Origin of the sequence: Stenotrophomonas sp. (genome assembly GCF_032099025.1) — a bacterium.
GTDB lineage: Bacteria > Pseudomonadota > Gammaproteobacteria > Xanthomonadales > Xanthomonadaceae > Stenotrophomonas.
Map to the genome: position 1 here is coordinate 310 of NZ_DAMCID010000012.1, position 94,705 is coordinate 95,014.

Here is a 94,705-nt window from a genome sequence, read left to right on the forward strand (position 1 = left end):
ACCTGCGACCTCTACGTCCCGAACGTAGCGCTCTACCAGACTGAGCTACACCCCGTAAGGAGCCGCCTATTGTATCGATCCCGCCCTTCGGCGGCAAGGGGGACCGTGTTGTTCACCTTCGGTGCCGTGTTGCCACGGCCTTGACAAAAAAGCCTGGAAATCGCGTTTCCAGGCTTCAATGCGACCACCTGAGTGGTCGGGGAGACAGGATTCGAACCTGCGACCTCTACGTCCCGAACGTAGCGCTCTACCAGACTGAGCTACACCCCGAAGGAGCCGACAAGGATACGGTGTGAAGGTGGTATCGGCAACCCTTTTTTACGATTGGAGCAGCCGATTGACAGAGGAGCAGCCGACTAACAGTCGGCTCTACCCGTCGGCTCTACCCGTCGGGTCTACCGAGGGGGAACGTCGTCTGGGACGTTTCCCGCCTCGCGCGCTTCGAACCACATGCCGTTGAGGATGGCGGCGGCCGAGGCCAGTCCGGTGCCGAGGATCCAGGCGAAATACCACATGGCTTTTCTCCAAATGTAGGTGCCGCCCGTAGGCCGGCACACAATTAACGGTCGGTACGCCCCATCAATAGGCGTTCGGGTTGTCAGCCATGTCTTCGGCCGTGGTCTTGCCGCGCATCACCCGGTATACCCAGCTGGTGTAGGCCAGAACGATCGGCAGGAAGATCACCGTGGCGACCAACATGATGAACAGCGTGAGCTGGCTCGACGAGGCGTCCCACACGGTCAGGCTGCCGCTGGGCTGGCTGGAGGAGGGCAGCAGGAACGGGAAGATCGCAAAGCCTACCGTCAGGATGATGCCGGCGATCGACGCCCCTGACGCCAGGAACGCGGCCAACCCCCGGCGAGCGCGCAGCAGCACCGCACTGGCCAGTGCACCGCCCAGGCCCAGCAGCGGGAACACCAGGGTGAGCGGCATGCTGCTGTAGTTGCGCAGCCAGCCACCGGCCACCGCGCCAATTTCGGCGGTCTTCAGCAGCGGGTTGGTCGGGCCGTCGGTCACCACCTGCGAGGTGATCTGGTACCCCGGCAGGCCGAAGGCCACCCACGCGCCACCCACCGCGAACAGCACCAGGCTGAGCAGCGCAGCCACGCTGCCATAGCGGGCCGCGCGATCGGCAACCGCACCGTCGGTCTTGAGCACCAGCATGGCCGCGCCGTGCGACACCATCATCGACACACCCACCAGGCCGGCCAGCAGCGCGAACGGGGTGAGCAGGCCGAAGAACGAACCGGTGTAGAAGATGCGCATGCTGTCATCGAAGTGGTACGGCACGCCCAGCAGCACGTTGCCCACCGCCACGCTGGAAATCAGCGCCGGCAGCAGCCCGCCCACGAACAGTACCCAGTCCCACGTGGTGCGCCAGCGCTTGCTCGGCATCTTGCTGCGGTACTTGAAGCCTACCGGGCGCAGGATCAGGCCGAACAGCATGGCGAAGATCGCCAGATAAAAGCCCGAGAAGCTCACCGCATACAGCGGCGGCCAGGCGGCGAAGATCGCACCGCCACCCAGCACCAGCCACACCTGGTTGCCTTCCCACACCGGGCCCACGGTGTTGATCACCGTGCGGCGTTCGTCATCGGTTTTTGCCACGAACGGGAGCAGCACGCCCACGCCCAGGTCGAAGCCGTCCATCACGGCCCAGCCCACCAGCAGGATGCCCAGCAGCAGCCACCAGATCAGGCGCAGCGTGGTGTAATCAAGTCCAAGAATTTCCATCGGGGTTCTCCTGCCTTATGCCTGACCGGGAGCCGGTACGGCGGCATTGTGGGGAAGCGGCGTGCGCGAGGGCTGCAGCGACGGAAGGATGTCGGCCGGACCCGTGCGGATCGCCTTGAGCATCAGCTTGACCTCGATCACCAGCAGCACCGTATAGGTGGCCGTGAACACCGCCAGCGTGGTCAGGATTTCATGCAGGGCCAGGCCCGATGCTGCGTAGAAAGTGGGCAGCACGCCATCCACCGCCCACGGCTGGCGGCCGTACTCGGCCACGAACCAGCCGCATTCGATCGCAATCCACGGCGCCGGCATCGACCACACCGCCAACCGCAGGAACCAGCGCTTCTCATGGAAGTTGTTGCGGCAGGAGAAGTAGAAGGCCAGCGCGAAGAACGCGATCAGGTAGAAGCCCAGCCCGGCCATGATGCGGAAGGTCCAGAACAGTGGCGCCACACGCGGCACCGTATCCATCGCGGCCTTGGAAATTTCTTCCGGCGTGGCGTTGAGGATGTCGTCGCGGTAACGCTTCAGCAGCAGCCCGTGGCCCAGGTCCTGCCAGTGGCGGTCGAACATCTCGCGCGCCTCGACATCGTTCTTGTCCTTGCGCACGCGCTCCAGCGCACCGTAGGCCAGCTGCCCGCCCTTGATGCGGTGTTCGGCGCGGTCCACCAGTTCCAGGATGCCCGGAATCGGCTGGTCCAGCGAACGGGTGGCGATCAGGCCCATCAGGTACGGGATCTTGATCGCGAAGTCGTTGGTCTGGGTCTGCTGGTTGGGAATGCCGAAGGCGGTGAAGTCGGCCGGGGCACGCTCGGTTTCCCACATCGCCTCGATCGCGGCCAGCTTCATCTTCTGGTGTTCGCTGGCGGCATAGCCGCTCTCATCGCCCAGCACCACCACCGACAACGACGACAGCAGCCCGAACGCCGCCGCCACCGCGAACGAACGGCGTGCCATGTCCTTGTGCTTGTCGCGCAGCAGGTAGAACGCGCTGATGCCCATCACGAAGATCGCGCCGGTCACATAGCCCGCGCTGACCGTGTGCACGAACTTGGCCTGCGCCACCGGGTTGAACAGCACCGCGGCGAAGTCCACCACTTCCATGCGCATCGTTTCGGGGTTGAACACCGCACCGGTCGGGTTCTGCATCCAGCCGTTGGCGATCAGGATCCACACCGCCGACAGGTTGGTGCCCAGCGCCATGAACCAGGTCACCGCCAGGTGCTTGACCGGGCTCAGCCGCTTCCAGCCGAAGAAGAACAGGCCGATCAGCGTGGCTTCCAGGAAGAACGCCATCAGCCCTTCGATGGCCAGCGGCGCACCGAAGATATCGCCCACGTAGTGGCTGTAGTACGACCAGTTCATGCCGAACTGGAACTCCATCACCAGGCCGGTGGCCACGCCGATGGCGAAGTTGATGCCGAACAGCGTGCCCCAGAACAGGGTCATCTGGCGCCAGACCGGCTTGCGGGTCATGACGTACACGCTTTCCATGATGGCCACCAGGAACGAGAGGCCAAGCGTGAGGGGGACGAAAAGGAAGTGGTACATCGCGGTCAAAGCGAATTGCAGCCGCGACAGTTCTACGACTGTCGAATCGATCATGGCCTGGCTACCTCGTTGGGGGTTTTGCCGTTTCAGGTGGCGGGAAGGGGGTCTACGGGGTGAATTCTGTGACCGGCAACTTCAAACAGCCTTGATTGAGATCAATGTCTTAACGGAATCCCGGGGTGATCGTAGGCATCCTTGTCCTGCGACCGCGCGCCGCACCGGAAGGATGGCCGGCGCCCATTACAATGGTCGGCACCTCCCTGTGGCGCCAGTGAACCGCTTTGAGCATACCCCCCGACGCGTCCGCCATCGAGACCTCCGCCCTGCGCCGCCAGCGCCTCAGCTGGCTGAATGGGCTTGCCACCGCCGCGCGGGGGCGCCAGAGGATGGCGGCGTTGTGCATCTGCGCGTCCGGAGGGCTGTTGATCGTGCAGGCGGCGGCCATCGCCTGGCTGATCCAGGCCGTATTGGTCGAACACCGCCCGCTGGCCGATGCCACCCCGGTGCTGCTGGGGCTGCTGCTGGTGCTGGGCGTGCGCGCCCTGCTGGGCAGTGCCACCCAGGCGGCGGCGGGCGATGTGGCCGACACCGCGCGGTTGACCCTGCGCGAGCGTGTCTATCGTGGCCTGCTCGGGCGTGGCCCCTTGTGGTTGCGCCAGCAGCGCAGCGGTGAGCTGGGCGAACTGATGCTGGCCCACGCCGATGCGGTGGAAAGTTACTACGCCGGCTACCAGCCGGTGCGGGTGGAAGTGGTGGTGGTGCCGCTGCTCATCCTGCTGGCGGTGGCCTGGGTGGACTGGGTGGTGGCGCTGATCCTGCTGTTCACCGCACCGCTGGTGCCGTTCTTCATGATGCTGGTGGGCTGGGGCGCCGAAGCCGCCGGCCGCGCGCAGCTGGGCGAGCTGGCCCGCATGAGCGGCCACTTCGCTGACCGCATCAAGGGCCTGGGCCTGCTGCGCCTGTACGGCCGTGGCGAGGCAGAGCTGGAAGGCGTGGCCGCCGCGGCCGAGGGCGTGCGCGAGCGCACCATGAAAGTGCTGCGCATCGCCTTCCTGTCCTCCACCGTGCTGGAATTCTTCGCCTCGGTCAGCGTGGCCATGGTGGCGCTGTACCTGGGCTTGAGTTACCTCGGCCTGATGTCGCTGCACGCACAGGTGCCCACGCTGGGTGCGGGTATGTTCTGCCTGCTGCTGGCGCCGGAGTTCTACGCACCGCTGCGGCGACTGGCCGCGCATTACCACGACCGCGCCAATGCACTGGGCGCCGCTGCAGAGGTCGAGCGGCTGCTCGGCGAGCTGCCGGCTGCGGCCGACAACGGTGCCGCCGCCGCGCCGCCGCCACGCGCGCCGGAACTGCTGGAAGCGCACGCGCCGCCGGTGGTGGTGCGCGACCTGGTGCTGCGCCCGCTGGGTGCGTCACACGATGTGGTGCAGCAGCTCTCGTTCCAGATCGACGCGGGCCAACGGCTCGCGCTGGTGGGGCCCAGCGGCAGCGGCAAGAGCACGCTGCTGGAAGCGTTGGCCGGCTGGTTGCCGCCGCGCTCGGGCAGCATCGTGCTGCGCCCCGGGCTGGAAGTGGGCTACGCGGGGCAGCGCCCGTATCTGTTCCACGGCACCATTGCCGACAACCTGCGCCTGGCCGATCCCGGTGCCAGCGACGCGCGCCTGCGCGCCGTAGCCGAGGCCGCGCAGGTGATGCGCTTTGCCGGGCACCTGCCGCAGGGGCTGGACACCGTGATCGGCGAGCGGGGGTTTGGTCTTTCCGGCGGCGAGGCGCGCCGCATCGGCTTGGCGCGGTTGCTGCTGCGCGACCCGCAGGTGCTGCTGCTCGATGAGCCCACCGCCTTCCTCGACCCGGACACCGAGGCGGCCTTGCTGCAGACCCTCGCCGCGTTCGCACGCGACCGCGCGGTGGTCATCGCCACCCACAGCGAGACGGCCATGCGCTGGGCCGATACGCGCCTGACGCTCAGCGCCAGTGGACATGCACAGCCTGCAGGAGAGCCCGCATGAGCCTGCCGCGCGAAGACAGCCTGCGCAGTGTGTTTACCCGCCACCGCGGCCGCCTGCTGCTCACCGTGCTGCTGCTGTGGACCACCATGTTGGCCGGCACCGCATTGCTGGGCCTGTCCGGCGGCTTCCTCACCGCCGCCGCGCTGGCCGGCGCGGCCGGGCTGGGCAGTGGCTTCAACTTCTTCTCGCCCTCGGCGGGCATCCGCGGCCTGACCATGGCGCGCATCGTCTCGCGCTATTTCGAAAAACTGGTGGGCCACGACGTCACCCTGCGCATCGCCCGCGACCTGCGCGTGTGGTTCTTCCGCCGCGCGCTGCCGCTGGCCCCGGCGCGGTTGGCCGGTATTCGCACCGGCGAACTGCTGGCGCGGTTGATGTCGGACATCGGCGAAGTGGACGGGCTGCTGGTGCGTGCCATCGGCCCGTTGCTGGCACTGGCCGGCATCTCGCTGGTGGCGGTGGGGTCGGCGGCGCTGATCCATCCGCCGGCGGCGCTGCTGCTGGCAGTGTTGGCGCTGCTGATCGGGCTGGGGGTGCCGTGGCTTACCGTGCGCGGTGCCGGCGGCCAGGAGCGCGACCGCGCGCTGCATCGCGGCCAACTGCGCACGCAGGCGTTTGAAGGGCTGGAGGGCGCGGCTGATCTCACTGCACTGCAGGCGCGCGAACACTGGAACCTGCGCGTGCTGGTGGCGGCCAAGCAGCTGCGCTCACGCGACCGGCGCCGTCGCTGGCGGCTGGTGGCCGGCAACGCGCTGCATGGGGTGTGCGCGGCGGCCGGGCTGGTCGCCATGCTGTGGGTGGCGCTGCATGGGTTCGAGCGCGGTGCCATCGATGCCGCACAGGCGGCGGCGCTGGTGTTCCTCACCGTGGCGTTGCTGGAACTGTGGGCCGGCATTGGTCTGGCATGGCAGTCGTGGTTGTCGGGGCGCGTCGCGGCCGGGCGGCTGGAAGCCATCGTTGACCAACCGGCGGGCGTGCAGGAAACCAGCGCGCCGGTGGCATTACCCGCTCAGGCCGCAACGCTGCGGTTGGAGCAGGTCGGCTTTCGTTGGCCGGGGCAGGCACGCGCGCTGCTGGATGGCGTAGCGCTGACGCTTGAACCCGGCGAGCGCATCGCCATCCGGGGCGACAGCGGCAGTGGCAAGACCACGCTGTCATCGCTGCTGCTGCGGCTGTGGGACCCGGACAGTGGCCGCCTGCTGTACGGCGGGCAGGACATCCGCAGCCTGGCGCAGGCGGACTGGCACCGGCAGATCGCCTGGTTGCCGCAACATGCGCCGGTGTTCGCCGGCAGCGTTGCCGACAACCTGCGGCTGGGTGACCCGCAGGCCAGTGACGAAACGCTGTGGCAGGTGCTGGCCGACGTGCGCCTGCGCGAGTGGGCAGAGCGGATTGGCGGATTGAAGGCATGGGTAGGCGAAAACGGTGCGACGATGTCGGCCGGTCAGGCGCGAAGGCTGGCGTTGGCGCGCGCGCTCTTGCGCGGCGCACCCCTTCTGTTGCTGGATGAGCCAACAGAAGGGCTGGACGTGGACACCGCGCATGCGTTGCTGCATGACATGGTGGCTGCGCTGGGGGGGCGCAGCCTGGTGATGATTACGCATGATCAGCTGCCTGAAGGCATCGTGCATCGCAGCTACAGGCTGCATGACGGCAGCTTGCAACCGGCGTGACCGATTACGACACCATCGTAGGCAACGCTAACTAATCCGTCGCAATCAACTGAGACAAACGATTTCCATCGCTCGCTGATATCTCGCAAGGTATCCATCGGAGCCTGAGAATTCCGACAGAGATACACTGCGTTGCACGTCCTGCGTCGGGAGGGTGGTGAAATACAACACCCTTGTGGAAATACGCCGCGCCCGGATCTCTGTTCGGTTCTCAGCCTCCCGACTCCCTCTCCATCCGGCGAGGGAGACTTCCATCGGAGGTCTACCATGCACAGCAACCGCCCTGATGCGCCATCGTCTGAACCCCGCAAACAAGCACTGAATCGCTATCCGCCCAACAGCCTGCGCGTCGATACCCTGTACTACCCTGGCTATCCAGCCGAGCCCGGCGACATATCCGTTCCGTGCCTAAAGCTACGCGGCCTCTGGATGCAGGCGGCCGGCTTCGAGATCGGCGCGCGCATCATGCTGGACGTGAAACCCGGTGCAATCCTGCTTACCGTAGATACACCGCCCGCATCGGCGATGCCGAAGATCAGGAAGATGGGACGTCTGCAGTTGGCGCGCCTACAGCAGGCGCAGGCGACCACATAGCACCGAGTCTTTCTCGTAGCCGGCGAATCGTCGTGATCACCTGCGCGAACAGTCTGTGGCGCGACTATCGATGTCCGCTTCTGGCCGGAAGTGGACGTCTGAATCGGACGGATAGATGAGCCTCTTAATGCCCGTCAACAGGAACTCTGCTAACAACTCATTCAAACCGATGCCGCTTCGCGGCGCGGCTTAATTCTGGCGTTGGGCTTCAATGGAGGATTCCCATGTTTAGCTGGTTCAAACCGAAAGCTGCACCTCCACAGCCGGCGAACGTTAGTCCGAGCCTGGATGGCGTGTCTTGGTTCCAAGACATCTTGACGAAGGTTGAGAGCTTCTGGGCTGTGAATCCAATCGAGCCGTCAAAGCGCTCGTCCTTCCTCTTGAACTACCTTCGTAGCGCCATCGAGGCTGGGGACAAGGATCGCGTCTATCTCGCTTTGGAGGTTGCTCTCCAGTCGGAAGACACGGAAACAGCGGCCTGCGTCTGCGAAATGCTTCTTGTGCGTGAGCACGACCGTCACCAAGAACTTGTGCGAGAGCTCCAGCTAATGGCAGAGCCGTCCGCTGTCCCATATCTCGTTAAAGCGCTCAATTCAAATCTAGGCCACATGGCCGAGTACAACGGATCCGGTTCCGGCGTGGTGGCAAAATGGTTCAGCCACGCGCTCTTCGACATCGGCACCCCAGAAGCCATTGAGGCGCTAAAGGCACTCTCAGCTCACTCGGACACTGAGGTTCGTGACGAGATGGCCTACCGCCTGACCAAACTAGAGGGCTCAAATTGAGGCCCAACAAGTGGTTCCAGTGGGACTTCCCCGCCTTCGGCTCGGATACCACTGAACCCGGGCGTTGAACGTCCGCTACTGGCCGATAGCGGTCCCCCGAAGCAGGTTTTTGGTGACCGCCCCTCCATTCGTCGTGTCTGCTAAGCCTCCGTCTGTTCTGCAATGAGCCCTCGGCCAGCATCCTATCCGGGAAGTTCTCATCGTTCCTTGTGTTCTTCGCGCCACCTTAATGCTTGCGGGAGCAAAGTTTTTCTCAGTCTCGGGGGAGACATCCATCCACTGCTTTTATCGTTGGGATGGACGCATGCAGAGCTTAGAGAAAGAAGTTTTTCAACGCTGGCAGCAAGATCCCGGCTTTCGCAGGCAAGCCTTGAGAGATGCCATTCAATGGCAGATGAGGCTCCTGCCTGCGTATCCGGGCATTGGAGACCAGCCGGTCGCGATTTGCGCGCTGGGGTACAGATGGTTCGATACCCCAGTCGAGGCAATGGCAGACGCCATTCATCGCGCCGGGTATGTTGAGCCCGACCTGGACTGCACGCTCGAAGGCCTAGAATGGGATATTCGCCATGGTCTTGGTGGGCTCTGGTGTGTACCGGGTCGACCTTGGGCGAAGGCGCTCGTGGTGGTGGAGTTCATTACCAGAACCCGACAGAAACATCTGCGCAGTCGCGTCTCCCATTCGTAGCAGACGTACCAGTGCCCGCGGCCCGGCGATACCATGCCGACATCAGCGCCGAGGACAGGGCGGTATGGCTGCCGTGGTGTGCGCCGGGCACGGTGGGTGCGTACCGCACGAAGGCGCCGACCAATGCGGGTGGCCGAGCGTATCGGATTCCGAAAGAGGCCGTAGCGGCGGACATCCGCAAGGCGCCGACGCTGCAGTACGAGGTCGTGGACAGGGGTAGGGCGCTGTATGTCTCGCAGCAGCGCAGCGAATGTGACACCTCTCGCGGTCTACCTGCTGGCATGACAACGCGCAGCCACGCATGGCGTGGCGTTGCGCCCAGCGCCATCACGCGCCTGGACTCCCCGGCGGCAGGCTGCCGTCACGTTCGTGCCAGCCTGGGAGCTCCAGCGCGTGGCGTTTGAGCATCGCCGTTATGTGCGCGCGGGCGTCATCCCTTTCCGTGAGCGGGCAGTGGTCCACGATCTCTGCCGCCAACGTTTCAAACTGCGGCCAGAACTGCGCCGGATGGCGCGTGTGCGCCAACCAGTGCGTCAGCATTGCGTCCAGCGCATCCAGCTCTGCCGCCATGTCCGAGCCCACGCTCATGCCGTGGGCGCCACCAGGTCGAGCGCCACCCGGTAGTGATGACCATCGTCGCGAAGCAGGACGGTGAGGTCTGGCTGCAACGTGCCATCCACGTGCAGCGTAGGCTGCCCCTGCGCACTCCGGGTCACCTCGAACTCGTAGCGGCTGCGGCCGAAGCGGTAGCTCAATTCGAATGACGGCCAGTGATCCGGCAGGCAAGGTGCAAGCGACAGCCGGTCGCCTTCCCGACGTATGCCGAGCAGGGATTCGACCAGCAGGCGATACATCCAACCGGCCGAACCGGTGTACCAGGTCCAGCCGCCTCGCCCCACGTGCGGAGACACGGCGTATACATCGGCGGCCAACACATAGGGTTCGACGCGGTAGGTCTGTACCGCCTCCGGGTCCAGCGCGTGGTTGAGCGGGTTGATCATGCTGGCCAGCTCCCAGGCACGCGGCGCATCGCCCTGCTGTGCGAATGCCATGGCCGCCCACACGGCCGCGTGGGTGTACTGGCCGCCATTCTCGCGCACGCCCGGCACGTAACCGCGAATGTAACCCGGGTCCTCCGTGGTCCTGTCGAAGGGCGGATCGAGCAGCTGGATCAGCTTGGCGTCCTTTCGCACCAGATGCGTGTAGAGCGAATCCAGTGCCTGCCGGGCACGCTCGGGCGCGGCAACGCCGGACAGCACCGACCAGCTCTGGGAAATGGAGTCGATGCGGCATTCCTCGCTCTGTGCCGATCCCAGCGGGGTGCCGTTGTCGAACCACGCGCGGCGATACCATTCGCCGTCCCACGCATGCTGTTCCAGGTTCCGGCGCAGGGTGTCGGCCTGCTCCTGGCACCAGTGCGCACGGTGTTCATCGCCACGCGCGTTGGCCAGCACGATGAAGCGGCGAAGCGTGTCATGCAGGAAGAAGCCGAGCCACACACTTTCACCGCGCTGCTGGTCGCCAACGCGGTTCATGCCGTCGTTCCAGTCGCCGCTGCCCATCAGCGGCAGGCCGCGCTCGCCGAGCAAGCGGCACCCGCGCTCCAGCGCGAGGACGCAGTGCGCATACAGCGTGCCGCGCAGTGCCGAAGGCGTGGGCATGTCGTAATAGCCTTCCTCCTCGGGTGTCACCGCGCGTCCCTCGATGAAGCCCACCAGTTCGTCCAGGACGCTGGTGTCGCCGGTGACCTCCAGGTAGCGGCATGCCCCCTGGGGCAACCAGAGATAATCGTCCGAGCAGCGGGTGCGCACGCCGCGACCTTGCGGCGGGTGCCACCAGTGCATCACATCGCCTTCGGCGAACTGGTGTGCAGCGCAGAGCAGCAGGTGTTCGCGGGCCAGGTCCGGGCGCGCGTGTACGAGAGCGAGTGCGTCCTGCAGCTGGTCGCGGAAGCCGAACGCGCCGCCTGACTGATAGTAGCCACTGCGCGCCAGGTAGCGGCAGCCCAGGGTCTGGTAGACCAGCCAGCCATTGGCAAGGGCGTCCAGCGCTGGATCGGGCGTACGCACCTGCACCGTGGCCAAGACATGGCGCCAGTGGATGCGTACGGCGTCCAGCGCATCGTTTGCCTCATGAGCGCCTTGGCGGCCCCGTACCAGCGCAAGCGTTTCCTCGCGGTCGCGGCCCGCGCCCAGCCGGAACGTGGTTTCACTGCGCTCGCCCGGGGCCAGCGCCAGCGGCACCTGGAGCGCCGCGCACGGATCCAGGCCCGCACCGGCGCGTCCATCCAGGCGTTCGCGGCGCAACGCCGCCGGTGCGTGCAGGCTGCCGTTGCGGCCCATGAACTCCAAGCGGTCACAGGTCCAGCCGCAGCCCTCGGCATCGGTATCGAAGAAAGCCATCCGGCTGCCGAACTCGGCGCTGTAACTGTTGCGGGCGAGCAGCGCGCCGGTCTGCGGGTCGCGTTCGGTGACCACATGCATACGCGACTTCGCGCGCAGGTCACCCATGACCCATTCAACGTAACCGATGGCCGACAACCGCCGCGGCCTGCCCGACAGGTTGTGCAGGCGCAGGACCGAGAATTTCAGCGGCGCGTCGACGTCGACGAACACCCACAACTCGCTGACGATGCCGTCTTCGATATGTTCGTAGACCGTGTAGCCGAATCCATGCCGCGTACGGTACGCGCCGGTGCCCCGGCGAGGCAGCGGCATCGGCGACCAGACACGGCCGGTGTCCTCATCGCGCACGTAGAAGGCTTCGCCACCCGTGTCGGACACCGGATCATTCAGCCAGGGCGTCAGGCGGAATTCGTGTGCATTCTCGAACCAGGTGTAGCCCGGCGCACTCTCGCTGACCACCGTGCCCAGGCGGGCGTTCGCGATCACGTTGGCCCAGGGCGCCGGCGTTTCGGCACCGTCGCGGATCACCACCACGTATTCGCGGCCGTCCTCGCTGAAGCTGCCGGTACCGTTGTCGAAGTGGCCGGCGCCGCGGTACGGAAGGAACGGCCATGGGTCGTCCACGTCTTCGTCGTGCTCCGGGCCCGGGGGCAGCCCGGGCTCGGGTCCCGGCTCGGCCACCACAGGCAGTCCAGGCGTCTCCTCCATCGACAGTGCCAGGTCGTCCTGCACCGCCGGCGGCACCAGCGCCGGGATCTTGCGTGCGGGCGGGAGCTGGCGCCCGACCTGCGCGGCCAGCGTGCCGTCCTCGTCGCTGATCACCACCCGTGCGACCGCCTGCAACAGGATGCGGTCTTCGTGGGTCATGTTCTGCACCGGCCGCACGAAAATGCCGCCGGGGCGATCGAGCAGGCCCGTCTCCGAACTGGCGGCCACCATCCCCAGGATCTGGTCCTGCAGTTCCTGCCGATAGCCGGCCTTGCTGTCGTTCCAGATGACCAGGTCGGTATTGAGTCCCTTCTGGCGCCAGTAGGCATGCGCCTGCACCAGTTGCCTCACCAGCTCCACGTTCTCCGCGTCGGTGACCTTGAGCAGGACGATGGGCAGGTCGCCCGAGATGGCGTGGCCCCACAGCCCGGATTGTCCGCGCTGGTTCTGCTGGAGCACGGTGGTGCCGGCACGCAGCAGCGGACCGGCATACAGCACGTGGCTGGCCAGGCGCTCATAGAGCGAGGCCTCGGCCTGGGTTGCATTGATCTGCCGGCGCACGACCTGGCTGTGCGTCCAGGCCAGGTCGAAGACGCGATCGGCCAGGCGGCGATCACGGTATTTGTCCACCATCGACTCGCAACCGGGGCGGTCGGCGCCGATGCCAAAGACCATGTCCAGCTGCACGGTCTGTTCGGGCTCCAGCACCACGCGCACGCGGATGGCCACGATCGGGTCGAGCACTGAGCCGTCCGTGCCGGAGAGGTCGGTATCGGTGGTCAACGCCTGCGGCGTCCGTGGCGTATTGCCTCGGCCCAGGAAGCGCGCCCGGTCGGTTTCGTAGGAGATGGCCACCAGCTCCGCGTCATGTACCGCGACCAGATGGAACATCCACGGCGGTACCTCGTCGTGCGACCGTGGCCGGCGCGTGCACAGCACGGCCTGCTTGGCCGCCAGGATCTCGCTCTGCACGAACAGGTTGCTGAAGGCCGGATGCGCATCGTCGGCCGCGGCCGGTGCCAACACCACTTCGGCATAGGTGGTGATCTCCACCGTGCGGGCCCGGCGGCTGCGGTTGGTCAGGCGCAGGCGCCTGAGCTCGATGTCGTCCTCGGCGGAGATGGCCACCTGCAGGTGGCTCTCGCAGCCGCGGTGTGCACCGCGGAACTCCGCCTTGGCGTCAGAGAAGATCGCCTCGTAATTGTCCACCGTCACGCAGGTGGGCTGGTAGGCGGCAGACCAGAAGTCGCCGCTGTCCATGTCCCGCAGGTAGCAGAACGACCCCCACGCATCGGTGGTGCCATCCTCGCGCCAGCGGGTGAGCGACAGATCGCCGTGGCGGCTGTAGCCGCCGCCGGCATGGGTGAGCATGCCGTGGTAGCGCCCGTTGGAGAGCAGCTGCACTTCCGGGCGCGGGCCACCCGGGTTGCGCAGCACGCGCAGCGACGTCTCGTGCTGGGCCATGGAGGAGTGCTCCCCCAGCGCCTCGACCTCATGGGGATGGAAGACGCCGATGCGCGGGATGCGCTCCTGCAGCAGCAGCAAGGTGGCCTGGAACTCGACATCGGCCACGAAGCGCCGCTGCATCGGCTGGTCGCGCAACAGGTAATCCAGCGACAGCAGCCCCATGCCCTGGTGGTGGGCCATGAACGAACGCAACAGCACGTGGTCCTGCCCCGGCGGTACCCGCGCGGGGGTGTAGTCGATTGCCTCGTACATGCCGAAGCGCCCGGAGAACCCCAGTCCTTCCAGGGCCTGGAGGTTCTGGCACGCCGCTTCCGGCGCCACCATCAGCGCCATCATGCTGGCATAGGGCGCGATGACCCGATCCTGGCCCAAGCCGCGCTTGAGACCCAATCCCGGCACGCCGAACGCCCGGTACTGGTAGTTCAGGCGCGCATCGACCGCGTTGTAACCGGATTCGGAGACGCCCCACGGCAGGTTCAGGGCACGACCGTAGACGATCTGTGCCTCCACCGCGTGCCGCGCGGTCTGGTCCAGCAGCGTGTCCGGGTAGCTGGGCATCACCAGCTGCGGCATGAGGTACTCGAACATCGAGCCACTCCATGACAACAGCGTAGGCGTGCCGTTGACCTCGGTGAGCAGCCGACCGAGCGCGAACCAGCTTTCCTGGGACAACTGCCCCTGGGCGACGGCCACGAAGGCGCACAGCCGCGCTTCGGAGGCCAGCAGGTCGTAGAAGCTGTTGTCGAGGCGGTGGTCGTCTACGTTGTAGCCGATCGAAAGCAGGTTGCGGGTACGGTAGAAGAGGAACCCGTATTCCATCAGCGAGAACTGCCCGGCGCGGTGCGCCAGGTTCTGCAGGTGCTCGATGCGTGCGCGCGCGTCCGCACCGGCCGTACCGGGCAGGGCGGCCAACTGGCGCAGGCTGGGCACCGGCGCATCGGCGACCGCGCTGGCATCGGCAGGGAGGTCGGCGAGCACCGCAACGGCGGCATGGCATTCGGCCGCGAACAGGGCCGGCCAGTGCAGCTCACCGTCCTCAGGCGTTTCCGGTGCGGGCCACTGCGCCAGCACGGCGTCGGCCAGGCCGACCAGCGCCTGCAACCGGGTGAGCGACTGCGCCGTTCCCTGGGGGCGGTCGGCAAGCGTTGACAGCAGCTGCTGGCGAAGCTGGTTCAGTGCTTCGCCCAGGGGGCCATCACCCGGGCGATGGCGCTGCCGTTCCTCGTCCAGCACGCCGAGCGTATCGGCCAGGCCGTCGAACGTGTGCGGTGCCAGCACCGGCGCGTCCACCAGCGCGAGCAGGCCTTGGCGCAGCGTAAGCAGGTGGCCGGCAAGGTTGCCGCTGTCCACGGTGGAGACGTAGCGCGGCGGCAGCGGTGCCAGGGTTTCAGTGTCGTACCAGTTCAGGAAGTGGCCGCGATGGCGCGGCAGCTGGTCCAGCGTGTCGAACGTGAGCGCCGTGCGTTCGGCTACCTCGCCCTGCTGGAGATAGCCGAAATCCCACGCAGACAGATTGGCCAGCAGGGAGAGGCCGATGTTCGTCGGCGACGTGCGCCGCGCGACCACCAGCGTCGGATGCTCCTGGATGTTGTCCGGCGGCAGCCAATGATCCTGCTCGCGCACCCAGGCCTGGAAGAACGACCACGTGCGCCGCGCCAACCGGCCCAGGAACGCCCGCTGGGTTACCGATAGTTCCGCCACGCTCGCGGCGGGCGGCCGGCCCAGCCACGCCATCAACGCAGGCGCGAAGGTCCACGCCAACAACACGGGCAGGGCGATCGGCAGCGCCTGCGGGCGCAGGCTGGCCACCACCGCCACCAGCGCGAGCGCCAGCAGCGACGCCGGCGCCATCACCCGCCATTCCGCGCCGCGGTCGCCGCCGAGACGGCGCTCCACTTCGCTGGACGGGTTCCATTGCAGCAGGTGACGCCGCGTAATGGCCATGCGCCAGAGCGTGCGCAGCACCGCGCCACCGGCCAGCAGCGCTTCGTAGGGCAGGCAGGCAATCTGGGTGGCCGCGCGCAGCAACGACTGCAACGTGCCGCGCCCGACCTTGATGTAGTGCGCTTCCAGTGGCGTGTCGTCCGGAACGCTCAGCGCGTCGCGCAGCATGCCGATCAGTGGCGGTGCGAACCACAGCGCCAGCACCCATGCGGTCCATGCAGCCGGGTTCTCGGCATGCAGCCAACCCGTCACCAACAGGACAAGGGCCGCGATGGGCACCAGGCTGCGGCGCAGGTTGTCCAGCAGCTTGCCGCGCGACAGCACGCTGAGCCGGTTGCGTTCCCAGCCCGATCCCGGGCGCGGTGTCCACGGCAACAACCAGGGCAGCAGCTGCCAGTCGCCCCGGATCCAGCGCGCACGGCGCTTGGCGTCGGCGGCGTAGCGTTCGGGGTAGTCCTCGTACAGGCGCACGTCGCTGACCAGCCCTGCGCGGGCATAGCAGCCTTCCAGCAGGTCGTGGCTGAGGATGCGGTTCTCGGGCAGGCGGCCCTCGAGTGCATGCTCGAACGCTTCCACGTCATAGATGCCCTTGCCCACGAACGAGCCTTCGTCGAACAGATCCTGGTACACGTCCGAGACCATGCGCGTATACGGATCGATGCCGGGCTCGCTGCCGAACATCCGGGCAAAGCGCGAGGTGCGGCGCCGGCCCAGGCTGGTGCCCACGCTGGGCTGCAGGATGCCGTAGCCCTCCACCACGCGTTGCAGCGTGGGATCGAAGCGCGGGCGGTTGAGCGGGTGGGCCAGGGTGGCGACGAACGCACGTGCCGCGTCGCGCGGCAGCTGCGTATCCGAGTCCAGGGTGATGACGTAGCGGGCGCCGACCAGGGCAGCCGTATCACCGACCATGCGCATGAACGCGGCCGCATCGCCGTGGCGGAGCAGGGCATTGAGCGCGGCCAGCTTGCCGCGCTTGCGCTCGTGGCCCATCCACACCCCTTCGCCCGGGTTCCACTGGCGGGGGCGGTGCAGCAGGTAGAAGCGATCGCCGCGCTCGGACGCGTAACGGTGGTTCAGTGCCTCGATACGTTCAACGGCGTGCGCAAGCAGGGCATCATCTGTCGGCGCCGTGGCGTCTGCGGCGTCAAGGAAATCGGTCAGCAGCACGAAGCGCAGCTGCGGATCGCGGTTGGCCAGGAAGCGGACTTCCAGCGCTTCGACCAGCACGTCGATGCCGTCGGCGCTGGACAGCATCGACGGCACCGCAACCACGGTGGCGCAGGCGTCCGGGATACCTTCGCTGAAATCCAGCTTGGGCAGCGGCCTGGGCGTGACCAGCACCGTCGCGGTCCAGTTCACCAGCACGATGCCCAGCTCACTGAACACCAGCAGCCCGAGCAGCGCGCCCAGCCAGACGGGCACCGCGCCAATGCCGGTGGCCAACAGGCCACCGGTGGCCAGCACCGCCAGCAGCGTGATCGGCAGCAGGTACAGCGCAAGCGGCACGCGATGCGCCAAACGCCGCGCCTTGCGGTGGCGCGGTGCCGCCTTGGCCACTGCATCCACGGTGGCGTGCATGCCTTCGCCGACGAGCCAGTAGCCCACGTGCGTGCGTGGGCCCTCAGGCGGCGTGGCCGCCCGTGCCAGGTCCAGCGCGATGGTCGCCACCTGCTCCTCCGCGATGCGGCTGCCGCGCGCGATCTTCTCCACCACGTGGCGATAGGCGTCGCGGGTGCCGAAATCCATCTGCGCATATACGGCCATGGGGTCTTCCCGCAGCCGCTGCTCCACCACACTCATATCTTCGACAAACGTGCGCCAATCCATGGTGGAGAGAAAGCGCAGGCTGCCGATACTGTTGCCGATGGAGACCTGGTCGGCCGCTTGTTGCTGCCCCTCGGCGGCGACCAGTTCGTCAATGCGCTGCCCAGCCGCTGCCGCCCACTGTTCCAGCCAGGCGACGGGCATGGCCCACGCACCGCCACGCCCCTGCAGCGAGCGCGTCAGCTCGGCGATGAACGCGCCGGTCAAGGGCGGCGCGGAACGCGCCATGTCGGCCACCACCAGCACCACATCGGTGGGGGTGTCGGACGCCGCGCGATTGAGGTCGTCGGCCCATTGCGACGCCAGGCGGCGATCTTCCCCATCGCGCATCACCCGCGCCGCCATGCGCCGCAGGTTTTCCAGCAGTGCCAGGCGCAGCATGATGGGCACGGCCCACAGTTCGCCCAGGCTCAGCGGCGCCAGTGACTGGTACGACGCGATGAAGCGGCCCAGCGTATCGCCGTCGATGCGCCCATCGCCGTGCGCGATGGCCTGCATCGACAATTCATACACACGCGGCAACCCGGCCGAGGGGCCGGACGCGAGTGACGGCAGCTGCCGGCTGTAGCCACGCGGCAGGTGGCGCCGCGCGGTCTGGATCTGTTCTTCAATCAGGTAGTAGTTGTCGAGCAGCCATTCCCCGGCCGGCGTCACCGGGCGCTGTTCGCGCACCACACTGCTGAGCAGCGTGTTGGCGTCTTCCAGCACACGCTCGTTGGCCTGCAACCGATCGAGCAGGCGCTCCGGGCTGGGCCGCGTCCGCACGCGGTGCTGGCGCGCAAGCGCGCGGCCGTACACCTCCATCTGTTCAACGCTGTACAGCGCCGCACGCAGCGGGCCCTCCGTGGCCTCAATGGCCGGGGCCGAGGCCTGGCGCTCACGCCAGCGCCAACGCAGGAGACGACGCAGGCGAAGCCAACGACCAAAAAGACGACGAAGGTGGGGCATAGGGTACCGGGGGGGGGGCAGGTCGCGTCCTCATCCTTGCATTTGGGGTACCGGGAACGTTGTGAAGGCCGGGTTCAGCCCCAAGCCACCGGCCTGAATACGACGGGAGTAGAGCGGACTGTTAGTCCGCTGCTCTACGCCTGGATAACCTTGTAGAGAGGCGCATTACGACACCATCTCTCCATCCGGCGAGGGAGACTTCCATCGGAGGTCTACCATGCACAGCAACCGGCCTGAAGCGCCGTCCCCCGAACGCCGCAAGCAAACCCTGCACCGCTACCCGCCCAACAGCCTGCGCGTCGATACCCTGTATTACCCCGGCTGCCCAGCCGAACCCGACGACATCTGCATCCCATGCGTAAAGCTGCGCGGCCTATGGATGCAGGCGGCGGGCTTTGAGATAGGCGCGCGCGTGAAGCTGGACGTCAAACCCGGCTGCATCCTCCTTACTGTGCAGGAGTAACCCGCAGCAGACGCCCCCAAGGTGAGAAAGATGGGGCGTCTCCAACTGGCGCGGCTGCAGGCGCAGCAGGCAGTGCAGGCCCCGTAAGCTCGCGGGCGCAATGTTAATGTGAGCTTTCGGCCGGAAGCCAGCGTAGCTAATAGAACCGTCCTACCTACGGCCCAATATGGCTATATCATGTAGCGGCGCACTGGAATGAGCCATGGGGTTGTTCGGCTCGAGACGTGGGATTTCACAACCTGGAGGTGAATAATGAAAGCTCTAGCTTCGTTTCTCTCAATCTGTTGCGTTTCTTTTGCTACATCTGCAGCGACTCCAGAAATAGTTCAATTCACGGGAGTGCTGCTGCAGGACGCTTTGGGTCCTGTTGCAATTGATCTTCAGCTTCCGTCCAAAGACGCCGCAACTCTTCAATTGTCCAGCGGCTTCAATCTGGAGCTGACAACGCCCGGCAACCCGGCCAGTAAAGATGGCGCCCGCATAAGACTGGTCTCCTCCAACGGGGAGGTTTTGCACACGGCCAACGTCTCTGATCCTGGCCTCGCCTCCGTTTCATTTGCCTACCAGATCTGCGCAGGTAGCGTCACTTTCATGAGTCCAGTGCCATCGCCTTTGCCTGCATGCAAGGTGTCAGCCACAACGAGACGTTGAAGCAAAGACTGTCTTCAGACTGGCCAAGTCTTCTTGTGCGAACGACCGCTTGTGGCCGTAAGCGGACGTTGACCAAAGATCGTCAGGAAAGGCCACCCAGTGGCGGACGGGCCCATCTACGTCGCTCAGACTTCGGACGCGCGAAGCTGGGCAATGGCCGGAACCTGCTGGCCCAGCCACCAGCGTGGCTCCGCGCTTCCATCGCTGACGGTGCCGTCCCGCTGCACGTATTGAGGTACATCGCAACCGGCTTCGCTCAACTCACGGGAAGCACGACTCAGTGACTGGTCCATGATCTTTAGCTTTTGGTAGACCGCTTCGTACTAATAACCACCTCCGCCTAAGCCATAGTTTATGGCTGCGAGGTGTCTACGGAACCCTGGGCGATTCATAACCCAAGGCTAACCAACGCACCAGTTGCCATCAAGCTGACGCCTCACGCGATCAAACATACTGCATGTGATGCCATGAAGCAGTGACTTGCTAGCAGCGCCCACGCCAGCGTGCCGATCAAAAAGCCAATGCCGATCCAGTCCGATTACGGGCCGCTGTGCAATATTCGCGTAGACCTGAGCGCAGACATTCCAAGCTCGCTGCGCTGGCATGTGAAACCATCTCAGAGAAGCAGCAAGCTATACGGAGCGATTCTTCCAATCGGCATTACGATCATGAGATTGCATCCGCCGGGAAAAGTCCCTGTGCCTATAGCTGCTTTCGCCAACCCGAACGCGTTATAGCCGTTGAAGACCGGCCCGCCACTGTCGCCACCAGCGCAAGCCAGATTCGGGCCTTCAACACATGTCCAGAAGCCTGACGGGCACGTCGCCTGGTCTTCATTTGGACAGACCCCCGGAAACGTGTATTCAACAGAGGTCACAATGCCGCAGCTTCGTCCTGTAGTGCGCCCCATGTGGCACACACTTCTGCCAACGGTATGAGTGGGTCTATAGATCACCACGTTGGAGCAGTCAGTAAATGAAACACAGTAAGCGGAAGTTACGGGCTGTCCTGGCGGGAATGTATGCCACTGGAAGTCCACAATGCCGCCCCATGCCTCCATGACCATCTCGGTTGGGGCAATAACTGTAGGCAAGATTTCTGGTGGCACTGGGTAGTTTACGTCGCATCGTTGAAGCAGTGCCCTGCGGTCAGAACTCCTCTGACACCCGTGATCGCGTGTTTTACTGCAAAGCCGGCGGTGCAGAACTGTCCCGCTCCGCCCGATAGTTGCCTCCCACCCCCCACGTTTGGTAGCGCTCGTGCTGAAGCCCCTGGCTGATCAGCCGGCTTGGGAGCAGCAGGCGGCGACATCAAGTCTTGAGGCGCAGGCATGAACCTGAACTCCACCGGGAAGCCCATCATTCTTTCAATGTCTGCGCGTTCCGTTTCGTAAGCGCGCTTGGAAGCCGGGGACGACGCGATGTCCAGGACGATCTTCCCAGTAGTCTCATCCACCCATGCGCCGTGGAGTTCCGGGATTGTACTGCGAAGATTCGGACCAGCTTCGGAAAGAGCAGCGGCCAACTGTTTGGTAGTGGCGGCTGCTCCGGTTATGAACTTGACTGACACGGCACCAGCATCTGTCTGGATCTTCCTGTCCGGTACGTGCCCGGAACCAGCAAGGCGCACCACGATATGCTGCGCGGGCAAGCGCGCCCAGAAGAGTCCTGCAAGCCGAGCCGCGAACTCTTCTCTCAATGCGCTGATCTGCGGATCAGCCAAATCTTCTCTTGCCAAAGCCAGTCTTGCTTCTTCGGCGCTGAGACCGGTTTCCTGCGCATACGTCTTCACCTCTATCGAAGACAGAGATGCCTCATGCTCAAGGTAAGCGGACCGGTGGGCAGGCTCGGCCGCCACGTTGGCCGCCAGTAGAAGCGATATCGAGAGTAGTAGCAGTGCTCCGTTTCTCATTACGCTTCCTTGTAGTCAACATCTTGCAGACGAACTGGCGGTACCAGTTAGCGCCGCCAGCCGCCAGCCGCCAGCCGCCAGCCGCCAGCGCTGGAAATCTCGGGCGAAAGGAATGCACCTGGACCATCTGATCCCAGTGTTGGCAGCCGGAAGAGAGAACGGCTGTCGTGGCAGCGAATGAGGTTTGGACTGCGTGTCATGCGTTCATCAGTACCACTCGTCCATGAGGAAGGCTGACCGTAACACTGAGATGATTTTCGACTTGTGATCATGCTCCCGAATCGGGACGTTTCCGACGTCGTTCGATAGGGGGCCGAGTCGAGCCGCTAGTCAGCTTCGGCGAATCAGGCATTCTTCTGAGCGCCACAGAGATAGGTGAGTCGCCCAGGGGACTCTGAACAGCTACTGCTCATCTGTTTGTCCGCATTTGGCCGAAAGCGGCCGCACGACATTTCGCTCGAGGTGCCGGACAAGTTGACTGGGATTCGCGCGGGAATGCTGGTCTTCATGCCAGCCTTGTCCGCAAAGCCCGCCCAAGCTACGATCAGCCGGCCCAAGCTTACTGTTCTATCCCCGCATCCATGATGGAAGCCCATGAACGAGCAGACTGCCACCCCAGTTTCGGTTGACACGGAGTCCCACCAGGGCGAGTTCTACTTTCTGGAACCCAGCCGCTGGAGCGACGGCATCGGGCACGGCCTGCAATTTGCCAACGAAGCGGCGCTCTGCCGCCCGGGTATGCGCACGGTCGATCCGCCCAACGGCGACCCTGCCCAATACCCCGAGCGCCCCCATCTGGTGCACGTACCGGCCGAAGGCGGGCTGCCGCGCGATTTCGAGGTATACGCCAGCATCTGGATTGTTTCGCAGGCGTTGAAAGACGTGTTCGATGCGGTGGACCCGCAGGGCTTCGCGTTCGCCCCGTGTGACTTCACGTTGGCCGACGGCACTGCAGGACCGCAGTACTACCTGTGCAATGTGATTCGCGAGCTGGATGCGCTCGACGCGCCGGCCTCGCGGGTAAAGGTCAGGGTGGAGCACGACTTCATCACCGAACAGGACGTGCAGTTCTACAGTATTGCCGGCGGTGCCTCGCTGGTGTTCAAGAAAGCGGTGGTGGGCGGCGCGCACATATTCCGCCAGCCCAACAGCGGGTTCGACCCTATCTGCGACCGGGTGATGTTCGACGCGCTCAACCACGCCGAGTTGGACGGTGTACGACTGCGGGACGCTTCAGCGCTGTAAGCCACCCACCCCTGAAATGGACTTCTGAGCGGGAGTTGACCGATGCCTGATACACCGGTTTTCCGTGGACACCACATCTTCGAGCAGGCCGCGTTCAAGGAGAGCCGGCTGCTTCAGGAACTGGCCAAGCGCGGCCTGTTCGACCTGCACGGTGAAGGCAATATCCTCAATCTGCCGGTCGACAAGGCATTGGCGGCAAAGATGGGCATTTCGCCGCATGGCGGCGGTCCGCTGGCCGGCTACTCCGACGAACTGGCTACCCTGCTCAAGGACCTGGAGAACACCCCGGACGGCAAGGCCACGCTGGGCGAACTGGGCACACCGCAGCAACAGGCGGCGGCTGCCGAGCGCATGGGCGCGCGCGTAGCGAACCTCGACCACACCCTGCGGGCAGGTCTGGTGAATGGTGACCTGGTTACCAACGCGCCGGAGGGCATGTCGACGGACGTGGCCAACGCCAAGGTCCGCCGGTTCTTCGGTGATGTGGACGCCTACGAGCGCGCCCACACCCAGCAGATAAACGAATTCAAGGCCATGAAGCCGGACGAACTGCGCTGGCGTGCGGTTACCCAGTCCGAAGCGAACGTCAACCTGGCACTGGAAGCGATCAACAAGCCCAACGCGTCCGCGCTCAGCCCGCGCTGGGGCGGTCATTCATCGCTGGGCAGCGCGATCGAAGAGGCCAACCAGGCCGGCCGCCTGCCGCTCACCGAGAACACCGCCGCGAGCGCCCGCAACGCCTTCACCTTTGAAAAGCCGCTGACCATCACGCGGCCTGCGCCCACGCCCGGCGCTGGGGTCAGCCCTGCGGAAGTGGCCGGTCATGTGGGAAGGCCCGGCGCCAGCGCGGCGGAACTGGCCGGCACGGCGGGCAGGGCAGGGGCAACCGAAGGCGCGGCCAGCGAGGCGGTGGCCGTGGGCGCGCGCACGCGCATCAGCGGCGCCGGCATGCTCACCGCAGCCGGTGTTGCCGCGCTGGCGGTGGACTTTGCGGTAACCGGTCACCGCGTGGCCGAGTTGCGCACGCAGGGCAACCAGGCGGGGGCGGACTCGGCGACCACCCACTTCGTGGGACGCACCACCGGCGGTATCGCCGGCGGCGTCGGCGCGGGCTTTGTGTACGGGCTGATTGCCGGCTCGGAGACCGGCCCGGGTGCCTTGGTCACCGGGCTGGTGGGCGGCGTGGTGGGTGGGTTCGCAGGGGAGTACTGGGCGCAGCAGGAAGACAAGAAGACCGTTTACACCCAGGTGGACCGCAGCGGCAACGAATGGAGCCGTGATCCGGAAAAGCCCGACAGCGCCTGGACACGCACGGTCACTGCGCCCACGCCCGAAGGTGGCGTACGTGAGATGCGGATGGTCGCCGGCGGCCGGCTGGTGGACGAGCTGAACTACAAATCGGCCAACGATGCTTATTCGTTGGGCATGGCCAACCTGCCCGAACCAAAGGACCCGTTCCGCATCGATGCCAGCGGAGGACGCACCCCACCGCCGGAGCCGTTTGAAACCAGCCGCCACTACGTGCGCAACCCGCAGAATGGCGAATGGAATCTCTCCATCCATGAAGTGATTGATGGCCGCATTCCGATCGACCGCGCGGTGGCGGTAAGCCCGGAGCAATCGGTGCAGCTGGAAGTGGAATCACTGCGCATCACGGCCCAGAACGCGGCCAACACGCCCGAGGCGCTCGCCGCCCGCTACCAGGTGGCGTATGAGCAATACGCCTGGCGCGACTTCGCCAGCATTGAGCCCGTGCCCGGGGTGATCCGCAACGCCCAGACCGAGCTGCAGCCGTTGATGGCCTCGGATGGTCACGCCTATACGCGGGGCGACGATGGGACGTGGACCACCCCCGGCATGCTCTACGGCACCAACACCGCCGGCGCAAGCGTGCAGGAAGAGTTGAACCGCACGCGCCAGAGCCAGCAATCAGGCGTGGATGAACTCGCCACCATGGCCCAGATTGCCCGCGACAATCCCACCCCCACCGAGTTGGGCCTGCGCGGCCTGGTGACCTCGGCCTATGGCGCCGCCGGTGTTGCCCGCACGCCCGAACAGATCGACGCCGCCGTGGACGCGGTGACCCAGGACCATGCACGCGACATGCCCGAGCGCATGCCGTATTCCCTGCAGGTGCGGAAGGATGGTGCGTTGGTCACCCTGGCCGGCAAGGACGACGAGCGGATGGAGATCAAATCCGTCACCACGCCGGACGAGATGGCACAGGCGCACACCCGCCGCGCGACAGTCCAGGAGGCGCAGCCGCCGGCCACCGTGACGCCCGCTGCCCCCGGCACGCCTGCGCCCGCACCCAGCGCGCCGGCGCCGCAGGGCACTGCACCTGCCGCGCAGGACAAGGCCGACGTTGATCGCCGCCACAGCATGGGCCCACGACCGGAAGACGCCGGCCTGGTGGAGCAGTTGCGCTCCTCTGTGGCCAAGCTGGATGAAAAGCACAACAAGCCGTGGGACCAGAGCAGCGAACGCCTGCTGGCAAGCGCCTACCGTACTGCGGCCGAAGCAGGCTTCAAGGCCGGCGACAAGGTGGACATGGCGTTGAATGAAGCCACCGAAACACGTGCTGCCGGCAGCGTTCTGTTTGTGTTGCGGTCCGGGCCAGGTGCGTCGGCGGACCCGGCGGCGAACCGGGCTCATATGCCGATGCAGGAGGCGTTGGCGGCTGCGCCCGAGCAGCAGTATGCGGCTGCCAGCCAGAGCCGGACGGCGCAGCAGCAGGATCGTGCGCAGGACTTCGCGCAGGTGCCGGCTCAGGACCAGCAGCAGCGGGAAGATCAGGCGCGCCAGGGGCCGAGGATGGCTTGATCCTGCCCCTGCGCACGGATTTCCACCACTGGCGAAGCTCCCGAGGCTGTCGCCGAGCCCCGTGGCCTGAGGCATCGCTACCCGCCCAGCAGCCTGCGCGTCGATACCCCGTGTTACCCCGGCTGCGCGCTCGATCACTCGCCATCACCAAGGCCGGCGTGATCTTCACTAAGCCCGTCTTGTTTCTACTGGTCCTGCTTCAGCCAAGCGACCAGCGCCGTAAACGCAGGCGAGGGCTGTCGGCGGTTGGGGTAGTAAAGGTGGTAGCCGGGGAAGGGCAAGCACCATTTGTCCAGCACGGCCACAAGTCTGCCTTGCGCGAGGTGCTCGGCCACCATCGGCTCGGGCGCATATGCCAGGCCCAGCCCATCTATGGCGGCATTGATGACGTGGGTCATGCTGTTGAAGACCAGTGGGCCTTCGCCGCGGACGGTGAACTCCTTGCCTTTCTCTTCGAACTCCCAGGCGTAAATGGCACCGTTGGGGCGATGCCGGATGTGCACGCAACGGTGTTGCATGATGTCGGCGGGCTTCCTCGGTTTCGGATGCGTCTCGAAGTAATCAGGAGATGCGACCACGACCAGGCGCCAATCAGGTCCCACCCTGACCGCGATCATGTCCTTGCTGAGCGCCTCGCCCAGCCGGATGCCGGCGTCGAAGCGTTGCTCCACCACATTGGTGAACCCGTAGTCGACGTAGAACTCAAGCGTGATATCCGGGTATTCGGCCACGAAACCGGCAAGCCGTGGACGGATGATGGTCTCCATGGAATCGTCCGTGCACGAGATCCGCAAGGTTCCGGCCGGGCGGTCGCGCAGATATCCCAGTGCCTCGACGCTGGCGCCGATGGCGTCGAAGTGCGGTGCGATGGAGCGCATCAGCCGCTCGCCCGCTTCAGTAGGGGAGACATTGCGCGTGGTCCGGGCCAGCAGGCGGATGCCCAGGCGTTCTTCCAGCAGCCGCATGGAGTGACTGAGGGCAGAGGGTGTTACACCGAGGCGGGCGGCCGCCTTGGTGAAGCTCTGCTCCTGTGCCACGACCAGGAAGGATTGCAGGTCATTGGTCTTCACGGCGCTCATGGGTCAATTGTGAGCTGAATTCAGTAATGCATCAACGTTAAGCCGGCTTATCGTAGGTGCGGCTGGCGACTATCGTGGCGACCTTGATCTCCCGAGGCCGTCCGCATATGAAACCGACCCCGTTGCTGTTGGCGCTGCTCGCCAGCCTCGTCCTGCCGTTGCCCGCCCTGGCCGGTGACACGCCGGCGGCAGCCCGTCAGACCGGCGCCGACAACTTCTACCGCAGCCCCACGGTCATCGGCGAGCGCGTCAGCTTCCGAAACCAGTACCAGCTGGAAGTGGTGGGCACGCTGTACCGTCCTGAAGGCTTGGCGCGCGGTACCCGCGCACCCGCGGTGGTGGTCGGCCACCCGATGGGCGCAGTGAAGGAGCAGAGCTCGCAGCTCTATGCACAGAAACTGGCCGAGCAGGGTTTCGTTACGCTGGCGATCGATCTTTCCTTCTGGGGAGAGAGCGCCGGTAAACCCCGGCACCTGGTGGCGCCGGAAATCTATTCGGACGACATCAGTGCAGCCGTGGACTTCCTGAGCACGCAGGCCTTTGTAGACCCGGACCGGATCGGCGGCCTGGGTATCTGCGGCAGCGGCAGCTTTGTGATCAGCGCCGCCAAGATCGACCCGCGCATCAGGGCCATTGCCACGGTGAGCATGTACGACATGGGGGCGGCGGCACGGCAAGGGCTGAACAACGGGCAGTCGCTTGAGCAGCGCAAGACGGTGATCCAGTCGGCAATCGACCAGCGCCTGGTCGAGTTCAAGGGTGGTGCGTCAGTGTTCGTGCCCGGCACGGTGAACGAAATCGATGCTGATACTCCTGCCATACAACGTGAGTTCTTCGACTTCTACCGCACCCCGCGCGGCGCCTATACGCCAAAGGGCGACAACGCTGAGCTGACCACCCAGCCGCTCTTCAGCAGCGTGGTCAAATTCATGAATTTCCATCCCTTCAACGACATTGAGACCATCTCGCCGCGGCCGATGCTGTTCATCTCTGGCGACGCCGCACATTCACGCGAGTTCAGCGAAGACGCGTACCGAAGGGCCGGTCAGCCTAAGGAGCTCTTCTGGGTGAAGGATGCTGGTCATGTCGATCTGTATGACCGTACCAACCTGATTCCTTTCGACAAGCTGACCACGTTCTTCCAGCGCGGCTTGGCGGGGAAATGAGCCGCACCGACGCTACTGCAGGTCGCGCCAACTGGGGTGGCGTGCTCGCAATGACGCTGTGCGTCTTCGCATTGATCGCCTCTGAATTCATGCCAGTGAGCCTGCTCACTCCGTTGGCGGCAGATCTGGGTGTGACCGAAGGGCTTGCCGGCTACGGGATTGCCATCTCGGGTGCGTTTGCGGTGCTGACCAGCCTGTCGATCTCGCGGTTGGCCGGCACCATTGACCGGAGAACGTTGCTTCTGACCCTCACCGCGTTGATGGCGGTGTCTGGCCTGGTGGTGGCGTTGGCCCCCAACTATCCGGTCTACATGGTGGGCCGTGCGCTGCTCGGCGTGGTGATCGGTGGGTTCTGGTCCCTGTCTGCGGCGACGGCCATGCGGCTGGTGCCGGCTGCGAAGGTCCCGCGTGCCTTGGCGATATTCAACAGCGGCAACGCGCTTGCAACGGTAGTTGCGGCGCCACTGGGCAGCTACCTGGGCAGCATCATTGGATGGCGCGGTGCTTTCCTCTGTCTTCTGCCGGTGGCTGCCGTAGCCATGGCATGGCAGTGGGTTTGTCTGCCTTCCATGGCCGCGGAGAGCAGGCAGTCACAAGACGGGGTGGTTGCGCTTTTCCGGCGGCGTGTGGTGGCGCTAGGCATGATTGCCTGCGGTGCATTCTTCATGGGGCAGTTTGCGCTGTTCACCTATGTGCGACCGTTCCTGGAGCGGGTGACCAGTGCAGGAGACGCTGCTGTTCCGCTGGTGCTGCTGGCCATCGGCGTCAGCGGCTTCGTGGGCACGCTTGCCATCGGCGCATTCATCAGGCGCGGGCTCTACCGCACGCTGGTGACCATTCCAGCCTTGATGGCGCTGATTGCAATCGCATTGATTCCGCTGGGGCCCCATCTGTGGCCAACCGCCGCACTGCTCTCGGCATGGGGCCTGCTGGCCACGGCCGCACCGGTGGGCTGGTGGAGCTGGCTGGCGCGCACTTTCACCGACAACGCAGAGGCCGGCGGCGGGCTGATGGTAGCGGTGGTGCAGTGCTCCATCGCGTTGGGCTCTACCGTCGGCGGACTGCTGTTCGACAGCCTCGGCTTTGCCAGTACGTTCCTGGCCAGTGCTGGCCTGTTGCTGTTTGCGGCGCTGCTCGCCTATGTCACGGCGGCCGACCCGGCGTCCACTTCGGGGCCGGCGGTCGCCGTGGAGTCCCGGTAGACGTCCGCATTGCGTCCGATCAGCTGTTGGTTGCATACCCTACCCACCACAATGAGGTGAGCTACATGGACATCAAACGCGTCGGTACCCAGGCGTCCTCTGCAGCACCCGGGCTCCTGGCCCTATCTGTGTTGGCGTTGCTCGGCCTTCCCCGTGAGGCAGCAGCTGCGCAGCCCGAACAGCGCATCACCGTCGCCGGCGACCAAGCGTCAATGAATGGTCCGGCGGAATTCTTCACCGGCAGCGTTCGCATCGACCCGGTCTGGCCCGCGGACGCCGGCATCACCGCCTCAGGCGGGCTGGTGACGTTTGAGCCAGGTGCACGATCGGCGTGGCACACCCATCCCGCAGGCCAGCGTCTGGTGATCACCTCTGGCGTTGGGCGCGTGCAGGAATGGGGTAAGCCCATTCAGGTCATTCGTCCCGGGGATGTGGTGTGGTGCCCGCCCGGGGTGAAGCACTGGCATGGAGCAGCCCCCGATACCGCGATGACGCACCTTGCCGTAACCGGCGTGCGCGAGGGGCAGAACGTGAACTGGCTGGAGAAGGTGACCGATGCCCAGTACCAAGGCGATTGATCGCAAGTGGCGGTCCAGCCGTCTCGCCTGTCTGATAGGCGCGGCGATGCTTGCCTCCGTTCCGGGACAAATGGCTTTCGCACACGAAGGAGCAGCTATGAACGTCAATTCAAACCGGGTTTCTACAACCGAACTGGACGCCCGCGAGCAAGCCATTATTCCAATCAGCGCCTCAGCAGCGGCCGGCAACATGGATAGCCTGCGGGAGGCGTTGAATCAAGGCTTGGACGCGGGACTGAGTCTGGCGGAAGCGCGGGAGATCCTCGTGCAGGTTTACGCCTATGCGGGCTTTCCGCGCAGCCTGAACGCATTGAGCGAATTGATGAGGGTGGCGGAGGCGCGCAGGCAGCGGGGCATCCAGGATGATGCCGGCCGCGAGCCCGGCAGGCCGATCCCCAAAGGCGACGCGTTGCTTGCTGCAGGCACGGCGAACCAGACCAAGCTGGCGGGTGGTCCAGTTTCAGGGCCTTTGTTCGATTTCGCACCGCAGGCGAATGAGTATCTGCGTACGCACCTGTTTGGCGACATCTTCGAGCGCGACAACCTTGATTGGCAGAGCCGCGAGCTGGCCACGGTCAGCATGCTGGCTGCCATGTCCGGGGTGGAACCCCAGTTGCAGTCGCACATAGGCATCAGCATGAATATAGGGCTGCGCCCGGAGCAGCTGCATAGGCTGGCCGATGTTCTCGAGGTACGCTTCAGCCGGGAGGCTGCCGAACGTGTCCGCGTTGGTATTCAACGCCAGCTCGAGGCTCGGCAGGAATGATGTTCCGGAAAACGCTGCGCCGAGTGGCACGCGCGCATTGGAGGGTTGATTGAAAAAGATGCTCATCGCAGCCTTGATCGGCATGGCTGCATGCGCCTTCAGTGTTGGAGCTGAAGAGGTACAGATGACAAGGCTGTCAAAGATCACCGTGAACACGGACCATTTGTCCGCCTATCGAGAGGCCCTGGCTGAAGAGGTTCGCGCCTCAATGGAGCGTGAGCCAGGCGTGCTGTCGCTGTACGCCGTCTTCGACAAAGACGAGCCGACCAGACTGACGATTCTTGAAATATATGCAAGTCGGCAGGCATACGAACAGCATGTGAAGAGCGCGCATTTCCTCAAGTACAAGAACTCGACGCTGCACATGGTCAAGTCCCTGGAGCTGGTTGATGTTGACCCTCTTCTGCCGGAGCTGAAGATCAAGTAGCAGTGCAGCTTGGCTGCGCGGACGTGTGATCCGCCAAGGGCTCTCTTTCACTTACGGCATACCGCCGTCAGTACGTCGGCTCGGCAGCGGACACCACGGGCGACGACTCAGCGACATTTCGTCGGCGATCCGGGTGATTCATCGGCGGCTTCTGTGGCTTGGTCGCAATCGGGTTGCCACGCCCCCGCGCGGATGGCAACTTGCAGCGGCGATCACGCCGACCTGGAACCCCGCATGACCCCCGTTGCCCTGTATTCGCCCGATCCGGCCCGCGGCTGGCTGCCCTGGGCCTGGCTGACGCCGATCCTGATGATCCTGTTCAACGCGGTACCGATGATCGCGCTGGACGGGTGGATGCAGTCGCAGCATTGGTCGACGCCGCGCGGCGATCCGATCGGCCTCGCTGGCGTGTATGCGCTGCTGTGGATCGGCTTCGCGCCGACGCTGGCGGCCGTGCTCGCCTGGGTACGCTTCGTCGAAGGGCGCTCGCTGGCGAGTATCGGGCTGACCGGTCCGGCGCCGCTGAAAACCTTCCTGCGCGGACTGGCCATTGGATTCGGCACGATCGCGCTGGTCGTAGTCGCGATCTGGATGGCTGGCGGCATGCAGGCGGCGGGGTTGGGGCAGGCCTGGCGGTCGCCCGTCAGTCTGCTGCACATCGGTCTGCTGCTATTGAGTTTCATGTTCCAGGCGAGCGTGGAGGAGGTCATCTTCCGCGGCTGGATGCTGTCGGTGGTGGCGCGCAAGACCAATGTCGCGGTGGCAGTGCTGCTGGTGTCGCTCGTTTTCTGCTTCCTGCATTTCAGTCCGCACCAGCCGCCCCGGGTCATGCTCGGCACGTTCCTGTTCTCGCTGTTCGCCTGCGCCTGGGCGCTGCGGACCGGCAATATCTGGGGCGTGATGGGCTGGCACGCGGGGTGGAACTGGTTGCTCGCGACCGGCTTCGAGCTGCCCGTCACCGGCATCGATACGCACTTGCCGGCGCTGCTGGTGGCGCTGCGCCCGCAAGGCCTCGACACCCTGACCGGTGGCGCGCAAGGGCCGGAAGGCAGTTACCTGTGCAGCGTCTTCTTCGTCGCCGCGATCGCGTGGATCCAGTGGCGAAAGACGCGCGGAGCTCAGAACGTCTCGCCGACCAGCAGGTAACGCTACTGCCCGGGCGGCATCGCCTCGTCCGGGCCCTTGCCGATCGCAGGCGTAATCTTCGCCGGGCATCCGGCTACGTGGTCGCCAGTCCACCGGAAGCAATCCACACAAGCCCCGCCAGATTGACCACGACCACCACCCAGAACGTGACCTGGAACGAGACCTTGCGGTTCTTGTGCCGCAGCGTCGCCTGCGCGATCAAGGCTCCCGGCCAACCGCCGAACAAGGCCAGCATCTGCAGCACGTTCTCCGGCGTGCGCTGCCGGTCCCGTTGCGCTGCCGCCTTGTCTTGCCAATAGGCAAGGTAGGTCACGCCGCTGAGGCCGAGGTACACCGCGGGCACCCACGGCGGCAGGAATCCACCAAACATCGCCGCGACCACGCCGGCGAGGAACACCAGCGCTATCGGCGTACGGGGCAGTCGATCCGGTCCGTGGCCGGTGCTCTTGCTTGCCGTGCCGCGCGCACCACTGCGTTGCAACGCGAAACGCACGCCAACCGCGTTGAGCCGGCGCCGCGCGTCGGGCTTCACCTCATAGGTGATCACATCGCCCAGCGCCGGCCGCCGGTCGCGCGCGGTGAACGCGCGGATATGCACGAAGCAACGCTCGCCACCGCCATTGGGCTGCACGAAGCCGAAGCCGCGCGCGTCATCCCATTCGCTGAGCTTTCCCTGCTGCCGCATGGGTCAGAGCGCCTCGAGGAAGCCGCGCACCGCCGGCCCGAACCGGTCGAAGTCGACCAGGAACGCATCGTGCCCCTGCGGCGAATCCAGGCCGATGAACTGCGCCTCGGCGCCACCGGCACGCAGGCCGTCGGCGATCTGCTGCTGTTGCTGCACCGGGAACAGGATGTCGGTGTTGGCGCCGATGGCCAAGGCCTTGGCCACCTTGATCTTCGCCAGCCCGGCCAGTACGTCGCCGTCGGCGTATTCGGCGAGGTCGAACCAGTCCATGGAGCGGCTGAGGTAGAGATAGCAGTTCGGGTCGAAGAAGCGGACGAAGCGCCGTGCGTGGCCTTCGAGGTAACTTTCCACCTGGAACTCCAGGCCGAACGGGTCGTCGTCGGCCTGGTCCGAGTCCAGCCGCACGCGGCCGAAGCGGCCGTCCCATTCGAGGGCGGAGCGGTAGGTGATCACGCCCAGCTTGCGCGCCATGCGCATGCCCGATTCGGGGTACTGGTCGTCCACGTAGTTGCCCGCGTTCCACTGCGGATCGAGGCGGATGGCTTCGCGCTGCAGCGAGCGGATGGCGATGGAGAACGGCAACGCCTGCGCGCTGCCGGAAATGTTGATGTGGCTGCGTGCGATGCCCGGGTGGAGCAGCAGCACGGCGAGCGCGGTCATGCCGCCCATGGAGTTGCCGATCACGCAGGCCAACTGCTGGATGCCCAGCGCATGCACCACGTCCACGGCGGCGCGTGCGCCGTCTTCGATGGACAGTTCGGGGAAGCGCAGGCGGTACAGTTCGCCGGTGGCCGGGTCGATGGTGGCCGGGCCGGTGGAGCCCTTGCAGCTGCCCAGCGAGTTCACGCACACCACGAACCAGCGGTCGGTATCGATCGGCTTGCCCGGGCCGACCATGCCCGCCCACCAGCCGGGAGCAGGATTGTCGGCGTTGGCGGCGGCATGTGCATCGGGCGACAGGCCGGTGACGATCAGGATGGCGTTGCTGGCGTCGGCGTTCAGGGTGCCCCAGGTTTCGTAGGCCACGTGCGCGCCGTGCAGCTGGCCGCCGCGTTTGAACGCGAACGGTGAGGGCAGGGCGTGGTAGCGGGTGCCGGGGGGGATGAATTCGGTCATGGGGGCATTCTAAACGGGCGCGGTGGCGGTGCTGTGGTGATGGGCGGCATGGTGTGTCGCGGGGGGTGTTTGGTTACCGGGGTAGAGCCACGCCCTGCGTGGCTGGTCTACGTTCGGGCGCCGCGCAGCCACGCAGGGCGTGGCTCTACGGGTGTTCCAACACCCCGAAGACACGCATGGCATGTCGTTACAGGGTCAGGTCTACCGTGGCTTTGTGCGGGAGCTTTACGGTTACCGCGGGGGAATCGATGTCGCCCTGCTGGCGGTTTGCCTGGCCGCTGGCCGAGATTCTGGCGAAGACCTCTACCTGGTCCAGCGAGGACAGCTTCGCGGTTGGCATGGGGCTGTCGCTGTCGTCCAGGGTGATCTGCAGCGGCAGGTCTGCCAGCCGGTGCTTTTCGACAGCGACCGGCATCGGCGGGCCGCCGGGCATGCGGGCGATGACGAATACCGTGGCGTCAGCGGGCAGCTTGGATCTGTCGATGCCTGGCCCCAGCATCACGGACACGTTCACTGCCGTTGTTGTGGCGGCGGCAGCAACCGGAGCCGGCCGTTCTCCGGCCTTCTCACGCGCAATCGCAATCTGCGCGCGCAGTGCTTTCGCCGCCGCCGGCTCCAGCCGCGGCAGCAGCGCTTCCCACGTGGCTGCCGCCTCCGCATCCTGCCCGCGCTGGCGCTGTGCAATGCCGATCAGCCAGCCGGCGCGCTCGCTGGCCGGGTCCACCTGCTGTGCGTGGCGCAGCCACTGCAGCGCGGTGTCGTCGAAGTGCTTGGCGGCATCGCCTTCGGCGCGCGCCTGCGCGGCTTCCACCAGCAGCGGGGCCTCGTCCGGCGCAAGTGCGACGGCGCGGGTGAAGGCCTGGTTGGCCTTGTCGATGTTGCCCAGCGCCAGTTCCGAACGGCCCAGCAGCGCCCAGCCATCGGCGCGTTGTGGCTCGCGCGCCAGCGCCTGTTCAAGGTCGCGCACGCCGTCACGCAGGCTTGTGGGGTCCTCGCGTGCGGTATCGACCGCCTCTGGTGTACCTATGAGGGAATAGAGGGAAAAACCAACCACGCCGATTGCCACGCACGCCCCGATAAACGGCAGGCGGCGGCTGTGGCGCCGCAGCGGCCACAAGACCACCAGCGCTACCAGCGTCGCGGCTACAGCAGCCACGGTGGGTATCCACCCGCTCACCAGCGCTCCTCGCTGTCGCCCATCGGCTGCACCTGGCGGCTGCGTCGGCGCACCACCCATACCAGCACCCCGGCACCGCCGAGTACCAGCGCCAGTGGTCCGAACCAGAGCAGGCTGTTGCGCGTGTCCATCAAGGGGCGGTAAAGCACGAATTCGCCGTAACGATCCACCAGGAACTGTTTGATCTGCGCATCGCTTTTACCCTGCTGCATCAGCGCGAGCACTTCGCGGCGCAGGTCGTGCGCGATCTGCGCGTTGGAATCGGCCAGCGACTGGTTCTGGCACTGCACGCAGCGCAGTTCGGCGGCCAGCGCATGGAAGCGGGCTTCCTCGGCGGCATCGCGGTACTGCAGTGGGGTGGGGTCGGAGACGGCTTGGGCTTGCGCGAGTGCCGGGCCCAAAAACAGCGCAATGGCCAACAACGCAACGCAGGGGCCGAATCGTCGCGGCATGGCCCGCCCGTTGGTCGTGCGGCCCCCCGTCCCAGGCTCAGTTCGCCGGCGGCGGCGTAGTACGCGGTTGTGCATTGGCACGCTCCAGCTTCTCCAGTTCCGGCAGCAGTTTCGTATCGATCACACGCTGGCTCAGCGCGCCGCTGTACTTCCACCGCACCACGCCGCTGGCATCCACCAGGAAGGTCTCCGGTGCGGCGGTGACGCCCCAATCAATCGCGGTGCGCCCTTCAATATCGGTGAGCACCAGCACGAACGGATTGCCCAGCTGCTCCAGCCAGCGCAGCGCGTCGGCCGGTTCGTCCTTCCAGTTGTAGCCGATCACGCGCACGCGCTTGGTTTCGGCGAACCGGGTCAGGATCGGGTGTTCCTCGCGGCAGGCCGCGCACCAGCTGCCCCACACGTTGAGCACATACGGTGCGCCGCGCAGCTGGTTGCTGCTGACCTTGATGGTGGGGTCATGCAGCACCGGCAGTTCGAAGGCGGGCGCAGGCTTGCCGATCAGCGCGGAGGGCAGAATGTCGCGGTCCGGCGCACCGGATTTCATCACCCCGTACACCATCAGCCCGAGCAGCCCGAAGAAGAACAGCACGCCGATGACGATGGCCACGGGGGGCAGGGGGCGCGAGGCGGGGCGGGGATCGGACATGGAGCTACTCCTGGAAACGGCGGAAACGACGGTCGGCGGCGGTAACGAAGCCGCCGAGGGCCATCAGCAGTGCGCCCAGCCAGACCCAGCGGACGAAGGGTTTGACGTGCACGCGCACCGCCCACGCATTGTTGCCCAGCGGCTCGCCCAGTGCCACGTACACATCGCCGCGCACGCGGGCGAGGATGCCCGCTTCGGTCATCATCTGGCCGCCGCTGGCGTAGGCGCGCTTTTCCGGGTGCAGCAGGGCCAGCTCGCGGCCGCCGTGCAGCACCCGCACATGACCGCGGTCGGACACGTAATTGGGTCCCTGTTGGTGGTCAACGCCCTCAAAGCGCAGGGTGTAGCCGCTCACCTCCAGCGTCTGGCCCGGGGTGAGCGCCACTTCACGCTGCACGTTCAGGGCTTCCACCAGCAGCGCGCCAATCAGGAACACGGCCACGCCGGTATGGGCCAGCAGCATGCCCACCATTTCCGCGTTGAAGCGGCCGTTGCCGCGCAGGCGCGTCCACACAAAGCGCGCGGTGCCCAGTGCGACCCATGCGGCAGCGGTGACGCCGGCGGCGGCCTTCAGCTTGCCCTGCGGCGCCATGAACCAGGCGATCACGCCCAGCAGCAGCGCCAGCACCGCCCACGGCGCCAGCATGGCCACGCGCCGCGAGGCCTGGTCGCGCTGCCAGTTCACCAGCGGTCCGAACGGCAGCAGCGCCACCAGCGGCGCCATCAACACGATGAACAGCGTGCCGAAGTAGGGCGGCCCCACCGAGACCTTGCCCAGCCCCAGCGCGTCGGCCAGCAGCGGGTACAGGGTGCCCAGCAGCACCATGGCGCAGGCGCTGGCCAGCAGCAGGTTGTTGGCCAGCAGCAGGGTCTCGCGCGAGGTGGCCATGAAGCCGCGACGCGGATCGTCGCTGCCCAGCGCGCCGGCGCGCAGCACATACAGCAGCAGCGCCGCACCGACCACCAGTGCGAGGAACGCCAGGATGAAGGCGCCGCGCGACGGATCGGCCGCAAACGAATGCACGCTGGTCAGCACGCCGGAGCGGACCAGGAAGGCCCCGAGCAGCGACAGCGCGAAGGCGGCAATGGCCAGCAGCAACGTCCAGCTGGCGAAGCTGCCGCGTTTTTCGGTCACGGCCTGCGAGTGGATCAGCGCCGCACCCGCCAGCCACGGCATGAAACTGGCGTTCTCCACCGGGTCCCAGAACCACCAGCCGCCCCAGCCCAGCTCGTAGTACGCCCACCAGCTGCCCAGCGCGATGCCCAGGGTCAGGAAGCCCCAGGCGACGTTGGTCCACGGCCGCGTCCAGCGCAGCCAGCGCGCATCCACGGCGCCATCGAGCAGCGCGGCAATGGCGAACGCGAACGGCACCGCGAAGCCGACGTAGCCGATGTACAGCATCGGCGGGTGGATGATCAGCCCGGGGTCCTGCAGCAGCGGATTGAGGTCGCGGCCTTCCAGCGGGGCCGGGAGCAGCCGCGCGAACGGATTGGAGGTGAACAGCAGGAAGGCGATGAAGCCCAGGCTGATGATGCCCATCACGCCCAGCACCCGCGCACGCACCGTCTCGGGCAGGCGCTTGGACCACAGCGCCACCGCGCCGCCCCACAGCGCCAGCACCAGCACCCACAGCAGCAGCGAGCCCTCGTGCGCGCCCCACACCGCCGAGTAGCGGTAGGCCAGCGGCAGCAGCGTGTTGGAGTTCTCGGCCACGTAGCGCACCGAGAAGTCCTGCTGCACGAAGGCAACGGTCAGCAGAACAAACGCACCCACCAGCAGGGCCAGCTGCGCGAACGCGGCCGGGCGCGCCACCGCCATCCACGGCGACCGCTGGCGCTGCGCGCCCCACAGCGGCAGCACCGCCTGCAGCAGGGCAGCCAGCAGCGCACAGACCAGCAGAACCTGCCCCAGCTCAGGCAGCACTCAGCGTGCCTCCACGGCGGGCACCGGCACATCGTGCTTGCGGTGCGCCTGGCCCATCTTGTCGGCCACTTCCTTGGGCACGTAATTCTCGTCGTGCTTGGCCAGCACTTCATCGGCGACGAAGGTGCCGTTCTGCAGCCGCCCGCTGGCGACCACGGCGGTGCCTTCGGCAAACATGTCCGGCAGGATCCGCGAGGTGGTGACGGGCAGCGTGGCGTCGCCGTCGGTGACGACGAAATGTGCGTCCAGCGAGCCCTCGGCGCGCTGGAACGAGCCCTTCACCACCATGCCGCCGAGGCGGAAATTGGATTGGGTGCCGTGGTCGCCGCGCAGCACTTCGGAGGGGGTGTACAGGTAGGCGATATTGCGCTGCAGGGCGAAGGCCACCAGCGTGGTGGCCAGGCCGGAGGCGAGCAGCACCAGCAGCACCCACACCAGCCGGCGGCGCTGGACCGGGGTCATCGGCTCAGCTCCGTGGCCAGTGGGGCGGCGGGCCGGGTCTTGTCGCGCGCCTGCAGCCGGTGCTGGCGCTGCAGGGCCAGGCGACGTGCCGCGCGCAGGCGCAGGTACGTGCCCAGTGCATCGGCAGCGAGGACCACGACGAACACCGCGTAGGCGGCGATGATGAAAGGCAGGTGGGTCATCGCGGCAGGTCCTCCAGCGGCGGTGCAGCGGGGCTGCCGAAGCGCTCGGCGACCCAGGCCTTGCCGGCGTCGCGGGTCAGGTTGTCGGCGCGGGCCTTGCCCAGCAGCGAACCGACGAACCACAGTTTGGTGGCGATCACCATCCACCACAGCGGCGCGATCAGTTCGGGGCGAATGGCGCTGTCGCCGAACATGCTGATCGACTGGCGCTGGTGCAGGCCGCCCCACCAGTCCACCGAGTAGCGGATCACCGGGAGCAGGCCGACCCCGACGATGGCCAGCAGCCCGGCGGCGCGCGCGGCGCTGCGCCGGTCTTCGATGGCGTGGTACAGGCCGATCACGCCCAGGTAGAGGAACAGCAGGATGAGTTCGCTGGTCATGCGCGGGTCCCAATCCCACCAGGTGCCCCAGGTGCCCTTGCCCCAGATGCTGCCGGTGAGCAGGGTGATCAGGGTGAAGCCGGCGCCCATGGGCGCGCAGGCCATGGCCAGGATCTCGCAGACCTTGATCCGCCAGACCAGCGCGATGACCGCGTAGAAGGCCATCAGCGCGAACACGAACAGGCTCATCCACGCGCTGGGCACGTGGATGTAGATGATGCGGAAGGCGTCGTTCTGGTTCTGCTCCGGCGGCACCACGAACAGGCCCTGCCACATGCCGATCAGCAGCACGGGCACGGCGGCCAGGTAGAACACGCGCGACCAGCGCGCAGCAAAGCGATCGAAGGTGGGCGGCGAACCGAGTTGGTGGAACCAGCGGACGAGGCTATTCATGCAGCGATGGCTATCCAGCTAGGGAAAACAAATTGCACCTCAACTCAACGAAATCCGTATGGCAGCGGCCGTCGCCAGCGGCGCCAACACCAGCGCCACCACCAATCCCGCTCCCAGCAGCAGCAATGCTCCCACCGGATCCTGCCCGCGCGCCGCAGCGGCCACGCTGCCTGCACCGAACACCAGCACCGGTACATACAGCGGCAACGCCAGCAACGCCACGAGAATACCAGAGCGCCGGATGCCCACCGTCAGGGCCGCCACCACGCCGCCGATCAGGCTGAGCAGCGGCGTCCCCAGCAGCAACGATGCCAGCAACATCGGCAGTTGGTCATGTGGCAGATGCAGCATTTCCGCCAGCAGCGGGCTTACCACGATCATCGGCAGGGCGGTGGTGGCCCAGTGCACCAGCACCCGCACCAGCACCAGCCACGCCAGCGGGACCGGCGCGAGCAGCCACTGTTCCAGCGACCCGTCCTCGGCATCGCTGCGGAACAGGGTGTCGAGCGCGAGCTGGCCGGCCAGCAGCACCGCCAGCCACAGCACGGCGGCGGCCACCTTGGCCATCAGCGGCGGATCGCGGCCCAGCGCCAGGGCGAACAGCACCACCACCAGCAGCGCGAACAGCAGCGGCTGCAGCGCATCGCCGCGGCGCCGCCAGAGCAGGCGCAGGTCGCGCCCGGCCAGGGCGCGGGCGGTCTGCCAGAGGCCCGGTTGGGTACCCGGGGCGATCATGCGGGTTCTCCGGCGATGGGCGCGGTGGCCGACAGGCTGATCACCCGCGTACGCACCGGCGGCGCGGCATACGCACCGTGGGTGGTGACGAGCGCGGCACCGCCGCTGCGCAGATGCGCGGAAATCATGCGATTCACCAGGTTGATGCCGTCCAGGTCCAGGTTGGCGTAGGGCTCGTCCAGCAACCACAGGGGCGCGGGCGACAGCCAGATGCGCGCCAGTGCCAGCCGCCGCTTCTGGCCGGCCGACAGCTGCCGCACCAGGGTGTCTTCGTACCCGGCCAGGCCGACGATCGCCAGCGCATTGCCGGGCATCTGCCGCGCCCGCCGGCCGTGCAGGCCGCACAGGAAGTTCAGGTTCTCCAGCGTGTCCAGGTCCGGCTTCAGGGCCGGCAGGTGGCTGAGGTAGGCCACGAACTGGGCGCGCTCGCGCTGCCCGGCCGGTCGCCCGTCAATCTGGATCTGGCCGCTTCCCGGGCGCGACAGGCCCGCCAGCACCCGCAGCAGCGTGGTCTTGCCGGCACCGTTGTCGCCCTGTACCAGCAGCGCCTCGCCGGCATCCACATGCAGGTCCAGCGGCCCGAACACCGGTTCATCGTTGCGACTGAAGGCCAGGCCGTGTGCGGCCAGCAACGGAGGGGTGTTCGTAGAATTCAGCATCGGCGCAGTGTACCGGTGCAGCCGGCCGGAAGGTTGGCCACATCTGCCCGTCACGCCCGGGGTGGATTTCGTACACTTCGGGGTCTCCGCCTTTGATCCCCCGGTTGCCGATGAACCCCCAGACCAAGCTGCCCAAGGTGGGCACCACCATTTTCACCGTGATGTCCCAGCTGGCTGCCGAGCACGGCGCCGTGAACCTGGGCCAGGGCTTTCCGGATTTCTCCGCGCCGCAGCGCCTGGTCGATGAAACCATCAAGGCCATGCACGCTGGCCTGAACCAGTACCCGCCGATGACCGGCGTAGCGCCGCTGCGCCAGGCCATCGCGCAGAAGTCGCTGGACCTGTATGGCGCGCAGGTGGACCCGGATACCGAAATCACCGTCACCAGTGGCGCCACCGAGGCGATCTTCAACGCCATCCACGCCGTGGTGCGCCCGGGCGAGGAAGTGATCGTCCTCGACCCTGCCTACGACTGCTACGAACCCGCCATCGACCTCGCCGGCGCGCGTGCGGTGCACGTGCCGCTGGACCCGCAGACCTTCGCGGTGGACTGGGACCGCGTGCGTGCGGCCATCACCCCGCGCACCCGCCTGCTCATGGTCAACACGCCGCACAACCCGTCCGGGGCCATGCTGACTGCCGACGACATGCAGGCCCTGGCCGACGTGCTGCGTGGCACCGGCATCTACCTCATCTCCGACGAAGTCTACGAACACATCATCTACGACGGCCGCCGCCACGAATCGGCGCTGCGTTACCCGGAACTGCGCGAGCGCGCGTTCGTGATCTCCAGCTTCGGCAAGACCTACCACTGCACCGGCTGGAAGATCGGCTATGCCATCGCGCCGCCGGCGATGAGCGCCGAGTTCCGCAAGGTCCACCAGTACAACACCTTCACCAGCTTCGGCCCGGCCCAATACGGCTTCGCCGCGATGATCCGCGACGAACCGCAGCACCACCTGGAACTGGGCGCGTTCTACCAGGCCAAGCGCGACCGCTTCCGCGAGCAGCTGCTCACCACCCGGCTCACGCCGCTGCCGGTGCCCGGCGGCTACTTCCAGCTGGTGGACTATTCGGCGATCAGCGACCTGCCGGACCATGAATTCGTGAAGTGGCTGACCATCGAGAAGGGCGTGGCCGCCATCCCGCTGTCGCCGTTCTACGAGACCGCGCCGCAGGGCCAGCGCCTGGTGCGGCTGTGCTTCGCCAAGAACGACGCCACCCTCGACGCGGCGATTGAACGCCTGCAGGTGCTCTGATGACCGCCGCCGAACGCCCGGATCTGCGCGTCTCCCTGATCCAGGGCGACACCCGCTGGCATGACCCGGCCGGCAACCGTGCCTACTACGGCGCGTTGCTGGCACCGCTGGCCGGCCACACGGACCTGGTGATCCTGCCGGAAACCTTTACCAGTGGCTTCTCCAACGAGGCCATCGACAGGGCAGAGGACATGCAGGGCCCCACCGTGGCGTGGATCCGCGAGCAGGCTGCGCTGCTGGGCGCGGCGGTCACCGGCAGCGTGCAGCTGCGGGTGGGCGAGGGCGTGTACAACCGGCTGCTGTGGGCCACGCCCGATGGCGAGCTGCAGTACTACGACAAGCGCCACCTGTTCCGTTACGGCAACGAACACCTGCGCTATGCGGCCGGCAGTGCGCGGCTGAGCGTGGAATGGAAGGGCTGGCGGATCAATCCGCAGGTCTGCTACGACCTGCGTTTCCCGGTGTTCTGCCGCAACCGCTACAACGTGGAGCGTGCCGACGACCTGGACTTCGACCTGCAGATCTTCGTGGCCAACTGGCCTTCGGCCCGGGCCTATCCGTGGCGGACGCTGCTGCGCGCGCGTGCGATCGAGAACCTGTGCTACGTGGCGGCGGTCAACCGCATCGGCGTGGACGGCAACGACCTGCACTATGCCGGCGACAGCGCGGTGATCGACTTCCTCGGGCAGCCGCAGGTGGAGATCCGTGAGCGCGAGCAGGTGGTGACCACCACGATCTCGGCGGCGGCACTGGCCGCGCACCGGGCAAGGTTCCCGGCGATGCTGGATGCGGACAGTTTCGATATCCGGTAGGGCCGGGTGTGGGGCGGGGGCGCCTGATTCCGGGGCTACGGGTTGACAGCCATGGGCTGTCACTACGGTGCGATTCTGGCACCGCTTGGTTGCCAGGCAGGGCCTGGCACTACTGAACGGTGGTTGCATGCGGGCTGGCGGTCTCATGCGGACCACACGCGCGCGCTGCTAGATTCGGGGCCGTTCTCCACTCCGTACGAGCGCATCCCATGAAGAAACGTTCCCTGGCACTGATCGCGCTGGCTGGCATCGCGGTGGTGCCGGCCGCACAGGCCGCCGGCAACATCGATTGCGAGCTGAAGTACAACCTGTCCGGCTGGTCGGTGTTCTACAAGACCGCGTCGGGCACGGGCACGATCACCTGCGACAATGGCGCAAGCATTCCGGTCAAGATCAGCGTCAAGGGCGGCGGCCTGTCCGTAGGCAAGTCGACCATCACCGACGGCAAGGGCAAATTCTCCGGCGCCTATTCGCTCAACGACCTGATCGGTTCCTACGCATCGGTGGAAGCGCACGCCGGCGCCGACAAATCCAGCAGCGCGCAGGTGGTGACCAAGGGCGATGTGTCGCTGGCCCTGGCCGGCACCGGCAAGGGCTGGGACCTGGGCGTGGCGGGCAGCCGGTTTACCATCGAGCGGCGTTGAGGTCACGTGGGCCGGCCAACGGCCGGCGTTGACGGCAGCAACAAAAAACCCGGCCATCGACCGGGTTTTTTCGTTACTGCTGCGTACTTGCCCAGGCAAAATGTCCGCGCTGTGGCTCGGGCAATTCTGGCAGGGTGGTGTACATGGTGCGCACCGCCCAGCAGGCATCGGCGTCGGTGGCGCCCGGCAGGTTGCTCATCACCCGGCCGATGCGCTCGCGCTCGGCATCGTTCGGAAGCAGCTCCACCAGCGCGGTGGCCGATGCATTGACCTGCGCCTCGGTCACCTGCGTCTTCGGACGCTGCTGCAGCTCGGCCAGCGTGGCCGCGTAGGCGATATCGAACCATTCGTCGATCGCGCCCTGCGGCAGGGTGGCCAGGGTTTCCAGCATCCGGTCGGTGGTGCGGGACACCTGGGCGGGGGTGACTGCCTTGGCGATTTCCCCGCACTGCGCTTCCGGCAGCTTCTCCAGCAGCTGGCCCACCAGCAGCGCGCGACGCTCCAGCATCGGCAGCTCCAGGCGGCCGAGCCCGTTCATCGACAGCGTGGCGCCCATTTCCCGCGCCTTGCCCGGTTCGAGTCCCTTCATGCGCGCCATGTACGTCGGCTCGTGGATCAGCTTGCGCGTGACCCGGTCCACCGGGGCGTGCAGCGGGGAGCTCTTCGGGAAGGGGTTCTGCGACGCGGCCAGTTCTTCCTGGAGCTTTCCGCAGGCGGCCAGGCCGAGGCCAAGCACGCACAGCACCACTACACGCAACATCCTTGTCATATGGCCTCCAGGCCGTTTTGGGAATCAGGGCGGTAGGTCGGACGCAAAATACAGTCCGCTCTACCCAGTCCGGTTAGCCGCCGCGCGGGCCGCCGCCACGGTGACCGCCGCCACCCGGGCCGCGGTTGCCGCCGGGACGTGCGCCGCTCGGGCGACCGCCGGGGCCGCCCGGACCGCGTGCGCCGGGGCCACCCGGACCACGGTTGCCGCCCGGACCACCGGGACCCCGGTTGCCGCTGGGGGCACCCGGGCCGCGGTTGCCACCCGGGCCGCCCGGACCGCGGTTGCCCGCAGGACGGCCGCCGGTCGGGCGCGCGCTGCCGTACGGGCTGGCGCCCGGATTGGCATGATCGGACGGGAAGCTCGGGGCATTGCCCGGGTGACCGTACGGATGGCGTTGACCGCCCTGGCTGCTGCGGTTGCCCGCGCCAGCGCCGGCGCCGGCCGGACGGCCCTGGCCGCCGTAGCCGCCACGGCTTTCGCCACGGCCTTCACCGCCGTACCCGCCACGGCTCTCGCCGCCGAAGCCGCCACGACCCTGGCCCTGCTCGCCGTAGCCGCCACGACCCTGGCCGCCTGCGCCGCCCGGACCACCCGGGCCCTTCGGCTTGCCGTACGGACGGCCCTGGCCGCCGGCACCTGCGCCGGCACCCGGACCACGCGCACCCGGGCCACGGGCGGCGCCCGGGCCGGCATTGCGGTGGTTGCTCGGGCCGGTGCTCACACCGTCCGGCACATACCAGCTGCGGAACGCGGCCGGATTGCCTTCCGGCAGGGCACGGTTGCCCTTGTCCGGGCGCGCCTTGAACGGACGCTGCGACTGCTTGGCCGCCGCTTCGCCGCTGACCGTCAGGCCACCCTTGAAGCCGCCACCCTTGCCACCGCGACCACGGCCGCGTTCTTCGCGCACGTTGTCGAAACGACGCAGTTCGCGGCCTTCATCGGCCGTGTTGTGGCCGTTGACGTAGGCGTTGCCACGACCACCGTCGCGCGAGACGCGCACGGTGGTCTTGGCGGCGCGGCGCTGGCCGATCACCGGCTGCAGGGTCAGCGCCGACGGCGCGCCTTCTTCCAGCTTCAGTTCGGCGCGCAGGGCTTCCACCTGCTTGGCCGGCAGCTCGACCGACTGGCCGCGCAGCAGTTCGCGCGGCAGGCTGACCTTGCCGTAGCGGGTGCGCTTCAGGCGGCTGACCTGGCAGCCCTGCGATTCCCACAGGCGACGCACTTCGCGGTTGCGGCCTTCCTTGACGACCACGCGGAACCAGTCGTGCGAATCGGTGCCGCCGATGCGTTCGATCTCGTCGAACTTGGCCGGGCCGTCTTCCAGCGCCACGCCGCGCGCGAGGCGGTCGACGATGTTGTCCGGCACCTTCTCTTCGCCTTCCGGTGCACGCACGCGCACGACGTATTCGCGTTCCACCTCGTAGGAGGGGTGCATCATCGCGTTGGCCAGCTCACCGTCGGTGGTTGCCAGCAGCAGGCCGGTGGTGTTGATGTCCAGGCGACCGATCGCGATCCAGCGCGCGCCCTTCAGGGCAGGCAGCGCTTCGAACACGGTCGGGCGACCTTCCGGGTCTTCGCGGGTGGTCACTTCGCCTTCGGGCTTGTTGTAGGCCAGCACGCGCGAGGTCTCGGTCAGCGCGGTGGCAACGAAGCCACGGCCGTCCAGTTCGACCTTGTCGCCGCTCTTGATCGACTGGCCGGTCTGGGCGACTTCGCCGTTGACCTTGACCAGACCATCGGCGATGCGCTGTTCCAGCGCGCGGCGCGAGCCGAGGCCGGCCTGGGCCAGGACCTTGTGCAGGCGCTCTTCGAGCTTGGGCTGGTCGGTGTCGGATTCGCGCTTGAGCGAAAGCTTGTTCAACGACAGCTTGCGGGGGGTGTCACTCATTTACTTGGCTCCGGCCGGCGACGGTTTCGTCGGCCTCTGGTTCGGGATCGGCTTCGTCAACAGCCACGGTCGTCTTCGCGACGGCGTTGTTTTCGGTTTCGTTCTGGTGCGCCGCGCGCTCTCCCGGCGCGGTAACGGGTTCGCCATCGCTGGCGGTCGTATCAGCGTCGTCGTCGGGGAGCGACAACGGCGCGTGGGATGAGGTGTCGTCGGCATCCGCATCCGCGGAAGCCTGGGTATTGTCCTGTTCGGCGTCCTGTTCCGCCAGCCGGGCCGCAGCGAGTGCGGCGCGGGCGGCGGACCTGACCGCGGCCGGGTCCTGGTCCGGTTCGGGCGTGTCGTCCGGTTCCGGCCGGGCGTCCTGGTCGTTCAGCGAGGCCTGGCCTGGCGCTGCGGCGACAGTGTCGTCGCCAGCAACATCGTCGGCGTTGTCGTTGTCGCCAACATCGCCATCGTTGGCCGCGTCGCTGTCCAGCTCGGCGTCCGGGCTGGCCGCGCCGGCGGCGATGCGGCCGGCCGGCTGGCCTTCGTGGTCCAGCGGCAGCTGCGGTTCCAGTTCGCCCAGGTCGCGCAGTTCCGACAACGGCGGCAGCTCGTCCAGGCGCTTGAGCCCGAAGTAATCCAGGAAGCCCTTGGTGGTGCCGAACAGCGCCGGCTTGCCGGGCACGTCGCGGTGGCCGATCACGCGGATCCATTCGCGCTCTTCCAGGGCCTGGATGATGTTGCTGCTGACCGCCACGCCACGGACCTGTTCGATCTCGCCGCGGGTGATCGGCTGACGGTAGGCAATCAGCGCCAGGGTTTCCAGGGTGGCACGGGTATAGCGGGTCTTGCGTTCGGTCCACAGCCGGGTGATGTAGCCATGCACTTCATTGGTGACCTGGAAGCGGAAGCCCGAGGCGACCTCGACCAGCTCCACGCCGCGTTCGGCGCAGCCCTCGCGCAGCAGTTCCAGCGCGCGTTCGATGCTGCCCGGCGGTGCCGGTTCCTCTTCGGGGAACAGGCCCTGCAGCTGCGCCAGCGTCAGCGGCTGGCTGGACGCCAGCAGCGCGCCTTCGACAATACGGTTGATCAGCGGTTGATCCATGCGTGGGTCGGGTGCTCAGTCGGTTTCGTTGGCGGCGTCGTTATCGTCGAACTCGCTGTTGAACTGCAGCGGTTCATTGGTGTTGCCGGCGGCCAGGGACTTGACGTAGATCGGCGCCAGCGGAGCTTCCTGGACAATGTCCAGCAGCTGTTCCTTGGCCAGTTCGAGCAGGGCCAGGAAGGTGACCAGCACCCCCAGCTTGCCTTCTTCGGCGGTGAACAGCATTTCAAACCGGTAGAACTTGCCATCTTCCAGGCGGCCCAGCACGTCGCCCATGCGCTGGCGAACGCTCAGGGCCTCGCGCTTGATCGCGTGGCCGGTAAACAGCTCGGCGCGCTTGAGCACGTCGTACAGCGCCACCAGCATTTCCTTCAGGTCCACCGGCGGCGGCAGCTTGATGGCCGCACGATCGGGGACGAAGGCATGCACCAGGCTGGTGTCGCGGTCCTGGCGGGGCAGGGCGTCGATGTCCTCGGCAGCCTGCTTGAAACGTTCGTACTCCTGCAGCCGGCGCACCAGCTCCGCACGCGGATCGGCTTCCTCGCCTTCGATGCTCGGCGGGCGCGGCAGCAGCATCCGCGACTTCACTTCGGCCAGGATCGCCGCCATCACCAGGTACTCGGCCGCCAGTTCGAAGCGCAGCTCCTGCATGACGTTGATGTACTCGACGTACTGGCGGGTGATCTCGGCGACCGGGATGTCCAGGATATCCAGGTTCTGCCGGCGGATCAGGTACAGCAGCAGGTCCAGCGGACCTTCGAACGCATCCAGGATGACTTCCAGCGCATCCGGCGGGATGTACAGGTCCTGCGGAATCTGCAGGACCGGTTGACCATGCACCACGGCCAGCGGCATTTCCTGCTGCTGTGGGGCGGTCGGCCGGGTTTGCGGGTTCGCGTCGAGCGCGAGTTCGGAGGTCATCAAGATTGACGTCTGTATTGCAACGGACCGGTTGCCGCGCCAGATCCGCATCGGGAACACCCGGGCGGTTGGATCGCAAGCCATGACACGCCTGCGCCGGCGTGGTTTCACATTTCAAACAGCAGGAGCTCGCGCTGCGGGTTGATATCGACGGCGGGTCGATACAGGGAGCAGCGGCAGAACTACAGGAGGTCGTCTACGTGTACTGGTGTGGGGCAGCGGGTCGATCGTCGGTTGGCGGTGAAGCCATCTGCCGACGGGCTGCTGCGTCCAGCCACGTGCAATAGGGACAAGAGTACGGCTTCACGTCCGCAGTGTCCAGCGAGCCGGGCTAGAATCGCCCGGTTCGTTTAGCTGAGCCTTTGGAGTTGCCTGTGTTCTATGTCATTGAAGGGTATGACGGCACCGACGTGCTGGCGGCGCGGCTTGCGGCCCGGTCGGCCCACCTGGCCCGTCTGGAGGCCCTGCGCGATGCCGGCCGCCTGCTGCTGGCCGGTCCCTGTCCGGCCATCGACAGCGAGGACCCGGGCCCGGCCGGCTTCAGCGGCAGCGTGGTCATTGCCGCGTTCGGCTCGCTCGAGGAGGCCCAGGACTGGGCCGCGGCCGACCCCTACGTGGATGCCGGTGTCTATGCGCGGGTGCAGGTGCGCCCGTTCCGCAAGGTGCTCCCATGAACCGGGTCGAGCGCATCCGCGCGGCCCTGCAGGCGGCGCTGGACCCCGAACTGCTGGAGGTGGAGGACGACAGCCACCGCCATGCCGGCCATGAGGGCGCCCGCGACGGGCGCGGTCATTTCAATGTGCATGTGGTCAGCGCGGCCTTCGAGGGCAGGCTGCCACTTGCGCGCCACCGGGCCGTCTATGCGGCCCTGGGCACCCTGATGGAGACCGATATCCACGCGTTGTCCATCCGTGCCGAAGCACCTCCGAAAAAGGGCTGAAACCCTTGTCCCGCCTTGTCCCGGTGAGTCCCGGGGCGACCTCCACAAGACATCCCGAGGTTACCGCCGTGCGACATTTGCCTAACGTAGTGTTTACATCGTGCGTTGAAAACGCTTACATTCCGCGCCAAGCCCAGATCTCTAAGCCGTGGAGGGCGGCGAGGTGAACAAGGCAGCGATCACTATCAAAGATGTAGCCCGCGAAGCCAGAGTCTCTGTGGCGACGGTGTCGCGTGCGCTCAATGGCCATGAAAATGTTGCCGAGCCCGTGCGCAAGCTGGTGCTGGAGGTGGCGGCGCGCCTGCGCTACACCCCGCATGCGGCCGCCCGCAGCCTGAGCAGCCGGCGTACCAACACCATCGGTGTGGTGCTGCCTGACCTGTATGGCGAATTCTTCTCCGAGCTGATGCGCGGCATCGACAATGTCGCCCGTGCCCGCCGCCAGCACCTGCTGGTGTCCAGCTACCACGGCGACCAGGAGCAGCAGGGCGCCGCCCTGCGTGCCATGCGCGGCCGGGTGGATGGGCTGCTGGTGCTGTCGCCGTACGCGGAGAGCCCGGGGTTCCTGACCGACAACCTGCCGCAGTCGCTGCCCACGGTGTTGATCAATACCTATCTGCCCGAGCAGGATCATCCGGTGCTGAGCATCGATGACCATGCCGGTGCGATGGCGATGACCCGCCACCTGCTCGAGGTCGGCCACCGCCGCATTGCGTTCATTGCCGGCCCCGACCTCAACTTCGATGCGCGCGAACGCCTGCGTGGCTTCCGCGATGCGCTGTCGGCGTTTGGTGCGGGTGCCGAAGGCATCGAGCTGCCCGGCGACTTCGATGAGGCGTCCGGCCACCGTGCCGGGCAGGAGCTGCTGGCCGCCGGTGCATTGCCCGATGCGGTGTTCGCGGCCAACGACATGATGGCGCTCGGCTGCCTGTATGCGTTGGGGCAGGCCGGCGTGCGCGTGCCCGCCGATGTGGCGCTGGCAGGCTTCGATGACATCCCCCTGGCGCGTTTCGTTCACCCATCGTTGACGACGATGCAGGTGAGTATCGCCGAGCTTGGCGATAAGGCGGCGACGCGTCTGTTGCAGTTGATGGATGGCAACAGCACGGAAACGGCCGGTGACAAGCAGACACTTGTACCGACCCTGATCGTGCGTGATTCAACCGTTCCGACCGCAGGTCGGAACGCGGTCGGAACGCGGTAGGTCACGACCGTCGGTCGTGACACGTTGGAAAGTCGGAACGCGGTATCGGTAATTCACGTAATCAAAAAAAAGACAGGCGGCCGCAAAGACGGTCACCACCACCCGGAGATTTACATGACGTATTCCAATCACAGCACCCGCATGCCGGCACGCCGCCTGCTGACGAGTGCACTGGTCAGCTGCCTGTTGCTGGGCGCTGCACCGAGCCTGATGGCACAGTCGGCTACTTCGTCGCTGCGCGGCCAGGTTGCCCAGGCTGACGCCGGTACCGAAGTGACCGCGACCAACCTGGCCAGCGGCACCGTGCGCCGCGCCACCACCCGCGCCGACGGCAGCTACTCGCTGATGGGCCTGGATCCGGGCACCTACGACGTCGTGGCCAATGGCCAGACCCAGAAGGTGACGGTGACCGTGGCCTCGACCGCGACCCTGAACTTCAGCGGCGCGCCGGCCAACGGCAGCACCGCCAATGCCACCAACCTGGACACGGTCAACGTTGTTGCGCCGACCCTGCTGCAGGAAGTGCGGACCTCCGAAGTGGGCAAGACGGTCAGCCTGCAGCAGATCCAGACCACCCCGCAGGTGTCGCGCAACTTCCTGGAGTTCGCCGACGCGGTGCCGGGCATGATCTTCACCCGTGATGCCAAGGGCAACACCTCGCTGCGCGGCGGTGCCACCAATGCCGACGGCACCAACGTCTACATCGACGGCGTGGGCCAGAAGAGCTACGTCAAGGGCGGCGGCGTGGCCGGCCAGTCCGGCAGCGCCGGCAACCCGTTCCCGCAGCTGGCCATCGGCGAATACAAGGTCATCAGCGGCAACTACAAGGCCGAGTACGGCCAGGTCTCCAGCGCGGCCGTGACCGCGGCGACCAAGTCCGGTACCAACGAGTTCAAGGGTGAAACCTTCTACCGTTATACCAACGAAGACATGCGCGCCAAGACCCCGGCGGAGCGTCAGGTTGGCCAGACCAAGGAAGCGTCGGCCGAGAAGGAATACGGCTTTGCATTGGGTGGCCCGATCATCCAGGACAAGGCGCACTTCTTCGTGACCTACGAAGCCAAGCGCTTCGACCTGCCGGTCACCATCGCGCCGGAAGGCTCGGTCACCAACCGCGTCGGCCTGCTGCCGGCAGACGCCGCCGCCGGCCTCGGCCCGGCCAGCCAGCCGTTCGAGCAGGACCTGATCTTCGCCAAGATCGACTTCGAGCCGACCGACAACGATCGCATCGAGCTGAGCTTCCAGGATCGCGACGAGACCCAGCAGCAGTTCAGTGGCCAGACCGCGCCGGAAGCCGGCCGCGAAGTGGTCAACACCGACCGTCGTTATGCGTTGCGCTGGAACCACAGCGGTGAGCGTTTCTACAACGAAATGATGCTCACCCATGAAGATTCGTTCAACAACCCGACGCCGCTGACCCTGGCCAACGGCATCACCTACACCGCACCGGACGGCACCGAAGACCGTACCCTGGTGAAGATCGGTGGTGCCTCGGCGCTGGATTCGCAGGTGAAGGGCCAGAAGGGCTGGGCGATTGAAGACAACCTGACCCTGGATGGCATCCAGTGGGCCGGTGACCACACCATCAAGATGGGCGCCAAGTACAAGCAGATCGACCTGTACGCGTCGGATGCGGCACAGATCAACCCGGCCTTCACCTACACGCTGGGCGATCCGGACTTCCCGTCCGACATTCCGTACAAGGCGCAGTTCGTCAAGCCGGTGACCGGCGTGTCGGGCGTGTCGGGCGAAGTGCGTTCGAAGTCCAAGCAGATCGGCCTGTTCATCCAGGACGACTGGCAGGTGAACGATCACCTGCAGCTGAACATCGGCCTGCGCTGGGACTACGAAAAGACCCCGGCCTACCTGGACTTCGTGACCCCGCAGGCCGTGGTCGACGCGATCTACTCGCAGGACCCGCGCGCTGCTGCTGGCCAGACCTACGCCGATTCGCTGGCGCTGGGCGGACTGGACATCAGCAACTACATCAGCACCGGCCACAACCGCAAGGCATTCAAGGATGCCTGGCAGCCGCGCCTGGGCTTCTCGTATGACATCAATGCCGACGAGCAGCACGTGATCCACGGTGGCGCCGGTCGTTCCTACGATCGCGACCTGTTCGACAACCTGCAGCTGGAAACCACCAAGCTGGCCCTGCCGCAGCCGACCATCTACTTCCGCAACCCGGCCACCGGTTCCTGCCTCAATGGCCAGGCCGCCTGCTATGACTGGAACCCGAACCTGCTCAACGGCATCGGCAACCTGCAGTCGCTGGTGGGCTCGACCAGCAACGCCGGCCTGGAAGTGGACCTGCTCAACAACAACCTGAAGGTGCCGTACTCCGACCAGTTCAGCCTGGGCATGAGCAACCAGGTCGGCGACTGGCTGACCGATGCCACCATCGCCCGCACGCTGAGCTACGACGGCTTCGCGTTCACCCTCGGCAACCGTTACCCGACCGGCCAGTTCTTCGATGACCCGCGCCTGTGCGGTGGCAGCGACCCGGGCCTGAGCCAGGCCTGGAGCTGCAACGTGCCGGGCTTCGGCAGCCTGATCATTGGCCAGCAGGGCATCAAGACCCGTGCGACCCAGGTGCTGCTGTCGGCGCAGAAGCCGTTCACCAAGGAAAGCGGCTGGGGCACCTCGGTGGCCTACACCTGGACCACCGCCCGCCACAACCGCGACATCAACGAGAAGTACGCCTTCGACCGCGGCCTGATCGAGGATTACCCGACCATCCGTTCCAACGGCGCGCCGCGCCACCGCCTGGTGGTCACCGGTTCGTATGCCGGCTTCTGGGACATCACCTTCGGCGGCAAGATCACCCTGGCCACCCCGACCGCGGTGAACGACTGGTACCCGGTGCAGCAGTCCACCGGCTTCGACCTGCCGACCCCGGGCGCCGCCGTGCCCAACGGCAACGGCAAGTTCCTGGTCGGTGGCAAGATCTTCGGCTACCGTTCGGTCGACCTGCAGGCGACGAAGACGTTCAAGATGCCGGGCGATACCGAGCTGTACGCGCGTATCGACATCATCAACGTCTTCAACTTCGACAACTTCTCCAACTACAACTACACCAAGTCCAACGGCAAGCTGCTGGCCAGCTACAACGAGACCGGCGATATCGTCGGTACGCCGCGCCAGGTGAAGGCAGAAGTCGGCTTCCGCTTCTGATCGCAACATCCGGCACCGTCCCCCGTGGACGGTGCCGGAGCGGTACCGCCGGCCGGTCTCGATCGGCCGGCGGACTGCACAGGCATGTGTCGTTGGATCATCGACAGATGCGTGTGTGGTGAAGGCATCGGATCCGCCTGAAAACGCGGATTTTTTTAACGGCAGGTCTGTAAACGGTTTCAATCCGTGGGACGCTATGCTCTCCGGTACGAACAAGCGCAAGAGGTGGTGGTCGATGAAGGCACGTCGTGTTCTGGCTCTCGCTGTACTGGCCGTGGCGGTCGTGGGGTGCACGCCGCAGGCCGAGGACAAACCCGCCAAGCCCAAGCCGCCGGTGATCCTGGTGGAGGCCGACGTCCCGCCGCGCCCGATGAAGCCGGAACTGCCGCCGCTGTTCGACGATATCGAACGCCGTACCTTCCAGTTCTTCTGGGACACCACCAACGAAGTGAACGGGCTCAGCCCGGACCGCTACCCGTCGCGCCCGTTCGCCAGCATCGCCTCGGTGGGCTACGCGCTGACCGCCTATCCGATCGGCGTGGAAAACGGCTGGGTCAGCCGTACCCAGGCGGTGGACCGCACGCTGTTGACGCTGAAGTTCTTCCGCGACCTGCCGATGGGCCCGCAGCGCACCGGCAAGGGCGGTTACAAGGGCTTCTACTACCACTTCCTGGACATGCAGGAAGGCCGCCGCTACGACAGCTGGGTGGAACTTTCCAGCGTGGACACCGCACTGCTGATGATGGGCGTGCTGTTCGCGCAGTCCTATTACACCGGTGACGATGCGCGCGAGAAAGAGATCCGCGACATCGCCGACACGCTGTACAAGCGCGTGGACTGGCCGTGGCTGCAGCAGCGTGCGCCGCTGATCTCGATGGGCTGGTTCCCCGAGAGCGGCTTCATCGACCACGACTGGATGGGCTACAACGAGGCGATGATGGTCTACATCCTCGCCCTTGGCTCGCCCACGCACCCGGTCAGCCCGGACGCGTGGACGGTGTGGACGCGGACCTACGACAACGACTGGGGCGTGTTCCAGGGCCAGGAATACCTGTCCTTCGGCCCGCTGTTCGGCCACCAGTACACCCACGTCTGGATCGACTTCCGCGACATCCAGGACGCGTACATGCGCGAACGCGGCAGCACCTACTTCCTCAACAGCCGTTCGGCCGCACTGGCCCAGCGCGAGTACGCCATCGCCAACCCGATGCAGTGGAAGGATTACGGTGAAAACGTGTGGGGCCTGACCGCCAGCGACGGTCCGCAGAACACCACGCAGGAATTCCGTGGCGAGCAGCGCCAGTTCCGCCACTACTCCTCGCGCGGCGCGGGCCTGCGCGAGAACTTCGACGACGGCACCATCGCCCCGACCGCTGCGATCGCCTCGGTGGTGTTCGCGCCCGAAGAGGTGATCCCGGCCACGGTGGAGATGCACAAGCGCTACGGCGACTACATCTATTCCAGCTACGGCTTCCTGGATTCGTTCAACCCCAGCTTCAACTTCGACATCCCGCTCAAGACCGGGCGCATGGTGCCCGATCGTGGCTGGGTGGCCAGTGATTACATCGGCATCGACCAGGGCCCGATCCTCACCATGATCGCCAACTACCGCAATGATTTCGTGTGGGACACGATGAAGAACAACCCGCACATCCGCCGGGGACTTGAGCGCGCCGGTTTCAACGGCGGCTGGCTTACCCCGGAAGGCGAGGACCAGCCGATGGAACTGCAGAAAGACGAGAAAGCCGCGTCGGCCCGTTCGGTCGGCATCGCCGAATCGCGCGCGGCCGCCGCGCAGGAACAGAAGAACAGTTCCAACACCAACCGCAACCAGCCCCAGGGGAAGTAAGCAGTGCCATTGTCGTCGCGCCCCAAGCTGTGGGTGAGTGTTCTGCTGCTGATTGCCGGCAGCCTGTTGTTGAGTGCCTGCCGGAAGGAACCGGAAGGAGTGACCGTGCGTTTCTGGGCCATGGGCCGCGAAGCCGAAGTGGTCAGCGGACTGATCCGCGAATTTGAAGCCGAAAACCCCGGCATCCACGTCGATGTGCAGAACATCCCGTGGACGGCCGCGCACGAGAAGCTGTTGACCGCGTTCGCGGCCGACGGGCTGCCGGATGTGTGCCAGCTGGGCAACACCTGGATTCCCGAGTTCGCCGAACTCAACACGCTCACGCCGCTGCAGCCGTTCGTGGCGCAGTCCAAGGTGGTGGACCCGGCGGACTATTTCCAGGGCATCTGGGACACCAACGTCATCCATGACGAGCTGGTCGGCGTGCCGTGGTACGTCGATACGCGCCTGCTGTACTACCGCAAGGACCTGCTGGCCAAGGCCGGGTTCGACCACCCGCCGCGCACGTGGGACGAGTGGAACACGATGATGGCGGCGATCAAGAAGATGCAGGGTCCGGACCGCTACGCGGTGCTGATGCCGATCAACGAGTTCGAGCAGCAGCTGTCGTTCGCGCTGCAGCAGCCCGATCCGCTGTTGCGCGACCACGACACCCGTGGCAACTTCCGCAGCCCCGGCTTCCGCCGCACGCTGGCGTTCTACGAAAACATGTTCGCCCAGGGCTGGGCACCGCGCATGTCCGAGACGCAGATCTCCAACGTGTGGGACGAGTTCTTCAAGGGCTTCAACGTGTTCTACCTGTCCGGCCCCTGGAACATCCGCGAGTTCAAGAAGCTGCAGCCCAAGGAGCTGGAAGGCAAGTGGGGCACCGCCGCACTGCCGGGTCCGGACGGCCCCGGTGCGGGCATCGCCGGCGGCACCAGCCTGGTGATCTTCCGCGGCTCGCAGCAGAAGGAAGCGTCCTGGAAGCTGATCGAGTTCCTGTCGCGCCCGGCGATCCAGGAGCGCTTCCATTCCATCATCGGTGACCTGCCGCCGCGGCGCAGCACCTGGGAGTACCCCTCGCTGGCCAACGACCCGCTGGCGCAGCCGTTCCGCGACCAGCTGGAGCGGGTGCGACCGACCCCGAAGGTGCTGGAGTGGGAACGTATCGTGCAGGAAATGCGCATCGTCACCGAACAGGTGGTACGCGGTGGGCTGGATCAGGATGTGGCTGTGAATCGATTGGATGACCGCGTGGACAAGGTGCTGGCCAAACGCCGCTGGATGCATGAACAGCGCACGCAGGCCGACGCGCCTGCCGCCCCGGCGGCGGAGGTGAGCCCGTGAAGCAGCGTTCGCTTGCCGGCTGGATCTTCGCCGGGCCGTCCCTGTTGGTCATCGGCGTGTTCTTCGGCCTGCCGGTGGCCTCGGCGCTGGCGCTGAGCATCACCGATTTCGACCTGTATGCCCTGGCCGACGGGGGCAACCTGCGCTTCGTCGGGCTGGGCAACTACATTGACCTGCTGCAGACCCCGATGTTCTGGAAGTCGCTGTGGAACACCACGTACTTCGTGGTGGTCGGGGTGCCGATGTCCATCGGCGTATCGCTGGGCGCGGCCATGCTGCTCAATGCCCCGGCGGCGCGCTTCAAGGCCCTGTTCCGCACCGCGCTGTTCGCCCCGGTGGTGACCACGCTGGTGGCGGTGGCGGTGATCTGGCGCTATCTGTTCCATACCAGCTACGGCCTGGTGAACTACGGGCTGGGCCACCTGGGGATCAGCCCGATCGACTGGCTGGGCGATCCCAACTGGGCCATGCCGACCATCATGCTGTTCGCGGTGTGGAAGAACTTCGGCTACAACATGGTGATCTTCCTGGCCGGTCTGCAGGCGATTCCGCATGACCTGTACGAGGCCGCGCGCATCGACGGCGCGTCGCGCTGGAAGCAGTTCCTGCACATCACCCTGCCGATGCTGGGTCCGGTGCTGCTGGTGGTCGGGGTGATCACCGTGTCCGGCTACTTCCAGCTGTTCGCCGAGCCCTACGTGATGACCCGCGGCGACCCACTGCAGAGCACCGTGAGCGTGCTGTACTTCATGTTCGAGGAAGGCTTCAAGTGGTGGAACCTGGGCCGCGCGTCGGCGGTGGCGTTCCTGCTGTTCCTGATCATCCTGGCCGTCACCAGCATCATGCTGCGTTTCGGCCGCAAGAGGCAGTTGGTATGAGTCGTGAGATTGGCCAGTCGCGCTGGCATGCGTGGTTGGTGAATGGCGGGTTGCTGGTGCTGGCGGCCGTCAGCCTGGCACCGCTGCTGTGGATGCTGTCGGTGTCGTTCATGCCGACCGGCGAGGCGGCGCATTTCCCGCCGCCTCTGCTGCCCTCGTCGGTGACCACCAACAACTACCACGAGCTGTTCGCGCGTACCGGCATGGGCAACAACTTCGTCAACAGCCTGTTCGTCTCGCTGGCGATCACGCTTGGCTCGCTGCTGCTCAACACCATGGCCGGTTATGCCTTCGCCAAGCTGCGCTTCGTCGGCCGCGAGCGCATCTTCCAGGTGCTGCTGGCCGCGCTGGTCATCCCGGCGCAGGTGGCCATGCTGCCGCTGTTCCTGCTGATGAAGCAGCTGGGCCTGGTCAACAGTTTCGGCGGGGTGATCGTGCCGGCGCTGGCCAGCGTGTTCGGCATCTTCCTGGTGCGCCAGTACGCGCGCTCCATTCCCGATGAGCTTCTGGAAGCGGCGCGCATCGACGGGGCAGGGGAGCTGCGGATCTTCTTCCAGATCGTGCTGCCCATGCTCAAGCCGGTGCTGGTGACCCTGTCGATCTTCACCTTCATGGGCGCCTGGAACGATTTCATGTGGCCGCTGATCGTGCTGACCGACCAGGAGCACTACACTTTGCCTGTTGCCCTGGCTACGTTGTCGCGCGAACACATCATGGACGTGGAAATGATGATGGCCGGCGCGGTGGTCACGGTGGTTCCGGTGCTGGCCCTGTTCCTGGTGCTGCAGCGCTATTACATCCAAGGTCTGCTGCTGGGGAGTGTCAAAGGGTGAAGCGTGCCGTCGTCGCGGGGGTTCTGGGTCTGGGTGTGGTCTGGTCGCTGGCGGCAACGGCCGCACCTCCGGCGCCGCCGCCGGCGCCGAAGGTCCTGGACAGCTTCGACGACATGTCGCCCTGGAAGCTGGTGGTGTCCGACCAGGTCAGCGGTTCACTGCGCAGCGTGGCCGGCGCCAATGGCGGGCGCGCGCTGTGCGTGGATTACGACTTCCACGAGGTCTCCGGCTACGTCGGCATCCGCCGCGAGCTGCCCATCGCCTATCCGGACAACTACCAGATCGGCTTCCAGCTGCGCGGCGACTCGCCGGGCAACGACCTGCAGTTCAAGCTCATCGATGCCAGCGGCGACAACGTGTGGTGGGTCAACCGGCCCGGCTACACGTTCCCCAAGACCTGGACACCGGTGCAGTACCGCCAGCGCCAGATCGACAAGGCCTGGGGACCGGATGCGGACACCACGCTGCGCAAGAGCGCGGCGGTGGAGTTCACCATCTACAACAAGGTGGGCGGGCGCGGCACGGTGTGCTTCGACCGGCTGACCCTGCAGGCACTGCCGCCGGCCGATACGTCCGCGCTGGCACCGTCGGTGATCGCCGATACCGCCACGGCGCTGCAGAGCCGCATCGCCGACGGCAAGCCGGACACGGTGTGGATCAGCGGCGGGGTGCCCGACCAGACCATCAGCCTGGACCTGCACAAGGTGCGTGAGTTCGGCGGCGCGGTCATCCAGTGGCTGCCGGGGCTGGAGGCCACGCGGTACGTGGTGCGCGCGTCCGGGGACGGGCGCAACTGGCGCATGCTGCGCGAGATCACCGCCGGCGGCGGTGGCGACCGCGACTGGCTGGCGTTGCCCGATACCGAGGCCCGCTACCTGCGGTTCGACCTGCAGGCCGGGCGCAGCTGGCGCTACGGTATCCGCGACATTTCGATCAAGCCGCTGGATTTCGCCGAGACCCCCAATGAATTCGTCACGTCGGTCGGTGCCGACCTGACCCGCGGTTTCGTGCCGCGCGGCTTCAGCGGCGAGCAGCCGTACTGGACCCTGCTGGGCCTGGACGGTGGCCGCGAGCAGGCGTTGATCGGCGAGGACGGGGCGCTGGAAGTCGCCAAGGCCAGTTTCAGCGTTGAACCGTTCGTGCTGGTCGACAAGAAGGTGCTGAGCTGGGCCGACGTGGAGAGCCGCCAGTCGCTGCAGGACGACTACCTGCCGATCGCCAGCGTGGACTGGCACCATGCCAAGGCGGCGCTGCAGGTCACCGGTTTCGTCCAGGGCACGCCGGACAAGGCGCAGCTGGTGGGTCGCTACACGCTGCGCAACCCGGACAAGGTCGCCCACGACTACACGCTGGCGCTGGCCGTGCGCCCGTGGCAGGTCAACCCGCCGCGGCAGTTCCTCAACACGGTGGGCGGCGTGAGCCGGATCGACACGCTGGACATCGCGCCGGGCCAGGTCGAGGTCAACGGTGCGCCGCGGCTGTACCCGGTACAGGCACCGGATGCGGCGTTCGCCACGCCGTTCGATGGCAAGCTGGAGGTGGTGCACCTGGCCAGCGGCACGCTGCCCACGGCCACCGAGGTCCGCGATCCCACCGGTCTGGCCTCTGGCGCGTTGCTGTACCGCTGGCGGCTGGAGCCGGGCCAGAGCCGCGAGGTGGCCATCGTGCTGCCGCAGACGGGGCAGTGGACCACGCCGAAGGACTTCGATGCCGGCAAGGCACAACAGCAGGTCGCGTCGATGTGGCGCACCAAGCTGGACCAGGTGACGCTGCAGGTGCCGGCGGCCGGCAAGCCGCTGGCCGACACGCTGCGCACGGCGCTGGCGCACATGCTGATCTCGCGGATCGGCCCCAGCCTGCAGCCGGGCACGCGTTCGTATTCGCGCAGCTGGATCCGCGACGGGGCGATGATTTCCGAAGGCCTGTTGCGCATGGGCCGCAGCGACGCGGTGCGCGAATACGTGAACTGGTACGCGCCGTACCAGTTCGACAACGGCAAGGTGCCGTGCTGCGTTGACCCGCGCGGTGCCGACCCGGTGCCCGAGAACGACAGCCATGGCGAGCTGATCTTCAACATTGCCGAATACTGGCGCTACACCGGTGACAGCACCTTCCTGGAACTGATGTGGCCGCACGTGCAGGGCGCCTACCAGTACATGGAACAGCTGCGCCTCAGCGAGCGCACCGAGGAGAACCGGGCGCGCAACCCGGCGTTCTACGGGATGATGCCGGTGTCGATCAGCCACGAAGGCTATTCGGCCAAGCCGATGCATTCGTACTGGGACAACTTCTGGGCGCTGCGTGGCTACAAGGACGCGGCCATCATCGCCAGCACGCTGGGCAAGGTGGAGGCGATGCAGATGAGTGAATCGCGCGACCAGTTCCGTGACGACCTGCAGGCCTCGCTGCTGGCGGCCACGGCGCTGCACAAGATCGACTACCTGCCGGGTTCGGCGGAGCTGGGCGACTTCGACGCCACCTCCACCACCATCGCGCTGGCCCCCGCCGGTGAGCAGGGCCGGTTGCCGCAGCCGTACCTGGACAACACGTTCGAGCGCTATTGGACGCAGTTCGTGGAACGCCGCGACGGCAAGCGTGAGTGGAAGGACTACACGCCCTACGAGTGGCGCAACGTGGCTGCGTTCGTGCGCCTGGGCTGGCGCGATCGCGCCTGGCAGGCCACCGAGTTCTTCTTCAAGGACCGCGCGCCGCAGGCCTGGAACCAGTGGGCCGAGGTGGTCTCGCACACGCCGCGCAAGCCGTTCTTCGTGGGCGACCTGCCGCATGCCTGGGTGGCGTCGGACTTCGTGCGTTCGGCGCTGGACATGTTCGCCTACAACCGCGACGTGGACGACAGCCTGGTGCTGGCGGCCGGCGTGCCCAGCCGTTGGCTGGAAGGGCAGGGCATCGCGGTGAAGGGTCTGCGCACGCCGCAGGGGCAGCTGAGCTACACGCTCAGCCGCAGCGACAAGGTGCTGACCCTGCAGGTGGCACCGGGGCTGATGTCGCCGCCCGGCGGGGTGGTATTGCCCTGGCCGTACAGCGGTGACCCCGGCGACACCACCATCGACGGTGAGCCGGCGCAGTGGGTGAACGGCGAGCTGCGCATCGCGCGGGTGCCGGCCACGGTCGAGGTGCAGATTCCGGCCTCGGTGCGCCGCGCCGAACGCAAGGCGCCATGAGCGGGCGGGGGTCGCTGACCGCGCTTGCGACGGCGCTGCTGGCCTGTGTGCTGGCGGCATCGCCCGCACGTGCCGCCGACACCGGCGCGCCGGGCATGAGCATGGTGACCTTCAACCTGCACCACGACCGTGAGGATTGGCCGCAGCGGCGCAAGGTGATCCTGCGCGAGCTGCAGGCGCTGCAGCCGGATGCGATCGCGCTGCAGGAGGTGATCCAGAAGCCTTACGTGCGCAACCAGGCGGCGTGGCTGGCGGGCAAGCTGGGGTACGACTACGCGTTCGTGTCCACCGATCCGCCGGGCCGTTTCAAGCGCTACGGCAACGCGCTGCTGACCCGGCGCCCGGTGCTGGCGCGTGGCGAGCACCTGCTGGCACCACTCACGGACTACCGGACGGTGGCGCACCTGCGCATCGATGTGGAGGGCCAGGCGGTGAACATCTACGCCACCCACCTCAACGAACGCTCCGATGAGCGCGGCAGCCGTACCCGCAGTGAACAGGTCGCAGACCTGTTGAAGTTCATCGCGACCACGTCGGGCGATGCGCCGGTGATCATTGCCGGGGATTTCAACGCGCTGGTGGATGCGGGCGATCTGAGCGCGCTGCGCCAGCGCTATGGCGACAGCTTCGGCAGCGTGCATGTGAACAATGAACTCGCCCAGGTCAGCACGTTGAACCGGCACTATTTCGAGGCGCCGTCGCGGATCGACCACATCTTCTTCCAGCAGGACAAGCTGCTTGCCCGCGAAGCGCGCATCCTGTTCGACCAGCCCTACGCCGAAGGCCGCTGGGCCTCGGACCATTACGGGGTATGGACACGGCTGCAGTTCGCCCCGTAAACGCCTACGCCAACGCGTAGAGCCACGCCATGCGTGGCTGCTTTTGCTCGCCCATGGCCCCCAACCAACTGTCGAAGGGTCGGCGGGGGTGGGTTTGCGGGGGTGTGAGCGGCATGGATGCCGCGACCAAGCCCCCATGGATGGGTTTACGGCGTCCCCCGCAAACCCACCGCCGCCGGCCCTAAACACGCGTATTGGCAGACCAAGGCTCCCGCTCTTTGAATGCCACCCAAAAACAAACAGCGGCCCGAAGGCCGCTGTTTGTTTTTACGCATACCGCTGGAACAGGATCAGGCCTTGTCGGTCTTTTCCGGGTCCTGCGTGTCGGCATCGTCGGCCTTGGCGACATCGGTCGGGATGTCTTCGCGGGCTTCGGCATGCGCGGCCTGTGCGGCGGCATCGGTCGGTGCGGCGTCGCTGGCGGCGGTGCCGAACAGCTGGCCGTTCTGCACCACCGGTGCGGCTTCGGCAGCCTCGACACGGGCAACCGGTGCCGGTGCGGCCGGCTGGGCCGGGGCGGCGTGCACGGCGTCCAGCATGCTGGTCTGCACCGGACGGCCGACTTCGGTCGGACCCTTGCGCTCGGCGGCCGGGGCATCGACAGCGACGTCCGCTGCCTTCGGCGTCTCGACAGCGGCAGGCGCGGTCGGGGCCGGGGCCGGGGTGACGACCGGCGTTTCGATGGCCTTCGGTGCCTGGGTGACGACCTGGGCTTCAACAGCCTTCGGCGCCTCGGTGACGACCGGGGTTTCGACGGCCTTCGGTGCCTGGGCCACGACCGGGACTTCAACAGCCTTCGGCGCCTCGGTGACAACCGGCGTTTCGATGACCTTCGGTGCCTGGGTCACAACCGGTGCTTCGACGGCCTTCGGTGCTTCAACAACGACCGGGGCTTCAACCGCCTTCGGTGCTTCAACAACGACCGGGGCTTCAACCGCCTTCGGCGCTTCAGCCACGGGTGCCTGCGGAGCAGCCTCCACCGGCTTGGGCGGGGCCGCCGGCATCGGCGACTCCACGAACGGCACGCGGTCGGTGTACGACGGAGTGCGCTCGGCTTCGGGCTCTGCCTTCGGGGCCGGAGCCGGAGCCGGCGTTGCCACCGGGGTCGGGGTGGCATGGCCGGCGGTCACGACCGGGCTGCTGACCACGGCCAGCGGCGCGGCGGCGGCAACGGCGGCCACCGGGGCCGGGCGCGGGGCCTGGACCGGTGCAGCCGGTGCAGCCGGGGCTGCGCCATCGTCGTCGAAGTCGAACTCGGGGTTCGGCTCGCCGTTACCCGTCACCGGGCGCGGGGCGTGGGCGGCGGTGTCACCGTCCTGCTCGCCGTCCTGGTCGTCCGCGTCGTCGTCAAGACCGCCGTCATCGTTCAGACCATCGCTGCCTGCAGCCTGCTCGCCATTGCCACGACGACGACGACGGCCACCGCGACGGCCACGACGACGGCGCGAGGCGCCTTCGCCGCTGGCGTCATCGCCCGTGCCCGGCGCTTCGCCGTGCTCGGCGGCGTCGCCTTCAGCCACTGCAGTGGTGGTCAGGTTCTCATCGGCCGGCACCGGCGTTGCCACCGGGGCGGTGGGTGCGGCGGTGCCAGGGGTCGCAGCATCGGCCACGGTCACGGCGGCGGCAGCCACCAGCGCGGCCTCGGCAACCGGTGCACCGGTCTGCAGCGGCTTGGCGGCGTCGGCCTGCGGCTGGCGCGCCGGCTTGTCGCCGTCGTTCTGCTGCCTCGGCTGACCCGGCTGCTTCTGCTTCTGGTTCAGCTTCGGCTGCTGCTCATTGCGCGGGGCCTTGGGCTGCTGCGGCTCGTTGCGCGGCTTGCCCTGCGGGGCCTGGCCAGCGGCGGGTGCCGCGGTCTGTGCGGCCACGTCGGGGCGACGCTCCTCGCGGCGCTCGCCCTTGCCGGCGCGTTCGCCCTCACGGCGGTCCTTGTTGCGGCCCTGACCCTGCGCCTGGCCGTTGCCACCGCGTTCGCCACGCTCATCGCGGCGACCGTTGCGGTCCTTGCCGTTGCGGTCCTTGTTGCGGCCGTTGCGGCTGCCGTCCTGGGCCGGGCGGTTGCCCGGCTGCGGTGCGGTGGCCGGGGCAGGCTCGCCACCGAAGATGCGCTTGAGCCAGCCCACCACGCCGGTGGCGGCCGGAGCGACCACCGGGGCGGGTGCCACCGGCGCCGGTGCGGCCACCGGTTCGGCCACTTCGCGGACGGGCGCCGGGGAGCTGTGCTTGACGTTGGTCACCGCCGGGGCGACCGGAATGTTCAGCTGGGCCTTGGTCAGGGCATGCACCGGCAGCTTGCGCGGGGTGCCGCGCTGGTAGCTGGGCTTGCCGCTTTCGTCGCCCAGCTCGTTCTCACGCAGGCGGGTCACTTCGTAATGCGGGGTGTGCAGCTGCTCGTCGGCGACGATCACGATCGGCGCGTCGTGGCGCTGCTCGATCTCGCGCAGGGCGCTGCGCTTCTCGTTGAGCAGGTAGTTGGCGATCTCGACCGGGGCCTGGACCAGCACCTGCCCGGTGTTCTCCTTCATCGCATGCTCTTCGGCCACGCGGATGATGGACAGCGACAGCGATTCAACGCTGCGCATGCGGCCGTGGCCGTCGCAGCGCGGGCAGACGATCTGGCTGGATTCGCCCAGGCTCGGGCGCAGGCGCTGGCGGCTCATTTCCATCAGGCCGAAGCGCGAGATGCGACCCAGCTGCACGCGCGCACGGTCGTACTTGAGTGCGTTCTGCAGGCGGTTCTCGACTTCGCGCTGGTGCTTGTTGGAGGACATGTCGATGAAGTCGATGACCACCAGGCCGCCCAGGTCGCGCAGGCGCAGCTGGCGGGCCACTTCCTCGGCCGCTTCCAGGTTGGTCTGGAACGCGGTGTCCTCGATGTCGCTGCCCTTGGTGGCGCGCGAGGAGTTCACGTCGATGGCGGTCAGGGCTTCGGTCTGGTCGACCACGATCGAGCCGCCGGACGGCAGGCGCACGTTGCGCTCGTACGCGCCTTCGATCTGCGATTCGATCTGGAAGCGGTTGAACAGCGGGATGTCGTCGGTGTAGTGCTTGAGCTTGCGCAGGGTCTGCGGCATCACCTGCTGCATGAACTCGCGGGCGGTGTCGTACAGCTCCTGGGTGTCCACCAGGATCTCGCCCACATCGGCGCGCAGGTAGTCACGCAGGGCGCGCACGATCAGGCGCGATTCCTGGTAGATCAGGAACGGGGCCGGCTTGGTCAGCGCGGCTTCGGCGATGGACTTCCAGACCTGCAGCAGGTAATCCAGGTCCCACTGCAGTTCTTCGGCATCGCGGCCGACGCCGGCGGTGCGGATGATCACGCCCATGTCGTCGGGGATGTTCAGCTTGTCCAGTGCTTCCTTCAGCGCGGCGCGGTCTTCGCCCTCGATGCGACGCGACACGCCACCGGCGGTGGGCGAGTTCGGCATCAGCACCATGTAGCGGCCGGCCAGGGAGATGAACGTGGTCAGCGCGGCGCCCTTGTTGCCACGCTCTTCCTTGTCGACCTGGACCACGACTTCCTGGCCTTCACGCAGCAGCTCGCGGATGCCGGCCTTGTTGTGGTCGACCCCGGCCTGGAAGTAATCGCGGGAGATTTCCTTCAGCGGCAGGAAGCCATGGCGCTCGCCACCGTACTCGACGAAGGCCGCTTCCAGCGAAGGCTCAAGGCGCGTGATGCGGCCCTTGTAGATGTTCGACTTCTTCTGTTCCTTGGACGGCTGTTCGATGTCGATGTCGTACAGCGTCTGGCCATCCACGATGGCTACCCGCAGCTCTTCAGCCTGCGTGGCATTGATCAGCATTCGCTTCATATTGCGTTCCTCGCGCGCTGCTACCGCGCGGAACGCCATGGGGTTTCGCTTCTGGTCACGCTTCGACGCCCATCGCGCATGCGCGGGGAGGGCGGCTTGGGTTTCCAGCGCTACGACACCACGGCAGGCCGCGGGAGCGCTTCTTTATGTGTTGGTTTGGGTGTTGCGGGCCGGAGGCAGCTGTCAGCCAGGCTGGAGCGCCACAGGGACATTTTTTCAGCGCAGACGCTTGTCAGGCATCCGGCGATGGCCGGGACCGCCGGTGAGCCGCTAACATGGCCGCCCCGGGGGCGGTGGCTGCGCACTGTGCCGGAATCGAGGGAAGCCGGGCTTCTGGCCCACAGCAACTTCCAACGAAATCAATCCCTTATCTCGCCCGCCGAGTGTAACAGAATAAAAGGCCAATGACCGACACCGTGCCGTCCCCCAAACCCGCTGAAGGCAAGACCAGCGTCCGTCTCCTGACTGTCCCGGCCGACCGCGCCGGGCAACGCCTGGACAACTTCCTCCTCGGCCAGCTGAAGGGTGCGCCGCGCAGTCTGGTCTACAAGCTCGTCCGCAGCGGCCAGGTCCGCGTGAACGGCGGACGCGCCAAGGCCGAGCGCAAGCTCGTCGAGGGCGATGAAGTCCGCGTGCCACCCGTCCGTCTCACCGAGGAGGGAGACAAGGTCGGCCCACCGGCGTCCTTCATGAAGCGGCTCGAAGACGCCATCGTCTACGAAGATGAGCGCCTGTTGGCCCTCAACAAGCCCTCGGGCGTGGCCAGCCACGGTGGCAGCGGCATCAGTTTCGGCGCCATCGAGACCCTGCGCGCGCTGCGCCCGGGCAAGACGCTGGAGCTGGTGCATCGGCTGGACCGGGATACCTCGGGCCTGCTGATCGTGGCCAAGAAGCGCTCGGCGCTGAGCGAGCTGCAGGCGCTGCTGCGTGAAGACCATGGCGCGGGCATCCGCAAGCGCTACCTGACCCTGCTGGTGGGGCGCATGCCCGATGGCACCATGACCGTGGACGCCCCGCTGCACGTGGGCCTGCGCCAGGGCGGGGAGCGCCATGTGCAGGTCAATGCGATCGGCAAGGAATCGATCAGCCACTTCAAGGTGCTGGAGCGCCGCGGTGGCCATTCCTACTGCGAGGTGCGCATCGAGACGGGCCGCACCCACCAGATCCGCGTGCATGCCCAGCACCTCGGGCACCCGGTAGCCGGAGACGACAAGTACGGCGATCCGGACGTCAACAAGCGGCTTCGTGACCAGATCGGGCTGAAACGCCTGTTCCTGCACGCCGCCTCGCTGGAGTTCTCGCTGGACGCCGGCAAGACCCCGTATCTGCTCAACGCACCGCTGGCCGACGAGCTGGTCGAGGTGTTGAACCGGTTGGGGTGAGGGGGCGGGAACTTCGAACGTGACGTAGCAATGCGTAGGTCCACGCCCTGCGTGGACACCGCGCGAAGCGCGGCTCAAGCGTCCGGAGCACGTAACCCATGGCGTACGGTGATTTTCCCGCGTGTGAACCAACCGAAGACGTCCGTCAGGCGTCCATGGCGCCTGATACGCGGTTTCGTTCTGTTACACACCCGGACGCCTGATCGCGACCGGTTGCACAACGGTCTCCGGTCGCATGGGCCGCGCTGCGCGCGGTCTCCACGCAGGGCGTGGATCTACGAACCGTTACGTGCCCATTGGGTTCGGGACATATGAACGATTTCCCCAGAAGGGTTATGGGGCCATCGGGATCGAGAGCGAGTGGCCAATCACCATTTGAACAACACCAGGCTGATCGCCAGGGTGGCCATGCCGGCCACCAGGCCGTACACGGTCTCGTGCCCCTTGGCGTAGCGCTTGGCCGCCGGCAGCAGTTCATCCAGCGCCAGGAACACCATCACCCCCGAGATCAGCCCGAACACCCAGCCGAAGGTGGCGTGGTTGAGCACGCCGGACAGCAGCACGTAGCCGATGGCGGCACCGATCGGCTCGGCCAACCCCGACAGCAGGCTGGCGCCGAAGGCATAGAACTTGTTCTGCGTGGCGAAATAGACCGGCACGGCGATGGCGATGCCTTCGGGAATGTTGTGGATGGCGATGGCGAAGGCCAACGGCATGCCCACCGACGGGCTCTCCAGCATCGCGAAGAACGTGGCCAGGCCCTCCGGGAAGTTGTGCGCGGTGATCGCCACGGCGGTCAACAGGCCCACGCGCTTGATGTAGGCCTTGTTGTTCTCGCGGAACATCGGGTCCTGCTTGTCCAGGCTCTCGTGCGGGTTGGGAATGAGGTGATCGATCAGCACGATCAGCAGCACGCCACCCAGGAAGGCCGCCATGGCATAGGCGTAGCCCACCCGCGCGTCGTAGGCGAGGGTGAACGAATCGATCGCCTTGGTCAGGATCTCGGTCAGCGACACGAACACCATCGCGCCCCCGGCGAAGGCCAGGCCGAAGGCGAGCAGGCGGGGATTGGGTCGGCGCGAGAACAACACCATCAGGCTGCCCAGGCCGGTGGCCAGGCCGGCAGCCAGGGTCACCAGCAGGGCGACCCAGACGTTTTCATTGGAGATGTCCGGCATGTGCCACCGTGTCCTTGTCATTGTGCAGCGCGCCCCGGTCGGGGCGCGCAAAGGGAAGACTGGCGGCAGCGGGTCTTGAGGGCGCGGCGCGGCTCAGCCGCCCCGGCGAAGCCGCTCTTCGACCGCGAAGCACTCATCAGGCTTGGGCTGCGGCGGGTTGAAGCTCACCGGCACCTGGATGGTGGTGGAGACCGGTTGGCCGGCGCGGGTGGCGGCCTTGAACTGCCACGCCATCACCGCGTGCATCGCCCGGTGGTCCAGGTCGCCGTTGCCGCTGCCGTTGGCGAGGGTTACTTCGCTGGGGACGCCGTCGGTGCCGATCACCACCTTCAACGTGCTGGTGCCGCCGATGCCCTGGCAGGCCAGTTCGATCGGGTACTCCGGCGGCGGGGTCTTCACCGCCGCCACCTCGGTGGGCGCCGCCACCGGCGCGGCCGGTTCGGACGGGCCGCTGCAGCTGGCGAGGGCGGCAACGCCAGCGCTGGCGATCAAGACGCGTAGCGCCACCGCATGGGTGGCTGGGTGAGGCATTTTCATGGGTATCACTCCGTCAGGGCCGAGGCCTTGGCTGCACAGATGAAGTCGTTCTCGCTCAGCCCGCCCACGTCGTGGGTGGAGAAGCGCACCACGGCACGGTCGTAATGCACGCCCAGGTCGGGGTGGTGGTCCTCGCGGTGAGCCACCCAGGCAAGGGCGTTCACGAACGCCATGGTGGCGTGGTAGTCCTTGAACCGGAAGGTCCGGGTCAGCGCCTGGCCCTGTTCGGCCAGCTCCCAGCCGGGCACCTGGGCCAGCAGCTCGGCGATCCGGGCTTCGCCCAGCTTGTGGTCGCTGCCCTTGCGCGGCACGCAATGGGCCTGCGCCAAGGGAATCAGGTCGGCCATGAAATTCTCCATCTCGTGTATGCCTGAACAATGCGCTGGACAGTGTATAAACCGAATGAGCGCATAACATGTAAGCCGCTAGAATAGCCGCATGATCCAGATATCCGACACCGCCCAGACCTATTTCCGCAAACTCATCGAGCGCGAAGCCGTGCCCGGCATGGGCGTGCGCCTCAGCGCCGTGGACGCGGGCACCCCCCGTGCCGATGCGCGCCTGGAGTTTGCCGAACCGGCCGACCTGCTCGGTGACGAGTGGGCGGTGGACTGCGACGGCTTCACCCTGTACGTGGCCGCCACCAGCGTGGCGTGGATGGACGGCGCGGACATCGACATCGTCACCAACGCGACCGGTGGCCAGCAGCTCACCATCAAGGCGCCGAAGATCAAGGGTGAAGCCCCGAACGACGCCGCCTCGCTGGTCGAGCGCGTGCGCTGGGTGGTCGAGAACGAAGTGAATCCGCAGCTGGCCTCGCATGGCGGCAAGGTAGCGGTGCAGGAAGTGTCCGCCGATGGCGTGGTGCTGCTGCGCTTCGGCGGTGGCTGCCAGGGCTGCGGCATGGCCGATGTCACGCTCAAGCAGGGCATCGAAAAGACCCTGATGGGCCGTGTGCCCGGCATCACTGCGGTGCGCGACGCGACCGACCATGACAGTGGGCACGCGCCGTACATTCCCCGCGGCACGGCTGCCTGATCGCCCTGCGTGACATCACGTCGGGCTGACGACATCCTCGATTGGCTGCTGGCTCGCCAGCCGGACAAACGTATCGTCGAAAAGACCACGGGCCTTCCCTACGGGTGGGGCCTGTGGCTGCGCGCGTTGACGCCATTGCCGCGTCCGTTCCGTTCTACGGAAGTGATTGCCCAGTTGATCGACCGGCCGTTGCCCGGCTCGCCCGGCCGGTTGCCGGCGCTGGGCACCGTGCAGGCGCTGCGCCGCCTGCTGTGGCAGACCTGGGACCCCGCGCCGCGCGACCAGCGCTGGATGCGTTGGACCTCGGCGGTGTTGAGCGTGCTGCTGCACGTGCTGTTCGCGGCGCTGCTGCTGTGGGTGGCGTTGATCCGTCCGCCGACCGAGCCGGAGCAGGGCGGCGATGGCGGACGCATCCAGGTGGAGTTCATCGGCAGCGGCACGCCGCAGGAAAGTGGCGGTGGCGAACCGGCTGCCGCGGCTGGCAGCGCGGCGGCTGCGGCCAGTGCGCAGGCCGCCTCGGCTGCTGCGGCGAGCGCGCGTGCCGGTAGTACCGCCGCGGCCACCGCCCCGCAGCCGCCGGCCCAGCCCGAGCCGCAGCCGGCCGCCAGTGCCGAACCAACCCCCGCGCCGACGCCGCCCGCGCCGACGGCGGTCGAACAGCCGATCCAGGCCACCGATGTTGCCGAGGCCACCACCGATTTCGTGGTGCCGCCCACCAGCGTGCCGCGCACCGAAGTGCGGGTGATTCCGCGCGAAGCACCCGAGGTGCAGGTGCGCGAGCGCACCGTGGAGGTGGTGGAAGCCCCTGCCGCACGCGCGGTTACGCCCACGCTGTGGCCGGTTGAACCGCAACTGCGTACGCCGGACGTGGCGGTGCGCGAGCGCCAGGTCACCGTGGTGGATGCGCCCACGCCGCCGGTGCCCACGCCGGGCCCGCGCGTGGAAGTGACGCTGCCGCAGCGCGAGCTGCAGGTCCGCGAACGCGAGATTGCGCCGGCCCCGTCGGTGTCGGTCACGGTGGCACCGGTTCCGCAGCGCGAGATCAACGTGCCCGGGCGCAGCCCGGAGGTCACCGTGCGCGAACGCGCCGTGCCCAACGCAACACCGCGTCCGTCGCCATCACCGACGCCGACGCCGGCAGCGTCCACCGCCGCGACCACGCCCAGCCCGACCGCCGGCGCGGCCACCCAGCCGGCACCGAGCCGCAATGCGGCGTCTGCGACGACGCCGTCGAAAACCCCGGCCAGTACGCCGGCCGCGCGCCCCGCACCGAACCCGGGCAACTGGGCAACGCCGGCGCGCGGCGACGACTGGGGCGCCGCCAACCGCAACCGCGATGGCGACCGCAACGGCGCGCAGGCCAACCAGGGTGCCGGCCGCACCGGCGACGGCCTGTTCAATGCCGACGGCAGCGTGCGTGTTCCCGGCCAGGAAGGCAGTGGCGATACCGCGCGCGGCGCGCCCGGTGGCGACAACGACGGCTGGAGCCGCGAACGCATCGCGCAGTCCGGCACCTGGCTCAAGCGCCCGCCGTACGATTACACCCCGACCTCGTTCGACAAATACTGGGCGCCCAACGAATCGTTGCTGGCCGAGTGGGTGCGCAAGGGCATCAAGGCCGTGGAGATTCCGATCCCGGGCAGCAGTTCGAAGATTTCCTGCGTGGTGTCGATCCTGCAGTTCGGCGGCGGCTGCGGTCTGACCGACCCGAACATGCAGGACCAGCCGGCCGTGGCCCGCCCGCCGCCGGACATTCCGTTCAAGAAGGAATTGCAGGACGACAACGGCGGGTAAGCGCGCCTGTCGGCGCGCCCCCCTGACTCAGGGGGGCTTTTCTCCAGACCTGTTCCCAGCTACTCGTGCAGCGCGACGAATGCCCAGAAGGGCACGTTCTGCTCGGTCCATGCATCGCTTGCGTCGGCCAGCACATCCAGGAAGGTATCGAAGTCCTTCTCCGCGCCCTCCCGCAACCCATCGGCATCACTGAAGAACAGCGCATAGCCGTTGGCCTGCAGCCACGACAGATCGCGCAGGCTGTCCGACAGCGCATCCCAGTTGCCGCCAAACGACTGCGGGAAATCCAGTTGCGCGGCGATGCGCGCCAGCAGGGTGCGCTTGTCATTGCACCCGTGCAGGTCGATGGTGGTCACGCGCAGCCCGGCGTCGCGCATGGCCGCCGACAGCGGCCCGATGTCCTGGTTACCGACGGAGTACACGCCGGCGTTGTTGATGTCGTCCAGGCCCAGTTCGAATGCATCGTGGTTCATTGCCAGCTCCCGGCGGGTGGGACGTCGAAACTGCGGAAGGTTTCGTAATGATCGTCGGTATAGAACCAACCGGTCGGCGGGTTGCCGCCGGTCACGATGCGGCGCGCGCCACGGTTGCCGGCGCCCGGCGTATCCACGGTGTACTCGCGGTAGTAGCCACGCGGGCGGTCCGGCAGGCGCTGCTCGCGGTTGCTGAAGACCCCGCCGTCCTGGCGGTGCGGGTAGGGGCCGCCACGCTGGATCATCGCGATGGTCTGGCGCGCTTCGGCGGGCAGGAAGGCGGGTAGGGCGCTGGACGACTGCTGCGCGGCGGCGCCCGGGTTGGCCGGTGCGTCGGTGCTGACTGCGGGGCCTGCACCGGGTTGGGTCAGCGATGGGGCGAACTGCGGCTTCGGCGCGCGCTGCGCTTCCTTGATGGCGAAGAGGCCGCCGACCAGCAGGAAGATGGCGACGAGCAGTAATAGGGGTTTGCGCATGTGAACGTTGAGTGTGCGAGGGACGGGGTTAATGTAACGTCGCCATCCCCTTAACGCATCAGGAGCAGAGCCCCCTGAGTCAGGGGGCGCGCCGACAGGCGCGGGGTGTCGGTGCTGGTAAGAAGGGGCCCGCGGTTTGCGTAGCAAAGCGTGGGGCGACAGCGCGAATGCGATGACGCGTACCCTTCCTTTACGTGGGCCTTGGTAAGCTTGGCGGCCATCCCCATCATCGACTTCGCAACGCCCGGCCTTCGCCGGGCGAGTGAGCTACCAGGAGAACCACATGGCCTACACTCTGCCCAAGCTGTCCTACGCCTATGACGCGCTCGAGCCGCATATCGACGCGGCCACGATGGAAATCCACCACACCAAGCATCACCAGACCTACATCAACAACGTCAACGCGGCACTGGAAGGCACCGAATACGCCGACCTGCCGATCGAAGAGCTGGTGAAGAAGACCAAGTCGCTGCCGGAAAACCTGCAGGGCGTAGTGCGCAACAACGGCGGCGGTCACGCCAACCATTCGCTGTTCTGGACCGTGATGGCCCCGAACGCAGGCGGCAAGCCGGTCGGTGACGTCGCCAAGGCGATCGAGACCCAGCTGGGCGGCTTCGACACGTTCAAGGACGCCTTCACCAAGGCTGCGCTGACCCGCTTCGGCAGCGGCTGGGCCTGGCTGAGCGTCACCCCGGACAAGAAGGTCGTGGTGGAAAGCAGCGCCAACCAGGACAGCCCGCTCGAGAACGGCAATACGCCGATCCTGGCGCTGGACGTGTGGGAACACGCGTACTACCTGAAGTACCAGAACCGTCGCCCGGAATACATCGGCGCGTTCTTCAACGTCGTCGACTGGAACGAAGTCGAGCGTCGTTACCAGGAAGCGATCGCCTGAGTTCATCGGCGGCGTGAATGAAGAAGGCCGGGCGGAAACGCCCGGCTTTTTTTTCGCAACCGGTAGTGCCGGCCGCTGGCCGGCGCCAAGCGATGCATGAAGCAAACCGTAGTGCCGGCCGCTGGCCGGCTCCACGTGATGCACAGATTCGCCTGGAGCCGGCCAGCGGCCGGCACTACCTGTGGTGCACAGATTCGCCTGGAGCCGGCCAGCGGCCGGCACTACCTCTGATGCACAGATTTGCCTGGAGCCGGCCAGCGGCCGGCACTACTCGCCCTGCAAGCGCAGCGTGGCAATGATGCCCAGGCGCAGCTCGCCTGCGTCGGTGCCTTCCAGCGCAGCCAGTTTCAACGGCTGCTGGCCCATGCCGGCGAAATGCTTGACCTGGAACAGCACGTCCAGCCCATGCCCGCGCGCCGCGCCCGCCGCGGATGGCGGATCGACCCGCTCGCCGGGATTGTTGCGCGCCGGCTGAAACCCCGGCGAGCTGCCGACCAGTTCACGGATGTCGGCCGAGAAATCGCCCGCGATCAACGAGGGCAGTCCATCGGAGGTGGCACCGATCCAGGTCATCAGGTCGCCGGTCTGGTGCTGCCGCACCTTGACCTCGTCCGGCTCGGGCCGCAGCCGCGCCACGTAGATGTTGACCAGCTCCTCCTGCAGCTTCACCCGCAGCATGCCGGCGGCGCTGAACTGGCCGGGCGGGTGCAGCAGGGTGACACCGTCCTCGGCCACCGGCAGCCGGCTGAGCAGGGCACTGCCGTGCCGCAGCGGCTGGCTGGGCGGGTCGGCGGTGACGAAGTCGCAGCTGTAGCGCAGCCGGCTGGCCAGCCAGCAGGCGGGGTTGCGGCCTTGGGTCTGCAGCACCCGCTGCACGGCAATCACGTCCGGCTGAAGCGCTTCCAGCGCCTGCAGCACCTGATCGCGACGCTGCTCCCACTGACGGTCGTCCTGGGTGGGCAGTTCCAGCGTGGCGATCTTCAACAGGCGTGCACCGTCCTCGCTCTGGCGCGCGTGGGCCGAGGCGATGGAGGTAGACAGCAGGAGCAGCAGGAGCCAGCCGGGCCAGCGCGCTGTAACAACCGTGGGGAGGGGGCGCATAACGATAAGTTTACGCTTTGGCCGTCGACGCGCCGTGACTTCGAGCGGGTTCGGCGCGCATTTCCTGCCATGTCGCGAACGGCCTGTCACGTAGGGACGCAGCGTGCGTGCCCGTGGCCCTTCCGGTAACCTTGCGCCCTTTAGACCCCGCAGGACAGCCCCATAGAATGAGCACGATCGCAGCCGCCAGCGCCGGCAAGGGAAAAATGCCGCGCCAGATTCCGTACATCATTGGCAATGAGGCCTGCGAGCGGTTCAGTTTCTACGGGATGCGCAACATCCTGGTGCAGTTCCTGATCACCTCGCTGCTGCTGCAGGAGATCACGTCCGAAGGGCGGGCCGGCGAGGCCAAGGACATCATGCACAGCTTCATGATCGGCGTGTATTTCTTCCCGCTGCTCGGTGGCTGGCTGGCCGACAAGTTCTTCGGCAAGTACCACACCATCCTCTGGTTCAGCCTGATCTACTGCGCCGGCCACGCCTGCCTGGCGCTGTTCGAGAACAGCCGCGAGGGCTTCTTCTTCGGCCTGGGCCTGATCGCGCTGGGCGCGGGCGGCATCAAGCCGCTGGTGGCTTCGTTCATGGGCGACCAGTTCGACCAGAGCAACAAGCACCTGGCCAAGCTGGTGTTCGACGCCTTCTACTGGATCATCAACTTCGGCTCGCTGTTCGCCTCGCTGCTGATCCCGCTGGCGCTCAAGAACCTGGGGCCGCAGTGGGCCTTCGGCATTCCCGGCATCCTGATGTTCGTGGCCACCTTCGTGTTCTGGCTGGGCCGCAAGCGCTACGTGCTGGTGCCGCTGCCGCCGAAGGACCCGCATTCGTTCGGCAACGTGGTGCGCACCGCGCTGACGGCGCAGGTGCCGGGCAAGGGCCGTCCGGGCCTCACGCTGGCGATCCTCGGTGCGGTGCTGGCGGTGGCCTCGATGGGCCTGGTCGGCATGCTCGGTATCGTGATCTGCCTGTGCATCGCGCTGGTGCTGGTGCTGGTCGGCGTGGGCGGTGGCACCTGGATCCAGCTTGACCGCGCCCGTGCCGTGCATCCGGCCGAGGCCGTGGAAGGGGTGCGTTCGGTGCTGCGCGTGCTGGTGATCTTCGCGCTGACCACGCCGTTCTTCTCGCTGTTCGACCAGAAAGCATCCACTTGGGTGCTGCAGGGCCAGCAGATGGCCATGCCGTCCTGGTTCACCGCCTCGCAGATGCAGGCGTTGAACCCGCTGCTGGTGATGATCCTGATTCCATTCAACAACCTGGTGCTGTACCCGGCGCTGCGCCGTTTCGGCTTCGAGCCGACCGCGCTGCGCCGCATGACCGCCGGCATCGCCTTCAGCGGCCTGGCCTGGATCGTGGTGGGTGGTATCCAGGTGATGATGGACGGCGGCAACGTCATGTCGATCTTCTGGCAGATGCTGCCGTACGCGCTGCTGACCTTCGGTGAGGTGCTGGTTTCGGCCACCGGCCTGGAGTTTGCCTACAGCCAGGCACCGCAGGCGATGAAGGGCGTGGTGATGAGCTTCTGGAACCTGACCACCACCATCGGCAACCTGTGGGTGCTGCTGTCCAACGCGGCGGTGCGCAACGATACGGTGACCCACAAGATCGCCAGTACCGGGCTCAGTGAGGCGGCGTTCCTGATGTTCTTCTTCGCCGGCTTCGCGTTCGTGGCGGCGTTGACCTTCGGTTGGTATGCGAAGCGCTATCGTATGGTCGACAACTACCGCGCTGCCTGAGTACCCCCATGCAACTGACCCCCGTCAACCTGCTGCTGATCGCCATCACCGTCCTGGTGTCGTGGATGGCGTTCAAGAACCGCGCCCTTGCCGACCGCCTGATCCTGTGGCCGCCGGCGGTGGACCGCAAACGCCAGTACGACCGCCTGGTGACCTACGGTTTCATCCACGCGGATCTGGCCCACCTCGCGTTCAACATGATCACGCTGTTCTTCTTCGGCGGCCAGATCGAAGCGCTCATGGTGAACCTGACAGGCAGCTACCTGACCTATCCGGCGTTCTATCTGGGGGCGCTGGTGGTGTCGATCCTGCCCAGCTACCTGAAGAACCAGAAGAACCCGAACTACCTGAGCCTGGGGGCGTCGGGTGCGGTGTCGGCGGTGTTGTTCGCCTTCATTCTGGTCAGCCCGTGGAGCATCATCTTCGTGTTCTTCATCCCCGCGCCGGCGATCATCTATGCCGTGTTCTATGTGGGCTACAGCATCTGGATGGACCGCCGTGGCGGCGACCGCATCAATCACAGCGCGCACCTGGCCGGTGCCGCGTTCGGCGTGATCTTCATGCTGGCCATGCGGCCGGCGATCTTCGAGCATTTCCTGCGCGAACTGAGCAACCCGACCTTCAGGCTGGGTGGCTGAAGCGGGTACCGACCAACGGTCGGTACCTACCAGCAGGTCACCACCGTGGGTGGTGACGCTGTTGCCTTACGCCGCGAAACGGCGGTCGCCACCGTAGGTGCTGAGCAGGCGGGCATAGACCTCGTGGTCGATGAGATCGAATTCCGATCCCTGGGTCTGGCCGTTCAGGGCCAGCTGGAAAAGGCCTTCCAGCAGCGAGCTGTCGGCATCGCCGGGCTGGGTGAAATCGGGTGCATGGTCCATGTAACGCTCCTTGGGACACGGATGGGGCAATCGGTAGTCGCAAAACCCGTGCCAGCTTTTGCGACCTGTCCGTTACCGATAGCGGCTTGAGCCCGCCCGACTTTAGGGCTGGAAGTGACAAAAAATGTCGGCTGTTGCCCCTGTTCAGGCTTCACGCGATCATGGCGCTACGCTGCGCACTATCGCCACAGTAGCCGCAGGAGACAGTGCCCATGGCTTCGGTCACCCCGCCGGGTTTGGCATATGAGGTGGAGCACGATCTGGCCCGCCACCGGTTCCAGGCCCGCATCCGTGGGCATCTGGCGCTGCTGGACTACAAGATCAAGGGAAAGCGCATGACCATCACCCATACCGAGGTGCCCGAGCCGATCAGTGGCCAGGGTATCGCGGGGGAGCTGACCAAGGTGGCGCTGCGCTATGCGCGCGACAACAGGTTCAAGGTGGTGCCGGCGTGCGCGTATGCCGAAGCCTTCCTGGAGCGGCACGAGGAATACAACGACCTGCTGGTGCCTTGAGCACGGCAGGGGATGTTTCAGGGACGACGGATCATGATGCTGGGCTTCAACAAGGGGATTGCAATGAACATCGCAGGAAACCGCCGCGCGCTGCGTACTGGCGCGCTGGCGTTGGCCGTGGGGCTGGTGCTGCTGGCCGGCTGCAAGCGCGACGAGGACAGTGCCGCACCGGCACCGGCCGACACCGCCGCCACGGCGTTGCCGGGCAACGTCGAGGCCCCGGCAGCCGCCGAGGCACCGGTCGAGTTGCGCGACGTGATCGAGAACACGCCACAGGCCGTGATCGGCATCAGCTACCCGCAGGACGTCAACCGCTATCCGGCCCTGGCCAAGGCGCTGTCGGACTACGCCACCGCCGCGCGTGCCGAACTGCAGCAGGCCGTGGACGGGCTGGGCAATGACAAGCCGACGATGCCCTACGAGCTGTCGCTGAGCTTCGAGAAGGTGCTGGACACGCCAACGCTGGTGGTGATCAGTGCCGATGGCAGCCGCTACACCGGCGGCGCCCATGGTGAGCCGCTGGTGGCGCGTTTCGTCTGGCTGCCCGAACAGCAGCAGATGCTGACCGCCGACAAGCTGATTGCCGATACCAAGGGCTGGGGCGTGGTCAGCGACTACATCGCCGACCAGCTGCGCGAGCGCGTGGCCACGCGCCTCAGCAGCGAAGACATGGAACCGGGCCAGCTGCAGGAATCGCTGCGCAGCGCCAGCCGCATGATCGCCGATGGCACCGGCGCCAGCGCCGACAACTTCGGCCAGTTCCAGCCGCTCACCGACCCCAACGGGCTGATCACAGCCGTGCGCTTCGTGTTCCCGCCCTACCAGGTGGGGCCGTACTCGGATGGCACGCAGACCGTGGACGTGCCGGCCAGCGTATTGGCCCCGCACGTTGCCCCGGCCTACGCCGGCCTGTTCGCCAAGGGTTAGCGGAGGGCAGGCCGTGGACGTGGGGCTGCAACGGCGGGTGATCGAGTTGCTGCACGAGGCGGACGTCACTGTCGACGGTGACCGACCCCATGACATCCACGTGCACGACCCGCGCTTCTATTCGCGCGTGATCGCCCAGGGCTCGCTTGGCCTGGGCGAAAGCTACATGGACGGGCAGTGGGATGCGGCGTCGCTGGATGGCTTCCTGCTGCAGGTGATGCAGGCCCATCTGGACGCGCGCGTGCATGGCTGGCGCGAGCTGGCCGACGGACTCAAGGCGCGGTTGTTCAACCTGCAGGCCGGCGGCGGCAACCTGGAAGTCGGTCGCCGCCATTACGACCTCGGCAACGATCTCTACCACGCCATGCTCGGCAAGCGGCTGGTCTACAGCTGCGGTTACTGGGCCCACGCCAACGATCTGGACAGCGCACAGGAAGCCAAGCTCGATCTGATCTGCCGCAAGCTCGGGCTGCGCACCGGCCAGCGCGTGCTCGACATCGGCTGCGGCTGGGGCGAGGCACTGAAGTTCGCCGCCGAGCGCTACGGCGTCTCCGGCGTGGGCATCACCATTTCGCAGGAACAGGCCGACTACGCACGCGCGCTGTGCGCGGGCCTGCCGATCGAGATCCGGCTGCAGGATTACCACGACGTTGACGAGCGTTTCGATGCGATCCTGTCGGTGGGCATGTTCGAGCATGTCGGCGACAAGAACTACCGCGGCTACTTCGAGATGGCGCGGCGCTGCCTGCAGCCGGGCGGCTTGTTCCTGCTGCACAGCATCGGCAGCAACCGTTCGCGCCACCGCACCGACCCGTGGATCGCGCGCTACATCTTCCCCAATTCGCTGCTGCCGTCGGCCGCGCAGATCACGGCTGCCTACGAGGGTCTGTTCGTGCTGGAGGACTGGCACAGCTTCGGCCCGGATTACGACCGCACCTTGCAGGCCTGGCGCGCCAATGTCGAAGCGGCATGGGAGCATCTTGATCCGCAGCGTTACGACGAACGTTTCAGGCGCATGTGGCGCTTCTACCTGGCCGGCTCGATGGCCAGCTTCCGCTGCCGCCACGCCCAGCTGTGGCAGCTGGTGCTGTCGCCGAACGGCGTCCCGGGCGGGTACATCGCGCCGCGGTGACGGCGTTGCCGATAATGCTTCTGGCGTTCTTCGCGTAGGGACACGCCATGCGTGTCAGCGCGATGTCGGGTGCACGTGGACACGCATTGCGCGAGACACGCATGGCGTGTCACTACGAAAAACCGCCCGGCTTTTGGCCGGGCGGTTTTTTGTTTCAAACAGCAGATCAAGAGCGTAGCGGACTAACAGTCCGCTCTACACAGTCCGCTCTACACAGTTCGTGCTACACGGTCCGCTCTACACCGGCCGCGTTAGTTCTTTTCTGCGGTCAGGCCGCGCTTTTCGAGCAGCGGCTCGATCTGCGGTTCGTGGCCGGCGAAATCGCGGAACAACTGCATCGCATCCACGCTGCCGCCCTTGGACAGCAGGGTGGCACGGAAATGGTCGCCGTTCTTGCGGCTCAGGCCGCCGTTTTCACGGAACCACTTCTGGGTGTTGGCGTCCAGCACTTCCGACCAGATGTAGGCGTAGTAGCCGGCCGAGTAGCCGCCCATGATGTGGCTGAAGTACGGGGTCTTGTAACGCGGCGGCACCGGTGCGTAGTAAATGCCGTCCTTCTCCAGCGCGGCGCGCTCGAAGGCCATCACGTCCTTCGCGGCCGGCACCTGGTCCGGGCCGATCTGGTGCCAGCGCTGGTCAAGCATGGCCGCGCCCAGGTATTCGGTGGTGGCGAAGCCCTGGTTGAACTTGGCGGCGGCGATCACCTTGTCCAGCAGTGCCTGCGGCATGGCGCCACCGTTCTGGTAGTGCTTGGCGTAGTTCTTCAGGATGAGCGCGTTGTCCGACCACATCTCGTTGACCTGCGAGGGGAACTCGACGAAGTCGCGCGGCACCGAGGTGCCCGAGAAGTACGGGTACTTCACGTTCGAGAACATGCCGTGCAGGGCATGGCCGAATTCGTGGAAGGTGGTGGTCACTTCGTCCCAGGTCAGCAGGGTCGGCTGGCCGGCCGGCGGCTTGGGGATGTTGAGGTGGTTGGCCACCACCGGCTTGAAACCGGTCAGCGCGGACTGGGACACGTACGAGTTCATCCACGCACCGCCACGCTTGGAGGCGCGCGCGTACGGGTCGAAGATGAAGATCGCCAGCTGGCTGCCGTCGGCGTCGAATACGTCGTAGACGGTCACGTCGTCGTGGTAGACCGGCAGGTCGGTGCGCTGCTTGAAGCTCAGGCCGTATTCCTGGTTGGCGGCGAAGAACACGCCGTTCTCCAGCACGTTTTTCAGCTCGAAGTACGGCTTGAGCTGGGACTCGTCGAAGTTGTACTTGGCCTGGCGCACCTTCTCGCTGTAGTAGGCCCAGTCCCATGCTTCCAGCTGGAAGCTCTTCTTGCCGGCGGCCTTCTGTTCCTTGTCGATCATGGCCTGCAGGTCGGCCGCTTCGCGCTTGGCGTTGGCGACGGCGGCCGGGGCGAGCTGGCCGAGCATGGCGTTGACCGCTTCTGGGTTCTTGGCGGTCTGGTTGGTCAGGTTGTAGGCGGCGGAGTTGTCGAAGCCCATCAGCTTGGCCTTGTCGGCGCGCAGCTGCATGATGCGCGAGACCAGCGCGGTGTTGTCGAACTCGCCACCGCGGCTGCCGCGGGTGACCGAGGCGTCGTAGATCTTCTTGCGCAGGTCGCGGTTGGCCAGGTTGGTCAGCGGCGGCTGGCCGGTGGTGTTGAGCAGCGCGATGACGTACTTGCCGTCGAGCTTGCGCGCCTTGGCCGCTTCGGCGGCGGCAGCGATCTGCTCGGCCGACAGGCCGTCGAGCTGCTTGACGTCATCGACGACGATGGCCGAGGCGTTCACTTCGTTCTGCACGTTCTGGCTGAACTTCGTGCCCAGATTGGCCAGCTCGGCGTTCATTTCCTTGAGCTTGGTCTTGTCGGCTTCGTTGAGCTTGGCACCCGCGCGCACGTAGCTCTCGTAGTACTTCTCGACCAGGCGCACGCCTTCGGCGTCCAGGCCCAGCTGGGTGCGGGTGTCGTACAGCGACTGGATGCGGGCGAACAGCTTGCCGTTCAGCGCGATGGCATCGGCGTGCGCGGCGAATTTCGCCGAGTAGTCGGCCTGCAGCTTCTTGCGCGCATCGTTGGTGTCGGCGCCGACCAGGCTGAAGAACACGGTCGTGGCGCGATCCAGGGTGTCACCGCTCTTTTCCAGGGCGATGAGGGTGTTGTCGAAGGTCGGCTTGGCGGTGTTGTTGGCGATGGCCTCCACTTCCTTCAGCTGCTGGGCCATGCCAGCGTCGAAGGCGGGCGCGAAGTCGCTGTCCTTGATCTTGTCGAACTGCGGGTAGTGCAGCGGCAGGGTGCTGTCGGCGAAGAACGGGTTGGCCTGCTGGGCGGCGTTGGCGGCCGGGGCGGCGGCAACGGCGGAATAGGCGGGCAGGGCAAGGCCGAGGGTCACGGCGACAGCAAGGGCAAGACGGGTGGTCAAGGGGAATTCTCCGGTCAGACAAGTGCCCGAGGTTAACCCGGCCCGGCGGGGCGGGGCTTGTGTCGAAAGGCATGTGCGCAGCGGTCGCAGCCGCGCGGCACCTGACCGTAGAGCCACCCCCTGGGTGGCGGCGAGCACCAGAACCGTAGAGCCACCCCCTGGGTGGCTGCGAGCACCAGAACCGTAGAGCCACCCCCTGGGTGGCTGCGCGGCGCCAGAACGATGCACAGCCACCCATGGGGTGGCTCTACAATGCCGGTAACCCGCTCTGGAGCTCCCGCCATGACCACCGCCTTCGATTTCTCGTTCGTGGACCTCACCGGCCAGCCGCAGGCGCTGGAGCAGTACCGGGGCAAGGTGCTGCTGCTGGTGAACGTGGCCAGCAAGTGCGGCTTCACCCCGCAATACGAAGGGCTGGAGGCGCTATGGCGCGAGTATGGTCCGCGCGGGCTGGTGATCATCGGCTTCCCGTGCGACCAGTTCGGCCACCAGGAACCGGGCAATGCCGAGGAGATCCGCAGTTTCTGTTCGTTGACCTATGAAGTGGACTTCCCGCTGTCGGACAAGGTTGACGTCAACGGCGATGGCGCGCATCCATTGTGGCAGTGGTTGAAGTCGGAAAAATCCGGTCTGCTGGGCACCCGCGGCATCAAATGGAACTTCAGCAAGTTCCTGGTCGGGCGCGACGGACAGGTGCTGCAGCGGTATGCGCCCACCGACACGCCGGAAAGCCTGCGCGGGGATATCGAGGCGGCGTTGTAGAGCCACGCCCTGCGTGGCTTCGCGGTGCCCACCGGAGAGCAGCCACGCAGGGCGTGGCTCTACGCGGTGGTGCAACGGTCGGCGATCATTTTTCGACGAACGCGCGCTCGAACACGTAATGGCCCGGGGTGCCGATGCGCGGCGAGGTCTGGAAGCCGCGGGCGTCCAGCACGGTGCGCAGGTCGGCCAGCATCTGCGGGCTGCCGCAGATCATGGCGCGGTCGTTGTCCGGGCTCAGCTCGGGCAGGCCCAGCGTGCGCTGCATCTCGCCGCTTTCCAGCAGCGAGGTCAGGCGGCCCTGGTTGGGGAACGCTTCGCGGGTCACGGCGGGGTAGTACAACAGCTTGTCGCCGATCATCTCGCCCAGGAACTCGTGTTCGCGCAGTTCCTTTTCGAACAGGTCGCGGTAGGCCAGGTCCTTTTCGTAACGCACGCCGTGGGTGAGGATCACCTTGTCGAAGCGTTCGTAGGTTTCCGGGTCCTTGATCACCGACAGCCACGGCGCCAGCCCGGTGCCGGTCCCCAGCAGGTACAGGTGCCTGCCGGGGTGCAGGTCGCTGATGAGCAGGGTGCCGGTGGGCTTCCTGCCGACCAGTACCTTGTCGCCCGGCTTGATGTGCTGCAGCCGCGAGGTCAGCGGACCGTCCTGCACCTTGATGCTGAAGAACTCGAGGTTCTCTTCCCAGTTGGCGCTGGCGATGGAATAGGCGCGCAGCAGCGGCCGGGTCTCGGTTTCCAGGCCGATCATCACGAACTGACCGTTCTCGAAGCGGAAACCGCTGTCGCGGGTCGTGGTGAAGCTGAAGTAGGCGTCGGTCCAGTGACGGACCTCAAGCACCGTTTCGGCGCCGAAAGCGGAAGACATGGGGGTGGGGTCTGATCTGTGTTGTCCCGGCCAGTTTAGCTCAAATGAGATAAATTCTCATTGAACCCCGCCAGCCCCCCGTCGTCAGCGGTACCCCGCTGCCTGCAGCTCGAACAGCTCGGCGTAGCGGCCGCCCTGGGTCATCAGCTGGGCGTGGGTGCCACTGGCTTCGATCCGCCCCCCGGCCAGCACCAGGATGCGGTCGGCCATGCGTACCGAGGAGAAGCGGTGCGAGATCAGCACGGCGGTGCGGTTGTCGGACAGTTCCTTGAACCGCTGGAACACCTCGAACTCGGCGCGCGCGTCCAGCGCGGCGGTCGGCTCGTCCAGGATCATCACCTGCGCATCGCGCATGTACGCGCGGGCGATGGCAATCTTCTGCCACTGGCCGCCGGACAGGTCCACGCCCTGTTTGAAGCGGCGCCCGATCAGCTGCTCGTAGCCGTTGGGCAGGGCGGCAATGACGTCCTCGGCCATGCCACGGCGCGCGGCGTCGCGGATGCGCGCATCGTCGGTCATGGCCTCGACCAGGCCCACGCCGATGTTCTCGCCGGCGCTCAGGTTGTAGCGCACGAAGTCCTGGAAGATCACCCCCATGTTGGCGCGCAGGTCGTCCAGGTCGTAGTCGCGCAGGTCGCGTCCATCGAGCAGGATGCGGCCTTCATCGGGGTCGTACAGACGCGCCAGCAGCTTGACCAGCGTGGTCTTGCCCGCGCCGTTCTCGCCGACCAGCGCCAGCACTTCCCCGGCGCGCAGTTCGAAATCCAGGTGGCGCACCGCCCAGGACTCGGCATCGGGGTAGCGGAAGCCGACGTTCTCGAAGACGAACCCCTGGGTGATCGGCTGCGGGATGGCCACGGCATCGGGTCGCGAGTGGATCTCCGGCTGGATCTGGAAGAACGAGAACAGATCATCCAGGTACAGCGCCTGGCTGGCCACCTGCGAGAAGCCGATCAGCAGGCCCTCCAGCAGCTGGCGCAGGCGCAGGAAACTGCCGGCCAGGAAGGTCAGGTCGCCGATGGAGAAGTCGCCGCGCACGGTGCGCCAGGCGATGTAGGCGTACGCGGTGTAGTACCCCAGCGTGCCCAGCGCGGCCAGCAGGGTGCCCCAGAACGCACGCTTGCGCGCCAGCGTGCGGTTGGCGCGGAAGAACTTCTCGGCCAGGAACCGGTAGCGGTCGATCAGGAACCGATGGAGGTTGAAGATCTTCACCTCCTTGGCGGTTTCCACGCTGGCGCCGATCTGGCGCAGGTAGTCCAGCTGGCGGCGCTCGGGCGTCCACTGGAAGTTGAGGCTGTAGCCGGCCGCATTGAAGTGCGCTTCGCCGATGAACGCCGGCACCAGCGCCACGCCCAGCAGCAGGATCAACCACGGTGCGTAGACCAGCAGGCCCACCGCCAGGCTGGCCACGGTGATGGCGTCCTGCACCTGGCCGAACAGCTGGCTCATCAGGTTCATGCGGCCCATGGTCTGGCGGCGCGCGCGGTCGAGCTTGTCCTGCAGGTCGGGGTCTTCGAAGTCTTCCAGGTCCAGCTCGGCGGCGTGTTCCATCAACCGGATGCTGGTGACGTTGGTGAACAGCTCCGAGAGCAGCGTGTCGGCATAGCTGACGATGCGGCCCAGCAGGTCCGAGGCGATGGCCAGCCCGAACTCCAGCGCGAGCAGGCCCAGCAGCGGATTGAGCAGGCCGCTGTACAGCGCCTCGTCGAACGGCGGGAACCCCGCCTCGTGCCGGCTCAGCAGCAGTGCTGCGTCGATGATGAGCTTGCCGACATACAGCATCGCCACCGGCAGCAGCGCACGGATGATGCGCAGGCCCAGGCTGGCGGTGGCCAGCGCGGGGCTGGTCTGCCAGACCTGGCGCAGGAACGGGGGCAGGTTGCGCATCGCCTTGAAGCGTTCGCGCAGGCTGGGATTCTTCTGGCCGGCGGAACCGGCGGCGGGGGAGGCGGGCATGGCCGCATTGTGCCAGCCCGCGTTGTGACAAAGCGGTAGTGCCGGCCGCTGGCCGGCTCCTCGGGATGTAACGAAAAATCGTAGTGCCGGCCGCTGGCCGGCTCCCCGGGATGTAACGAAAAATCGTAGTGCCGGCCGCTGGCCGGCTCCTCACGATGCAGGTCGTACGGAGAGCCGGCCAGCGGCCGGCACTACGCGCTCACCGCCACCACGCATCAACGGACAGGTGCCCAGCGTGGGTGGGTACGCGTTACGGCAACGGCGGCAACAGACCTGCGCCCAGTCGGTTCCACGCGTTGATGACCGCGATGCCCATGCTCAGATCGCTGATGCCCTTCTCATCGAAATGCGGCGCCAGCGCGTCGAAGGCAGCATCCGAGGGCGCGGCCGTGCTCAGCCGGGTCAGCGCCTCGGCCCAGCCCAGCGCGGCCTTTTCGCGGTCATCGAAAAACCGGCTCTCGTGCCACGCCGGCAGCGTGTCCAGCTTGCGCGGCTCGATCCCGCCCTTGCGCAGGGCGGTGCCATGCATGTCCATGCAGTAGCCGCAGCCGTTGATCTGTGACACGCGCAGGAACACCAGCTCCATCAGGGTCGGGTCGATCGAACTGTCATGCACGGCCTTGCTGGTGGCCAGCAGGCCCTTGAACGCATCGGCGGCCAGGCGGGTGTAGGGAACGCGGGGTGAAGCGGACATGGGGCAACTCCATGACGGCCACGGTGGCCGTCTTCATCAGGAGGACGCGCCAGCATCGCGCGCTGTGACAAGCGCCTGCAGTTTTTCCGGATTGAGCACGCTGAGCACCTGCACGATCCGGCCTTCGTCCACGCCCACCAACGTGACCGAGTGCAGCTGCGCGCCCTCGAAGCGCAGGATCGCTGGCTCGCCGTTGACGTAGCCCAGCTGCGCGGGATGCGCGCCATTGCGCCGGGCGATGGCCCAGTAAAGCTGCGCGATGCGCTCGGCCCCCAGCAGCGGGCGGATCGCCGCCGTGACCCGGCCGCCGCCGTCGGAGATCATCTCGGCATTGGCATGCAGCAGGGACATCAGCGCGGCCTGGTCACCCTGCTGGGAGGCGTGCATGAAGCGCGCCAGCAGGTCGCGGTGCTGGCCGGCACTCACCGCGAACCGCGGCCGCCCGGCCTGCAGTCGATGCCGCGCCCGGTGCACCCGCTGGCGGCAATTGGCCTCGCTGAGGTCCAGCAGTGCGGCAATCTGCGGGTAGTCATAGTCGAACAGGTCCTTGAGCAGGAACGCCGCGCGTTCCTCCGGCCCGAGCTGTTCGAGCAGGGCCAGGAACGCGACCGAGACCTCGTCGGCCAGCGCGTGGCGCTCCGCGGGGTCGTGCAGGGGGTCGGGGTCCAGCGTGATCTCCAGCGGCTCGGGCAGCCACGGCCCGACATACTCGATGCGGGCATTGCGCAGGGCGCGCAGCCGGTCCAGGCCGAGCCGGGTGGTGGCGGTCACCAGCCAGCCTTCCGGGTCGCGGATGCCGGCCGCGTCGGCGCCCTGCCAGCGCAGCCAGGCGTCCTGCACCACGTCCTCGGCGTCGCTGCGGCTGCCCAGCAGCCGGTAGGCCAGGGCGAACAGGCGGGGGCGGTGGGTCTGGAAGGTATCGGTGGTATCCATGCCGGGAGGACGCTGCAGGGTGCGTGGTTGTGACAGCCGATGCGCGGCCGGGGCCGGGATCGGGGCGCTAACGGGAGCGATTATCAACGCCGGGCGGCGTCAGGGCGTAAAATGGCCGGCTCAACCCCGCCAGCCCCCAGCAAGCGAGCAAGTCGTGACATCGATCAAGCAGGAAGACCTCATCCAGTCCATCGCCGACGCGCTGCAGTACATCTCGTACTACCACCCGGTCGACTACATCAAGAGCCTTGCCGCCGCCTACGAGCGCGAGGAGTCGCCGGCCGCGAAGGAAGCGATGGCCCAGATCCTGATCAACTCCCGGATGTGCGCCGAAGGCCACCGGCCGATCTGCCAGGACACCGGCATCGTCACCGTGTTCCTGGAAATCGGCATGAACGTCCGCTGGGACGATGCCACCATGGGCGTGGAAGACATGGCCAACGAAGGCGTGCGCCGCGCCTACAACTACCCGGACAACAAGCTGCGCGCCTCGGTGCTGGCCGATCCGGCCGGCAAGCGCATCAACACCAAGGACAACACCCCGGGCGTGGTCAACGTCAAGGTCGTCCCCGGTGACACCGTCGAGGTGATCGTCGCGGCCAAGGGCGGCGGTTCGGAAGCCAAGAGCAAGTTCGCCATGCTCAACCCGTCCGACTCGATCGTGGACTGGGTGCTCAAGACCGTGCCGACCATGGGCGCCGGCTGGTGCCCGCCGGGCATGCTGGGCATCGGCATCGGCGGCACCGCCGAGAAGGCGATGCTGCTGGCCAAGGAATCGCTGATGGAGCCGATCGACATCAACGAACTCAAGGCGCGCGGCGCCTCCAACCGCGCCGAAGAGCTGCGCCTGGAACTGTTCGACAAGGTCAACGCGCTGGGTATCGGCGCGCAGGGCCTGGGCGGCCTGACCACGGTGCTGGACATCAAGGTCAAGGATTTCCCGACCCACGCGGCCAACCTGCCGGTGGCGATGATTCCGAACTGCGCGGCCACCCGCCATGCGCACTTCACCCTGGACGGCAGCGGCCCGGTGATGCTGGACCCGCCGTCGCTGGAAGACTGGCCGCAGATTACCTATGACGCCTCCAAGGGCACCCGTGTCGATCTGGACACGATCACCCCCGACGACGTCGCCAGCTGGACCCCCGGCCAGACCCTGCTGCTCAACGGCAAGCTGCTGACCGGCCGCGACGCCGCGCACAAGCGCATGGTGGAAATGCTGGACAAGGGCGAGCCGCTGCCGGTCGACCTGAAGGGCCGTTTCATCTACTACGTGGGCCCGGTGGATCCGGTGCGCGACGAAGTGGTGGGCCCGGCCGGCCCGACCACCGCCACCCGCATGGACAAGTTCACCCGCCAGGTGCTGGAACAGACCGGCCTGCTGGGCATGGTCGGCAAGGCCGAGCGCGGCCCGGCGGCGATCGAGGCGATCCGTGACAACAAGTCGGCCTACCTGATGGCGGTGGGCGGTTCGGCCTACCTGGTATCCAAGGCGATCAAGGCGGCCAAGGTGGTCGGCTTCGCCGACCTGGGCATGGAAGCGATCTACGAATTCACCGTGCAGGACATGCCGGTGACCGTGGCGGTGGATTCCACCGGTGAGTCGGTGCACACCACCGGCCCACGCGAGTGGCAGGCCCGCATCGGAAAGATTCCGGTGGTGGTGGCCTGAGGCCTGCCACGGTCAGCGCCTGCCGCCTCGATCCGCGGCAGGCGCCCCTGGACGCGTCGTTCCGGCAGCGCCGGCCGGTGGCCGGCGTTCGGGATCGCCCGGGCCGGCCAACGGCCGGCGCTACCGGGGGGCGGTCTCGGCGATAATCCGGGCCTGCTTTCCACACAGGTAGCGCGCCGATGACAACGACTTTGTATGGCTCCTCCAGCACCGCCTCGCTGGTGGTGCATTGGCTGCTGCTCGAACTGGGCGTTGAACACGCGCTGGTGCTGCTCGACTTCGACACCCGCGAGCAGAAGTCGGCCCAGTACCTGGCGCTCAACCCGGCCGGCCGCGTGCCCACGCTGGTGATCGACGGCCAGGTGCTGACCGAAGCGGCCGCCATCACCCTGCAGCTGGCTGACCTGCACCCGCACGCCGGGCTGCTGCCAGCGCCGGGCACGGCCGGACGTGGCGAGGCCTACCGGTGGATGTTCTGGTGCGCCAACACGCTGCAGCCGGCTTACCGCGCGTGGTTCTATGCTGACGAACCGGCAGGTGCGGACAACGCAGAGGCCACCCGCGAGATGGCCAGACAGCAGCTGGAACGTGCGTGGCAGCAGATGGCCGACCACCTGGATGGCGCGGGCCCGTACGTATTGGGAGAAGCGCTGAGCGTGGTCGATTTCATGCTGGTGATGCTGATGCGCTGGTCGCGCAACATGCCGCGGCCAAGCGATTCGTGGCCGGTGCTCAAGGCCTACGCCGAGCGCATGAAAGCGCGCCCGGCGTTCGCCGAGGTGTACCGGCGCGAAGGCATCACCGACTGGACATAAGCCTGCCGTAGCGCCACGCCCTGCGTGGCTGCGCACGAAACCGTCCCCGTTCCAGCCACGCAGGGCGTGGCTCTACGCCTGTCAGTTCCAGCCACGCAGGGTGTGGCTCTACATGCCTGCACCGTAGAGCCACCCCTTGGGTGGCTGCGCGGGTATCTCAATACCACTCCAGCAGCGACACGCCCACACCCACATACGTGGCCTTGTGGTTGTAATCGATCATGCTCTCGCCGTACCCATCGAACACCTGCACGTGACCGCGCAGCAGGTTGCTGATCGGGAAGCCGTAATCGATCTGCAGCGCGCCGTGCGAACGGTCGCCACCGCGCAGCGAATGCCGCGCCATCAGCGAGACCTCGTGGCCGTTGCGGTTCCAGGTGAGGGTCGCGTCGCCGCGGCCCATGTAGTCTTCGATGTCCGGGTTGTTGTCGTCTTCGCGGTCTTCGGGCAGGCGGTACCACGGGCGCAGCACCAGGGCCCAGTTCTCGCGGTCCAGCCCGATGTTCGCAATCACCCGGTTCCAGCTGCGCGACAGCGGATCGGCGCGGCCGTTGGACATGTGGGTCAGGCTGATGCCGCTCATGCGCCCACGCCAGCCACCGATGGAGTAGCCGTTGCGGAACACCATCATCACTTCCGGCTCGTAGTTGGTCTCACGGAACGGGCGCGAGTTGTCGGCGTTGTAGGCCTGCCAGCGCGAGCTCTGGGTGTAACCGGCCCAGATGTCGCCGTTGTCGCCGAACACGTTCTCCCAGACCTTGGTCTTGAAGCTCAGCTGGAACTTCAGCTCGTTGCTGTCCAGCTGCTGCGGCGTGGCTACCGTGTTGTCCGGGTTGGGCGACTGTGGCATCTGGTTCTTGTCGCTGGTCCAGAACGCCGGCAGCAGGTACACCGGCTTGTAGGCGCGCAACTGGAAGGCGCCCAGCTTGGAGTCCTGCGCCAGTTCCCAGCGGCTGTCCAGCAGCGAGCCCTTGCCGGCATTGGCCAGCGCCGCTTCGTGGCCATCGTTCTTGAACACTTCGCCCAGGCGCTGCTTGACCCGCTCGGTGGCGGGCGCATCGGGCGTGCGCGCCGCCTGGCGCTCTTCGCGGCGCTCCTGCTTGGCGGCGGTTGCGGCGGCGTCGGCGGCCGACGTGGTGTCGGCGGTGAGCCGGAACAGCTTGTCGTAACAGGCCAGCCGGGCCGCATCGGTGTCCACCAGCGCGCAGGCTTCGGGTGAGGCCGGGGTCGGCGCCGCTTCCTGTGCGGCCAGCGGCAGGCTGGCCGTGGCCAGGGCCAGGGCGGTGAACAGGGCGGAACGGGGGCGCGGGGTGGTCATGGGGGCAGGCCGGTAAATGAATGGTTCAACAGGGACAGTGTGGCCGCTGTCCGCCCTTCCTGCCAGCACGCCGGCAACAGCGCGCCAGCAGCGGTCGGCTCAGCGCGTTTATGCCGGTCACCCCCGTGCGCGCGATGTGAAGCCGTCTGCGTCGCCTAGAAGAACCACGCAAACGCGAAGATGCCCAGCATGGCGATCACCAGCGCCAGCTTGAGCGCGAAGCCCAGCAGGATGCCCAGCCACGTGGCAAGGCCGACCTTGGTCGACCGGCCCAGCTCACGGGTATGCCAGTACTCGCCCAGCAGGGCCCCGGCCAGCGGCCCGGCGAACAACCCGATCGGCATGAAGAACAGGCCCACGATGCTGCCGATGAAGGTGCCCCACAGCGCCTTCCGGCTGGCACCGACCCGCTTGGCACCTACCACGGTGGCCAGCACGTCCACCGCGAACGAGGCCAGGGTCAGCAGCCCCAGCACGGTCAGTGGCACCCAGCCCACATGCACGAAGCCATCGGCCCAGGCCGCGACCAGCAGGCCGGCGAACACCAGGGGAATGCCGGGCAGGGCCGGCAGGATGATCCCGGCGATGCCGACAAGGACCAGGACGACGGCTAACAGGTAAAAGATGAATGAAGGGTCCATGCTGCCAAGTATGGTAAAGGAAATGGGGTTGACATATGCGAAATCAGGTAGTTGATTTTTCGTTTTGCCCGGGTTAAGTTGCAGTCGCTGAGCTTGGCAAGGTCACCGTGGATCGTGGCCTGATGATGGTAGATCTTCCAGATCCGCTGCATCGTTGCACCTCGCTTCCCCCTTGCTCGTCAGCCGCCTGTCAGGGCGTAACCAATTACAAGACAGTAAGGGAGTAAGGAAGATGGCAGAGAAGGGCACCGTCAAGTGGTTCAACGACGCGAAGGGTTTCGGTTTCATCAGCCGTGAAAGCGGCGAGGACGTGTTCGTACACTTCCGTGCGATCGATTCCCAGGGCTTCAAGAGCCTGAAGGAAGGCCAGGCGGTCGAGTTCGAAGTAGTGACCGGCCAGAAGGGCCTGCAGGCCGACAAGGTGAAGCCGCTCTAAGCGCACACCATGCGGTTGGAAATACGGAAAGGGCCCGCGCAAGCGGGCCCTTTCTTTTCAGGCAGCGCGGGCCCGGCAACCGGTCAGCGAATGACCACCCGGCCGTTGACCACGCGCACATAGGTGTTCTCGCGGATGCCGCCGAGATCACGCTGGTTGACCACCACGGTGCGCCCGTCGTCCATGCGCACGGTGACGTCGAAGGTGTCGCTGGTGACGTTCTTCTGGATCTGGTTGCCGGCCAGGGCGCCACCCACGGCACCTGCCGCAGCGGCGACATTCTGGTTGCCCTTGCTGCCGCCGGTGTGGTCGGAGATCTCATGACCCGCCACTGCACCGACGATGCCGCCCAGGATCGCACCGGTCGCGCTCGGCGCGCTGCGGCCCGAGGCCACCTGGTTGATGCGGGTGACGATGCCGCAGTCGGCGCAGCGGTTGGTGTTGTAGTTGCCACCGTTGTTGCCGTAGCTGTTGTTGTTGTAGCCGCTGTTGCCATAACCAGGCGAAGTGGTGGCGCAGCCGGCCAGCGCGACGGTGGCAACGGCGGCGGCGGCAATCAGTTGGATCTTCATGGTGGTTCTCCTGGCCAGAAGGGGTGGTCGAGAATGCGTCTGGAGCGCATGGCGCAGATCCTGTCGTGTCCTGCGTGAACAGCGCGCCAATCCGGTGCCCGCTTCGTGGCTGCCAGATGAATCAGCGGAAATCCTGGTGGCAGGCCTTGCAGCCGGTCTGGATCGTTTCGATCAGCTGCCCCATGGCCAGGCAGTCGGTCGGCGGCGCGGCCAGCGCGGTGTTGAGCGTGGCACGCAGGGCGCTGGCGTGCTGCTGGAACTGCGCGCTGTCCTTGAGCGCCGGGAACGCCAGGTCCAGGTCGTTGGACAGCGAACGCAGCGTCTGCAGGCGCGGCACGCTGTCGGCCAGGCTGCAGCGGTTCTGCGCCTGCGCATCGCGCAGCAGGTCGGTCTGGCGGCTCATGACCTGCATCAGGCTGGTCGGGAAGGGATCCTGCCGGGCCTGCAGGGCGCGCGCGACCATGACCGTGGCGATCACGCCCACCAGCAGGCCGAGCCCGGCGACGAAGAGATAACGGTAGGCGGCCGAGGCACGGCGGGCGGGGACGGGGGCATTCATGCGCAGGGCTTCCTTGTGGGTGGCTCGCTGCATCCTACGCCCGGCATCGGGGCGGGCGTACGCCTTGCGCGTCCACCCGTCTAAAATGGGCGGCATGAATGACGTATTGCGCGAACGCTTTGCCGGCATCGACCGGTTGTATGGGGTGGGCACCGTGGACCTGCTGTCGCGCCGCCGGGTGGCGGTGGTCGGCATGGGCGGGGTGGGCTCGTGGGTCGTGGAAGCCTTGGCGCGCACGGCGGTGGGGCACCTGACGCTGATCGACGCCGACGACATCTGCGTGTCCAACACCAACCGGCAGCTGCCGGCGTTGGCCGGGCAGTACGGGCGCAACAAGGCCGAGGCGATGGCCGAGCGCTGTCGCGCGATCAATCCCGACATCGAAGTTGACGCAATTGCCTCATTCCTCACCGTATCGAACATGGTAGAGCTGCTGGACCGCAACTTTGACCTGGTCATCGATGCCTGCGACAGCTTCCGGGTGAAGGTGGAAACCATCGCCTGGTGCCGCCGCCGCAAGCTGCCGATCCTGACCGTCGGCGCCGCCGGTGGCCGCACCGATCCCACGCTGGTGCGCATCCGCGATGTCTCGCGTACCGAGCACGACGCAATGATGGCGTTGATCCGCAAGAAGCTGCGCAGCGACTTCAACTTCCCGAAGAACGCCTCGCGCTACTTCGGTGTGCCGGCGGTGTACTCGCTGGAAAACGTGAAGTACCCGCAGGCCGATGGGTCGGTGTGCGGCATCCGTCCGCAACTGGGTGCCGATGCGGCGCTCAAGCTGGACTGCGGCGCCGGGTTGGGCGCGGCCACCCACATCACCGGCGCGTTTGCGTTTGCGGCGGTGGGGAAGGCGCTGGAGATGTTGCTGAAGAAAAAGGCGACGCCGTAGATCCACGCCCTGCGTGGATGCTCTTCGCCGGACATCGCGCAGCCACGCAGGGCGTGGCTCTACGTTCGGGCATCGCGCGCAGCCACGCAG

General features: G+C 66.5%; 82 protein-coding genes and 2 tRNA genes (1 of these 84 cut by a window edge). 42 read left to right on the forward strand and 42 right to left on the reverse strand.

The features are described 5' to 3' along the window. The 5 genes from RT456_RS10195 to RT456_RS10215 all read right to left on the reverse strand — a co-directional run. Window positions 1-55, reverse strand: a tRNA-Pro gene (locus tag RT456_RS10195); it reaches 122 nt to the left of the window's first position. Between the two features lie 138 nt (window positions 56-193). Continuing rightward, a tRNA-Pro gene (locus tag RT456_RS10200) sits at window positions 194-270 on the reverse strand. A gap of 125 nt (window positions 271-395) precedes the next feature. After that, window positions 396-515: a cytochrome bd-I oxidase subunit CydX gene (gene cydX, locus RT456_RS10205; protein WP_313345980.1), complete on the reverse strand. Its 120-nt coding sequence runs from the start codon at window positions 513-515 to the stop codon at window positions 396-398. A gap of 64 nt (window positions 516-579) precedes the next feature. Then, on the reverse strand, window positions 580-1,734 hold the full coding sequence (cydB, locus tag RT456_RS10210) for a cytochrome d ubiquinol oxidase subunit II (RefSeq protein WP_313345983.1): 1,155 nt from the start codon (window positions 1,732-1,734) through the stop codon (window positions 580-582). 15 nt (window positions 1,735-1,749) lie between these two features. After that, the gene (locus tag RT456_RS10215) at window positions 1,750-3,339 is read right to left on the reverse strand and encodes a cytochrome ubiquinol oxidase subunit I (protein WP_313345985.1); all 1,590 of its coding nucleotides are present in this window, start codon (window positions 3,337-3,339) and stop codon (window positions 1,750-1,752) included. A 227-nt stretch (window positions 3,340-3,566) separates the two neighbouring features. Between RT456_RS10215 and cydD the strand changes: the two genes are divergently transcribed. The 5 genes from cydD to RT456_RS10240 all read left to right on the forward strand — a co-directional run bounded on the left by cydD (window position 3,567) and on the right by RT456_RS10240 (window position 9,037). Next, complete coding sequence (gene cydD / locus RT456_RS10220; RefSeq protein ID WP_313345987.1) at window positions 3,567-5,297, forward strand: thiol reductant ABC exporter subunit CydD; 1,731 nt, start codon at window positions 3,567-3,569, stop codon at window positions 5,295-5,297. Beyond that, window positions 5,294-6,970 (forward strand): thiol reductant ABC exporter subunit CydC, encoded by a 1,677-nt coding sequence (cydC, locus tag RT456_RS10225; RefSeq protein ID WP_313345990.1) that lies wholly within the window; start codon window positions 5,294-5,296, stop codon window positions 6,968-6,970. The genes cydD and cydC overlap by 4 nt, the downstream gene beginning before the upstream one ends. A 267-nt stretch (window positions 6,971-7,237) precedes the next feature. Then, the gene (locus RT456_RS10230) at window positions 7,238-7,564 is read left to right on the forward strand and encodes a SymE family type I addiction module toxin (RefSeq protein ID WP_313345993.1); all 327 of its coding nucleotides are present in this window, start codon (window positions 7,238-7,240) and stop codon (window positions 7,562-7,564) included. A 224-nt stretch (window positions 7,565-7,788) separates the two neighbouring features. Continuing rightward, on the forward strand, window positions 7,789-8,349 hold the full coding sequence (locus tag RT456_RS10235) for a hypothetical protein (protein ID WP_313345996.1): 561 nt from the start codon (window positions 7,789-7,791) through the stop codon (window positions 8,347-8,349). Between the two features lie 304 nt (window positions 8,350-8,653). Continuing rightward, window positions 8,654-9,037, forward strand: coding sequence for a hypothetical protein (locus RT456_RS10240; RefSeq protein WP_313345998.1), 384 nt, complete (start codon window positions 8,654-8,656; stop codon window positions 9,035-9,037). 327 nt (window positions 9,038-9,364) lie between these two features. Here RT456_RS10240 and RT456_RS10245 read toward each other — a convergent pair whose 3' ends face one another. After that, the gene (locus RT456_RS10245; RefSeq protein ID WP_313346001.1) at window positions 9,365-9,625 is read right to left on the reverse strand and encodes a hypothetical protein; all 261 of its coding nucleotides are present in this window, start codon (window positions 9,623-9,625) and stop codon (window positions 9,365-9,367) included. Continuing rightward, complete coding sequence (locus tag RT456_RS10250; RefSeq protein ID WP_313346004.1) at window positions 9,622-18,333, reverse strand: glucoamylase family protein; 8,712 nt, start codon at window positions 18,331-18,333, stop codon at window positions 9,622-9,624. The genes RT456_RS10245 and RT456_RS10250 overlap by 4 nt, the downstream gene beginning before the upstream one ends. A gap of 217 nt (window positions 18,334-18,550) precedes the next feature. Between RT456_RS10250 and RT456_RS10255 the strand changes: the two genes are divergently transcribed. Together RT456_RS10255 and RT456_RS10260 are read left to right on the forward strand one after the other, a co-directional pair. Beyond that, window positions 18,551-18,796, forward strand: a complete 246-nt coding sequence (locus tag RT456_RS10255; RefSeq protein ID WP_313346007.1) for a SymE family type I addiction module toxin — start codon at window positions 18,551-18,553, stop codon at window positions 18,794-18,796. A gap of 252 nt (window positions 18,797-19,048) precedes the next feature. Beyond that, a complete protein-coding gene (locus RT456_RS10260; RefSeq protein WP_313346010.1) occupies window positions 19,049-19,447 on the forward strand; it encodes a hypothetical protein in 399 nt (132 codons plus the stop codon). A 125-nt stretch (window positions 19,448-19,572) separates the two neighbouring features. Here the strand turns inward: RT456_RS10260 and RT456_RS10265 are convergent, their stop codons facing one another. Next, a complete protein-coding gene (locus RT456_RS10265; RefSeq protein WP_313346013.1) occupies window positions 19,573-19,740 on the reverse strand; it encodes a hypothetical protein in 168 nt (55 codons plus the stop codon). Between the two features lie 823 nt (window positions 19,741-20,563). Next, the gene (locus tag RT456_RS10270) at window positions 20,564-21,358 is read right to left on the reverse strand and encodes a hypothetical protein (protein ID WP_313346016.1); all 795 of its coding nucleotides are present in this window, start codon (window positions 21,356-21,358) and stop codon (window positions 20,564-20,566) included. Between the two features lie 594 nt (window positions 21,359-21,952). On the opposite strand from RT456_RS10270, the gene RT456_RS10275 reads away from it, so the two are divergent. Continuing rightward, complete coding sequence (locus RT456_RS10275) at window positions 21,953-22,603, forward strand: DUF1629 domain-containing protein (protein WP_313346019.1); 651 nt, start codon at window positions 21,953-21,955, stop codon at window positions 22,601-22,603. Window positions 22,604-22,645: 42 nt separating this feature from the next. Further along, the gene (locus RT456_RS10280; RefSeq protein WP_313346022.1) at window positions 22,646-25,426 is read left to right on the forward strand and encodes an XVIPCD domain-containing protein; all 2,781 of its coding nucleotides are present in this window, start codon (window positions 22,646-22,648) and stop codon (window positions 25,424-25,426) included. A gap of 185 nt (window positions 25,427-25,611) precedes the next feature. Here the strand turns inward: RT456_RS10280 and RT456_RS10285 are convergent, their stop codons facing one another. Then, window positions 25,612-26,505, reverse strand: a complete 894-nt coding sequence (locus RT456_RS10285) for a LysR family transcriptional regulator (RefSeq protein WP_313346025.1) — start codon at window positions 26,503-26,505, stop codon at window positions 25,612-25,614. A 107-nt stretch (window positions 26,506-26,612) separates the two neighbouring features. Here RT456_RS10285 and RT456_RS10290 point away from each other — a divergent pair, with 107 nt between their 5' ends. From RT456_RS10290 to RT456_RS10315, 6 genes are all read left to right on the forward strand, one after another. Further along, window positions 26,613-27,671: an alpha/beta hydrolase gene (locus tag RT456_RS10290; protein ID WP_313346268.1), complete on the forward strand. Its 1,059-nt coding sequence runs from the start codon at window positions 26,613-26,615 to the stop codon at window positions 27,669-27,671. Then, window positions 27,668-28,873 (forward strand): MFS transporter, encoded by a 1,206-nt coding sequence (locus RT456_RS10295; RefSeq protein WP_313346028.1) that lies wholly within the window; start codon window positions 27,668-27,670, stop codon window positions 28,871-28,873. The genes RT456_RS10290 and RT456_RS10295 overlap by 4 nt, the downstream gene beginning before the upstream one ends. A gap of 65 nt (window positions 28,874-28,938) precedes the next feature. Next, a complete protein-coding gene (locus tag RT456_RS10300) occupies window positions 28,939-29,451 on the forward strand; it encodes a cupin domain-containing protein (protein ID WP_313346031.1) in 513 nt (170 codons plus the stop codon). Window positions 29,452-29,548: 97 nt separating this feature from the next. Next, the gene (locus RT456_RS10305) at window positions 29,549-30,217 is read left to right on the forward strand and encodes a carboxymuconolactone decarboxylase family protein (protein ID WP_313346034.1); all 669 of its coding nucleotides are present in this window, start codon (window positions 29,549-29,551) and stop codon (window positions 30,215-30,217) included. A gap of 58 nt (window positions 30,218-30,275) precedes the next feature. Beyond that, the gene (locus RT456_RS10310; protein WP_313346271.1) at window positions 30,276-30,644 is read left to right on the forward strand and encodes an antibiotic biosynthesis monooxygenase family protein; all 369 of its coding nucleotides are present in this window, start codon (window positions 30,276-30,278) and stop codon (window positions 30,642-30,644) included. A gap of 234 nt (window positions 30,645-30,878) precedes the next feature. After that, window positions 30,879-31,790, forward strand: a complete 912-nt coding sequence (locus RT456_RS10315; RefSeq protein ID WP_313346037.1) for a type II CAAX endopeptidase family protein — start codon at window positions 30,879-30,881, stop codon at window positions 31,788-31,790. Between the two features lie 73 nt (window positions 31,791-31,863). Here the strand turns inward: RT456_RS10315 and RT456_RS10320 are convergent, their stop codons facing one another. From RT456_RS10320 to ccmA, 11 genes are all read right to left on the reverse strand, one after another. Beyond that, on the reverse strand, window positions 31,864-32,475 hold the full coding sequence (locus RT456_RS10320; protein ID WP_313346040.1) for a cold shock and DUF1294 domain-containing protein: 612 nt from the start codon (window positions 32,473-32,475) through the stop codon (window positions 31,864-31,866). Window positions 32,476-32,478: 3 nt separating this feature from the next. Continuing rightward, the gene (locus tag RT456_RS10325) at window positions 32,479-33,591 is read right to left on the reverse strand and encodes a homoserine O-acetyltransferase (RefSeq protein WP_313346043.1); all 1,113 of its coding nucleotides are present in this window, start codon (window positions 33,589-33,591) and stop codon (window positions 32,479-32,481) included. A 187-nt stretch (window positions 33,592-33,778) separates the two neighbouring features. After that, window positions 33,779-34,771, reverse strand: a complete 993-nt coding sequence (locus RT456_RS10330; protein ID WP_313346273.1) for a cytochrome C biogenesis protein — start codon at window positions 34,769-34,771, stop codon at window positions 33,779-33,781. After that, window positions 34,765-35,220 carry a cytochrome c-type biogenesis protein gene (locus RT456_RS10335; protein ID WP_313346045.1) on the reverse strand — a complete coding sequence of 152 codons (456 nt, stop codon included), beginning with the start codon at window positions 35,218-35,220 and terminating at the stop codon, window positions 34,765-34,767. Before RT456_RS10335 ends, RT456_RS10330 begins: the two co-directional genes overlap by 7 nt. Before the next feature lie 37 nt (window positions 35,221-35,257). After that, on the reverse strand, window positions 35,258-35,869 hold the full coding sequence (locus RT456_RS10340) for a DsbE family thiol:disulfide interchange protein (RefSeq protein WP_313346047.1): 612 nt from the start codon (window positions 35,867-35,869) through the stop codon (window positions 35,258-35,260). A 4-nt stretch (window positions 35,870-35,873) separates the two neighbouring features. Beyond that, a complete protein-coding gene (locus tag RT456_RS10345; protein ID WP_313346049.1) occupies window positions 35,874-37,793 on the reverse strand; it encodes a heme lyase CcmF/NrfE family subunit in 1,920 nt (639 codons plus the stop codon). Then, window positions 37,794-38,255, reverse strand: coding sequence for a cytochrome c maturation protein CcmE (ccmE, locus tag RT456_RS10350; RefSeq protein WP_313346052.1), 462 nt, complete (start codon window positions 38,253-38,255; stop codon window positions 37,794-37,796). It abuts the gene before it with no gap. Next, entirely contained in the window at window positions 38,252-38,437 is a 186-nt protein-coding gene (locus RT456_RS10355; RefSeq protein WP_313346054.1) for a heme exporter protein CcmD, read from the reverse strand. Before RT456_RS10355 ends, ccmE begins: the two co-directional genes overlap by 4 nt. Beyond that, on the reverse strand, window positions 38,434-39,210 hold the full coding sequence (gene ccmC, locus RT456_RS10360) for a heme ABC transporter permease CcmC (RefSeq protein ID WP_313346057.1): 777 nt from the start codon (window positions 39,208-39,210) through the stop codon (window positions 38,434-38,436). The genes RT456_RS10355 and ccmC overlap by 4 nt, the downstream gene beginning before the upstream one ends. Window positions 39,211-39,249: 39 nt before the next feature. Beyond that, the gene (gene ccmB / locus RT456_RS10365) at window positions 39,250-39,945 is read right to left on the reverse strand and encodes a heme exporter protein CcmB (RefSeq protein ID WP_313346061.1); all 696 of its coding nucleotides are present in this window, start codon (window positions 39,943-39,945) and stop codon (window positions 39,250-39,252) included. Continuing rightward, window positions 39,942-40,604: a heme ABC exporter ATP-binding protein CcmA gene (ccmA, locus tag RT456_RS10370; protein ID WP_313346064.1), complete on the reverse strand. Its 663-nt coding sequence runs from the start codon at window positions 40,602-40,604 to the stop codon at window positions 39,942-39,944. The genes ccmB and ccmA overlap by 4 nt, the downstream gene beginning before the upstream one ends. 110 nt (window positions 40,605-40,714) lie before the next feature. Here ccmA and RT456_RS10375 point away from each other — a divergent pair, with 110 nt between their 5' ends. The 3 genes from RT456_RS10375 (at window position 40,715) to RT456_RS10385 (ending at window position 43,319) form a co-directional block, all read left to right on the forward strand. After that, the gene (locus RT456_RS10375; protein ID WP_313346066.1) at window positions 40,715-41,863 is read left to right on the forward strand and encodes a pyridoxal phosphate-dependent aminotransferase; all 1,149 of its coding nucleotides are present in this window, start codon (window positions 40,715-40,717) and stop codon (window positions 41,861-41,863) included. After that, entirely contained in the window at window positions 41,863-42,675 is an 813-nt protein-coding gene (locus tag RT456_RS10380) for an amidohydrolase (protein ID WP_313346068.1), read from the forward strand. Before RT456_RS10375 ends, RT456_RS10380 begins: the two co-directional genes overlap by 1 nt. A 209-nt stretch (window positions 42,676-42,884) precedes the next feature. Further along, window positions 42,885-43,319: a hypothetical protein gene (locus RT456_RS10385; RefSeq protein ID WP_313346070.1), complete on the forward strand. Its 435-nt coding sequence runs from the start codon at window positions 42,885-42,887 to the stop codon at window positions 43,317-43,319. 73 nt (window positions 43,320-43,392) lie between these two features. Here RT456_RS10385 and RT456_RS10390 read toward each other — a convergent pair whose 3' ends face one another. From RT456_RS10390 to RT456_RS10405, 4 genes are all read right to left on the reverse strand, one after another. Then, window positions 43,393-44,088 (reverse strand): hypothetical protein, encoded by a 696-nt coding sequence (locus RT456_RS10390; protein WP_313346072.1) that lies wholly within the window; start codon window positions 44,086-44,088, stop codon window positions 43,393-43,395. A gap of 73 nt (window positions 44,089-44,161) precedes the next feature. Then, entirely contained in the window at window positions 44,162-45,979 is a 1,818-nt protein-coding gene (locus RT456_RS10395; RefSeq protein WP_313346075.1) for a pseudouridine synthase, read from the reverse strand. Next, window positions 45,972-47,066 carry an SMC-Scp complex subunit ScpB gene (gene scpB / locus RT456_RS10400; RefSeq protein WP_313346078.1) on the reverse strand — a complete coding sequence of 365 codons (1,095 nt, stop codon included), beginning with the start codon at window positions 47,064-47,066 and terminating at the stop codon, window positions 45,972-45,974. Before scpB ends, RT456_RS10395 begins: the two co-directional genes overlap by 8 nt. A 15-nt stretch (window positions 47,067-47,081) precedes the next feature. Continuing rightward, window positions 47,082-47,987: a ScpA family protein gene (locus tag RT456_RS10405; protein WP_313346084.1), complete on the reverse strand. Its 906-nt coding sequence runs from the start codon at window positions 47,985-47,987 to the stop codon at window positions 47,082-47,084. 374 nt (window positions 47,988-48,361) lie between these two features. Here RT456_RS10405 and RT456_RS10410 point away from each other — a divergent pair, with 374 nt between their 5' ends. From RT456_RS10410 to RT456_RS10455, 10 genes are all read left to right on the forward strand, one after another. Then, the gene (locus tag RT456_RS10410) at window positions 48,362-48,661 is read left to right on the forward strand and encodes a YciI family protein (RefSeq protein WP_313346086.1); all 300 of its coding nucleotides are present in this window, start codon (window positions 48,362-48,364) and stop codon (window positions 48,659-48,661) included. Further along, window positions 48,658-48,927: a BolA family protein gene (locus RT456_RS10415; RefSeq protein WP_313346089.1), complete on the forward strand. Its 270-nt coding sequence runs from the start codon at window positions 48,658-48,660 to the stop codon at window positions 48,925-48,927. The genes RT456_RS10410 and RT456_RS10415 overlap by 4 nt, the downstream gene beginning before the upstream one ends. A gap of 148 nt (window positions 48,928-49,075) precedes the next feature. Further along, a complete protein-coding gene (locus RT456_RS10420) occupies window positions 49,076-50,131 on the forward strand; it encodes a LacI family DNA-binding transcriptional regulator (RefSeq protein ID WP_313346092.1) in 1,056 nt (351 codons plus the stop codon). Between the two features lie 114 nt (window positions 50,132-50,245). Next, window positions 50,246-53,305 (forward strand): TonB-dependent receptor, encoded by a 3,060-nt coding sequence (locus tag RT456_RS10425; RefSeq protein WP_313346095.1) that lies wholly within the window; start codon window positions 50,246-50,248, stop codon window positions 53,303-53,305. Between the two features lie 235 nt (window positions 53,306-53,540). Further along, on the forward strand, window positions 53,541-55,154 hold the full coding sequence (locus tag RT456_RS10430; RefSeq protein WP_313346097.1) for a glucoamylase family protein: 1,614 nt from the start codon (window positions 53,541-53,543) through the stop codon (window positions 55,152-55,154). 45 nt (window positions 55,155-55,199) lie between these two features. Then, entirely contained in the window at window positions 55,200-56,483 is a 1,284-nt protein-coding gene (locus tag RT456_RS10435; protein ID WP_313346275.1) for a sugar ABC transporter substrate-binding protein, read from the forward strand. Continuing rightward, window positions 56,480-57,361, forward strand: coding sequence for a sugar ABC transporter permease (locus RT456_RS10440; RefSeq protein ID WP_313346100.1), 882 nt, complete (start codon window positions 56,480-56,482; stop codon window positions 57,359-57,361). The genes RT456_RS10435 and RT456_RS10440 overlap by 4 nt, the downstream gene beginning before the upstream one ends. After that, complete coding sequence (locus RT456_RS10445) at window positions 57,358-58,194, forward strand: carbohydrate ABC transporter permease (protein WP_313346103.1); 837 nt, start codon at window positions 57,358-57,360, stop codon at window positions 58,192-58,194. Before RT456_RS10440 ends, RT456_RS10445 begins: the two co-directional genes overlap by 4 nt. After that, window positions 58,191-61,376, forward strand: coding sequence for a discoidin domain-containing protein (locus RT456_RS10450; RefSeq protein ID WP_313346105.1), 3,186 nt, complete (start codon window positions 58,191-58,193; stop codon window positions 61,374-61,376). The genes RT456_RS10445 and RT456_RS10450 overlap by 4 nt, the downstream gene beginning before the upstream one ends. Continuing rightward, a complete protein-coding gene (locus RT456_RS10455) occupies window positions 61,373-62,215 on the forward strand; it encodes an endonuclease/exonuclease/phosphatase family protein (protein ID WP_313346108.1) in 843 nt (280 codons plus the stop codon). Before RT456_RS10450 ends, RT456_RS10455 begins: the two co-directional genes overlap by 4 nt. A 290-nt stretch (window positions 62,216-62,505) precedes the next feature. Here the strand turns inward: RT456_RS10455 and rne are convergent, their stop codons facing one another. Continuing rightward, window positions 62,506-66,024, reverse strand: coding sequence for a ribonuclease E (gene rne / locus RT456_RS10460; protein WP_313346110.1), 3,519 nt, complete (start codon window positions 66,022-66,024; stop codon window positions 62,506-62,508). A 404-nt stretch (window positions 66,025-66,428) separates the two neighbouring features. Between rne and RT456_RS10465 the strand changes: the two genes are divergently transcribed. Further along, a complete protein-coding gene (locus tag RT456_RS10465) occupies window positions 66,429-67,406 on the forward strand; it encodes an RluA family pseudouridine synthase (RefSeq protein ID WP_313346112.1) in 978 nt (325 codons plus the stop codon). Window positions 67,407-67,774: 368 nt separating this feature from the next. Here RT456_RS10465 and zupT read toward each other — a convergent pair whose 3' ends face one another. The 3 genes from zupT to RT456_RS10480 all read right to left on the reverse strand — a co-directional run bounded on the left by zupT (window position 67,775) and on the right by RT456_RS10480 (window position 69,468). After that, complete coding sequence (gene zupT, locus RT456_RS10470; RefSeq protein WP_313346115.1) at window positions 67,775-68,584, reverse strand: zinc transporter ZupT; 810 nt, start codon at window positions 68,582-68,584, stop codon at window positions 67,775-67,777. A 93-nt stretch (window positions 68,585-68,677) separates the two neighbouring features. Beyond that, on the reverse strand, window positions 68,678-69,121 hold the full coding sequence (locus tag RT456_RS10475; protein WP_313346118.1) for an energy transducer TonB: 444 nt from the start codon (window positions 69,119-69,121) through the stop codon (window positions 68,678-68,680). A 5-nt stretch (window positions 69,122-69,126) separates the two neighbouring features. Next, a complete protein-coding gene (locus RT456_RS10480; RefSeq protein ID WP_313346121.1) occupies window positions 69,127-69,468 on the reverse strand; it encodes a 4a-hydroxytetrahydrobiopterin dehydratase in 342 nt (113 codons plus the stop codon). A gap of 91 nt (window positions 69,469-69,559) precedes the next feature. On the opposite strand from RT456_RS10480, the gene RT456_RS10485 reads away from it, so the two are divergent. Both RT456_RS10485 and RT456_RS10490 read left to right on the forward strand, forming a co-directional pair. Continuing rightward, entirely contained in the window at window positions 69,560-70,159 is a 600-nt protein-coding gene (locus tag RT456_RS10485; protein ID WP_313346124.1) for an NfuA family Fe-S biogenesis protein, read from the forward strand. A 9-nt stretch (window positions 70,160-70,168) separates the two neighbouring features. Next, window positions 70,169-71,953 (forward strand): hypothetical protein, encoded by a 1,785-nt coding sequence (locus RT456_RS10490; protein ID WP_313346127.1) that lies wholly within the window; start codon window positions 70,169-70,171, stop codon window positions 71,951-71,953. A gap of 59 nt (window positions 71,954-72,012) precedes the next feature. On the opposite strand, the gene RT456_RS10495 is transcribed toward RT456_RS10490, so the two are convergent. Together RT456_RS10495 and RT456_RS10500 are read right to left on the reverse strand one after the other, a co-directional pair. Next, complete coding sequence (locus tag RT456_RS10495) at window positions 72,013-72,426, reverse strand: barstar family protein (RefSeq protein ID WP_313346130.1); 414 nt, start codon at window positions 72,424-72,426, stop codon at window positions 72,013-72,015. Continuing rightward, window positions 72,423-72,902 (reverse strand): ribonuclease domain-containing protein, encoded by a 480-nt coding sequence (locus tag RT456_RS10500; RefSeq protein WP_313346133.1) that lies wholly within the window; start codon window positions 72,900-72,902, stop codon window positions 72,423-72,425. The genes RT456_RS10495 and RT456_RS10500 overlap by 4 nt, the downstream gene beginning before the upstream one ends. Before the next feature lie 283 nt (window positions 72,903-73,185). Here RT456_RS10500 and RT456_RS10505 point away from each other — a divergent pair, with 283 nt between their 5' ends. Further along, complete coding sequence (locus RT456_RS10505) at window positions 73,186-73,797, forward strand: superoxide dismutase (RefSeq protein WP_313346136.1); 612 nt, start codon at window positions 73,186-73,188, stop codon at window positions 73,795-73,797. 267 nt (window positions 73,798-74,064) lie between these two features. On the opposite strand, the gene RT456_RS10510 is transcribed toward RT456_RS10505, so the two are convergent. Continuing rightward, window positions 74,065-74,898 (reverse strand): endonuclease/exonuclease/phosphatase family protein, encoded by an 834-nt coding sequence (locus RT456_RS10510; protein ID WP_313346139.1) that lies wholly within the window; start codon window positions 74,896-74,898, stop codon window positions 74,065-74,067. 167 nt (window positions 74,899-75,065) lie between these two features. Between RT456_RS10510 and RT456_RS10515 the strand changes: the two genes are divergently transcribed. Beyond that, on the forward strand, window positions 75,066-76,628 hold the full coding sequence (locus RT456_RS10515; RefSeq protein ID WP_313346142.1) for an oligopeptide:H+ symporter: 1,563 nt from the start codon (window positions 75,066-75,068) through the stop codon (window positions 76,626-76,628). Window positions 76,629-76,636: 8 nt separating this feature from the next. Then, window positions 76,637-77,266 (forward strand): rhomboid family intramembrane serine protease, encoded by a 630-nt coding sequence (locus RT456_RS10520; protein WP_313346145.1) that lies wholly within the window; start codon window positions 76,637-76,639, stop codon window positions 77,264-77,266. A gap of 66 nt (window positions 77,267-77,332) precedes the next feature. Here RT456_RS10520 and RT456_RS10525 read toward each other — a convergent pair whose 3' ends face one another. Then, a complete protein-coding gene (locus tag RT456_RS10525) occupies window positions 77,333-77,509 on the reverse strand; it encodes a hypothetical protein (RefSeq protein WP_313346148.1) in 177 nt (58 codons plus the stop codon). 212 nt (window positions 77,510-77,721) lie between these two features. On the opposite strand from RT456_RS10525, the gene RT456_RS10530 reads away from it, so the two are divergent. From RT456_RS10530 to cfa, 3 genes are all read left to right on the forward strand, one after another. Further along, a complete protein-coding gene (locus tag RT456_RS10530; RefSeq protein ID WP_313346150.1) occupies window positions 77,722-78,024 on the forward strand; it encodes a GNAT family N-acetyltransferase in 303 nt (100 codons plus the stop codon). Between the two features lie 63 nt (window positions 78,025-78,087). Next, a complete protein-coding gene (locus RT456_RS10535; protein ID WP_313346151.1) occupies window positions 78,088-78,951 on the forward strand; it encodes a DUF3298 and DUF4163 domain-containing protein in 864 nt (287 codons plus the stop codon). A 13-nt stretch (window positions 78,952-78,964) separates the two neighbouring features. After that, a complete protein-coding gene (cfa, locus tag RT456_RS10540) occupies window positions 78,965-80,083 on the forward strand; it encodes a cyclopropane fatty acyl phospholipid synthase (RefSeq protein ID WP_313346153.1) in 1,119 nt (372 codons plus the stop codon). Between the two features lie 251 nt (window positions 80,084-80,334). Here cfa and RT456_RS10545 read toward each other — a convergent pair whose 3' ends face one another. Further along, window positions 80,335-82,500 carry a M3 family metallopeptidase gene (locus RT456_RS10545; RefSeq protein ID WP_313346155.1) on the reverse strand — a complete coding sequence of 722 codons (2,166 nt, stop codon included), beginning with the start codon at window positions 82,498-82,500 and terminating at the stop codon, window positions 80,335-80,337. Window positions 82,501-82,782: 282 nt separating this feature from the next. Between RT456_RS10545 and RT456_RS10550 the strand changes: the two genes are divergently transcribed. Further along, the gene (locus RT456_RS10550) at window positions 82,783-83,262 is read left to right on the forward strand and encodes a glutathione peroxidase (RefSeq protein WP_313346157.1); all 480 of its coding nucleotides are present in this window, start codon (window positions 82,783-82,785) and stop codon (window positions 83,260-83,262) included. A gap of 85 nt (window positions 83,263-83,347) precedes the next feature. Here the strand turns inward: RT456_RS10550 and RT456_RS10555 are convergent, their stop codons facing one another. From RT456_RS10555 to sigJ, 4 genes are all read right to left on the reverse strand, one after another. Then, window positions 83,348-84,127, reverse strand: a complete 780-nt coding sequence (locus RT456_RS10555; RefSeq protein ID WP_313346159.1) for a ferredoxin--NADP reductase — start codon at window positions 84,125-84,127, stop codon at window positions 83,348-83,350. 84 nt (window positions 84,128-84,211) lie between these two features. Continuing rightward, on the reverse strand, window positions 84,212-86,083 hold the full coding sequence (locus RT456_RS10560) for an ABC transporter ATP-binding protein (protein WP_313346162.1): 1,872 nt from the start codon (window positions 86,081-86,083) through the stop codon (window positions 84,212-84,214). A gap of 250 nt (window positions 86,084-86,333) precedes the next feature. Continuing rightward, window positions 86,334-86,777, reverse strand: coding sequence for a carboxymuconolactone decarboxylase family protein (locus tag RT456_RS10565; protein ID WP_313346165.1), 444 nt, complete (start codon window positions 86,775-86,777; stop codon window positions 86,334-86,336). A gap of 36 nt (window positions 86,778-86,813) precedes the next feature. Then, window positions 86,814-87,710, reverse strand: coding sequence for an RNA polymerase sigma factor SigJ (gene sigJ / locus RT456_RS10570; protein ID WP_313346168.1), 897 nt, complete (start codon window positions 87,708-87,710; stop codon window positions 86,814-86,816). Between the two features lie 154 nt (window positions 87,711-87,864). On the opposite strand from sigJ, the gene RT456_RS10575 reads away from it, so the two are divergent. Then, window positions 87,865-89,382 carry a fumarate hydratase gene (locus RT456_RS10575; RefSeq protein ID WP_313346169.1) on the forward strand — a complete coding sequence of 506 codons (1,518 nt, stop codon included), beginning with the start codon at window positions 87,865-87,867 and terminating at the stop codon, window positions 89,380-89,382. Between the two features lie 179 nt (window positions 89,383-89,561). Further along, window positions 89,562-90,197: a glutathione S-transferase family protein gene (locus tag RT456_RS10580; protein ID WP_313346172.1), complete on the forward strand. Its 636-nt coding sequence runs from the start codon at window positions 89,562-89,564 to the stop codon at window positions 90,195-90,197. Window positions 90,198-90,354: 157 nt separating this feature from the next. Here RT456_RS10580 and RT456_RS10585 read toward each other — a convergent pair whose 3' ends face one another. Together RT456_RS10585 and RT456_RS10590 are read right to left on the reverse strand one after the other, a co-directional pair. Beyond that, the gene (locus RT456_RS10585; protein WP_313346174.1) at window positions 90,355-91,515 is read right to left on the reverse strand and encodes a phospholipase A; all 1,161 of its coding nucleotides are present in this window, start codon (window positions 91,513-91,515) and stop codon (window positions 90,355-90,357) included. Between the two features lie 155 nt (window positions 91,516-91,670). Next, a complete protein-coding gene (locus tag RT456_RS10590) occupies window positions 91,671-92,156 on the reverse strand; it encodes a DUF456 domain-containing protein (protein WP_313346176.1) in 486 nt (161 codons plus the stop codon). A gap of 232 nt (window positions 92,157-92,388) precedes the next feature. Between RT456_RS10590 and RT456_RS10595 the strand changes: the two genes are divergently transcribed. Continuing rightward, window positions 92,389-92,592: a cold-shock protein gene (locus tag RT456_RS10595; protein WP_313346179.1), complete on the forward strand. Its 204-nt coding sequence runs from the start codon at window positions 92,389-92,391 to the stop codon at window positions 92,590-92,592. Between the two features lie 83 nt (window positions 92,593-92,675). Here the strand turns inward: RT456_RS10595 and RT456_RS10600 are convergent, their stop codons facing one another. Next, window positions 92,676-93,164 (reverse strand): glycine zipper 2TM domain-containing protein, encoded by a 489-nt coding sequence (locus tag RT456_RS10600; RefSeq protein ID WP_313346182.1) that lies wholly within the window; start codon window positions 93,162-93,164, stop codon window positions 92,676-92,678. A gap of 121 nt (window positions 93,165-93,285) precedes the next feature. Beyond that, window positions 93,286-93,723: a hypothetical protein gene (locus RT456_RS10605; RefSeq protein ID WP_313346185.1), complete on the reverse strand. Its 438-nt coding sequence runs from the start codon at window positions 93,721-93,723 to the stop codon at window positions 93,286-93,288. A 94-nt stretch (window positions 93,724-93,817) separates the two neighbouring features. Here RT456_RS10605 and RT456_RS10610 point away from each other — a divergent pair, with 94 nt between their 5' ends. Then, a complete protein-coding gene (locus RT456_RS10610) occupies window positions 93,818-94,615 on the forward strand; it encodes a tRNA threonylcarbamoyladenosine dehydratase (protein ID WP_313346187.1) in 798 nt (265 codons plus the stop codon). The last annotated feature ends 90 nt before the right edge of the window (window positions 94,616-94,705 follow it).

Bases quoted from the DNA above. Each gene is read 5' to 3' on its own strand.
- RT456_RS10415 (WP_313346089.1), top strand. From the start codon at position 48,658: ATGAACCGGGTCGAGCGCATCCGCGCGGCCCTGCAGGCGGCGCTGGAC.
- RT456_RS10590 (WP_313346176.1), bottom strand. From the start codon at position 92,156: ATGGACCCTTCATTCATCTTTTACCTGTTAGCCGTCGTCCTGGTCCTT.
- RT456_RS10535 (WP_313346151.1), top strand. From the start codon at position 78,088: ATGAACATCGCAGGAAACCGCCGCGCGCTGCGTACTGGCGCGCTGGCG.
- RT456_RS10275 (WP_313346019.1), top strand. From the start codon at position 21,953: ATGAACGAGCAGACTGCCACCCCAGTTTCGGTTGACACGGAGTCCCAC.
- RT456_RS10550 (WP_313346157.1), top strand. From the start codon at position 82,783: ATGACCACCGCCTTCGATTTCTCGTTCGTGGACCTCACCGGCCAGCCG.
- RT456_RS10465 (WP_313346112.1), top strand. From the start codon at position 66,429: ATGACCGACACCGTGCCGTCCCCCAAACCCGCTGAAGGCAAGACCAGC.
- RT456_RS10480 (WP_313346121.1), bottom strand. From the start codon at position 69,468: ATGGCCGACCTGATTCCCTTGGCGCAGGCCCATTGCGTGCCGCGCAAG.
- RT456_RS10560 (WP_313346162.1), bottom strand. From the start codon at position 86,083: ATGCCCGCCTCCCCCGCCGCCGGTTCCGCCGGCCAGAAGAATCCCAGC.
- RT456_RS10425 (WP_313346095.1), top strand. From the start codon at position 50,246: ATGACGTATTCCAATCACAGCACCCGCATGCCGGCACGCCGCCTGCTG.
- RT456_RS10530 (WP_313346150.1), top strand. From the start codon at position 77,722: ATGGCTTCGGTCACCCCGCCGGGTTTGGCATATGAGGTGGAGCACGAT.
- ccmC (WP_313346057.1), bottom strand. From the start codon at position 39,210: ATGAATAGCCTCGTCCGCTGGTTCCACCAACTCGGTTCGCCGCCCACC.
- RT456_RS10325 (WP_313346043.1), bottom strand. From the start codon at position 33,591: ATGACCGAATTCATCCCCCCCGGCACCCGCTACCACGCCCTGCCCTCA.
- RT456_RS10455 (WP_313346108.1), top strand. From the start codon at position 61,373: ATGAGCGGGCGGGGGTCGCTGACCGCGCTTGCGACGGCGCTGCTGGCC.
- RT456_RS10385 (WP_313346070.1), top strand. From the start codon at position 42,885: ATGAAGAAACGTTCCCTGGCACTGATCGCGCTGGCTGGCATCGCGGTG.
- RT456_RS10585 (WP_313346174.1), bottom strand. From the start codon at position 91,515: ATGACCACCCCGCGCCCCCGTTCCGCCCTGTTCACCGCCCTGGCCCTG.
- RT456_RS10285 (WP_313346025.1), bottom strand. From the start codon at position 26,505: ATGAGCGCCGTGAAGACCAATGACCTGCAATCCTTCCTGGTCGTGGCA.
- RT456_RS10250 (WP_313346004.1), bottom strand. From the start codon at position 18,333: ATGCCCCACCTTCGTCGTCTTTTTGGTCGTTGGCTTCGCCTGCGTCGT.
- RT456_RS10445 (WP_313346103.1), top strand. From the start codon at position 57,358: ATGAGTCGTGAGATTGGCCAGTCGCGCTGGCATGCGTGGTTGGTGAAT.
- ccmA (WP_313346064.1), bottom strand. From the start codon at position 40,604: ATGCTGAATTCTACGAACACCCCTCCGTTGCTGGCCGCACACGGCCTG.
- RT456_RS10290 (WP_313346268.1), top strand. From the start codon at position 26,613: ATGAAACCGACCCCGTTGCTGTTGGCGCTGCTCGCCAGCCTCGTCCTG.
- RT456_RS10245 (WP_313346001.1), bottom strand. From the start codon at position 9,625: ATGAGCGTGGGCTCGGACATGGCGGCAGAGCTGGATGCGCTGGACGCA.
- RT456_RS10230 (WP_313345993.1), top strand. From the start codon at position 7,238: ATGCACAGCAACCGCCCTGATGCGCCATCGTCTGAACCCCGCAAACAA.
- zupT (WP_313346115.1), bottom strand. From the start codon at position 68,584: ATGCCGGACATCTCCAATGAAAACGTCTGGGTCGCCCTGCTGGTGACC.
- RT456_RS10315 (WP_313346037.1), top strand. From the start codon at position 30,879: ATGACCCCCGTTGCCCTGTATTCGCCCGATCCGGCCCGCGGCTGGCTG.
- RT456_RS10565 (WP_313346165.1), bottom strand. From the start codon at position 86,777: ATGTCCGCTTCACCCCGCGTTCCCTACACCCGCCTGGCCGCCGATGCG.
- RT456_RS10525 (WP_313346148.1), bottom strand. From the start codon at position 77,509: ATGGACCATGCACCCGATTTCACCCAGCCCGGCGATGCCGACAGCTCG.
- RT456_RS10215 (WP_313345985.1), bottom strand. From the start codon at position 3,339: ATGATCGATTCGACAGTCGTAGAACTGTCGCGGCTGCAATTCGCTTTG.
- RT456_RS10260 (WP_313346010.1), top strand. From the start codon at position 19,049: ATGAAAGCTCTAGCTTCGTTTCTCTCAATCTGTTGCGTTTCTTTTGCT.
- RT456_RS10240 (WP_313345998.1), top strand. From the start codon at position 8,654: ATGCAGAGCTTAGAGAAAGAAGTTTTTCAACGCTGGCAGCAAGATCCC.
- RT456_RS10305 (WP_313346034.1), top strand. From the start codon at position 29,549: ATGAACGTCAATTCAAACCGGGTTTCTACAACCGAACTGGACGCCCGC.
- sigJ (WP_313346168.1), bottom strand. From the start codon at position 87,710: ATGGATACCACCGATACCTTCCAGACCCACCGCCCCCGCCTGTTCGCC.
- RT456_RS10555 (WP_313346159.1), bottom strand. From the start codon at position 84,127: ATGTCTTCCGCTTTCGGCGCCGAAACGGTGCTTGAGGTCCGTCACTGG.
- ccmB (WP_313346061.1), bottom strand. From the start codon at position 39,945: ATGATCGCCCCGGGTACCCAACCGGGCCTCTGGCAGACCGCCCGCGCC.
- RT456_RS10430 (WP_313346097.1), top strand. From the start codon at position 53,541: ATGAAGGCACGTCGTGTTCTGGCTCTCGCTGTACTGGCCGTGGCGGTC.
- RT456_RS10475 (WP_313346118.1), bottom strand. From the start codon at position 69,121: ATGAAAATGCCTCACCCAGCCACCCATGCGGTGGCGCTACGCGTCTTG.
- cydC (WP_313345990.1), top strand. From the start codon at position 5,294: ATGAGCCTGCCGCGCGAAGACAGCCTGCGCAGTGTGTTTACCCGCCAC.
- RT456_RS10510 (WP_313346139.1), bottom strand. From the start codon at position 74,898: ATGCGCCCCCTCCCCACGGTTGTTACAGCGCGCTGGCCCGGCTGGCTC.
- RT456_RS10600 (WP_313346182.1), bottom strand. From the start codon at position 93,164: ATGAAGATCCAACTGATTGCCGCCGCCGCCGTTGCCACCGTCGCGCTG.
- RT456_RS10495 (WP_313346130.1), bottom strand. From the start codon at position 72,426: ATGAACCACGATGCATTCGAACTGGGCCTGGACGACATCAACAACGCC.
- scpB (WP_313346078.1), bottom strand. From the start codon at position 47,066: ATGGATCAACCGCTGATCAACCGTATTGTCGAAGGCGCGCTGCTGGCG.
- RT456_RS10320 (WP_313346040.1), bottom strand. From the start codon at position 32,475: ATGCGGCAGCAGGGAAAGCTCAGCGAATGGGATGACGCGCGCGGCTTC.
- RT456_RS10605 (WP_313346185.1), bottom strand. From the start codon at position 93,723: ATGAATGCCCCCGTCCCCGCCCGCCGTGCCTCGGCCGCCTACCGTTAT.
- RT456_RS10500 (WP_313346133.1), bottom strand. From the start codon at position 72,902: ATGCGCAAACCCCTATTACTGCTCGTCGCCATCTTCCTGCTGGTCGGC.
- RT456_RS10335 (WP_313346045.1), bottom strand. From the start codon at position 35,220: ATGCCGCGACGATTCGGCCCCTGCGTTGCGTTGTTGGCCATTGCGCTG.
- RT456_RS10485 (WP_313346124.1), top strand. From the start codon at position 69,560: ATGATCCAGATATCCGACACCGCCCAGACCTATTTCCGCAAACTCATC.
- ccmE (WP_313346052.1), bottom strand. From the start codon at position 38,255: ATGACCCCGGTCCAGCGCCGCCGGCTGGTGTGGGTGCTGCTGGTGCTG.
- RT456_RS10520 (WP_313346145.1), top strand. From the start codon at position 76,637: ATGCAACTGACCCCCGTCAACCTGCTGCTGATCGCCATCACCGTCCTG.
- RT456_RS10580 (WP_313346172.1), top strand. From the start codon at position 89,562: ATGACAACGACTTTGTATGGCTCCTCCAGCACCGCCTCGCTGGTGGTG.
- RT456_RS10375 (WP_313346066.1), top strand. From the start codon at position 40,715: ATGAACCCCCAGACCAAGCTGCCCAAGGTGGGCACCACCATTTTCACC.
- RT456_RS10395 (WP_313346075.1), bottom strand. From the start codon at position 45,979: ATGAGTGACACCCCCCGCAAGCTGTCGTTGAACAAGCTTTCGCTCAAG.
- RT456_RS10300 (WP_313346031.1), top strand. From the start codon at position 28,939: ATGGACATCAAACGCGTCGGTACCCAGGCGTCCTCTGCAGCACCCGGG.
- RT456_RS10310 (WP_313346271.1), top strand. From the start codon at position 30,276: ATGCTCATCGCAGCCTTGATCGGCATGGCTGCATGCGCCTTCAGTGTT.
- RT456_RS10235 (WP_313345996.1), top strand. From the start codon at position 7,789: ATGTTTAGCTGGTTCAAACCGAAAGCTGCACCTCCACAGCCGGCGAAC.
- RT456_RS10295 (WP_313346028.1), top strand. From the start codon at position 27,668: ATGAGCCGCACCGACGCTACTGCAGGTCGCGCCAACTGGGGTGGCGTG.
- RT456_RS10380 (WP_313346068.1), top strand. From the start codon at position 41,863: ATGACCGCCGCCGAACGCCCGGATCTGCGCGTCTCCCTGATCCAGGGC.
- RT456_RS10595 (WP_313346179.1), top strand. From the start codon at position 92,389: ATGGCAGAGAAGGGCACCGTCAAGTGGTTCAACGACGCGAAGGGTTTC.
- cydX (WP_313345980.1), bottom strand. From the start codon at position 515: ATGTGGTATTTCGCCTGGATCCTCGGCACCGGACTGGCCTCGGCCGCC.
- RT456_RS10405 (WP_313346084.1), bottom strand. From the start codon at position 47,987: ATGACCTCCGAACTCGCGCTCGACGCGAACCCGCAAACCCGGCCGACC.
- cydB (WP_313345983.1), bottom strand. From the start codon at position 1,734: ATGGAAATTCTTGGACTTGATTACACCACGCTGCGCCTGATCTGGTGG.
- RT456_RS10270 (WP_313346016.1), bottom strand. From the start codon at position 21,358: ATGAGAAACGGAGCACTGCTACTACTCTCGATATCGCTTCTACTGGCG.
- RT456_RS10515 (WP_313346142.1), top strand. From the start codon at position 75,066: ATGAGCACGATCGCAGCCGCCAGCGCCGGCAAGGGAAAAATGCCGCGC.
- RT456_RS10355 (WP_313346054.1), bottom strand. From the start codon at position 38,437: ATGACCCACCTGCCTTTCATCATCGCCGCCTACGCGGTGTTCGTCGTG.
- RT456_RS10340 (WP_313346047.1), bottom strand. From the start codon at position 35,869: ATGTCCGATCCCCGCCCCGCCTCGCGCCCCCTGCCCCCCGTGGCCATC.
- RT456_RS10255 (WP_313346007.1), top strand. From the start codon at position 18,551: ATGCACAGCAACCGGCCTGAAGCGCCGTCCCCCGAACGCCGCAAGCAA.
- RT456_RS10390 (WP_313346072.1), bottom strand. From the start codon at position 44,088: ATGACAAGGATGTTGCGTGTAGTGGTGCTGTGCGTGCTTGGCCTCGGC.
- RT456_RS10280 (WP_313346022.1), top strand. From the start codon at position 22,646: ATGCCTGATACACCGGTTTTCCGTGGACACCACATCTTCGAGCAGGCC.
- rne (WP_313346110.1), bottom strand. From the start codon at position 66,024: ATGAAGCGAATGCTGATCAATGCCACGCAGGCTGAAGAGCTGCGGGTA.
- RT456_RS10610 (WP_313346187.1), top strand. From the start codon at position 93,818: ATGAATGACGTATTGCGCGAACGCTTTGCCGGCATCGACCGGTTGTAT.
- RT456_RS10505 (WP_313346136.1), top strand. From the start codon at position 73,186: ATGGCCTACACTCTGCCCAAGCTGTCCTACGCCTATGACGCGCTCGAG.
- RT456_RS10265 (WP_313346013.1), bottom strand. From the start codon at position 19,740: ATGGACCAGTCACTGAGTCGTGCTTCCCGTGAGTTGAGCGAAGCCGGT.